Below are 88,950 nucleotides of genomic sequence, written 5' to 3'. Positions count from 1 at the left end.
ATAGTTCTCCATCCATTTCAAAGCATTCAGCCCCAAGGGGCTGATTCAAGTCACACACGGTTTGGCGCTTGGCGCAGTGGCGGGTTTCGGAGTACAAAACTGTCAATACACTACAAAAGTCGATGCGAGGTAGAATGTTCAATTAACCACTTCACCCGCCATTGAGCCAAACGCCTGTTACAGGCTGGCGTTCTTGTCTGTCGTGGGTTACGCAAAAACATCTCTTATCAATTTTTTGATTGTCAAGTTTTCAAGTTTTGAAGCAATAGGGGAAACGTTGTCCTGATTGTCTTTCCAGTGCATTCCTTCATTATAAATTATACCAAGTAGATAATGTGATTCAGGAGATACAATGCCCATTTCTTCCGCTTTCTCTAATTTACTTCTAGTTTTATGTGTTGTTAAAAAAGCAGTTCTTGCTTCAGGACTTTGTAGTTTATTATAAGCGATTTCTTCAATTTTAACTCTTAATGCACCACAAACTGCAAATGGGTCGTAAGGTTGATTAGCCAAGTAGTTTGTTACTTCATTGTTAAGATGTTGAATGAAATTGTTTGATTCTCCCCAAGTTTCGGGGAGCGCTAAAGCCCTAAACTCTGCTCTTTTGTTAATTGTTCCTGGGTGGTAGTGCAATAAATACTTGTCTAAGTCTGCTTTAATATTCGCATTCTCTCTGTTTCTAAGCAAACGTATAATATGTGGACTAACTTGTATCGTTGAACTATCTAGATAATATACCTTTTGATTACTGAATGCAAAATTCTTGAAGTAGTTCGGATTTAAGTGAGTTAAAATTAATGGATATATTCTCTTTCCTAAAGAATCATATTCCTTAATAAAGGTTGTAATGTAATATTGAGCAGCCGTTAAATTAGCATCATCTAAATAATCGAATACTTCATCAATTATCAAAATGTTTGCGGCTTTCTTCAAATTTCTTTTTGCCCTAAAAAGCATTGAAATAAATGTCAAAATATCTCTTTGTCCGTTTGAAATATGGATTGCTTTTGGAAACTTTACTACGAGTTTCCCACCAGTTTCACTTGAACGAATGCTTTTCCAAGTACAATTAAAAGTTGAAAGTGTGTTATCGAAACGTTGTTTGTCTAATTTGTAAATACTGAAAACACAAGAGGCTTTGAAATTATTGGGGTTTTGATTATAGAGCCAAATCAACTGAATTGCTGCCAAATAACTTTTTGCTTCTGAATTAAAGCCAATATCAAAAGCGTGAATCAAATCTCCAATTGTATTTAGATATTCAATTTGCTTTAAATCTGCTAAACGATTGTCGGTTATCCAGTCAAGTATTACTTGTGCCGTGCCTTGTTGTGCATTTATTTCAGCAATAATTGCATTGATTCTGCCTTGTATTCTATCACCATTTCCCCTTTGTAATGATAGGTAATTTTCACTTAATTGTTCAACCAATAGTAAATTAGCTAAAACTACATTTGAATTTGGAAGAACCCGACTACATACGCCAAACCGTGCTTGTGAATCTCTGAAAGAGTAATTGAATGCTATATTATCTGGAATTCTATCAACTAAAACGACATCCTTTATCTCTAGTGTTGCAGTTGCTCTTCCATATTGAGAACCAATACCTCTCGGTTTTGTGAGGTTATTAATAACGAAGCAATCAATTTCATTACTGATGGTATTTTTTGCATTATCCGCTTGTAGAGTTGCAACAGAACCATCAGGCCGTATATACTCAATATAGATTCTTGGTAGGTTTGCAATGTTTTCTAAGTATAAATCATCTTCATCTAAAGCAATACGTCTGTTGTTCATTGAATTAAAAGCAGTTGCTAAGGAGCTTTTCCCAAAACCATTTGGTGCAACTAAAAGGCTTGGCTTGTTATGTGCAATATCTAATGCAAACCTTTTGAGCTGAATTCCTTTGATATGCTCAATTTCGATGACCCTTATCATTTTATAGTATTAGATTTCAATAATTCAGTAATTCTTTTAACTCTTGCTCTGTTTATTGGATTATCAAATGCTGTCGGCTCGGTTGATATTGATTTTGTCAAACTTGATTTTATATGTTTGCCATATCCTTTTGAAATTGCGAAGTCGTCTGCGTTAAACTCTCGCTGTTGTAAGTCCTGATGCGGATTGAACACGTGTCCAATTTCGTGAAGGATGATTGCAACAACTTCTTCGGGTGATAGTTTCTTTAAATGCTCTGCTTCAAACACTATCAATCGCATTGTTTCAACCGCTGGTGTGTGTTTCAATTCTGTTACACACGAAGGAGCATAGGAACGGCAAAAGAAAATATTCATTTCATCGAGGCGTTGTACATCTTCGTCTGACAGGGCTTGAAATAGAATTGAATATTCATTTCTAATTTGTAGAAATTGTCCAAAACTGGTTTGCAAAAATCGTTTTCTAAATAAGCTACCTTTTTCTTCTGCTGTCATTTTATTATTCCTCTCTAAATTCCTTTTCCTACAAAATCGGTTTATTGTTGTGTCGGTCTTTCTTTACGCTTGCCTATAACTCGTTTATATCCGCACTTTTACGCACTTTAATTTCGGATTATCTCCCTTATTTTGCTAACTTGGTGCACTTTTAGTTCCATCTATATTTTCAACCCCTTCCAGTTAACAATAAAACCTATAACCTCAAATAAGGCCTATAAGGATCGCACCCCCCGAAACTACCTTGCTCGTTTTTAAAGATAGGGCCTTTATTTTACGAAAAAAATACCCTAATCTGGGTATTTTTTATTCGGATTCCATTTATAGTTTTAGTATTTATTTGGATAACCTAATAATATTTTGGTTACCATTGGTAAAAGCTTGTTAAAAATGGGTTTGGTTTAACGGAGTGAGCACCGGGACGGCTATTTTAAAAATAAAAAACATAATTCCGGGGGTATTCCGGTGACCACCCAATTTATCGGGCAAAAATCAACTCTTTTTCGCGGTCGGTAACAAACTTTAGATAGGTGGAAAACCTACTCACTGAAACGAAGCCAACCGCTTTGTGGGAAAGTTCTGCCACGTCTAGCTTCATTTGGACGAATGGTAGCCCTGTTGGCTGACGGTAATCAAACACCACAGGAATGCCTAAAAGGAACGTAAATTTCCAAAATGGAAGTAAGCCCATCGGTTTGGCGTTTCCTTGAGGGAAACGTCCCAAGGATATCAAGGCTGCTGCTTTCTTTGTATATTGACAACCGTACCACCGTTAACCTGCTTTTATGTCACTGTCCGAATTACAAACCTATCCGTTTGATTACTTTGAAATACTTAAGGCGAATAATCCCGCCCACTATTTTAAAGCCGTACATGTTTATAAATTTAATGCGGATGAACATCGCTATTTGGTAACCTTTGAGGAATATGTATATCAGGTGTATGTGCTGCATTTTTGTCTGGAAGCACTTCAGGATAATCCAAATAAATTTAACATACTTGCCCATGTGGGTCCTGTAAAAGCAAAAAAAGTAATAGGCACCTGCGTTCAGATCGGATTGTCAATCTATGCGAAAAACCCACTTGCTTCATTTGTTTTTACCGCAGGTCCAGCGGCTGATGAATTCGATTTGACAAACACAAAGCGCTTTTCAGTTTATACCTATTTTGCCGAGTTTTTCTTCAACGCCGAACATTTCACGCACGCATTCTCCCGCGAAAAAGAATCCTATTTACTACTAAATAAGAAGTATGAGCAACAAGATCCGGACGCAATGCGGAAGATAACGGATATGCTTGACCTGAAATAAAAAACCCCATCAACTGTCAGGTCACGTCCTTTTGATGGGATCCTTATGGGCATAGGCAAACCGATATCATTTACCAAACACATTATGGAGCTCCTCCACAATTCCAATATATTGTTTTCTAATGGAGTTAATGCTGTAATAGTTTTCGGGTTTCCAGTTCGGTTTCCAGTTGCTGCTGCTAAAGCTGTATACGTTTAGGTCCTGCATCCCTTTTACCGCATTTTCAAGATGTTCGTTAATATTTTTAATAGACGCGACATTGGTGCTTATGCTTTGTCCCTGCCAGGAAGAGGCGATATCTTTGGCTGCGTCAAATTGAACCGGATAAAGAATCATATCGCCTTTTTTCAATAGACGCTTCGTGGTATCCACTTCAAGCTTTGCCGCGGTGAACGGATTTTTCGAGAATATAGCTCCTTCGCTGTTAATTTGATTTAAAAGCATTTGAGAAGGCCCAAAACCGTAGACATCTCCTGTAGGAGTTATAAAGGGAATCACTTTTAAGAATGTACTAAAAGCACTGTAGTTTTTAGGCAGAAAAGAACAATCGTCTGTCTTATACCAAACCTTGGTATAGCCCGCCGTATGTGCTGTTTTGGTAATTGTATGCGTAATGGACTTTTCGCCTTTATACATTACTCCCAATCCCAGCTCTGCACTACGCAAAAATTTAATATCATTCCATTTCGTATAAATTTTCTGGGCATCCTTGCTTAATCTGTCATAGGCAGTTTGAATCACATTTGCGTCATCAAAATTATCCCGGATATACCCAGCCTGCTGACTGAATGAGGCCGCAATCTGGGTAAACGGAGACATCTTAAAATCGGTAGATGAAATTCCGCTGGCATCAAGCATATAATACGTTTTCCCCAGCGTAAGGAAATCCTGAATCATCGCTTGCTTTTTCAGTAGTCCCTGTGTAGAACTTAGGTCATCGATGGCATTTAAGTAGCCGGTAGCCATCCATGGAAATAAATCCGGCCAGTTACTAATCCATACGCCAAGCGCGGTGTAGCTATCGTCCTTTTTTGCCGCTTCGAGTTGTTCGGCAGTTTTGGTTTCCAACTGTCCGATTGCTTTGAAGCTTGCGGCAAGTTGTACCTTTGGCGGCACAACAGCTTCTACCAGTACATCAAGATTATTGGCGGCAACTTCGTTTTTAAGGTCAACAACAGGCTGGGGGTCTGCTTTTTTCTCAGAACGTTTTAGGAATTCATCCAATGTCAGGTCTTTTTCTGTTTTTTTAGCCTGTTCATACGCAGATGCCTTAGCAAATGCCTCCAAACTATCCAGGCTCGTTATTTCTTTTATTTTATCCGTAACCCGCGGATCTTTTGCCGGTGTTTGGAATGCCGGTATTTTTGGAGGTTCTTTCACTGCACTGACCTGAGGCGCTTTTTCCAGCAGACTGATCGAGCAAATTTCGCTGAATGCCTTACCCTCCACAACCTGACTCCAGGCCGCCACCTGTGCCTGCACACAACTCCCGCTTGACCAGGAGGCTGTTTTTACATCCACCTTTGATTCTCTTGTCGAATTGCTTCCATCGTAAGCAGCTTCTACTGTTATTGCTTTACCAACTCCTGAGTAGGTGAAATTACCTTTGCTGCCGTATTTCCAGCTGCTTTCGCCGGATGCACTAATCATCTCCAAAGAAACCGTTCCCATACCTCCCCATACTACCCCAACTACCATTCCGTCGCCATGTTCCTTAAAAAAAAGCTGCACAGACTTTACCCATTCATCGACCAATTTCATGATTTCCGGATGCTCATCCGGTTGTTGCATCAGGACTAACAGATTTTCGGTTCCTATTTTTTTCATCAACGCATTGTAATTGTCCAATGCAACCAATGCCATTTGCTTTGGGTTGGCCTGCAGGGAATTGATTAAATCCTCTGCTCTTAAATCGTTAAAATTTACGTACTCGACACCGGAAAGCATCTGCACATTATAATTGACCGCCACTTTCTTGGTAAGTTCAGCAGCCGAATTACCGGCATACACGGATAAGCCGGCATTGATACTCGCCAGTCCGGAGATTCCATATGAACCGGAAACCCCAACAGAACCTTGATTTAAACTATCTGTATAGGCATAGGAGCTGCCTCCTGTCATGGTTTGTTTTACCTCTTTATCAGGAACCATTCTGGTAATATCTCCTTTTAGTATCGATGTGAGGAAACGACCTGTATCACCTTTAATAACGCTTCCAATCTCAACAGCATAAAAAGGATTGATTGCTCCGTTTGTACCTTTTGTATGGCTCATAATGTTTGTGTTTATTTTGGATAAAAAGGCCCTAATTACGTTGCTTCGGCAATGACTTAAAGCTTAATACACGTAATTGATATATTTCCTATCGCACCGGAATCTGTGTTTCCGCCTTCCCTGTCTGTATAATACGACTCCTTACTCGCCTCCTGATTCCAGCTAAAACTATTTGACTTTTTACCCCATGGACAATCCCAGTTAAATTTACCAATTTTAGTATCCCCATTGTATAGTTCAAAACTGCCTTCTGTACCGGAAGAAGCACCTGACCTTCCGCATGAACAAACCATTGTACTTTTTCCCGATTCAACAGTTAGTTTATCTATGTCACCGGAACTGATTTCTGTGTCCTTATCTCCATATTTATAAAACTTACCCCAATTCAAGTTCGCATGTTGTACTTTTAAGGACATGTTTTCTGATACAATTTTCACTTCAATCCATTGTGCGTATGCCATAATTTCTTATAACTAGTTCCTACCTCTTGGCCTTTCGGAAATTGCCTCGTTTTATAAAGTGGGGTCTGCTCCACTGATTGTATTTTAAATTGCTTTCTAATTCTACGTGCAATCAAGATGGTTCAGCTTATAGAAGTAACTATACTGCTGTCAACACTTTTATTGGACTGGAATTTCCAGTCTGTATGTTAACTGCCTTCTCTGGATTTAATTCCGCTTATTCTGATCCGGTACCTAATTGAAATAAAACCAGTCTTATCAATTTTAGTCTACTGGAAAAGCCACTCGATGTGACAACTTGCGTTGCTATTAATGATAAGTCTGTTAATGTACGAAAAAAATAACCTAATTGGGGTATTTTTCACCCCAATTCCATTTATAGTTTTAGTATTAGGTTGAATAACCTACCATTATTTTGTTTTCCGCTGGAAATAGCCTGTTAAAATCGGGATGTTTTTATAGCAGGGGGTTACGGAGCTTCTGAAAAAAATTTAATTTCAGGGTATTCCTGGGGATATTGACCGATGGATCAGCCCGCAGGCGAAATCAACTCGTTTGCTTAACAATTACAAGGTTTGAAGATCTTACCGGATACCAAAACTAGAAAATCAGTAAATTCAAAGGGTCAATTATTTGGCCGCCTCCGATTATTTTGGAAAATTATTCGAAAAAATATTTTATTTATAAAAAGAATCCTTACCTTTATATCAATTATTACAATCAATTAATTATAATTATGAACACAGGAAAAGTAAAATTTTTTAATGAGTCCAAAGGATTCGGTTTTATCATCGACGATGAGTCATCAAAAGAATATTTTGTGCATGTCTCTGGCTTAATCGACGAAATCAGAGAAGACGACGACGTTTCTTTCGACTTAAAAGAAGGTAGAAAAGGTCTGAATGCAGTGAATGTGAAATTAGTAAGCTAATCATAACATTGACAATCGGTTATGAAAGCGATCCACTTTGTGGATCGCTTTTTTTTATGCCTTGTTTTTAAATTCAACTACCTTTCCCAAGAATTTGGATCGAATAAAATAGTTTTTTTAAAAACCCAACCGCCTTTTCACCTTACTCTTTATCACTTTATACGACCACTTACGCCTTTCTAACCTTACAACTTTTAGCTTTTAGCTTTTAACTTCCCCCTATTCCGGCAATGCAAACGCCACATAACTATCCCCACTTGGTGTACCAATCCGGTTAGCCCCACCCGCGGCAATAACCACAAACTGCCGCCCATTGATCTCATAGACGGATGGAACCGCATACCCTCCGGCAGGTAATTTATAGCTCCACAATACCTCACCCGTCTCCGCATCAAATGCACGGAACATCTCATCTGCGGAACCACCCATAAAAACCAAGCCCCCGGCTGTAGCCACGCACCCTCCAAAATTCTGGGTTCCCAATCCACTGAGACCCCTGGCAGTCAGTTCAGGGTAATCCCCCAAAGGGACTTTCCACTCAATCGTAAGCGTATTTAGATCCACTGCGTTCAATGTACCCCAAGGTGGTCTGGAACCCGGAAACCCCTCCTCATCCAGAAACAAACGAAAGCCAGCCATAACATATTTATCCTTAGCATCCTCCGCTTGATCCGCTACTCCCTCAGGAGCCTTTCCCTCGACGATATAATTTACAAGCGCATTTACCTGCGCATCATCAAATTGAGAAAAAGCAGGCATTACTCCCTTTCCACCAGTGATAATACCCTTTATTTCTTCGGTGGAATATTTATCCCCAACCCCCACTAATGTTGGGTATGCATCAGCAATACCCTGTCGGTCGGTGCCGTGGCAGTTGGAGCAATTTAGCATATACGTATGATATCCGGAAGCACCTACCTGATCGGTGTTTTGCTGGGGAGCAACTTTCTTAAGCTGCAATATCATGGCCAATTCGTTGGCGTTAACATACATCTTGTTCGTATGTGGATTATAAGATGCTCCACCCCAAAGCGATCCGCCCCGGGTGGCGGGAATGGCAATTGTACCCTCTATGCTGGGAGGGGTGTACATGCCTTCATTTCGGTATTTTTTGAGTTCCGCTTTCGCATAGTTGGATGCCTCCTCGGATATATTTGTTAAATAGGTGCTGTCCATGCTTTGTGGCACTAGCTGTATTCCCTGATTAAACTTTTGGGTAGGGTGCACCCTTTCTCCAGGTATATAAGAAGGCGGCACAGCCCGCTCTTCCATTGCCATCAGCGGCTCTCCGGTGTATCTGTCCAACAGAATTAACTCTCCCATTTTCGTGGGTTGAATCAGTGCTTTTCGGGATTTTCCCTCAAAGGGTATCGTTACCAAAGTAGGTGCGCAAGGTAAGTCATAATCCCATACATCGTGGGTTACGGCCTGATAATGCCATTTCCGTTCCCCAGTTTTAGCATCCAAGGCAATCACACAATTCCCAAAGAGGTTTTCACCCAATCGGTTACCACCGTAAAAATCGTAGGTAGCCGATCCGGTTGCCACAAACACCCAGCCCTCTTCCTCGTCCAGACTCATGCCGCCCCAATTATTGGTGCCTCCGTAGTTTTCACCTTCAATCCATTCCCAGGTATCATGTCCGAATTCGCCTTCTTGGGGAATGGTATGAAAAATCCAAACGAATTCCCCCGATCTGGCGTTATAAGCCCTAACATGCCCCGGGGATGCATCATATCCTTCTCCCGTTGCAGAACCTATAATCAGCAGGTCACCGTAAATTATTCCGGGTGTAGAAAGGGCTATGGATAAGGATGCAGGATCCTTTCCCAGGTTATTCCTAAGGTCTAGTTTGCCTTCTTCTCCAAACGCCGGGATCAAGTCACCGGAAATTGCATTCACCGCATACAGGTAGGGTCCTGCTGACATAAAAATACGGCCATCGTTGCCATCATCAAAATAGGTCACACCTCTATTCACTCCCGAACCCTCGTGGAATTCCGATGATGAAAAACGCCATAACTGCTTCCCTGAATCAGCCTCCAGCGCAATCAGATCGAGCTGGGGTGAGGTGACGTACATGATATCTCCGATCACAATGGGATTACACTCCATGGGTGTGCGTGGACCGTTGTCTCCCGTATGAAACTCCCATGCGGGCTCTAATAAATGAACATTTTCGGTTGTGATTTGCCTCAAGCCGGAAAACTGGGCGGCATCTTTCGATGCCCTATAGGTATTCCATGATAAATAATCATTTCTTTCTGGAGATTGGCAGGAAAAAAGCAAACAAGCGCCTGCAAATAAAAGCACTGGCAACAATGATATTTTAAGGTTCATTTTTAATTATTTGTTAGATCTGATTTTGGGTCTATTTAGTATTTCTTTTTTGTTACTTTTCAATAAATGGCCATTCGGGATCTTCTATCCTGGAGTTTTCCATCAATTTAAGCATTTCTTCCACCACCTCAGGATGCTGTTCGGCAAGGTTGGTTCTTTCCTCCGGATCTTGGCTTACGTCAAAAAGAAGTACCTCTGCATTTTCCCGTAAAACATTCAAACGGATAGCTTTCCAGTCACCCTTACGAATCGCCTGCTTCCCGCCTTGCTCATGAAACTCCCAATACAAATACTTGTGGGCGGGCTGCTCCTTTCCCAATAAAGCAGGTAAAAAGGAAATCCCATCTATTCCGTCGGGAATATCAAGTTCCGCAACATCCGCCAATGTCGGGAGAACATCCCAAAATGCGGAAATATGATCAGACCTAGATCCCGCAGCGACCCTTGCGGGCCATCTTGCCAACATGGGCATACGGATTCCCCCTTCGTACAAGTCCCGCTTATACCCTTGGAAAGGACCATTGCTATTGAAAAAATCCGGGTCGGCCCCACCTTCCACATGAGGACCGTTATCTGAGGTAAAGATGATCAGGGTATTTTCAGATAAACCCAATTCATCAAGTTTGCCAAGAATTTCACCAACCTGATCGTCCAGCAGGGTAACCATGGCGGCAAAGGCGGCGCGGGGATGCGCCTGCGACCCGTACCCACCAACTTTATAGCGCGGGTCCTCAGGATCGTCTACTCCTTTATAGGGAGTTTCAGGTTCAAAGATGCTGACTTGATCCAGCGTAGACTCAGGCGTATCGGTTTTCATAAACCGCTGCATATATTCTTCCGGCGCAAACAGCTCGGCATGTGGGATTACGGAGGGAATATAAAGGAAAAAGGGTTGGCCTGCATTTCTGTCCAAAAATTCCAGCGTCTTCTCATGAATGAGATTTGGCGCATAAAGCCCTTGGTCAGTACCTGCATTTTCAGGCAAAGAAAAAACCTCTTCGTTGCTGTTAAGTTCTCTTGGGTAGTAGTTGTGTGCAATGGTCTGACTGTTATATCCAAAAAACTCATCAAAGCCCTGATTCAGCGGGTCCCCTGTACTGCCAGGATAACCGAGTCCCCACTTTCCAAAAGCACCAGTGGCATATCCTGCCTGTTTTAGGAGTTTAGCCACCGTGAGTGTTTCAGCAGGCAAGGGGAATTGTCCACCATTTAGCCCCCTATTTCCACGTACAGGAGTGTGTCCTGTATGATAGCCGGTCATAAGCGCCGAACGCGAGGGTGCGCAAACGGTTGTCCCCGCATAGTGCTGCGTAAAAAGCATGCCTTCTTTTGCGAGCCTGTCTATATTTGGGGTGGCAAACTTCTCCTGTCCATAAACTCCCAAGTCGCCATACCCGAGGTCATCGGCCATAATATAAATTATATTCGGAAGTGGTTCCTCTATTTTATTTTCCGAACAACTGCTCAATAGTAAAAGTAAGAGACTGTAACTAATGAATACTAGGCGTATATGCATGCTTGCTAAATGGTTGTTTTAATTGGGTTTAAATCCTATTTAATCCTGTTGCAGAGGAATCAATATTATGTAACTGAATTATATTCAGGATTTTGCTAGGTGAAAATTGATTTGATGCGATAATATATTAAATATTTTTGGGTTTGATAGCTTTTGTTGTATCTATTTAAATTTTCATTGAGATGCCCTCTACATCGCACGGACCCTGTGTTTACATCTAAGCCATCCCATTCTTTAGATGAAATCACCCTGTTTTTCCATCAAAATTTGGTTACTTTTGAAACAGAGACCCATTAACCTCCGAATGAAAAAAGACAAATCAGAGCAACCATTAAAAACTAACCCAAGGGTCAGCGACGCCGCTGGTCCACGCTCCATTCAATCCGTAGCCTATCATATCTGGGAGGAGACCTACGTAGGAAGAGGAGTAAAGACACTTTTCAAACTAAATCAGGGAAAAGGTTTTGACTGTCCCAGCTGCGCTTGGCCGGATCCTGACCCGAAGGAGATGTCTTCGATTGCCGAATACTGTGAAAACGGTGCCAAAGCAGTTGCATGGGAGACTACCAAAAACCGGGTAGATACCACCTTTTTTAAAGACCATTCCATTGAAAGCCTATTGGCTCAAAACGACCATTGGCTAGAAAAACAGGGAAGACTTACCGAACCCCTAATCTTACGCCCTGGCGAAAAGAATTATCACCCCATAAGCTGGGAGGAGTCATTTGCTGAGATTGCGGAACACTTAAATCGACTCGCTGAACCCGATGAGGCTATTTTCTACACATCCGGTCGAACCAGCAATGAGGCTGCATTTCTTTATCAACTGTTTGCTAGGCAATTTGGCACCAATAATCTACCCGATTGCTCCAACATGTGTCATGAGGCTTCCGGAAAAGCTCTGAATGAAACGGTAGGTATTGGCAAAGCTTCGGTAGTGTTGGAAGATATACGGGAGGCTGAGGTATTGATGATTTTTGGACAGAACCCAGGTACAAATGCTCCCAGAATGCTTTCTGAGCTTCAAAAATTGAAGCAAAACGGAGGGAAAATCATAGCCGTCAATCCATTGCCCGAGGCCGGGTTTATGCAGTTTCGCCATCCCCAAAAACCTTGGGAATGGATTGGTAAACCTACCGAGCTCCAAGACCTCTATTTGCCTGTAAGTATCAACGGAGACCTAGCACTTTTGAAAGCGATCCAAAAAATCCTCTGGGAGGAAGAAAAGCAATATCCGGGAGAAGTGTTTGATTTGGAATTTATTAGGGAATTTACGGTGGGCTACGAAGCGATTACCAAGGAGCTTGAAGGATGTTCCTTATCCCAGTTGACAACCGCTTCAGGCCTATCGGAAACAGTGATCCGGCAGGCAGCCGAGATGCTCCGAGGGAAGAAACGCATCATTATCGCCTGGGCCATGGGAATAACCCAACAGCGAAACGCTGAATCCACGATCCGGGAAATAGTCAATTTGCTTTTGCTAAAAGGAGCTATTGGTAAAAAAGGAGCAGGTACCCTACCTGTTCGGGGCCACAGCAATGTACAGGGTGACCGTACCATGGGGGTTTGGGAGAAAATGCCGGAGTCATTTATGAATAAGCTTGGCCAGGCGTTTTCATTTACCCCTCCCAAAAATCACGGAGTGGGAACTGTCGATGCCATTCAGTCTATGTTGGATGGCAAAGGAAAGGTTTTTTTCGGCATGGGAGGTAATTTTGCATTGGCGGCACCGGATACCGAGAAGGTTTTTGAGGCCCTCCAAAAATGCGAGCTGACGGTAAATGTCTCCACCAAACTCAACCGCAGTCACCTTATCCACGGAAAGACAGCCCTAATTCTACCCTGTCTGGGAAGAACAGAACAGGATATAAGTTCGCTAGGAGCCCAGTTTGTCAGCACTGAAGATACCGCCGGCAGGGTCAGAATGTCAGCCGGGGACCTTACCCCTTCCTCCTCTTACCTGAAAAGTGAGGTAGCTATCATTTGTGGTATGGCTGGAGCGGTATTTGGACCGGAAAGCCCAACTGCATGGGAATCCTTTGCATCAGACTACGATTTGATCCGGGAAAAAATAGAGGCGGTTATTCCGGGATTTGACTCCTATAATGAGCGAATCCGCAAACCGGGAGGTTTTTTCCTTCCGAATGGTAGCAGGGAAAGAAAATTTAACACCAGCTCCGGAAAGGCTCACTTGACAGTCAATCCCCTGACAATACAGCAGCTTCCTCATGGACGTTTCATTTTAATGACAGTTAGAAGCCATGATCAGTTTAACACGACCATATATGGCTATGACGACCGATACAGGGGTATCCGCAACTCCAGGGAGGTAGTTATGATAAATGCGGGTGATATGGCGGATTTAGATCTGGAGACTGGAGATAAAATTAAAATCACGAGTTTTTTCCAAGGAGAAGAGCGGATATTGGAGGGTTTCTCCGCAGTCCCCTACGATATACCCAAGGGCTGCGTTTCCGTTTATTTTCCGGAAGGAAATGTATTGGTTGCCATTGACAACCATTCCCCGGAAAGCCAGTGTCCAGCCTCTAAATATATAGAAGTTACATTGGGAAAAATGCCGGCGTCGTGAGCATAATCCGCCCCATTCGGTCTACACAGATCAAGAAATTCACAGGCGAGACTACCGTTGAGGAAGCTGACCTGATTGCTGTGGAGGAACCTCTACAGCTTAGGCTACAATGGGAAAGTAACGGGACTTGGAACGATAAGCCATTGAGTATAACCATGCGGACTCCGGGCCATGATTTTGATTTGGCAATCGGCTTTTTGTGGGCTGAGAATATCATTCAACGGAAAGAAGACATATTGTTGATCCGATATTGCAAGCGGGTAAAGCCGGAGGAAAAAGGAAATGTGCTTTTGATTCGTTTATGCAATGGGCACCAAATACCGGAATCGGTATGGGATAGGAACTTTCTGACCAATTCAAGCTGTGGAGTATGTGGGAAAAGTGCGATATCTGCCGTAACCTGTTTAGATGAAGGCCTAATTAATATTAAAATCCCCCTTGTTTCTCCTGAAATTCTACATCAGTTAAATTCCTCTTTAATAGACGAACAAACCGGCTTTAAATACACCGGGGGGCTGCATGCCGCGGCACTATTTGACTTGGAGGGAAAATTTCTTCTTCTGCGTGAAGACGTCGGGCGGCATAATGCATTGGACAAGTTGGTTGGTGCTGCTTTAAAACAGAATTTGCTTCCCGCTGAGGATCGGATAGTCATGCTGAGTGGGCGGGTAAGCTACGAAATGGTTCAAAAAGCCGTAAGAGCGGGCATCCCAATTTTAGCCGCGGTAGGTGCTCCAAGTTCACTGGCAGTAGATTTGGCAGAGGATAAGGGAATCACATTGATTGGCTTCCTGAGGAATCAGCGGTTCAATTGCTATACTCATTCTGAGCGGATCGGATATGGTAAAGAAGTGAGGATAAAAAGCAAATGAAATAATCCTCACGTATACTGGGTAAAAAGTGGAGTTTAAAACTTTATCACCTGATATAAATTTACGACCCTTGTTTGGTTTAAAAAATACCCTGATCGGGGTATTTTTTGGAAAAAAACATAACAATATTGAGATTTATTTAAAGCCAATTTATAATTAAAAGTAGAATCCAAAATCACACGGAAAAGAGGCCATTTTAGATTTTAAGATAATTGGCAAAAAAATTACAGTTTATGGCGCTATGAAAAACTCCCTTAGCGAAAAGCACGGCTACGAAAACATATCCAACTTGAAGATTTACTTCTAAAGAGGCATTTTCTTCCATTTCCCCTTCCTGAAAAACCAAAGCGCTATCAGTGCGTGAATGGAATGGCAACAGGCAATTACAATAAAGATTCCGGTGACCTCAAAACCCCAAGAAACCGCCATTAGGTAAGCGAGTGGAATTTCTAAAAGCCAAAAAACACCAATATTAATGTAGGCAGGAGTCTTTGTATCACCAGCACCGTTAAAGGCTTGGACCATTACCATTCCCACAGCATAAAAAATATAGCCCAATACCGTAATTTTCAACCCATTTCCAGCCACCTCTATGACTTCCGGATTATCGGCAAATAAACTTACCAGTCCATCGGCAAACAGCAGGTATAATCCGGTTACCACGGCTAAGAAATAAAAATTATACTTGGCCGTCAGATACGCTGAAAGCTCAGCCCGCATAAATTTACCGGCTCCCAAACTTTGGCCCACCAAAGTGGCAGCTGCCGCGGAGAGTCCCCAAGCAGGCATCAGGCTGAACATTAAGATCCGAAAGGCGATGGTATAACCAGCCACTGCGGAACTTCCAAAAGTCGCCGCTATACGGGTCAAAACTATCCATGCAGCCGCATCGATCAAAAACTGCCCCATCCCTCCGATGGAAATAGAAAAAATCCTTTTCAGCGTTACCCAACGCACTTTTAGATTGGATTTCTTTATCACCAAGCGGTGTTTACCGTTAAACAAGTGATACAGCTGGTAAAAAACCCCCACCGATCTACCAATCGTAGTCGCCCAAGCTGCGCCTTCAATTCCAAACCCTTCTATATTTCCGATCCCGAAAATTAACAATGGATCCAAAATGATATTCAGTCCGTTGGAAATCCAAAGTGCCCGCATGGCCAAATGAGGCTGCCCAGCACCCCTAAAAATTCCATTGATTAAAAACAGAAGCATTATGGCTGTATTTCCGGCAAAAATTATTCGGGTGTATCCTATGCCGCTTGAAATAACCGCCGGTTCCGCACCCATAAGCTGTAATATTTCCTCCGCAAACCTATATCCCAAAATACCCATAAGTACGGATGTACCTCCCCCAACCAACAGCAACTGAAAGGTAACTGTCCCGGCACGTTTATAATCCTTCTCCCCAAACCGCCTTGCCACCAAAGCCGTACCAGCCATGCTGATACCAACGCCGACAGAATAAATAATGGTCAAGATCGCCTCGGTAAGTCCTACTGTAGCTATGGCATGTTCACCCAACCTTCCAACGAAAAATATATCTACCACCGCAAATAGTGATTCCATCACCATCTCCAAAATCATGGGGACAGCAAGCAGAAAAATGCCGGTTTTGAGCGGAATCCGGGTATAATCCTGTTCCTCCCCTTTGATCGCATCGGAAAACAAACCAAAAAAATATCGTATGCGCTGCGCCATGCAGTTAGGTCGTTAAATTTTCCTGCAAAGCTAGGGATTTGATTAAAGAAAATTCAAAAATTTGGCTCAAAAAAATTTCCAAATAAACAATTACCGCGTGTTTATTTACCAGAAAATCATTGAATTACTTCCAAAATTCGGCCTGAATTTCTTGAAACCAATTTCCAGTCGGCGAATTCAAAGGAGATTCTAACCAACATCCCTGGTACAAAGACAATGGAACTGTCTCCGGTAAGAAAACCAACTAAATGACTAATCCCGGGGTTATGGCCAATCAATAACACATTTGAATAAGTATCTTCAAATGAATTGATTATGTCAAGAAGACCCATAACAGGCGCATCGTAAATAGATGGATTTTTTTCTACTTTTGGAATTCTTTTTTCTTTATTGATTATTTCAAGTGATTCGAGACAACGCATAGCTGGACTAGAGACGGCGTAATCGAAATGCATCTCTTCAAACTCCAGGAGATTACTTAACCGTAAAAGTTGTATTCTCCCTTGTTGGGTAAGTTTTCTTTTTAGGTCTCCTGATTGACCCATTCCTACAGCGGCTTCCCCATGCCTTAATAAGGTTAACTTCTTCTCTACTTGCATAATTATTATTAATTTTTAAGCCAATTTTCATGTGAAAATATCACACCAGAAAAAATTGGGTACCCCGAATATTTGGACAAGAATAATATGACATCTATTTTTAGGCCAAATTTAAAGGAAGCATGCTGCTTTCCACAATAAATAAAAAGAAACTATGCCAAAAAACTTAGTCATAGTCGAGTCCCCGGCAAAGGCAAAAACAATCGAAGGTTACCTCGGAAAAGACTTCAAAGTCGCCTCAAGTTATGGCCATGTCAGGGATCTTCCCAAAGGTGAAAATGCCATTGACATAAAAAACCATTTCAAACCCACATACGAAGTATCCCCCGATAAAAAGGAGGTTATCAAGCAATTAAAACTTTTAGTGAAAGAATCAGAAATGATTTATCTCGCAAGTGATGATGACCGTGAGGGGGAAGCCATTTCCTGGCATTTAAAAGAAGTCTTAAATCTAAAGGACGATAACAGCAGGAGGATTGTATTCCGAGAAATCACAAAAACAGCCATCGCCAAGGCGATGGAAAATCCCCGTTCCATAGATATCGATTTGGTAAATGCCCAACAGGCACGGAGAATTTTGGACCGTCTGGTCGGATTTGAACTCTCCCCGGTGCTTTGGAAGAAAATAAAAGCAGGACTTTCCGCCGGTCGGGTACAGTCGGTAGCCGTACGCTTTATTGTGGAGCGGGAAAGGGAGATCGAAAAGTTCAATTCCGTTTCTTCTTATAAAGTTACAGCCATATTTGACGTAAAAGGCAAAAACCTGTATGCGGAGCTTCCCAAGAAATTTGAAACTAAGGAAGAGGCTGAGGCCTTTCTTAAAGCGTGCATGGAAGCAGCTTATTCAATCAAATCTCTTGAAACCAAACCTACCAAGAAAACTCCTGCTGCTCCCTTTACCACTTCAACCCTTCAACAGGAGGCCAGTCGAAAACTTTATTTTTCGGTAGCCCAAACGATGAATATTGCCCAAAAGCTTTATGAGGGCGGGAAAATTACCTATATGCGTACAGACAGTGTTAATCTGTCAGAAGACGCCATGGCGAGTGCCGAAAACGAAATAGTAGGATCGTACGGGAAAGAATATCATCAAAAGAGGAAATTCACTACAAAGTCAGAAGGGGCGCAGGAAGCCCACGAGGCTATAAGACCTACGGATTTTTCTGTTAGTGAGGCCGGAAATGACCGAAACGAACAGCGGCTTTATGAACTGATCTGGAAAAGGGCAATTGCTTCCCAAATGGCGGATGCTCGACTCGAAAAAACAAATGTTTCCATCGCCATATCCAATTCAGATCAGACCTTGTCCGCAAGCGGAGAAGTCATCAAATTTGAGGGGTTTCTAAAAGTTTATTTGGAAAGCTCGGAAGACGATGAGGATGATGAGGAAAAAGGAAGCAAAGGACTTCTTCCACCGCTCGCAGAAGGTCAGCAGTTGGATCTGAAGGAGATGAAAGGTAGACAGTCATTTACGCGTGCCGCCGCCCGTTATACTGAAGCGTCTCTGGTAAAAAAACTGGAAGAAATGGGCATTGGAAGACCATCTACCTACGCCCCTACCATTTCTACGATTCAAAAGAGGAATTACGTCATAAAGGAATCTAGGGAAGGTACACCCAGAAAATACGTAGAAATGCTCGTTCAAGGCGGAGCCTTCACCGAAGCTGAGAAAACTGAAAATACGGGAGCCGAAAAAAACAAACTCTTCCCCACGAATATTGCAATGGTGGTCAATGACTTTTTGGTGGAACATTTCCCTACCGTCATTGACTTCTCGTTCACAGCGAATGTGGAAAAGGAATTTGACCATATTGCCAACGGCAAGCAGCGATGGGAAGAAATGATAGCGAATTTCTATGGCAGCTTCCATACCCGAGTGGAGGAAACCGAAAACATCAAGAGAACAGACGTAAATTCTTCCAAAGAAATCGGGATTGATCCAAAGACAGGAAAAAAAGTAATCGCAAGGTTAGGCAAGTTTGGTCCATTAGTTCAGATCGGAGAACAAGAAGATGAGGAGAAGCAATTCGCCAGTCTTAAGAAAGGGCAATTTATAGAGAGTATTTCATTGGAGGATGCCTTGGAGTTGTTTAAACTTCCCAGAGATGTAGGCCAATTTGAAGATAAGAAAATTGTTGCTGCCATTGGTAGATTTGGTCCTTATATCCGGCATGACAGTAAATTTGTATCTTTGGGCAAAGAACTTGATCCGCTATCTATTACTGAGGATGAAGCTATTCAATTGATTAAAGACAAGCGTGAAGCGGATTCCAAAAAACATATCAAGAGCTTCGACGAGAATCCCGAAATCGAAATTCTAAATGGACGATGGGGGCCCTATATTAAAGTAGGGAAGAATAATTTTAAAATTCCAAAAGATAAAGAGGCCGATCAGCTTACCTATGAAGAAACGGTCAGTATTATCGAAAATCAACCAGAACCAAAAAAGGGAAAAGGGTTTAAAAAGAAAAAATAGATATGTTGTAGGCATCCAAAATTTTTGGATGCCTATATTTTTTAATATTCTTATGCACAGTTACTTACCAACGATATAGTTTTTTTCTAAATTTCTGATAAACAAAAACCATATAACAAAGTTGTATGTTTCTGTAATTAGTCTTTTTTTCAATAATTTATTAAATATCCATCAAAAAATTCCAAACTATTCTTGGTAATTTTTCTTATATTGCTAGGGATAATTAGCCAATATACATCATGAGAATAATAATACCTTACCTATTTATCTTTTTTCTGCCTTTAATTGGTTTTTCACAAATCAAAACGGTGGAATATTCCGGTGCCAAAAACCAACTTAATGGGGGGTTGCCTCTGCCTTCAGAAGAAATATTCAATATCCAAGGACGCATTCCTTCAAGTGTCCGATTGGTAACGATGGATATTTATCGTTCGCGAAAATCTGACAATTCTGGAAATTCTTATAAGTGGAAGACACCATATCTCCAAGAAAGTGAATTGTTTGAGCTTTTCATTACAAATCCCCTTCGGAGCAATGAGAATTATTCGCTTACCATGAAGTATTATGAAAGAGCAAGTTCCGAGGATATGCAGGAACTTAAAGAATCCATATTGAACAATCTGGAGGCTTATATCCGTGCGAATTATGAGGTAAGCAGACGGGGACTGCAAACAATGTCCTCTCAGCGGGTAATGATGACCCAGTTAAATCAAATCCTATTTCAGGGCGTTGCAAATTATACACATCCTCTGGATCAGGAATTTATAGGATTCAGTGACGTCGTCCGGCAAAAGATCGAACAGACCCATAACCTTCGTCTTCGAAACGCAAAATTTAACATATTGCGGAGGAAAGATGATGATTCGCGAGATGAGGCTATTTATGCAAGTCAGCTTATCGATGAGCTAGTTGCTCTTACCCAGGCGGAGGCAGATCAGTACCTACGCTCAAACTTATTGATGCTCGTGGAAATAATTAACATTGACAATTTCCCGACGGAAAAAAGACCTAACTACCTTCCCATAAATGTCGGCTATGCGGGAGCCTATTTTGGAGGGGATTTTAATAACTTCGATTATGGTACATCTCCTTATGTAGGGATTGCCGTCCCGCTCGGAAGAAAGGCATTTACAAAGTTTTTGGGAAATGCTTCTTTATCTACAGGCATATTTACCAACAATATGACTAACAGCGATGGAGTATCTATCAGTGGTCCCCTGATTGGCAGACCCTCATATATTGGACTTGGCTATTCCATGTTCCAAATATTGAGATTTAATGCAGGAGCAGTCTTGACCTCCTCGGAAGTAAATAATAGTTCATTGGAAAACATTACACTATATCCCTTTATCGGGTTTAGTCTTGAATTTAACCTTTGGTTGGGCTTGAATAAATAAGCCATGTTTAAAAAATTGATAGTAATTCTATTTCTGATGGGTTGGGTTTTAACTTCCTTCGCCCAGTTGGATCCGTATAAATACCGGCTTGGCTTTGGGGTAGGCTACACCAACTATTACGGTGACCTCAGTCCTTACCGTGTAGAAGGTGTCAAAAATTTACTACGCCATTTTGATTATAATCCGTATTATATTCCGGAAGCTTCCTATTCAGTTTCTTTGGAAGGAAGGATAAGTCGTTCGTTGAGCTTGATGCTTTCAGGAGGTCAATACCATATGACTATGAGTGACCGCTATATGAACAAGGATGGGATACTTCAAACACAGCTTCCCAATTTTAATCGGTCTCTAAATTTCCAAACTAGACTTCAAGATGCGGGGCTGGCAATTGTTTTTCGCACGGACAATGATCGGATCCTTAACAAAACTGCTTTTATGGCCCCTTATTTTACTTTGGGAGCAGGGATATTTCAATTTGATGTTTCCGGCGATTTACTGGATGACGCTGGTTTACCTTACGATTATTCCAGTGGTATGGTAATTCCCAACAGACAATTTGAAACAGACCTCCGCTCCCTCAATACGGAATTGGAGGAAGGCTATTTTAATCGGGGATTCTATTATGGTCTTGGGCTGGGGATACGGTTTAAAATAGCTAAACAAATAGAACTATTTGTTCAGAGTGATTTCAGACACAGTTCCACGGATTACCTCGACGATGTGAGTGGAGTATATAGGGAGTCCTACTCAAATGAATTCCAAGCTTATGCCGCTATGCCTGGCACCAATGAGGTAAATGCGGAAAATAGATGGAGGGGAGATGAAAATGGGAGAAATGATTGGTACATCTACCACCATGCAGGCCTTAAATTCAGTTTAGCGCCATCCCGGCAGGCATTTAGGGCATCCAGGGTCAGCCCTGGAAAAACATATGCTAAAAGCCAAGCAATAGCAAAATTGGAAGAAGAAACCCAAATCCGTGAAAAAGACTCAATTGCCGCCACTACTGTCCCTACGCAACCTTTCAACCAATATTTCAATTTCTTCCAGATTAACCCCCCTCAAAGAAGCAATGAACTACTCTCTTGGAGAGTCGCCAAGACTGAGGAATCCCTTGCTTTACTTGCTGAGCAGCGGGAGGAAGAATATTATACGCGCTCAATAGAAGGTTTATACGCCGAGATGGATTCCGTTAACCTATTAGCCTCAGAATGGGCCAACTTAGAGGAACCGACCGATCAAGATCTAGAAAACATCAATTCCCTAAATCGGTATAGAACCCGTTTAAGTGAAAAAGCAGACAGCTTAAGTTATCGGCGTAGTATAATAAATGATCAGATTCAATTTAGAAATAACCGAATCGACAGTTTAGACCGAATTATGTTAGAGGAAAAAATTGATCATGATGAAACTTTTGATACGGTTTTATTTAATCAAAATTTCCGGGAATTCTATAATCAGCTCAATGGGGCCCTTGTCCAAAACGATAATTGGCGACAGCTCTCACAAACATTTGACCAGTCGGATCCTCTTGGAAGCGAACCAACTTTTCAGGAGCAGTTTACTGATCAGGACAGCTACTTTTTCCCCTATTCGCAAAGTCAACGTCTTTATCAAAACCAACCACAACCATACAGTTCATACAATTACATCCAGCCTGATCCCTGGGAACAAAACATTTATATGCAATCCGATCCGTCAAATAGAAGTAGAACTACCAGATACCCGAGGGAATATGGACAATCCCGTACTTCGACTATTTATAGACCTAGATCGGAATTGAATAGACAAAATCAACGATCTAATACCATCGCTCCAGTTTTCATACCAAGAGTCGGTGAAAAAGCTGATCCAATAAGTGAGCGAAGCACTTTTAATGATTCTTTGCAGGTTCAAGCAAAAGTTACCGATATTTCCAAAGATGATAGGTCCGAGCCTTTCGAAAGTTTAAATCAGGTACCCCCAATGGATAATTCATGGCGTAGCCAAGCAGACACCCTATTTTTGGACAAAGAAATTATCATTGGACTTCCTAATTCCAAAAAAGAAGTTTATTTTGGCATCAACCGAGACCAACTGGAGGAGTCAGAGAAGCAGAAACTGGAGTCTGTTGTCGCTATTTTGGAAGCGCAGCCTGCATTCTACGTCACTCTTTCTGGTTTTGCGGACAATACTGGAGACATTTCTTACAACTTACAATTGGTAGAAAAGCGGGTAAATCATGTTAAAGCCCTGCTGGTAAATCAGCATAATGTAGATGAAGACCGGATTTCAGTCAAACCGGGAGGACTACTGATAAGGAACAGAAATCGAGGGTCGAGAACTGAGGACAGAAAAGTGGAGATAATTATCTATGACTCAGACGCTTTTTAAAAAAACAAACTCATAATGAAACGCTTGGTAATATTGAGTGGTGCGGGTATCTCGGCTGAGAGTGGCATCGCAACCTTCAGAGACTCCAACGGATTGTGGGAAGGCCATGATGTCATGGCAGTAGCTTCTCCAGAGGGATGGCATAAAGACAAAGCCTTAGTATTGGATTTCTATAATAAGCGGCGGCAAGCCTGCATTCTTGCCCAACCCAACGCAGCCCATATCCAATTGGCAAATTTGGAAAAAGAATATGATGTCACGATCATCACCCAAAACGTAGATGACCTGCATGAAAGAGCAGGATCCAGCAAAGTTATTCACCTACACGGAGAACTGTTCAAATCCCAAAGTACCCAAGATCCTCGGTTGGTATACCAAATGGATCATTGGGAATTAAATTTAGGTGACACCTGCGAAAAAGGATCCCAACTCAGACCATTTATCGTTTGGTTTGGAGAACAGGTTCCGATGATGGATCCCGCCATTGAAGCTACAGAAAACGCAGATATATTTGCAGTAGTCGGCACCTCATTATTGGTATATCCGGCCGCCGGTCTTTTAAATTATACCACCCGGGATATTCCAAAATTTGTCATAGACATAAAAGTGCCTGTGGTTCCTCCCGTAAAAAACCTGATAACAATCCAAGACACCGCTAGTTCCGGTATCGCCGAGATGATCCGGCAACTTCGTTTGAGAAAAATTTAGCTACATTTCGCAACCCATTTTGAAAAACTTTGTAGCAATGGCTATCTTTGTAGCAACAAGTCACTTTTTTTCTCTATAATTGATTTGAAACAAGTTTGATCTATTTATTCTTATTTTGAAAACAGCCACCATTTCCTTAAATCAAAGTCAACTTTCCTCTATCCTGATAAAAAACCTGTCAAAGTTAATTCTTGCCGGAGTTATGATAGGCCTTTTCCACGCTTATGACGGGTGGGTTGCCTTAATTCTTGCGATCTACATGTTGATGACCGTGGGGAGAAAATTCGCCAAAAAAAGCCATGACAGGTATATCTACCTAACTGGATTGGTTATAAGTGCCATTTTTGGAATATTGTGCGAGTTGTGGGGTATTTATTATGGTTATTGGCAATACCATGATTTGGCAAATGGAAGAGAATTTCCTTTCTGGCTGCCATTCGCCTGGGGCTTGGCATTCACATATATATATAAAATAGAAAAACAACTTGTCATTTCTGTACCTATATCAGGATTTTCGGGAAAGCTAATCATGGCGTTACTGGTAGCCATGGTTTTCCCCACTATTGGGGAAATTATTACCATTAACCTGGGGGTATGGACCTATGCCTGGCCTTATCAAATTTTTGGTGTGCCGCTACTGGCTATTTTTCTATTAATGGTTTTTCATTCCGGAGTCAATCTTCTGATGGCACTTATCTGTCGAAAAAATAATTGGAAGGACCCAGTCTTCAACCCATAATTTATAACTATAAGGCCAGCATTATTAGCCGGCCTTTAAATACAATTCTAATTTCCAAAATTTACCTCACCATGGTTTCCAAGGTAGCCAAATGAACCCATTTCTGATCCCTTGACTTCAAGCCCTTTTCCACTTTTTCCTGCATACTTGCTGTCATTTCCATGTCTTCGTATTCCATTGAGTTGAAGAATTGCAGATAGTCTTTGTAAACATTCATGGTCATATGGGTAGAGCTTGCCTGGCTGCCGGTGGGCAGGGCTGTGCGCAACAAACACCAATTTTCCATCAATCCTGCTTTTATTTTTCTCTGGTGTAAAGGAAGAAAAATCTCTTTTTCTGCAGCTTCATAATCTTCAAAATTTCCTTCGACTGCCTTCATTAAGTCAAAGGATGCAAGTGTACCTGGTTTAAACTCGTATGAATCATTTGTCCTGGCAATTTCTACCATAAAAGATCTTATTGCTAGATCCCTATCCTCTAAGGAAGCTTTTATCCGTTCAGTAATTTGGGATTCATTCAGATCAGGGTAGGCAGATTTGGCGTATTGCATCAGGACTTCGGGATCATTACTATCCATCATCTTCACGGGGTCTTTAAAATAGGTCACCGTAGCATATTGGTAAGGGTCAGTTTCAGAACCACTTTTCAGTGACCATAAGTCCCACCCGATTATATCTCCCTTCTCTACTGCCTGCTCATACACTTTGGACAGAAAGTCCTTGTATTCCAGATAGTCTACAGTCTTTCCCTTATCAACTCGGATAAATTCAAAAACAAGGTATCGCTTCTCTTGGGCTTGGCTAAATTGAATGCATATGCACAGCAAAGTGGATAAAATAAGTAACTTTTTCATAGTAAGCTATTTTAGGTTTTAACCGTTTTATATGTTATGGAGTTTAATATACAAAATTTTTAGAACAAAAAAATATCCGGTCAAGTAATTTTAAATGAATTAGTGAAAATTTTTCTTTAAATGATCTAGTAGGAAACTGCGCAATTCGAGTTCATTTATAACTAAAAGTACTCGTCAATATCGTTCCAGGATTTCTTGTATTGCATTTACTAGAACTGCTTTGGTCTGATAATTGGTGTAATCCTGCAAGAAATGTTAAAACGAACCTTATCAATATATGCCAGTAATCGGAGAATTAATAAAAAAAGCCATTGAATTGGGAGATAAATTAAACTGGGAATCCTCTCCCGGTGAGATGCAGGCTGGAGTGTTGAAGAGCTTGTTGAAGAAAAGTAAAGACACAGCCTTTGGAAAGTATTACGGATTTAGCGAGATTCTCGATGCTGACAATCCGATAGAGGCTTTTCAGAGAGAAGTTCCTTATTTTGATTATGACAAAATCTATTCAGAATGGTGGAGTCAAATCCGGAAAGGCCACCAGGACATCACCTGGCCAGGAATCAATTCTTTTTTTGCAGTAAGCTCCGGTACAACAAGTGCAAGTAAGTATATCCCCGTCACAGATGATATGTTAGACAGTATCAGGAAAGCGGGGATCGGTCAAATAGTGTCCCTCTCCAAACACGATATGCCTGCAGACTTTTTCGAACGTCAGGTAATGATGTTGGGAAGCAGTACTGACCTGAAGGAAAATGAGGGATTTTTAGAGGGGGAAATTAGTGGCATAAGTGCCTACCATATACCAAAGTGGTTTCAGAACTTTTACAAACCAGGACCGGAAATATCAGCCATAGCAGATTGGGACGAACGGATTGAAGTAATTGCCAAAGAGGCAAAGGACTGGGACATTGGAAGTATTTCCGGTATTCCTTCATGGATAGAACTGATGATGAAAAAGGTTATCGAGTATAACAATTTAGATAATATCCATGATATATGGCCCAATCTTCAAGTATATACACCTGGCGGGGTAGCCTTTGAACCCCACCGGAAAAGTTTCGAGAAACTTCTGGCGCATCCCCTCATTTACATAGATACCTATTTGGCGTCCGAGGGATTTTTAGCTTTTCAAAGCAGGCCGGATACTGATTCGATGGCGTTGGTATTGGACAATGGGGTATATTTTGAATTTGTACCATTTACACCTGAAAACATGTCCGAAACAGGGGTGGTACACCCAGAGGCTAAAGCGCTGACAATTGAAGAAGTAGAAGAAAACGTGGACTATATCTTATTAATATCTACCGTATCAGGAGCATGGCGCTATATGATAGGCGACACGGTAACCTTCACCGACAAGGAAAAAGCTGAAATAAAAATTACCGGAAGAACGAAATTTTTCCTCAACGTGGTTGGTAGCCAGTTGAGTGTTCACCAGATGGATGAGGGAATTAAAGAGTTACAGGATAAATTTGATGTAACTGTTCCAGAATATACAGTTGCCGCCATTCAGGAGAACGGTGAATACATCCACAGATGGTATTTGGGAAAAGATACCGGAGAAGTAGATGAAAAAAATGCAGCTGAATTCCTTGACAAATATCTCCAAGAGCATAATAAGAATTACAAAGTTGCCCGATCGAAGGCCTTAAAAAACGTTGAATTAAGGGTTGTGCCTTCAGATACCTTTTATGCCTACAGTGAGAAGCAAAAGAAAAAAGGCGGTCAGGTAAAGTTTCCTAGAGTTATGAAGGAGGAAGATTTTAGGGAATGGGAGGAATTCGCAGCGGAAAAACCGCAGGTTCAATAGGTATTTTTACATTGGTTTCTTAGCGATTTGAAAAACTCAAAGTACCTTTGGGAATGGCAAAGAAAAAAACCAAATCCCAAAGTTTGGTTCTTGGCAAAATCTTCGACGAAGTTGTCCTTTTACTTGAGAACATCCAAAAAGGCAAATTAAACAAAGAACATATGATTAACTTTCTTCAGCAGGAAACGTATTCCTTCGATCATTTAAACACATTCCATTCGAAGCAAAATCTGTCATAAACCATCGGTCAATGTTAAAAGAACAATAATCACGATATTACTTACTTCCGTGATGTTTTGGTGGAAAAACTCGTCTCCAAATACTTCCCGAATCGGTTCATAACCCATAGGTGTATTCTTGCCTGGGTATTGAGGTAGACAAACCAGGGGATGCGGGGTACAAATTCATGGATAGCGGAAAGAATATATTTACCGTTCATTACTTCCCTAAATTCCAGCCAGCCATAATCAACCCTGCCAACCAGCCAACCGCCAGTGATGTAGAAAAGCTGCCGCTTACGATCACTTCGATCTTTTACCAGTGTAAGCTGTAGCATAGGCTTGGACGTTTGGAAAATGAAGAAGGTAATGGTGCCCTTTGGTTCCTCCTTTGCGGTAATCAGGAATCGAAAAAAAGTCGGCAACCAAATCTTATACCGGTTAGCTACCCAATAGGCGTTTTTTTGCCTTGTATTGGGTAGTCGCTGAATACTTCTGACATTGTTGCTTTTTCCCGACGCCCTTACAAATTTGGGTAATGGGGGTTGATAGGTTTCCTCAAGCGCATACCGTACAGAATCTTCGTAATTCATGTAATCGATTTTCTTTTCACGAAACTCCAATTCCGGAGAAACTGTCATAGTATGTCTCAGACTTTCTACCAGAGGCGAGACCAACTGTGCCGGGCTTTCTCCGAAAAAACCAACCCAAAGTTTCGAGAATCCGGGTGAGAAAAATGGAACGGAAAAAATCACCCGCTTTTTTTTCAATACCTTGGCTGTCTGAATCAACATTTCCTTATATGACATCACCTCCGGACTTCCTATTTCTATGGCTTTACCATATACGTTTTGGTTTCCTATACAGGTATTTAGAATATCCAATGTGTCTTTTAGGGAAATGGGCTGTGTCTTCGACTCAGTCCACTTTGGACACATCAAAATCGGTAATTTCTTCACCAGATTTTTGATCATATCAAAAGAAGAACCTCCCGGCCCAACGATCACGCTAGCCCTGAGGGCCGTAAGTGCCGGAGTACCTCCCGAAAGAGTTTCCTCCACTTCTAACCTGCTTCTGAGATGAGTAGACCACTGTTCCGGTGTTCCCTCCTTAGGTAATATTCCACCGAGATAAATAATCTGTTCCAGCCCGTTTGCCGAGGCGGCCCGGACAAAATTATCTGCCAAGATCAGGTCGGTATCTTCAAAACTACCCTGATTTAGCCGGGTGGACGCACTCATGGAATGAACCAGATAGATTGCAATATCAACTCCTTCGAGTGCCTTTTGCGTGGAAGTGATAGAATAAAGTTCTACTTGGCGCCATGATACCTCCGGGGAAGGATTAGAGGCGATTTGGTTACGGCTGAGCCCAATGATATTATAGGAGTCCTTAAACGTGTCAATAAACCATTTGCCGATATATCCGGTTGCTCCAGCTATAGCTACTGTTTTTTTCATCAGGTGTTCCGTTAGGAAAATGCTCTATTTCACAAAAAGATCTCCGGCGATCACCGCTTCTGCTGCACTTCTACCTGATTGCATAGCCGCATTTAAAGATCCATTTAGCAGGTGGTCTCCAGCTAGAAATAGGTGGTCGTGCCACTCATGGTGGTGGGATGGTTTTGCATATTTGAGATCACTAGTTATCGGAAGCGCGTCGTCAATTTTGAAACCCATTATGAATTCAAAATGTTCTGCCTTGATCCCAGAAATAACTTCCAATTCCAGGGGGATAAGTTTTTCAAGATTTTCGATACCCGATGTGTCCTTAATTATCGAGACAGATAGTAAAGCCCTGCCATTCGAAGAATATTCCTTGCTTACATCTGTCATGAAAACAAAATTATTGATCAAAAACGACTCATTGGGTACTAAGCTGATCATTGGACGCGCTATAAATGAACGCTGCAAAGAAAAATAAAGGTTCGTCACCCCATGGTAGGTAATAGCATCATCGGTAACCCCGTCAACAATTCCCACTGGGGGTATGGTAAGAATAATATCATCCGCGGTAATAACATCGCCTGACTCCAAGTGTATCTCGGTATGGGTAATCCTAGATACAGAGGTGTTAAATCTAAACTGGGTGTTATGAAGTTTTGCGGCTAATTGCTTGGGTATTTCCATCATTCCTTTGGCTGGAATTGCCGCATAGCCGATAGAAAACATCTTAAACACAAATTCAAACATCCTGGAGGAGGTTTGTAATTCTTCTTCCAAAAAGATTCCCGCAAAGAATGGCCTGAAAAATAAACGGATCATTTTCTCCGAAAAACCCCTCTTTTTCAAATACTCCAAAGTGGTCATTTCCGGAGCGGAGAAAATCTCTTCTTCATGCTTTTCCTTCAGCTCCTTGGTTAACCGATAAATTTTTATTTTGTCAAAAAGATTACCAACCTTAGAAAAGGCCATGTTCAGAAATTGAGTTGGCCTCCGAAGTGGATCATGAACGGAGATTATTTCTCCAGAATCAAAAATCATAGCTCCAGGATGAAAGCGTTTCAGGTCTAACGCCTCAAAATCCAAGTACCTCTGTGCCTCTGGATAAGATGTAAGTAAAACCTGGAACCCGTGATCAAGCAAGTATCCATCCACTTGATCCGTTTTTATCCTACCTCCTACTCGATCCTTGCTTTCTAAAATTACGGGGAAATAGCCGGCTTTTTCCAACTCTATGGCGGCCACCAGCCCTGAAATGCCTGCGCCTATGATATAAATCTTTCGGTCTTTCATTTCCTCTGTTTATTCGGTTATATTTTTGCGGTTTCTAAACTTAGATGATTTGTCATTCACTGATTCACTAGGGTCAACTGCCTGAGTCTGTTTCGGATCTTCCACGGAAGAAATTTGGCTTTTTCGAGGTGGGAATTTCCTACTTTTAGGTTTTGCATCACTTTTAGATTCTTCGGTAGGGGTAATATTATCCGAATTATGCGAAGTTTGATTTTCCCTACTTGGCCTCCTTTTTTTGTCATGTTGGTTTCTTGGCCCCTTTTGCCCTTTACCTTTTCCCTTAAATGGGGACCTTTCGCCCCGACTTGACTCACCAGATATAGAAGGACCATCCCCCAAACCTTCGGGAAGCGGTAATTTTTCAATATCCAATCCGATCAGCCGTTCTATGTTCGAATACTTGAACTTGTCCTTATCATTGACTAATGTGATGGCTGTACCCTGCTTTTGAGCTCTGGCAGTACGACCTACCCGGTGAACATAATCCTCCGGATCATTGGGCGTATCGTAATTTACTACCAACTCAATATCTTCAACATCTATGCCACGCGAAAGTATATCAGTGGCTACCAGTATTTTTATCTTTTTACTCTTAAAGGCCGACATAATCTTCTCCCGCTCCGTTTGGTCCAAATCAGCGTGGAATGCCTCTACATCAAATTTTCCCCTGAGAGTTTTATAAAGTGACTTCACCTTGTCTTTGGTGGAGCAGAAAATTATTACTGCTTCATAGTCTCTCTGCCCTAAAATATGCAACATCAAGTTTTCCTTCTGTTGATCATAGGCCATATAGACATATTGCGAAACTCCCTTGGCGGTTTTTCCTAAGGCAATGGATATTTCCTCAGGGTCTTTTAGAATTTGTTGGGAAAATTTCCTGATTTTTGCAGGCATGGTTGCTGAAAAAAGCAGAGTTTGACGTTTCGTAGGCAAGTAGTTGATAATAGTCAGAATGTCCTCCGAAAAACCCATATCCATCATCCGGTCTGCTTCATCCAAAATAAGATACTTCAGCGTATCGAGCTTGATCTTGCCTCCCTGGAGCAAAGCTATCAGCCTGCCAGGGGTGGCAACCACAATCTCCGCCCCCATTTCCAATGCCTTTTTCTGCTGCTCCCAAGTATTGCCGTCTCCTCCTCCATAAATCGGGATGGAACTGATGCCTAGAAAATAAGCCAACCCTTGTATCTGCTGGTCAATTTGAATGGCCAATTCTCGGGTTGGTGCCAATATCAGCACATTTACTCCGGGGCTATTTCCTGTGACTATATGGTGCAGAATGGGAAGAATAAACGCGGCTGTTTTACCTGTGCCTGTCTGGGCAGTTGCAATCAGGTCTTTACCGGCCAAAATAACAGGTATGGCCTGTTCCTGTATCGGAGTGGGGTTTTCAAATCCCATGGCGTCCAGCCCCTCTTGAAGCGGGCCAACTAAATTAAAATCACTAAAACTCAATGTATTTGTATTTAAAGGTAAATATATGCCCAGGCAATCAGAACCAATTGAAAAGGCAGTCTCAGAAATAACAACCATTTTGGAATCCGGTTGTTTTTTTGCTGATACATGTACAGGTTGGCTGGGAAAACTGCAAACAATAATATAATAATCCCGAAGGCCGAAGCACTCCGTGTATGGTCCCATAACAAACCTAGACCTAAAATAATCTCAAAAAAACCAACTATTCGGTTAATTATTTTAGGAAATGGAATATATGGGGGAATAATCCGAAGGTAAATTTTGGGTTTTATAAAATGCATTATCCCTGCACCAATATAAAGGACTGACATAAGAAGCAGGAAAGCCTTATCCATAAAATTCCCAGGCCGATTCTAATTTTGGTTTATTAAAATTAAGGTTTAGAGGCGGAATAACAAAATTTAAATTAAAACTTTTGGAAAGTTCATCGGTCTTTGAAGATTTTTATTCCAATGTTCACCCCTTAACATCGTACTTTTGAGATATTCGAGAATTTAAAAGCTCGGATTAAGAATGTTCGGATTATTGCAAAAAGAAGGCTATTACATGGCTGATTTTGAGTTCAGAATGTTGGGATTTTCATACCTGCTGGATAACGAAAAAAATCCATAAATTCTTTATCCAAATATTATGCTAAATTAAAGAAAAGGGATGGATTAATAAAAAATCCAGAAGGAATGAAAGACTTTAATTCTGCAAACACTGCCATACCTGAGCGAGAGTCTTTGGTAAAAATACTTGTATTTTTTAGTAATATTTCAATTAATTCTGGACTCTGGCACTTTTTTGTACCAAGCATTTGGAATAGGCATTCGTATTTTGGCAATCCCTATTCTTGTATGGGGCTGCTTTTCAATTTCATTAGGGTTGGCATTGAAATAAAATCAGCCAAAATAAGGCAATGACACTATTAATCGAAAAATTGTAATAGGTATTCCGTCAGGTTTTCATGAAAACACCCCACCAGAACATCGTAACCGGAGAGTTAATGGACTCATTCACTACGCTCCTATTTCTACTTTATCCCATATCCGCAAACCTCTTCGGAATCTTAGAATACAGGCAGGTATCTATAAATATCCAGAAGCAATAAATATCAACCTTATATTTCGGCCGTAGGCCATATTTCTACTGTATTTCTATTGTGTTTCATTCAAAATATCTACAAATATTCAACCTGCCGGCAGGCTGGTATCCATTAATATCAATTAAACACCCCAATTTTATCAATGCAATCATGAAAAGTAAAAACTAACGAACAAATTTCTTTCCTTTAACAACTTCGGTCCGTTAAACAATAAAAAAAGAAGCCATCTTATAGAAAGAAGATGGCCCCAGATCAAATCATCCCTATTTCACAAAATTTATCTCCGCAACAACCGGCATATGGTCAGAAGGATATCGCTGGTCCTTGGCATCGGTAAGTACTGCGTATTTTAACACTTCAAAATGGTCACTTACAAAAACGTAATCAATACGATTTTTTAGCGGTGCGGTAAAACGGAACCCCGTTGAGGTACCGACAGGCCCGTATGGGGGAAGTTTGGTTGCGAAGTAGCTATCATTTAGGAGCTCCGACATAGCTTTAATTTGCTCGGTTTCCGGTAGCGAATTGAAATCTCCTGTGCATATTACAGGGGCATCCTTTGCAATTTCAGTGATTTTTTTCACCATCAATTTTCCGGACTCCTGCCGGGCAACGACACCTTGGTGGTCAAAATGGGCATTGAAAACAAAGAATTCAATATTGGATATCTTGTCTTTGAATTTCCCCCAAGAAGCGATTCGGTTACAGCAGGTGGCATCCCAACCCAATCCCGGTTTGTCAGGCGTTTCACTTAACCAGAAATTACCGGAATCAATCAGTTCAAACCTATTGGTATTATAGACAATAGCTGAATGTTCGCCGGCGTCTTTGCCGTCATCCCTGCCCGCACCAATGTATGCGAATCCAGGAATTTCGATTAGAGCCTTAACTTGGTGGATAAATCCCTCTTGAGTGCCGATAATATCAAAATCATGGTATTGAATCAAGGCTTTGACGTTTTCCTTCCGGTTTGGCCAGGCATTTAGGCTGTCACTGGCGGTATCCATGCGGAGGTTATAGCTGGCGACTTTGAAGGCTTGCTGAGGGCCTTGTTGTGCAAATGAAGCGGAGAAGAAAAAACAGGTGAGAATAAAGAGATATAATGCTTTCATGGTTATTTGTTTAACATAAAGCAGCAGTTTCCCGGAGGAATACTGCTGCGTTGACTTATTTTTTAATTTTGTTTACCAGCCCGGATTTTGTCCCAGTGCGGGGTTTCGGTCGCGGTCGGCTTCCGGGATAGGGTAAAGATACTTTTTATCTGACCATTCTCTAGGTCCGGGATTCCAAATTATTTCACCGGAGGCTCCATTGGATAATTGGATTCTACCAGCTGCGGTAGAAGGACTGACGTCTACAAATGCTATGGAAGGATTTGACGGCGTAGGTCGGGTACCCTGATAGAATAAAACATCCATAACCCCGTCTTGATTCAAGTCGTACTCACCGAGTGCGGGAACGTACATACCGTTCATGGGTGCCTCCGCAAAAAGCTCTCCTATATGTAATCTTCTCAAATCATCGGGACGAAGACCTTCAAATACCAATTCTACCGCCCTCTCACGCATAATTTCCAAAAAGACAGGATTGGTGAATTTCCCGTTGAAGTAATTTACCATATAGGGATCCGCAACCGTTGGTAGAGTGGTAAGGGTGGGGCCTGTAATTCCAGCTCTCTCCCGCAACGCACCGATAGTTTCTGTCCAATCACCGGCTGTCATTCTTCCCAACTCGGCCAATGCTTCTGCTTTGTTTAACAAGACTTCTGCATACCTCATAATGATATGCGCATTATCGTTTCTACTTTCATCATCGTAGGGAAACCGCTCGTCATAAGACCATTTGATCGGTTGATAGCCGGTTACTGTCTGATTGAAGTTCGGCGGAGCAATAACGGGAACAGAATTTTCTGTCCGGCGGTAGTCACCAAGGCGAATGGTTTGTTTTAGTCGTAGATCCCTGTCAATTACCTCCTCAACAAACGGAGTCGTCCGGTAATTCGGCTCGTTGGTAAAGGGCGTACCGTCCAACTTGAGATACATATTGATAAAGTTCCGGGTAAGGCTTGGCCTATTTCCATAAGTTGGACTGATAAATCGGCGGTTTGCCGAACTGAAGACTTGTAGACTTGCATCTAAGGCAACTGCCAGGATAGTCTCATCCGCAAATGGTGTTTTGGTGATAAAAAGCTCCCGGTAGGATCTCTCTTCCGATGCCGCCTGATGCAAAGAGAAGCCGTTGATGGCATTCGTAGCGGTTACTACTTCCTCATACCAAGTATTTGCTGTGCCCTGCATGTTGTGGTCTGTATGGTATTTTCGGTAGGATGCCTCGAAAAGTGCGATTCTGCTTTTATAAGCCCGAGCCACGTTTTTGGTAATCCGGGTAGAAGATGGATCCGAGGTAAGGGAGATGTTTTCAATAGCGAAATTTAGATCAGCCAATACCTTATCCATTACCTCAAAACGGTCCGTCCTTGGGCCGTGCAAGGTGAGGCTGTCGGTTATCTCAATCGTTCTATCTATCCATGGAACGTCACCAAAACGTCTTACCTTGTCGAAATAAAACAAAGCTCTGAAAAACCGGGCTGTCCCTATATAGTTGTTTCGATCAGGGATCACACTGTTTTCGGCATTTTCAATAAAATAGTTGATGTTTCGAAGGGCGTTCCAGCTCCAACCGGAACTTGTGATTGGGCTGAGTGCATTGGGGGATAAATAATTATCCACCCCATTGCGTGCGACGAGATCGGAAACATCGTCCCCTTGAAATACCCCTACATCCGTGCCCGGCAAAATATCATAAAATGAATTGGCATAAAGCTCAAGCCCACTTGCAGAGCCAAATATTGCCTGCTTTGTTCCCGTGTCCACAGGGACCTCATCTAAGTTGCAGGACGCAAAGCTTAAGGCGATTGAGGCAGTTAGAATATATTGAAATGTTTTCATAGAAATTACAATTAGAAATTAACGGTTAAACCAGCGGAAAGAGCTTTTAACATGGGATAGTTATAGCCATCCCCGCTTGATCCGCCGCCCAAATCCCGGTCAGACCCGTAGATATTGGTCACGTCGGTATCTTTCGTAAGTCTGTACATGGGAGACCAGGTCCAAAGGTTTTCGGCAGAAAGGTAGACCGTAACATTAGTTGCTTTGATTTTTGACACAATTTGTTCTGGAAGGGTGTAGCCGACTTGAATATTTCTCAGACGGATATAGGCAGCATTTTGAAGGAAACGGTCATTAGGAACACTTAGAGCTCTGTCATTGCCCAATGAAACATATCCTACAAGCCTTGGCAGATATGCGTCCAAATTGCCCAGCTCTTCCCTGTACATATTGTTTTCATGCCAGCTCGGATATTGGTTATACGGACGGTTATATTGTCCCCAGAACCTAGCTTCTGGAGACGGGTAGTAGTCCTGCTTCAGGACTCCCTGGAAAAACGCAGATATGAAAAAGCCGTTCCAATCCGCACCAAAATTCGCGCCATACGAATATCGGGGTTCCCTATTTCCTATAATGGTTTTGTCACCCGAATCCCCTACACGATTTAATCCATGAAAGATCATATCATCGCCATCCAAGTTTTTAAACTTAAGATCTCCAACGTAATTTTTTCTGGTATTGGTGTTGCGAATATTGGCCTGAGATGGTGAATTGGCAATTTCCTCATCTGACTGGAACAGTCCTTCCACTTGATACCCCCAAATCTCACCTACACGCTGGCCTTCGTAATAATCTGTCAGTCGTTTTTCCTCGTTGTTATATTTGGTTATGATGGCCCGATAATCAGACATAACTAACCGAATATTATAATTAAAAGGTCTATCAGCCACGGTAAATCCGTCTTTCCATGCGACAGAGAGTTCCCAACCCGTAGTCTCTAAGTCCGCATAGTTGCCTCTGGGAACGGTAGTACCGTAGACAGCAGGAAGTGTGGGGCCGGTGGTAAACATATCCGAAGTCCATCGTCGGTACAGATCACCCACAAATTGGAGTTTGTTTTCCAAGCTGGAAAAATCCAACCCGATATTGCCCGTAGTTGACGTTTCCCAAGTAAGTCCGGCTGGAACCACGCCGGGTTGCCCTGTCCGCTGGGGACGGACTCCGTTAATGACACGTCCCATTTGAGAAATTTGGAAATTTTCCGTGAATGAATAGGGACTGATATTACCATTCCCCAGTGAACCGAAAGATGCTCGTGCCTTCAGGTTTGTAATGAGTTTTGGATTGACTTTCCAAAATGGTTCTTCAGATAAGGCCCAGCCTACTGATGCCGAAGGAAAGAATGCCCACTGCTGTTCGGTGGGGAATTTTGAGGAACCATCGTAGCGTCCGTTTACCTCTAACAAGTAACGTCCTTGATAGTCATAATTCATCCGGAAAAATCCGCCCGCGATAGACCATTTCTGAAGTCCACCTATGGTGGTTATGCTCTGACCCAATGCCAAGTTAATGTCATCCGCATCAGCATACACAATTCCATTACGTCTTGCTGTCAGGTTTTGATACACTGAATTTTCATAGTTGAATCCAGCCAATAAGCCAAAATTGTGGGACTCATTAAAAGATTTCAGGTAGTTGGCGTACAGGTTTGTAGCCATATATTCTGTGGTCCTTCTGCGTTCCTGTATATCGTTGGTATTGGTACCTGTATATCCCGTTACCCCTTCAAACCGACTGTAGGGAACCTGCACACGGTTTTGCTGGGAAGAGATATCGGTGGTTTGAAAGGTGAAATCTCCGTTAACCGTAAGACTCTTGTCGAAAAACTCCGCCCGGGCAGAAATCCTGTTTTTCAGGAAGCGCTGCACATCATCGATGGCATTTCTTCCAATATAGTAGTCCCCTACCGTATAGGCGGCCGGAAAAGAAAGGGAGCCATCGGGATTTAACAAGGGTGCCAAGGGGTGACCTTCATCGGCGATATTTCGCCAAATGCCGCTACCCTCTCCTACGTTCAGGGGCTGGTGGTAGGTCATTCGGGAATATTCGGTGTTGTTTTCCATGCGCAACCAAGGATTCAATTGTATGGATCCTTTGGCCCGAAGATTATACATGGCATAGGTATCCGAATTATAGCGGAACAGTCCATCCTGCCCATTATAACGGCCACTTATAAAGTAAGAGGTCTTCTCGTTACCGCCTGTCATGCTCAGGTTATGGTCTTGTGCCGTAAAATTATCCTTGTATAATTCTCTGTACCAATCGGTGCTGTAGTAATAATCATATTCTCCGGTAGAAGGATTTACTTCTACCCGAGGCAATGAAGGATCTTCCCACCTTCTTTTAATTTCCTCCAAGTAACCAGGAGAGAAAGGCAAGGTTTTGTTTACCGCCGTCGGCGTATTTCCATTGTCGTTCCATCTGGACCATGCATCGCTGAATCCCTTTGCCCAAGGGTAGGATTCTGTGATGTTATCGGGAATTGTGGTAGGAGACTTTACGGAGAAATTCGTCGTGTAGGTGACTGAAGTCTTTCCTTCGGTGGCGGATTTAGTGGTAATCAATACTACGCCAAATGCTGCTCTCGCTCCGTAAATCGAAGCAGAGGAAGCATCCTTTAACACCGATATACTTTCAATATCATTGGGATTTAGCATCCGTGGATCTGCCTCAACACCGTCAATAAGAACTAACGCACTGCCCTGCTGGCCTATTGACGTAGTACCACGAATATTAAAGCTCGGAGATTGGGTAGGCTTGCCGTCGAACATCTGTATATTCAAGTTGGGCACTACTCCCACCAAGCCCTGGGCAATATTGGGAATAGGACGGTTTTGGAATACCTCGGAAGTGACTTGATCCACTGCTCCGGTTAAGTTTGCTTTACGCTGTACGCCATAACCTACTACTACCACTTCATCTAGGGATGATGTGCTTTCCAATAGTGTAACATCAATCACGCTCATGGTTCCAATAGCGATGCTTTGAGCTTCAAAACCGATAAAGGAGAATATTAAGGTAGACCCTTCGGGAACTGTCAAGGCATATTTTCCATCAAGATCGGTGGCGGTTCCTATGGATGTTCCAGGAATGGAGACAGTTACACCGGGCAATGGAATGCCAGATACGTCGGTTACGGTTCCCGTAATCGTCACGTCTGCGGTGCTACTAGTTGAAAATGCTTCAGCAGTTACATTTCTGCTTGGTACGGAGAAGGTATTTTCTACGTCAATGGATTTTCCAACCAACGGTACAAGAAGCGTTGAGTTCAGTAATAAGCAAAGAAGGGTAAGTTTGAATAAATGGGGCATGTACATAACATGCCAGGGTATTTGTGTTTTCATTTGGTGGTTGACTTGATTAATTAATTGGGTAATGGATAAAAAGTGAGCATGTCTTTGACAGGCTTTCTGAGAAGTTTCTTTAAGCCGACTGATTTTACATAGGATTTTAATTTTAGTGTTTTTATAGCTGTTTTCTAAAGCTTGGAGTGATTGATCTTCTACTTTAGGCTGCGAAATTGACCCTTTAAGTCTTGAAACGAGCCAAAAACCGTGTCATCAAAATATTAAGTTTACGGTGTTTAATTAATGATTTATTTTATTTCATCTAGGCTTATTCACAAAAAAATGTTTAAGAATAATCAAAAAGCATTTAGCGACAACGGTTTGAAAATCTGGGGTTGGAAGGAGTAGTTGGTAATTTTAATGGATAAAAAGGGTTTTGGGGTTATGGGCGGTAAGGGTTCGTTTTATGGGGAATATTGGTATATGGTCTGTAGGGTTGGGTTGGTGTTATGGAAATATTTCCTGGGGGGCGATTCTGATCTCTTTCTGGCTTATTAAGAAGTCTAACATTCTAATGTGGTGTCAAGTTTTCCAAAATATTCAATACTTTCCTTTCACTTATATTTGATGTTCGTTTAACCTTTCAGGGCACACGAATTAATAGAACCATCTATTTTCTCCATTAACCATTGTTCCGTGCTAGGATAAAAAATTATCTCGCCGGAATCTATGTCCCAAAAACTAATAGCGATTGGCTTAATGATAGGGATTAATTGAAATTATATGGAGTACTTTTTGTAGATTATCTCATTACTAATCAGCTATTTCAAAAATAAAAAAAGTAACGACTTTGTATTGAATTAATAAAAAAAGTGCAATATTTACCTATACAAGATGCCTTTACCCTTAATGGTCAGCATATTGTATTTCAAATACTTAAAAAGCAACCGAAGTATAATTTCTATTTTTTTCGAGGCGTAGATATGTGGGAGAGGGTATTAAATTCTTTATTTCTTTATAACCTGAGCAAATCGAAGGATCCGATTTTTAGGACGCGTTTGACGGTACTTTCTTGGGGATACATATCCACTGCAATTTGTTACGTACAATGTGTGGCCTTGGTATGGTTATTTGGCGAACTTCAAGCTAACTCCTATTTGTTTTTGCCCTATTTTCTATTGCATATAGGACTTTACCTATTACTTATCTACAAAGAGTGGTTATTTCCGTTTGCCCACATAAAGATCGTAATGCTGGTTCTTCCCATATTGGCTAACGCTGTAATTATGCACGATAGCGTTTTATGGGTTCTTGATGTTGCTGCCTTCTTCAACATTCTGATATTTAGCATCATTATCCTGCCCCAACGTTGGACTCTATTCTATTTTTTTATAAGTATCATTCCATTGTGTTGGGGGTATTTTACCTACAAAGACCTTGGATACAGCGAGCTTTTTTACGGCTACAATGGTGGTGAATCCGTGTTTATATCGGTTTTAGCCTATTTGTTTATCGTTGCTTCCATTTCGCTAATGCTGATAAAACATGCCTTGATGAAATCTATTTCCACGTTGTATGATCAGGCCAACATGCTAAAAAAACAAAAGGCAAATCTGTTGACGCAATCGCTTGAATTAAAGAAATCCAACCAAGAATTGGAATTTCAAAGGCAGGAGGAACAAAAAGCCAAAGAAAGCGCCGAGAAAGCGACCAAGGCTAAAAGCACATTCCTTGCTACCATGAGCCATGAAATCAGAACACCGATGAACGGTGTGTTGGGTATGGCCGGATTGCTGAAGGAAACCGAATTAAACGAAGAACAAAGAGAGTTTACAGATATTATTTGTACCAGTGGGGAAACGCTATTAAATGTCATAAATGATATCCTTGATTTTTCCCGGCTGGAATCGGGTGATGTGGAAATAGATCCCCATGATTTCAACCTACGCACTTGCCTGGAAGATGTCTTGGATTTGTTTTCCAGAGAGGCTTCCAAAAAAGGAATTGACCTTATCTACCACCTTCCGAAAGAAATCCCTGAGTCTATGTGGGCTGATGGGATGCGGGTAAAGCAGGTTTTGATGAATTTGGTGAATAATGCCATCAAGTTTACTTTTATTGGCGAAGTCTTAATTGACGTCTCTGTAGTTTCAAATAACGCGGAAAACTGGATCCTTAAGTTTTCGGTGAAAGACTCAGGAATTGGCATTCCGAAAGACAAAATTCCCCGCCTATTTAGATCATTTTCGCAAGTGGATGCCTCAACTACCAGAAAATATGGTGGTACTGGTTTGGGATTGGTTATCTGTCAACTTTTAACTAACCTGATGGGAGGCGACATAGGCGTTGAAAGCAGGGAGGGAAAAGGCAGCACCTTTTATTTCACCCTTCCCCTGAGGGCGTCTGATAAAGGATTATATACTGATCCAAAACCAGATAATGGCAATCTTATAGGCAGAAAAGTCCTTATTGTAGACGACAATTTCACCAATTTGAGAATCCTTGCTCTCCAATTGGAAAACCTAAGTATGAAACCCTTCTCGGCCTCCTGTGCAGATAATGCCCTGGAAATTCTAGGAAAAGAGAAAGACATTGATCTTATTTTAACCGACATGGATATGCCGCAGAAAAACGGCGTTGATTTGGCTATCGAAATACGCAACCGATTCCAGCATAAATCCATCATCCTATTAAGCTCCATAGGCGATCAATCTAAAACAAAACACCCTGGACTCTTTACCAGAGTCCTCAACAAGCCGGTTAAATACAATCAGCTAATCCAGGCCATTCATTTGGGTTTAAACAGTAAACCTGCTCCCACCCAGCACCCTGTGCAACCAGAGAAAAAGCTAGAGGCTGGCTTTTGCAGTAAATATCCGCTACGTATCTTGGTGGCAGAAGACACACCTATAAATCAGAAACTTATATTCATTATACTTAACCGATTGGGCTATGATCCTGAATTTGTTAATAACGGGATAGAAGCTGTTGAAATGGTTAGGACGAAGAATTTCGATGTTGTATTAATGGATGTTCAGATGCCGGAAATGGATGGATTGCAAGCAACTGTGGAGATACGCAAACTTAACAAGGATACCGATCCGATGATAATTGCCATGACAGCCGGAGCCATGAAAGAAGATAAGCAACTGTGTTTTGATTCCGGAATGGATAACTATATTTCAAAACCCTTGGATATTGAAAGACTGAAGGACATATTAAAGAATGCTTCAAAGAAAGTTAAGGAAGAAGTTTAATTCTTCCCTACACCCCAAACTGTCTTAAATGATGGTCTAAATGCTTCCAGATCACTTTCCCCCATTCGGCAGTATTCAGGGGACCAAAAAACGGATGGGGAGAAATCAGTGGTTTTTGGTGCATGGGAAACTGGCGCAACAAGTCGATGAACGTCTTTCTTTCTTCTTCAAATTTACCCGAATCCACTAAACCTTTCATATCGAATTTTTTTACTCCCTTTACATTTTTTGGAAAGTTCGGCATCAGATTCATCCAGACAAATTTCGCCAGTTTTTGGCGAAAAGTCGCTTTTCTTATTTTTCCCTCCCAATTCAAAATAGCCTGGTTTGTGGCATTGCAATGAAGCAACATTTCTGTGGGGTTCATTTTTCCCCATAAAGGCATTGCATCGGTCGTCAATTGATCCACCCTGGAAATGAGATTCTCCGCTCCCAACTCATCGCTAACCGTCCTTTTCATGACCTTCACCTCTTCAGGTTAATACTGAGTTGACTACATTCCCATGTACATCGGTTAACCGGATATCCCTACCACCAAAATGATAGGTCAAATGCTGATGATCCACACCCAAGAGGTGCAATATAGTAGCATGCAGATCGTGAATACTTACCGGATTTTCAACAACTCGATATCCATAATCATCAGTTTGACCGTATATGGTTCCTCCTTTTATCCCTGCTCCTGCCATCCACATACTGAATGCCGAAGGATTGTGATCCCGCCCATCCGAACCCTGGGCAAAAGGTGTCCTTCCAAATTCCCCTGACCAGACAACCAGTGTTTCTTCCAACAGACCGCGGGATTTCAAATCTTTCAACAGGCCGGCTATAGGCTGATCGACCGCATGGGCATTTCGTTCATGCCCGTCTTTGAGATTACTATGCTGATCCCAACGATCCACGGACCTTCCGACCATCGGACAGGTCAACTCCACAAAGCGGACACCCCGCTCTACCAATCTTCGGGCCATCAGACACTGAGCCCCATAATTTCGGGTGTTTGGATCATCATCATACAGCCCATACAGCTTTTTTGTGGCTTCAGTCTCTGCCTTAAATTCGGTCAGTTCAGGCACAGAAGATTGCATCTTATAGGCCAATTCATAGTTCGATATAGCCGCTTCGACCTCTGACGGGCCGCCAAGATGACCAAGCCTACTCTGATCCATTTTTTGGATAAAATCCAGTTTGTCCCGTTGGGAAGTGTTTTCGGCAGCATAGGGGTTGATATTCGCCACAGGCTCATCCCCCACTTTCATCAAAGAGGCCTGATAATCGGCTGGCAAAAAGCCATTTTTAAAATTGTCCACACCGCCAGGAGGTATAAGGCCACCATTGAGCACAACATAACCGGGCAGGTTACTGTTTTCCGTTCCAAGGCCATAAGTCACCCAAGCACCCATACTGGGTCTTCCCTGAAGCCCACTTCCCGTATGTAAAAAATAATTGGCATTAGTATGCTCCGGAAAATTGGATACCATGGACCGAATCAAAGCCAAATCATCTACACAAGTGGCAATATGGGGGAAAAGCTCACTAACAGGCATGCCACATTCGCCATATTGCTTGAATTTCCACGGACTCATAAGAATTTTCCCGTTGTTGTTAAACTGGGTGGCGTCCACTTTGAATTTGGGATCCAGTCCGTTTTCTTTAGCCAACTGAGGTTTTGGATCAAAGGAATCAACCTGGGAAACTCCTCCGTCCATATAAAGGAAAATCACGTTTTTTGCCTTGGGGATAAAATCGGGAGTTTGAGCCAATCTGTCCAATATTTGTCCCGGCGAGGGCTGCCTAAGTGACGGCTTGCACGAGGTGACCATTCCGCCAAGCATTCCCATAAAGGCCAGCGAGCCAAAACCGCATTTGCAGTATTCCAGCATTTCCCTTCGTCCCATAGGACGGTTCAGTTGGTTTTTCATATGTTTATAATTGTTTTTAAGCGGCCATATGGAATCTCGCCATGATAATCATCCCACTGTGTGATGTTCCCGTCATGCTCGATTTCAAGGCATTACATCAGGTAAATAAATTCTTTTACATTAAACAGGGCATGGCAATACTCTTTCCACAAAGCTTCATTGGCCATGATTTCCTGATTGGATAGCCTAGCTTCTACATTCCACTGACCGATAAAATCCACTGCCGAAGACATTTCCTCTGCAGTGGGATTTCTGGTAAATAACCGTTGGTAAATGCGGTGAATCCTGCTTTCATAATCCACGTCGGGAAATTCCATAAGGTTCCTTGCCATTATTTCCGCTTGATGGGTCACAAAAGGATCATTCATCAACATCAGGGATTGGGCGGGTACATTCGTTACGTCCCGCCTCCCGAAAGCGCTGAAGGGAGTAGGAAAATCAAAGGTTTGAAGCAGGTGGCTAAGAAAATTGCGCCTTACTTCTATATAAACGCTCCTTCTTCTGTCTCCATCCAAGGGTCCGGAATCGCCAGGCCTTCCCCTACCTTGCATAAAACTGGTTAAATGAACTTTTACGGGAGGACCAAACGAAGCCGTATCCAAGTTTCCGGCCGCCTGCAGCATAGCATCCCGAATGGCCTCAGCTTCTAATCTCCGAACTGGGTATCTTGCCAGATAAAGATTCTCCGGGTCTTTTTCCTGAACTGATCGGTCCGCAAAAGTAGCCCGTTGAAAGGTCTCCGTTAGTACTATTGACCGAATCAGCTGCTTTACTGACCATCCATTTTCCTGAAAACTAATTGCAAGAAAGTCCAGTAACTCCGGATGTGTGGGTAATTTTCCCTGCAATCCAAAATTATCTACCGTCTCCACAATTCCTCTTCCAAAGAGATGATGCCAAATCCGGTTAACCATAACCCGGGAGGTAAGTGGATTTTCGGGCGATAATATTGCCTGAACCATTTCCATCCGCCCACTACCAGGGCTCTCAATTACAGGGGTGCTTTTAGTAATTCCAGGCAAAAACGCCCTGGGAACCAAATCTGGAGATAAGTCCAAATGGCTTCCACGGACAAAGACCGGGCTTTCAATTTTGAACCCCTCGGAAATGCCACTGAAATAGACAGAATCTTTGACTTGGTTCGTCAACATTTCCCATTTGTCAACTGCCTCTCTTTGGGTAACTTTTAATTCTACTGATTGATTTTCTGAAAGAAACTTGTTAAGATAGGCTATTTCAACTGGATCGGACTGATGGGATTCCCAATTCCCAATTATTTCCCGCAACTCCAAATTAGTCTCTGATGGGTTTAGTGTAGGTTCTTGCCATTCATTGTCAAAAGAGATGGCATATTCGACCTCCACATAATCCTCCTCCTGCTGCACGTAGCGGTGTTGTTTATATGCACCTGGCAACACCTCAATGTAAGCTTTGTGTCCTTTCCACTGACCTATATCAAATACTAGGTTTTCCCATTCTTCTGTCTGTACCGTCTGACTCATCCCTCCATATATGGGGTATTGGATCAATTGAAAATTATCCATCACTATTCGAATTGTGCCGTTTTTTCCCTTTGCACGAACACCAATGTAATCCTGGTCTACAACAAAATTCGGAGAACGCAACGCCCCAAAAATCCCGGTGCTGTAATACCTACTAGAAGCTTTTCCTTCATCCAGTTTAGACAGGCGTTTTTTATCCGAATGGAAAATCGGCCTCCCCAAAGTTGTTTTAGGTCCAAAAGCTCTACCATCACTTTTCCAGCCTGAAAAATCCTGCCCCCTAAAATCGCCCAACACCCGAATAGTTAAGCTTTCATTCACGTCAGACATCAAAGAAGTGAGCTGTACAGGCATCTTTTGCTCCTGCGTATCCACCTTCAAATTTTTGGCAAATTCCTTTCGAATAAAGGCCTGCAGCCGCTCAGCCTCTTCAATGGTTTGCTCCACCAGTAAAGGGGATGTCGTTGGAACGGGGGAAAAACGGGTGCTTTCCATAATGCCGTAAAGCCCGTAGTAGTCAGCTGTGGGGATGGGGTCAAATTTATGGTCGTGGCATTTGGCACAAGCTACGGTTAGGGCCTGAAACGCCTTAGTCGTAACGTCAATCATGTTGTCAATGCGGTCAGATTCATCTTTACGGGTGTCTACCGGACTGTGGGTCCCTTCTCCCAGCGCATAAAACATTGTTCCCAAAATGGATTCATTTGTCCTATCTATGGGATGGACTCTAGGACGCTCCACCAGATCCCCAGCCAATTGTTCCTGCACTAGCTGATTATAAGGAATATCTTCGTTAAACGCCCTAATCAGGTAATCCCGATAACGCCAAGCCCCCTGAATAACATAGTCAAATTCGTGTCCTTTGGTTTCAGCATAACGGACCACATCCATCCAATGCCTCGCCCAGCGTTCCCCGAAAGCTTTGGATTCCAAATATTCATCGACTTGGCGTTCATAGGCTTCTATCCCATCATCTTCCAAGAAAGCTTTCAGTTCTTCCTGAGTCGGTGGCAACCCGGTAAGGACGTAGGATAAGCGGCGAAGAAGCGTTTCTTTGCTAGCTTTTTGCGAAGCGATTAACCCATTTTCATCCATTTTTCTCGAAATAAGCGCATCAATTGCCTCAGATGGAGATTCAAATAATGGGTTATCGTCTTGATTTTTTTTGGGGGGAACAAAGGCCCAATGCGGCTCATATACGGCTCCATCCGCTATCCATTGTCTCAGTAATGCTATTTCTCTTGCCGTGAGCTCTTGGTTCATCTCTGCTGGCGGCATACGCATTTCTGCATCCGAATGTCCAATTCTTTTCAGCAATTCACTCCTGCCCGGCTTACCCGGTACAATAGCCGTATTTCCACTTTCCAATTTTGCGGTAGCGCCTTCAAAAATATCCAACCTTAAATCCGCTTCCCTGCTGCTGGGGTCCGGGCCATGGCAGAGATAGCACTTTTGAACCAAAATTGGTTTGATATGAAAATTGAAATCAACGTTTTCGGGGATATCAGTAAGCTGCTTATGGTCTTGTTTCCGGTTACATGCCACTAAAATGGCAAAAACCAATAGCCCGGTTACCCAATAGACACCGAAATGTTGGAACATTTGATTTAGGAAAGCGTAAAAACGAGGCATAGAAATAGTCTGATAGGCCTATTGATAATTTGTCAATTTAGGGTTTTATCAACCAAAAGTCCACATCTTTTATTTAAATGAAGAAATAAAAATTAATTTTAAGCAAAATTTACTCGGAATTATGAACATCGGTATCATAGGAATCGGAAGAATCGGTAAAATACATCTCATCAACTGTTTAAGCCATTTTAGGCAGGTTAACGTAACCGCAGTGATGAATCCTTCCTTAGGCGGTCAAGAATTTGCGCGATCATTGGGAGTCACATCTGCCAGTGCGGATGCACGAGAGATCTTGGAAAATCCGGACATAGATGCCGTTTTGATTTGTTCAGCCACCGACAGTCATGCGGAATATGTGGAAGCCGCAGCCCGGGCTGGAAAGGCAATATTTTGTGAAAAGCCCCTGGATCTATCCTTGGATAGGGTTCGCAGAACCCTTGACATCGTAAAGGAGTATCGTGTCCCACTTATGCTGGCCTTTAATCAGCGATTTGATCCAAACTTTGCGGATGTCAGGCAGCGCATACAATCTGGCATGATTGGGGATATACGCTCTCTCCATATCATCAGCAGGGATCCCGGCCCTCCTCCTATCAGCTACATCAAAAAGTCCGGAGGAATGCTGATGGATATGACCATCCATGATTTTGATATGGCTCGATTCCAAATGGACTGTGAGGTAACTCAAGTCTTTGCCCAAGGTAGCAGCGTGGTAAGTCCGGCTATTGCGAAAGCCGGGGATATCGATTTTGCTACGGTTATGCTAACATTTGAAAATGGAGCAACCGCCCTGATAGAAAACTGCCGGGAAGCTGCTTACGGCTATGATCAGCGGCTGGAAGTATTTGGGTCGAAGGGAATGATCCGAACGGAAAACCCGCTAAAGACCACCAACAGCTTTTCCGGAAATGAAGGAACACTGCATGCGAGAAACTTGGGTTTTTTTATGGACCGGTACGCCGAATCCTATAGGCTGGAATTAAAGGCGTTTTTTGATGCTTTGCAGAACAATGAAAGAATGCCGGCCACCGGAGATGACGGGCTGAAAGCTATGGAAATCGCTGCCGCCGCCCATAAGTCCATTCAGGAAAATAGGCCTATTATGCTTTAGGAAATCCCTAAGGAACAATTACCTCCCAAAAACGGGTCTTTTTGGATGTCCCGTCAGGACCGCTTACTTCTAACGTTACATTGTAATGTACGCCCGTATTCGGATAGTGATATATAGGGTGCTGCTCGGTGGAAGTACCCCCATCGCCAAAATCCCAGTGCCAAGAAGTGATTTCACCTATAGATTGATCCTGAAAGGCAACTGTTCTCGGGACGCTTTTTACCAAGCTAAAGGACCATTCCGATTTAATCTTTTCTAAAAATTGGCCTTCCAACGGCATCAGTTTGAACGCACAAAGGTAAGATGCGTCCATCACCATGCGGGTATCGTGGGACAAATTGATGTGACCATCCCGTTTGTCGCCGTCAAAATCCAATATGGACCAGCTTAGCCCGATCATGCCGTTTTCCTCCAATTTACTTTCAACCGCATACTCCGGTCCCTCAAATGGTGCATGGTCAAAGGGAGTAATCCAAAACTCCAAGGTAAGTTTACCGCTTTCACCATGATTAAAATCGTAATCATACGCATAATTCGCATGTGGAAACTCAGCCACCCAAGGCTGCGAGCCCCACACCAATACCCAAGAATTATGGGCTGGAGGCGTATAAATATGGTAATTTTGCGCATGATAGCCGCTAAATGATAGGTGATTGAAAATATGGGCAGGATGATCGCCCCATTTTCTGGCGTCAGGAATTAGCGGATTATAAATAAACGGCCCACCGGACATATTCCCATCCACCACTATTTCAAATATATCATTGAGGTAACCCGTTGGATTGAACCGCTCAAAATCCCAAAAGTCGTCATATGCTTCATACAAAAAATAAAGCCTGTTTAACCCCTTGACCCAGCCTACAGTTACCCGGACATCCAGATCTAGAGGGTCTATATCGGTACCATGCCCATCTTCGGTGTCTTTGAGTAACTCTGTACCGTATACATAGGATTCTGGAACCATGTTCCAATCTGACTTATCCCCATCGATTCGGGGCATTTGGTCATGGGGAAACTGAAAGATTTGGAATATTTTACCGTTGCGTGCAGTGGCAAATTCGATTCCAGTATTTTGACCAAACACGGAGACAATTTGTGTCAAAAGCAGTAAAATGAAGACTATTTTTAGATAATTGTGCATACGGACTCAATATTTTAAAGCTAAATTTTCAGGTTGCCATCAGTCATAGGATCTTTCCTGAATGGGTATCGTTTCACTATGCCAGGGGAAAGCGTAGGATGGCGCATTCTGAAAACGGTCCATCTCAATCTCCAGTTGCACCACCGAACCAGGGCTGATTTCCGCTTCAAAGAATTTGTGGTCAATGGAATCAAACTGGTACGGATAGACGATAACCTGCTTTACGCGGTTGATACGATGCTCGCCAAACATACCACCCTGAACGATCACGCTTTTTGTCTCAGTTGGATGCAGATTGACCAGCGTCACCGTAACCCCTCCCGGATTAATTTTCTGAACCAACGCTGCCATATCTTCGGGTAATCCGGGCCGTTGCTTTTCCGCATCAAAATAACGTAAACTGGTATTCAACAACCCGCCATGATAGATATGGTTTGGAGCTCCCAACATGGTTTGTACCAATCCTTCCAAAATAACCGGGTTGCGGTTAAGCCAATGGTGAACATCCTGATGGTCCGGAGTGGACGTATCCTCTCGAATCATTTTGAGCCTATCCTGCATCTCCTTGTAGGTAGCCCGAAGGATTTGAACGGGATAGTCGGGTGCGGCACCGTCCATATATCCCAGCCAAGTAGCTGTATTTCGCTCCTCTCCCTTTCCTTTGGAATACCTTAGGCTGGACCATTCTGCCGGATCTACCAAGGTTTTTACCCGCTCCCAATCACTTGGATTGCGGGACATATACCAAAGATGGGTTGGATAAAAAGCCTGCATGGGTCTGAAATCATACCAGCCCCGCTGATCGTACCGATAAGGAACCACAAATCTTCCGTTTTCGGTTTTTCCTTCCCGGGTTACGGCGTCTATCACACTGTAAGGAAGCTTTAGATACGAGGAATCACCGCTAATCAAATAGGCGTTCGAAGCACCTATGGTGGTTGCTTCCATTTTGTTTCTCATGCCATGTGGCCATTTCCACCCGTAATAACCACCCCACCAATTACCATTCATATGCTCTCCGATTTCGCCGCTTAAGCCGACGTTATCCGGAATAATGCCACCATTCTGTTCTGTCCGCTGTATCCAGGCATTCACATAGTCCAGTACCCAAGTTTTGTACGCTTCATCCTGTGTGTACATATAGGCATTCAGCATCATACTCGTGGAAGCGAGGTTTAGCGGCACATCGCCCTTCATCATACGCTCATTAAGGGCTTCCAAGATGTATTCAAACTTATCATCTTCATTCCAAGCTTTTCCGGAGGTCACATTCGGAATATCATCATAGGGCAAGGGGTAGTTGGCCAAAATAGGTCTATGAGTGACCCAATCCTCGGCGGTATTGACCATACGGGGTCCTAGACTGCCGTTAAGCGGTGAGCGGATAAGATGCAGTTTGCTGTCATAGTTTGAATTTTCTGTACCGTCGTCAAAATAGAGCTTGGCAAAACGGATGGCCCGCTCCCGCATTTTTTTGTCCGTGGGGTCGGCCAAACCGAAAAAATAAAAATTGGTATAGGATTCCCCATGGTGCATCCAGTCGTAGCCGGCGTCAAACTCATCCACTATCTGCCCATAACCGGTAAACTGCTGGGTTACCCCCTCCCAAAGTATCCGGGAAAGTTTGTCTATTTCCTCAGGACCTCCCAGGGCATAGTACAGGGGAAAATTATAGAAACTCTCATATCCGTCATCGGAACCGTCCATACCGGGCCATTCCTCCCTCCAAATAATGGTGCCGTCCTGATTCGTATATTTGTCCACAAATTCCATGGCGGCAGGGTAAAGTGCATTCATCAACTGACGCTGTAACAAGGCCCATTCCGGAGGGGTGCCCGGGGAATGGTACGGGATGGCACTTTCTCTTTTAACTTGAGATTGAGAATAGCAGGTTCCGGAAATAAACAGGAGCCCAAACATCATTCCTACAGTAAAAAAACGATTCATAACGGGTTATTTTGGAGGGTTTTTCTAATTTTATAGTTATTGCAAAGTAATCTAAACAAGATAACGTTTTCCAAAAAGAATTCCCAATATTTCGGCAGGTATGGCCTACGGCCGAAATAAAATGGAAATATAGCCTACGGCTGAAATATGGTGGAAATAAAACCTACGATTGAAATATTTGTAATTGATATTCATGGATACCTGACTGCCGTCAGGAAGGTTTCTACTATACCCTGAACCCCTACGCTCCTAAGGGTCTACGCTGCGCTCAGATTTCCAGAAGTATCCAATATTTCGGCCCTAGGCCATATTTCAACCTTATTTCTACCGTATTTCAAAATTAATAATTGAAAATTGGATCTATACCCTAATATCAATGAATATCATTTCCCTATTTCGGCCTTAGGCCATATTTCTACTATACCCTGAACCGCTACGTTCCTCAGGGTCTACGCTGCGCTCCGATTTCCACCATATTTCCCTTTAAAAAACTACCACACCAATTCCGCCGTCCTCATAAAATATCCATACCCATAACTAACCGAAAGAATATCCCCTTTCTCAAGCCGAATTACCTGGCCGTTATTACGAATTTCATTTCCAACGATTTCCAACGACCCTGACAGGAATTTAGAATAAGGGTCGTTTTCAACCAAATTCACAGGCATGCATGTCCCGTCTGCATTGCAAAGCTGTACATCCGCAGAGTCCACTGTCTCTTGATTAAAGTTTAACGGTGCTTCTAATTGGATACGCAATTGGTTGTCTCCGGACTTTGTTAAAGAAATATCGGTATAATAATTCGCCATATACGCCATGCTGGTATTATAAGCCGTATTGAACTGCACCCAGCCTTCCGTCCAGCCTACGTTACCCGCCTCGGGATGGTTGGGATAGTGAAAGGATTTTGGGGAGCCATCAAAGACAAACGGCAATTCGTCCAAAAGTCCTATACCCCCTTTATGCCGGCTATACCAGCCCAAATCCACCCCTTCTACTTCCTCAGGACCTTTATAGGAAAAATGTCGGCCTGTGGGATTTCTACCAAAGGCATTTTCGAAATTGGACCACGCTAAAATCTCCATTTGTTCCTTTAATTCTGAATCCTCCAATACCGTCATTGCGGCAAAGGCAGAAGCTGGAAAACCCAATATATTTCCTGTCTCATTCCAACCGGGAGGTGTCCATTCATCGTCATCGTATTTGCGGAAATCCCACATATTGTCTGAACGGGAAATGGCAATTTTGGCCCACTCATCCACTTTTTCTTTTAAACCTTCTGGCATACGGTCTGGATATTGCGTATGGAAAAATGCAAATGCCCGCATGGTGATGTGTTCTGACATTCGTTGCCCCTTAGTAGTCATGGGATCATGCCAGTCCAAATTCTCAATCATCCAATCCATTTGATTATATGCCGCCTGAAAGTACTTTTCCGCATTAGGAGCTCCTTCCCGAATGGCGACTTCATACATCATCAAATTGGGGATAACGGAAAACCCGGGAGGCATCTCTCCTTTCGTCGTTCCCAATTGCGTTTTTAGGGCTAACAGATTGTGTTCGGGACTAAGGTCATATTGGGAAAGTGAATGCTTGGAAACATCTGATTTTTCCCAAACAGAGATGGCATAAGCAAAGACAGCATCGAAATTTTGTCGAGGCAACCATTTTTTTAGAAAAGGCCAGGCATATAGAAAATGAGCCAGTTCCGCTTTTTGCATCTCATGATCCAGCTTTTTTGATACTTTAACATCCGCATCCCAATGAATCAGTTGTATGATATCGGGAGTTTCAGGGCCATAGGCATCCAGGTTACCCCAAAAGCCCCTGTATTTTTCTGGAAAAGATTCGTTTGGAACATAGGCTGATGTCACTTCCATGCGCTCATAGGCCTCCGGATTGGAAAGATACATTGCCACAAGGCTTTGCATAGCCCAGTTGAAAAAATCCCCATCCCTCCATTCAAAGGATATAGGCCTGATATCATCCACATTGCCCACATAATGCCTGGCACCAATCATAAAGTCCAGCATTCCTCTGTAGGATACTCTTTCCAACCAGTTGGGTCCTATCCGAAATGGAAAGGATTCCTCTCCGGCTGACTTGACTACATATTCGGCCTTAGATGCAGGATTGAATCCGGAGAAGTCTCCCTTTCCACCTTGGATAACTCCTTCGTACAGCACCTTTTCGCTTCCAACTTCTGAAATAACAAAAGGGGTTTGATCCTTTATTTCCGGCGCGGAGAAACGTTTTGGCCTATTGAGGTTATACCCACTTTGGTTAACCAGAATAGGTTTCGCTGCCAAATCTACCGTATCCACATATACCTGACCATACAAACCAAAATCAATCACCTGCATAGGTTGCTGATCCGCTGCAGCCAGTCTAATTCTGTCTGTCAACAATTCCTTCTTTAATTCAATAGCTACACTTACTGACGTGTTATTTTCAATTGTCTCAACATTTCTCCATTCTCCGTTCAGTAAATACTGGAGGTGGAATTTACTACTCGGTTTTCTTTCTGGTCCAAATTGAATTGAAATGCGAGTCAGTTCAGTCGCTCCGGGCAAGCGTACCGTCAACCAGGCACTACGGTCTTCTGCTTCACTGGACCAAAAGGTATTCGGGTCACCGTCGATAGCAGCACTTGGCGATGATTGGCTTTGGCTGGAACTTACCGTGGCCTGACCTGTAAGGGAGAGGTTATTTTGACCGAAAGTATCCGTCGCTCCAAACAGGAATAGTAAAAAACAAATTATTCTGGATGTGGGTGTTATATTCATGGGGTATTATTATTTAATAGCAAAGTACGCCAAAGAGCGAGGCAGGTACCTGCGCACTAGGATGTTGTAGATAAATTTTAAGCTGTTTAGTTTCTACTGCTTCTTTTAATGTCAGCGTAAAAACGGATTGATGGTTATCTTTGATTTCAGCGAGAAGATCGCCAGTTCCGGCACAAATCTTAACATAAGGCACACAGAAAGGAATCTCCGATTCCGGATGTCCCATTAAAGTCGATTCCATGGGATGATCCGAATCGGTGTCGAAGAATAATTTTATTTCACTGATATTCTGTTTTTTATCCCAGATTATATCAAGTGATGGTTCACTGTCCGATGGGTCCGCCACCCAACAGTTTGATAGTAAGGATGGTCTAAATACTCCATTGGTCAGATGCTGCGTCGGGAATATATCCAACGGCTTACTGAAAGTGATGGCCAGATTATGCCCACCAGGCCGACGCTCCGGCAGCCAGAAATCAAATGCATCTATCCCTATACTCTCAGGAGGCTCTTGCCTACTACTAACTGCCACTGCCTTGTTGAATTTTTGAAAAACCGTCAGCAGACCACTAACCCGCTGTTGGGTACACTTCACTTCCACCAAAGAGTTTGCATGAAAGGCAAGAAAGAGATAACCCGGATCAACTAACTCATAATCAAACGAAAAAGACGTTTGATTTTCTCCTTTATTTATCTCAATCCACTGCTCTTCCAACACCACATCAGGTGTGAAATTTCCCGGTTTGGAAGCAGCTAGTAATTGTAAGTGAATCGTAGTAGGTTCGCTGGCTTTGATAGGAACCGACATTTCGGGAATTTGCCCTGCGGGAAAAGGAACAAGTTGGGCCATGGAAAATTCCAGGTGCTTCCAAGGGCCATCCGCAGGAAATTTCTGAAGTTGAAAGGTAGATGAGGACTTAAGGGTGGCATGTTGAACCAGTTCTTCAGAATCCTCTAGGTTCAATTTGGGAATATAATGCCCTGTTTTTAGCAGGTCTTTTTGTAAGATCTTTATCCATTTGGGTGCTGATATATCTTTTGGATACAAATTATGTTCTACACAAAGCTTGGCAGCCAATGCCACAGCTTGTGCATTATGGGCACAGGTGGCCATCACACGGGAAGAACCAAAAGCAACATGACTTGCACTTATACTTCTTCCGCCCAGAAAAAGGTTATTTATATTCCGGCTATACATGGTCCGGAAGGGAATTTGGTAAACCCCTTTGGCATGCCATTGGGTACATCCGGGCTTATCCCCATATACTCCGTCGGCCGGGTGTAAATCCAATGCCCACCCCCCAAAGGAAACTGCATCTGCATGCTCACGCTGCTCCACAAGGTCTTTTTGATGCAGCATATAATCCCCTTCAAAACGGCGACTTTCCCGCTTTCCGGGGATAGTACCTACCCATTCAAGTGTATGGTTAGTCATGTCGGGAAACTCTCCGGAGTTTTTGATATGATCCCAGATTGCGTAGATCACTTTCCAAAGTTCCCATTTAATCGTTTCACTTTCATGGATGGTATCCATCCTACCCCCGTACTCTACCCACCACAACCTGCAGCCGTGATCTTTCATATTAAAACTCCTGAATCGCGGTAAGTCAGCCAAAGCTTTATGGGCATAGGATGGAGCTATAAATCGAACAGGCTTATCGGTGGCTTTGCTGTAAAAATAAAGTGAATGCCCCAAGAGTTCGCCATACCCATGATCCGGCGCAAAAGCTTCGTCAAATTCATCGGCTTTCTCAGCTCCCATCCGGAATGCAGCACCTGCCAAAAACCCCAGAATGCCATCCCCTGATGCGTCTACAAAGAAGGGGGCATATAACGCATAGCTGGTAGAGTTTTGACTACAAAATGCATGTGCACAAGAAATTTCGTCATCTCCTTTTTTTTCCAAGTCATGTACAGCGGTATTAAGCAAGAGTTTTATACTGGGTTCCAGTGTTACTTTTTCCAACAATATCGTATCCAGGATTAAAGGATTTCCTTCCGGATTTCGGTACAGATTCTCCACCAAGATCTCGTCTATAACACCTCCTTCCCGTGCCCATCGGTTGTTGTTTCCCATATGGGAAGTTGCTCCCAAAATCCAAAGCCGTATCTCCGAGGAGGCGTTGCCTCCAAGCACAGGTCTGTCTTGTACCAAGGTAACACGTAGTCCCGCTCTTGCTGCAGTGATGGCACAACAGGTCCCAGCCATACCTCCTCCCACGATGATAAGGTCTGTTTCAACCTTAATTTCTTTTAGTTTCCGCTTTTCAGGAAAACCGTTTTCCTTTATCATATCATTTCAGTTTACCTGATTCAACTTTGTCCCTTATTATATTTTCCGTTCTGGTCCGCCAAATAAGCGTTATCCCCAGCACCGTTATTATCCCCCCCATTACTAAGGTATAAACCGCTCCTTTATCGGCATTTATCCCCAGTGCAATAAAAATGAAGCCTATGGCTAGAAATGCCAGACCAAGCACCCGTATGCCATACTTGTTTTGTCGGTGACTATCACTATCTTCAATGTCAGTTACTTCCATTTTACCTTTAATAAATGAGGCATATTGACTACTGAACCTACCTCGTTGGCGTGCCCACAATTCATAAAACGCAAGCAATAATATTGGCAGCCCAACACCCAAAAACATCTCCTCACTCCTATCCAACTTAATATTTATCAACACCGGAGACACAAATTTGAAAAAAAGATTGACTCCCAAACTTATTCCGGTCACCCAGAGAATGGAGGCTCCAGTTTGTCGTTTGGAAAAAAGGCCCCAAATGGCCGGTCCATACAAAGCCCCACCTGTAACCGCACCAATACTCAACACCACCTCAACGATTCCACCGGCCATGGGCACCATAAATGCCACACCAACGGTTCCTAAACCAAAGAGCAAGGTTGCTATTCGCGCCACCTGCATCAACTTCTTATTGGATGCGTTCGGAAATAAAGGTTTGTAAATATCGTTTGTTAACACCGCAGCGGCCAAATTAAGGGAAGTATTTACCGAACTTGCCGTTGCAAAAATCATCCCTCCCAACATTAGACCAAGCATACCCATAGGCAATACCGCCATGCACATCATCAGGTAGGCACCTTCGGATTCCAGCCCTACCAAACTCGGGTCGATGACCCGGTAGATCATCGGCGGCAGCATCCAAATCAATGGACTGATTAGATACAATGCACCAAAAAGATAACCCACCTTACTTGCATTGCGTACGGTCGAAACCGAAGTGTACCGCTGTACATAGGCCCAATTGCCACCAATAAAAATGGTATTGTAACCTATAAATGCGAAGATAAACAGCGGGGTATATTCCCCGTTGAATATATTGAAAAATGTATCGGGAGCTGTCTCCAGAAAGTTGGACATCCCTCCTACCTTATCCAAGGATAAGGGGAGAACAATCAAAACCGCAGCCGTCAGGATAACAAATTGAAGGACATCTGTCACCACAACAGCCCACAACCCTCCTACAGCCGTATAGACCATAATAATTCCTCCCAATAACAGTATGGCATAATAGATGTCAAACCCGGTAACCACATTCACTATTTTAGCAACCGGATAAAGAAAAGCTCCTGTATAACCAAGTGAAAGAAATAAGAATATGTAAGTATAATAACGCTGTACCCCTCTTCCAAACCGGTTGGTGAGGTACTGGGCGACTGTCAAGACCTGCGTTTCTTTCCACTTCGGAGCCAGGTATTTTCCAATAATAAAGCCACTGGCACACATGGTCATCTGAATGGTGACAGAAACCCAGCCCCATTCATAGGCTATAGAGCCCCATACCACGAAAGTACCCGCTGAGAAAAAACTCATAAAAAGGGAGAGGCCGTTTATAGGCCATGGAACGGCCCCTCCCGCAGCAAAGAAGGACTTCATATCACCGCCCTTTTTCCCGAATGATAACCCTGCCACCAGTATAATTACAGTAAAAAGCAAGATTACAATTACATCTAATTGCTGCATAAATAGCGTTTATCAGGTTACGGTTTAATTCCTTGGAAGTGTGGGGAAATCAAATATATTGGTTGGAGATGAAATAATCCCCATAAATTCATCCAGATGGTTGGTATACACTTCACGCGGATTACATCCCTTCAGTTTGGAGACAAATGCGGCGTAGCCCACTGCTTCACCCATCATGCCACAGGTTCTCATCACGCGTGTACTTCCAAAGGCAACGTGAGTCGTACTGATATTTCTTCCAGCCATAAAGAGATTTTCTATATTTCTTGAATACAGGCTTCGGTAAGGAATCGTGTAGGGCTTTACCTTAATGTGCGTAGTAGCCGCAAAAAATTCTTCACCCTTGAAATAGTTAGAATTTTTCTCATCCGGGAAGTGGAGATCTATTGTCCAGGTAGCTGTGACACATCCATCCGGGTAGTTAATTCCGTCCTGAATATCCATTTGCGTGAGAACGTGGTCGCCCATCAGCCTTCTGGATTCCCTTTTTCCACCAATATAAGCCACCCATGCCAATTCATGGTTTTTGTATTTATCTGCTTTGTTGGATTTTAGGTAGGACCAGTTTCCAAAAATTGCCCGTAGGTTATGGTCACGAATTTGCTCCGCTTCATAGATGGTATTGAAGTTTCCAAAACCAGTCTCCCATTGCCAGTCTGCTTTGTGGTCATCGATATGGTATTCGTCTGAAAACTGAATCGCCCAAGGAGTAGCGGGAAAATCTGAAGGTTGGTCCTTTGGCAAGGAAGCCCATAGGTTTGACGTCCCAAGGGTAAAATCATCGGCAACTTCTGCCGCAAGGGATTCACCTGTTTCGGACCGGCTTTCCCTTCCCATCCTATATTCCGCTCCGGCCAAATAGCCTAAGGTTCCATCTCCAGTGCAATCAGAGAAATATGTTCCCCGAAAACTGTATTCTTGATTTGTCTTAATGTCCCGGCCAACTACGGAGATGATTCGGTTGTCCTTCATTTCAGCCATGTACACATGCGTATTTAGGTACAGGGTGATATTGGGTTCTGCTTTCACCACTTCCAATTTTCGTTTATCCCCGTAGCGGTCTCCATCGGGATTGCCGTTTCCTGGATCACCGTTATCCAGTTCCCGAACAATTCTTCCCAGTCTTGGATAGTGATTCTGATCTATATTACCCATCAAATGCACTCGGATTTCTGAGCTATTGTTACCCCCCAGTACAGGTCTATTTTGAATAAGGGCGACTTTTAACCCCATCCGGGAAGCAGAGATGGCCGCAGCAGTTCCAGCAATACCTCCTCCTACTACGACCAGGTCAAATTCGCCGGCATCAACGGGTCCATCAGTAAGGTTTAGCATTTTCTTTCGGAAGGCCAACAGCTCCTTATGGTCATTGACAGGCTCATCCTTTTTATCGGTAGAAAAATATATAGCATCTACCCGCCCGTTGAATCCGGAAAGATCCTCCAACGCAAGCGTAGCCTTTTCTTGAGTGATTTCCCTAGTACCTCCATAGTACCACTGCCAGTCTGCCGAACCGTCGGCCCCAAAGACCGTATCCAAAGGTTTATCATTGATTACTACCTTAAATTCACCCGGTCCCTTTGGGAAGGGAGCCCAATCCTTGGTGCGGACCCAAATATGGTAGGTACCCTTTTTGGGAAAGGTAACAGTTGTAGTAGCATCCGCAACTGGTTTCCCCATTCCGTGGGCCATAAGGTAGGAAGAATAGAGCACATCAAAGGATTGTTGGTCTACTACCCAACCTCCGGTCTGCTCAAAGGATTCTGCTTCAACAAATAGCCGCTGCTGGGCATTTGCCCAATAGGCGCACAGGAGAACTCCCGCTAATAAAAAGGCCTTTTTCATAGTTTAGTTATTTTTGGTTTCAATTTTTTCGATTTGGTGTGGTTCTGGACTGATCGATCTCTTTTTTTACTGTCTTATCGAGTTTCTTCTGAAAGGACAATACAGCACGTGCCTCTTGACCCCAGCGATTATCGTCCAAATAGGGGATCAGTGCCTGCTGGGATTCTTTTGTTAAATTAGAATGGTTTGATAAAACTAGAAATATCCGCTTCTTCTGTTCTTGGTTAGATTTTTCCAATTGAGTTATGACGGAATGATGAAGGGAAGTAACTAATTTGAGTTGTCGAAACTTCTCCAAAATCTTCAATTGTAAGCGATAGGAGGACATCAAGTACGTTTCCCACAGCCATTCCTGCTGCTTGGTTTCCTCCCAAACACTTTTGGGTACTATTTCCAGTACATGCTCAGCTACAAAAACATTATTTCCCCTGAGTATATTTAAAAGGGGTGTTTTAAAATTCTCTTCATCCCACCTACCGCTCGTAAGTACATTTTCAATCGCCCAATATTGGTAATGATAATTCGAGCTTTGCAGAAATGAAATGATGAGCGAGTCGTCGTAATTTTTTTCCGTGTAAGCTTTTATTTGGGCGGAAATTTCCCCGTTTGCCAAATGCCATAGCGTGTAGCAGGAATACACGGCCCCGGAAATCACTTCATTTTGAATGGTTTTCGAAGTGGCTCCGGTCACCGCATCCACGCCATAAGGCAAGTCGCTTTCCGTGCTGACAACCAAATCTTCGGCCTTGAAATCTTTGAGTAAAGAAGAAGTGTTTGCCAGTATTCTCTGCATTTTTTGGTAATCTTCTGGTTCAAAGAGAATATGGTCCAACTTGGTCAGGGTTTTGCCAGGTGGCATTTCGTAATGCTGAAAATTCCCCAGCAGGTCCCAATAGAAATCGATAAACACGGGATAGCATTTGTCGGAGTAGCAGACTGGGGTGAAAATCTCGGCCATATATTGAACCGGACGCTCATTTTCAGCTTTCAAGAGCCATAGATCATATCGGATTGAATCGGTTTCCACCTGCTTTACCAATTCCCTATTGACGGAAACTTCATTCATGAAGCGTTCGGACTCCGTCATAAACGGAATCAAGGCAATCAATCCGACTACAGCTAACAGGATAGGTTTGATAAATAGACTCATTGTTGGATTATTTTTGTAAAATCGGAGATTCCGCTATCATTTATAGCTGCCATTCTGAAATCGTACCTTCGGTTTGGTTTAAGATCGGCAATGCGGCCAAAATATACCTCTGAGCGGTTCAAGAAGAACGTATTCCAATCCTCACTACTTTTGCCAGATTCCCTGTATTGAATTTCATAGCCTGTCGCTTTGGATACGGGATCAAAAGAAATTACCACCTCTCTTCCGTTCCTAAATATTCCTTTTAATGTTGGTGCTACAGGATTTTGATCTCCATCAGGTTTCACTGTATACCACTTACTCCATTGGCTATTCGAATTGTTATCTAATACACGTTGAACTGCAAACCTGTAAGTATGTCCATTAGTAAGTCCCCTGACGGCCATCAGACCAGGGTTACGGGATTGAATAATTTTTTCCTCACCACTTTCACTGCGATACTTTACCCTGTAAAGAAAATCTGTCTCTTCCGAGGCATAGGCTACGAAAAACCCTTCATTGGTGGGTTCAACATGCCGTATTCCAGGCGGGAGAAAATTGCGTTGGTCCACTTCCACTTCTATTGCTTCGGAATAGGATTCGCCAAAAGCGGTAATGGCCACCACCTGTACCTTATAGCTTTGGTCAAGCTCCAGCCCATTTACGTCCAAAAACGATTCCCGGCTGGGCAGGGTCTCCTGGTCGAGTCCATCCTTCCCATACTTTAACTTATACCTAACAGTGGGCGAAACCGTATTCAGATATACCCGTATCCCTCCCGAATTAGACGGTACATTATTATGTTGCGTTCTGCCTCCAAACGCTTCAAACAGTTCCGGTTTAGGAGGGTTCTGGAAATGAACTACCGTATCCAACACCTTATCCATTTGTGGATTCACCAGTGAAACCTCCAATACCTGGGGATTTGCTGTCTGCCATTCAAAGGTCTGAATTATTGGACCATCACCAGGTATAATGGTAGGTAGGTTGATGAAACCACCTCCAATTGTATTCTCATTAATATCAAGAAGCTTGTAGATTATTTTATAATCCCTCATGGGATGGGAGGGCAAATCGAGGAGTGCTCTCGGAAGTAGGGATATCAGCGCTGACTTATCTGAAAGGTCCACATCCATACCCCGAACAGGTGCATGCTCTCTTTGGAGATCAAAATAGGCTTGCTTTTTTCTCCTGTATGTGTCCACCACACCCCAGGAACGGTTTTCGGACAAATCCTGAGTTCCTACGTAACTGCTTCTATAGTCGTTATAGGTCCAGATGGATGCCCCAAGCAGATAAGGTAGATGCCTTAGTGAGTCCAATAAAGGTTTAATTTCAAAGGTTGCGTCCAGTCCTTCACCGAATTGGGCAATGCCATATTCACTGTAAAACAACACTTTGTCCGGATGCTTTTGATGTTGCTGTCGGGTTACAGGTGCCAAATTCTTCCCATATTTATTAATTAACCCAATGTCCGTAAACCGGATATAATCGTCCTCGAATTGGGCCGTATAAGAAACATTGGTTACCAGGCGGGTACTGTCAAGGCCCCGCACGTAATCGATGCTTTTCTCGACATAATCCCCGGCACTGGGAAAATATCCGAGTTCGTTTCCGGTACTCCATCCCACAATAGAGGGATGATTGTACTGTTCGGTTACCAACCTTTTTAACCAGTCGAAAGGCAGATCATTTTCAGTGTCTGCAAGTTGGTCATATCCCCAGAGCGGTATTTCAGAAATGATCAGGATTCCCCTTTGATCTAGGTATTCGAGCATTTCCTCCGGTAGAGGCAAATGTGAAAGCCGAGCAAAATTTCCGTTTAAACTTTTGAGTAAATCCACATCCCTTTTGATTTGCCAAAGTGGCAAGGTATTCCCGGAGGTTCTAGCATCGGGCACAAGATTAAGGCCCATCAACCTTACGGATTCTCCATTGAGCATAAGTTTGTAGTTAGCTGCGTCTACTTCAACTTTCCTTAGCCCGAATACATTACTAACGGCGGGTTTATCTTGCTCCTTAAACCGTACGGCCGACTCATATAGAAATGGGTCATCAAAATGCCATAGGTGAACATCTTTCTTTTTGATTTGGGCATTTAGCAGAACTTCCTTTTTGCCGTTTGGGGAAATTGTGGTGGAAAAGGGCATGACTTGCCTATAACCGCTACTTGAAGTAAGCAGCACTTCCCCTTCAGCTATTGTAGACTCACTTTGAAAGTTTTCCAGAAATAGCCGGATGCTAACCTCAGCCACCATTTTCTCCAAGCTCACTGTTGGGGTAATATGTTGACGGGTAATTCTAAGTCCATTATAGGCACTCAATTTTACCGATCTCCTGATTCCGCCCCAATTCCAAATCGCTCCCCGCTTAAAGGTGTTGTCAGCGCAAACCGTCAACGTATTTTCTTGGCTGATCTCCAAAAGGCTGGTAACCTCAAACTCAAAAGGCAAAAAACCGGAGTTGTTTTCTCCGAGTTTTTTCCCGTTAAGCCATACTATACAATCATGGTAAACACCCTCAAAGTTCAGGACAATGGCCTTAGCATCCCAATCCGATGGCAGCGTAAAAGATTTACTGTACCAGCCCTTACCCACGAAATGGGCATATTCGTTGTGCAAATCCCAGTTTCCCGGCACCTGCATATTATCCCATCCGTCACGAATTAGGTCGGAACGGAACCACTCCTCCGATTCCCCAAGGTTATTTGGGTCCGTTTTGAATTGCCAGGTTCCGTTTAGTGAAAATTCCGTCTGGGCAAGCGCAGGTGAGCTAGTTCCTAAAAAGAGGAAGAGGCAGAAATAGAAAGGCAAAAATTTCATGTCTTTTCTGTTTAATTTAATCGATTAATTTCCTATTCCTTTATAAATTATACCTCATAAATATTATTTCCTTTGATTAATAGATATAACTGAAAGTCAAATATTTAATCAATATCAAAAGATTAACTTATAACCAGAATTAAAATTAACAAGGAATTACCCTTGGTGACATTTTCGGTATGATGATTAATTGAAAATTTATTTATCATCCTAACTTAATTTAGTTTTGGTATAAATATTAATCATATGTCAACCACGCTGTTGCTACACAGTCCTTTTGGCTAACGAACCTGATCCAACGGGATTCAAATCCTTTTGGAAATTCATGGACAAAGGTCTCTCCTGCCGCTACGGTCACTTCCTTCCAGGTCATCCAGGGGCCATGGCCAATAGGTTCGAACTGTATTTGAAAAGTAACAGGATCATTACTTTGGTGGGACAATTCCAGCTTCTTATTATCATAAAAACCAAATAAATAAGGATCAGAAGGAGTATTGGCTTTTACCGCCGAATCTTTCCAAGGGCCTCCCGTTCCCGCAGGTTTCCCCAGTTTCCAAAGATCATCGATCACCCCAGCCCAAAGTGCCAATTTCTTATCTTCTGAGACAATGATATGTTCATTACTTGATGCCGCTTTTGGATCAACACCCGAAAGCAATAACAACCCCCGGTAAGATGCGTAATCAGTTACCATCAAATTATGGGAAGAAATGGGTCGGATTTTGGCATATCCGTCGGCATTTTCGGCAGGCAACTCATAAAATGTTCCATGACAGTTAAATAAATCCCGCTCTGTCGCTACTTCGCGGCAAATTCTTAGCTGGCCGGAGAGAGATGGGCTTGTAAACTTTTCGTCCCCCAAAGGAAGGCGCCATCTTCTGCCCTTATCGTCCGTTACTAACACGGAGCCTTCATCCACCACAAATACATTTTCGGGAATGGCAAAACTTTCTTCGATAAAGTTAAATGTTTCATTATCTTCCTTTTTCACAAGCTGCATTGCACCGTCAAGTTCATAATAACCTGCATTTTCAGATGAATTACTACTACTTGCGGCGATGCCTAGACTACGCCGGTTATTCCCCAATCCATACAACAAACCAGATTGAACTGGTGCGTTCATTTCGGTTCGCACACCCTCAAAAATTCCGGACAGGTATTTACCCCTTTCATCCTGATCTGTGAAGGAAAGGTGAACCGTTGCGGTGGTAGCTTTATCGACCTTTACACGCACCCATTCTCCTTTGTTGTCTTCACTCCAAGTAAGAACAGTTGCTTCACCCGCACCCAAGGCCACTGATTCAAGGCGCTCCCAGTCTCCTTTTCCTGTTTTGTCCACTTCCAGTTGAAAATTGGAAGACTGGGCACCCTCATTCTTAAGCCACATCGAAGTGTACATCCAACCCGTAAATAGCATAGGTTCAGAAGGTTCGTTTGCAGCCACCTTCTCGGAGAGCCAAATTGACCCATTTGCGGTAGCGGGACCTAAATTATCCGGTAAGTCAACATCTGTAAACCAAAGGTTGGAATTGGATTGGCCGGGTCCTTCGATGTTTCCCTTGGCACTGCGCTTGTTCAGGAATTCCTTTTGCGCAGAATCATCACAGCCAAACACCAACTGATCCTTCCAGCGAGCATAATCTCCAATCACTTTTAAATAGGCGGATCGGGGTCGGATGCCGATTGCATTTTTTGCGGTGAAATCACCCGGAAACTTCCAAAACATCCCGTGCATGGTCATTAAGTAGTCAGAGCTTCCTTCCGTGCCCACATCCCGAATTCTTGGCCATTCCGTGTTCCAGCCGTGAGCTCCGTCATAACTGTGGCTGGCCTTTGGCAATCGGTAGAAATCCCAACCGGTTTCCTGATTTCTCACGCCTAATAGTACTGATTTGTGATCCCATCCCGTAGCCCAAATAGGGTCATTGGCAGGATCTGCGTTACCATAGATTCCTCCTGGCCCAGTTACTTCCACAAACTGGTTTCTTCTGACTAGTTTCCACTCATTACCATCCCATTCGGATAAGGACCCTGCCTCTATATCAAATTGTTCAAGTGCTTTTTGTCCTGATTCTCCATTGTTGGAATAAACCATTACACCCTGTCCGGAATATACTCCCTTTCCATGGGCTCCCAAAAGTAGACTTCCGGGAGGGTTGCTGTCGGTATCCCGCTCCTTTCTATTACCCACATTGGCATCTTCGTATAGCTCGGTTACCTCAAGAGAATGGACATCCACTTCGTAGAAGCCCTCTTCCATGGTGGCGTAGTAAATTTTATTTTCAGGATCTGTCAAGTGCCTAGCGATACCTGTATGCCTTCCGGGCATAGTCTCATAAGAAATTGTTCTGACGTTTGCTTCCTTGTCTATGGCGTAAGGGCCGATAAACAACTGTTCACTTTCTTTGTGGATCTTTCGGTTTGCCGGCGTTCCCCCTATACTTTCCGGTCTGACGATTTGTTGCAGATCGGGAGTTATTTCATAAAGTTTGTCGGATGATCCAAAGGGTAAATGGGGTCCGTAAGTAACCACCCATAACCTGTCGGCCCAAGGGATCACGGCTCCAGTTCCACATTCCCCCTCCTCATTGTAATAGGCCAAATGGGGATAGATACCGCTATAGGAAGGATATTCCGACGTAATTGCGGGTTCCTCTACTTGGCAGTGAAAATTAATTAAACAAATGAATATGAATATATAGCTGAGGTTCTTCATAAAAAGAAAATCTAGTTTGAATCCAAATCGTCAGAAAGCCAAGAAATACAATAGCTTTCTGACGACTAAATTTAAAATTAATATCCGGGGTTTTGCTGCAAATTAGAATTTATCAAAATCTCCTTGGACGGAATTGGCCAAAGATATTGCCTTGGGGCTTCAAACCTCCTGATGGCCAATCTTTTCACCAAACCCTGCTCAAACATGGGAGAGAGATCGGCTATTCCATCCTCGTCTATTTCAGGTGTCATCGGGAAAAACCACAAACCGGCATTTACAATCTTAGTTTTAAGCTCTGCCGGATCCAACATGCCATAAATATCCCGATTGAGAACTTTTTCCGCTATTCCCCATCGGATAATGTCGCTATAACGGACTCCTTCAAATGCAAATTCCATTCTTCGCTCCATCTTGATTATCTTTCGCAGGGCTGACTGGTCTGTAGTTGTTACTGCAGGATAAGAACCAACATCCACAACGGGTACTTTATAGGCTCTTGATCTGACTTGGTTTATCGCATCAAGGACAGTTTCGTCGATTTCACCCAACTCAACCTTCGCCTCCGCATACATCAATAATACATCGGCATATCTCATGATGATCATGTCGTTTTCAGCACTATAGTTTATCAACCAATCCTCATCCACCCCTTTTTTTCGCATTAGACCGTTAAATGATGCAAAAATAGCGACAGACCTAGTATCATTATTGGGTTGTCTGTTCCCAGTGTTGAAATTCATAACTGTTACGCTATCCGGATGAGGCTGATAGGTAAAGTTCAAATGCCTAGACTGAAATTCAACAATTGTGGCTGCGCATCTTGGATCCCTGTTTTCAAAGGGATTTCTAGGATCATAAAGAGGAGATTCATCAATTGGCAAACCATCTGTACAAAGGAAGCCATGAAACAAATCCCAAGACGGTGCCTGGGCACCACCCCATCCTCCCGGATTTCTAGGTAAAAAATCTCTCACACCATAGGTGACGTTCAGAGTTCTAGATCGTGGGATAGCAAATATAACTTCACTCGGATTCCTAGTCTGTGTTAAGAACAGAGTTTCAAAATCAGGATGTAAGGTATTTACTCCCAAATCCATACAAGCTTTTGCTGCGTCTCTGGCTATTTCAAAATCCCCCATTTGCATTGCAAACCGTGCTTTCATCGCATATGCCGCACTTTTTGTGGCTTTCTTGTTTTCCGACGACCCATAGGAGACTGGAAGCAATTGAGCTGCTCTATCAAAATCTTCATATACTCCCGCTTTAATGACCATTTTGTCTGTTCGGGAAAGTGTAAATGCTTCCTCTAAATCCAAAATTTCGGTAGAATAAACCACATCTCCATAAAGAAATACCAGTTCGCCATATTTTGCGGCTCTAATAAAGTGAGCATTGCCCGCAAAACCGTTGACAGTTGCTTCTGGCACTGTTCCCTGAACTCTATGTAAATTTGCCAAAATTGTATTCGATCTGGCAATTACTTTATAGGTATTGCTCCACACACTATTTACTACGCCCCATTCTCCATTGATAGTAGCATTTGTAATAGGAGTGAGTGATTCCCTTCTGGTATAATCATCCGTCCACTCGTCGTTAAGTCCCGGCCAAAATACATTTCGGAATAGATCGTTGACCGACATTTCTATCTCCGTTTCATTGGAGTACCAAGCCTCGCTTGAGCCTTCAGACAATGGATTTAGATCCAAATCAGCACAGGATACAAATCCCATCGCTATTAAAACAACTGATATGATATATGTTTTCATTATTTTTCTGGTTAAAATTGAACAGAAACACCCATTAACATGGAAGTGGTAATCGGATATCCGGATGCGGATACTTCTGGATCCCAACCTCTTGGGAAATTGTTAACAGTCCAAACGTCACTTACATTGGTGTACACCCGAATCGACTGCATTCCCAGCCGTTGGGCGACGGCGTCAGATAATCGGTATCCTAGTGAGATGTTTTTCAATCTAAAATAAGCGCCATTGATCATCCAAAAATCGGACATGGCAAAATTATTGCCCTCACTGTTACGTGATAGTCTGGGATAAGGTACTGCCAAATTTTCCTGCTCTGTATTATAAACACTCCAAAATTGGCCATCCAAAATTTCAGGTACGTGACCCCAATTTTCCATGATGGGCTGAACCATTAGACCGGATAGTCTGGAATTTTGTTTTCCGACACCCTGAATCACAAATCCCAAATCAAAATTTCTATAATCCAACCGAATATTTCCACCATAAAGATAACGTGGCATACTCCCTCCCAACAATACCCTGTCATATTCAGGTGAAATCCGACCGTCAGGCTCTCCATTGGGTCCACTGAAATCTTTAAACCTCACATCTCCAGGCCTAACGTTTGCATTCATTACCGCAGAATTATTCACCTCTTCCTGAGACTGGTAAATACCGTCAGAAACATATCCATACCATTCATCGAATTCACTTCCTTCCATTCGTACCTGGCTACCTAGAAACTGAATGCCGCCAAGATTTCCCATTATGGATCGGAAGTCGGAGATATTGAAGTTGATGGAATAACTAAGGTCCTGAATATCGTCGGACCATCCCAAGTCTAACTCCCAACCTTTGGTGTACATTTCCCCTGTATTTTGGTCTGGATTGTCAAATCCTATGTAATCAGGAATCTCCAGAGGCAATAACATATCCCGGGTGGTCTTTTGAAAGTATTCTCCGGATACCCTCAACTTATAATTGAAGAAATTTGCGTCTATACCAATATTATAAGATTCGGTTTTTTCCCACGAAATATTCGGTATTGCATATTGCCATTGTGCAGCGGATTGCGAAGAAACCACATTTGGACCTTGGTGAAACAACACATTGCTAAAACCAATAGTGGATTGATACGGGTAATTCCCTATTCGCTCGTTACCCAAAATCCCCCAAGATCCCCTTACTTTCAAAAAGGAAATTGGGGCCACATCCTTTAGGAATGATTCCTCCGACAAAACCCAACCACCTGAAAAAGAGGGGAAAGAACCCCATCGGTAATCGCTGGCAAATCTGGAGGACGCGTCGTATCTTAAATTTCCCTGAAGAAAGTATTTGTTTGCGTAGTTATAAGAAAATCGCCCAAACCAAGAGTTGTATGCATTTTCCCAGGCATTGCCACCATTCCCCCTAAACTCCAGGGGGCCTAAGTTTAAATAGGGAAAGTTATCCAACAAAAATTGATCCCTTGATGCGCTTAAATTCTCATAAAAAGCCTGATAGCTTTCATTTCCAGCCAAGAGATTCAACGTATGATTGCCAAAGACTTTATCATAATTAGCCAACAATTGCGTTGTAATTTGATAATTATCATGTCGGGATTCACTTAGATTAGTACTATTCGCCCATTGTAGTGTACCCAATGTTGCAGTCGGGTCGTCCCAGGCGGAATAAGTCACCCTTTTTTGAAAATTCTTCCCTTTGTTAAATCCAAAGTTTGGTGAGGCAACAGCAGAAAGCCTTAACCCATCAACAACTTCATAATTTAAACCCAATCTTCCCCCGATTTGGTTTTCCCAGTTTTGAATAGTTCCACCATGTTTTAGTTGTGCATAAATGTTGGCTCCTGTCTTACCTTCGGCAATTCTCCCATCACTCCATTCTGCGGCATAAACAGGCGCTGATATATTCATGTAGTAAATTGGGTCAATGCTGGGCTGATTATTTATTTCCCTTCGTAGAAAAATATCAGCGTTGAAACCAAGTCTTTTCGTTATGTTGCCATCGGTGTTGATTCGGGTCGTAACTCGCTCAAAGGTTCTTCCTTCGTATAGGGCGTCAAACTTGTCATATACAATAGATGCTTTAGTACGAATTGCTTCGCTGCCTCCTGAAATATCTAATGAATGTCGTTGCCTTGGAGCCTGTTTCCTCAATATCAAGTCAACCCAATTTGTATTGGGGTATAAATCCGGATTTGACGCATTCAAGCTCATGTAATTTTCAACCATTTCCTGCGGATATAACGGATACTCGTTTCCATCATTTCCGTTGTCGTTCCATCGGAGTTCATTGACGATATCCATATACCTCACCACGTCAACATATTGGGGTACATTGGTAGGCATCTCCGTTCCATATTCAAAATTGTAATTCAAACTTAAATCGCCTTTTTTAGCTCGTTTGGTGGTGACAACAATTACCCCGGCCGCTGCCCTTGATCCGTAAATGGATGCTGAAGCAGCGTCTTTAAGTACGGAAATACTCTCAATGTCATTGGGATTGATATGGTCAATACTATTGATTGGTACACCATCCATAATAATCAGCGGATTGGAGTCTCCAATTGTTGTAACGCCCCTTATCCGTATGTTTGCTGAGGAGCCGGGAGCGTTGCTACTTCTTCTAACCATAACGCCTGGCACTGCGCCTTGGAGGGATTGGGAAACATTAGGCATTCTCCGCTCGGCAATATCTCTTCCGGACACTGTTGATACTGCTCCCGTCAAATCACTCTTTTTCTGAGTACCATACCCAACGACTACTACTTCTCCCAATTCAGACATATTAGGCACCAGATTGATGTCAATGATCTCCTGATTGTTCACAGCAATTTCCTGGGTTAAGTAACCCAAAAAAGAAATTACGAGCACCGGATTCTGACCGGTGGCGCTGATAGCATAGTTTCCATCAATGTCGGTAACAGTACCGATTGAGGTCCCTTTCACCAAAATACTGGCTCCGGGTAGAGGCTCTTCGGATTCATCGGTTATTTTACCCGATACCCGAACCGATTGCCCAAAAGCTGTCCCTATGTTAGCTAGGATCAGCAACACCAAGAACGTTTGTAGCATTCTTTTCATACTTTTTTTCATTTAGGTTTATTAATATGAGTTGTTAATTGATAAATATATTATCGAAATTAAATTCTAAACTATTTAAAAAAACAGTGATAAAAAAATTAAAATAATGTATTAAAAAGTTATTTATACTGCAAACGTTCTCGATAACGTTTACATTTATGGAATTGATAATTTTTAATTGAGAATTGCAGTAAATTGAAAATGTAGTTTTCATTGAATTTTCAGAAAAATTTTAAAAAATCAGTTTTCAAACTTTCCTTCGTTTAACTTGCAATCCAAAATTTATCACTCCTGACATAAACCCCATTGAAAAAACCCATAACCATTAAAGACATCGCCGAGAAGTTAAATGTTTCTGTAGCCACCGTTTCCCGCGCGATGAGAAATTCATCGGAAATTAGGAAAGAGACTAAGAAGGCCGTTCTCCAAATGGCCAAAGAAATGGACTATCATCCCAACCTGCTTGCCAGTAGTCTCAGTAGCAAGAGATCAAACATAATTGGAATTGTTGTCCCTACTATTAACCGCTATTTTTGGTCAAACTCCATTGCTGGCATAGAGAATATAGCCTATGAAAAAGGCTATAAGGTTATGATCTTCCAATCCGGAGAATCCTTTGTAAAAGAGGAAGCTATCGTGGAGACCTTGGCAAACAGCCGGGTGGATGGGATTATTATTGCTTTTTCCAAAGAAACCCAAACCTTTGACCACATTCAACATATCCTCGATCGGGATATACCCGTGGTACTGTTTGAACGGACTTGTGAATCGATACAAACCTCAATGATTAAAACAGATGATGCCAGCGGAGCAAGAGAAATGGCAAATCATCTTATTTCGAGAGGCAAAAAAAACATTGCGTATATCGGCGGACCCATGTCTTTGGGAGTTTGTCGCAAACGGTATGAAGGCTTTCGAATTGCACTAGAACAGGCAGATATACATATTCACCAAGACCTCGTGGTAGCTTTGGAAGATTTCACTTTTGAACTGGCAGGTGAGGCATTAGTATCCCTATGGAAGCAGGACCCAAAACCGGATGCAATTTTCTGCTTTGCGGATATCTTGGCAATTGGCGTCCTTCATAAAGCCCAAAAAATGGGAATAAAGGTTCCCGAGGAACTTGCTATTGCTGGTTTTGGAAATGATATTACGGGAAAGTTTATTACTCCATCCATCAGCACCATGTCACAGCCATCCTTTGAAATGGGGCAAATGGCGGCACGGATTATTTTGGATGCCGTAGAATCAGATGAAGAAATTGTAAAAGTGGAGGAGCGATTGATCGTGCCCACGCTAATAGTACGTGAAAGCACTTAGTGTGTGAGCCCAAAATTTCGAATTTCTTTACACCACCGCCAATTATCCAACTTCACGAAGGATTTTTTTACCAACACTTTGCGTCCTTTGCGGTCTTTTTTAAAGGGATCACAAAGATCACTAAGGTTGCACAGAGGACTCTTAGGCTTTATTTCTTTGTGGACTTTGTGCCTTCTTTGTGCCCTTTGTGGTCTTTTTTAAATGATTCACATATTAGGACAAAGAGATTTATTTGAAATTCGTTGCGCCCCCTGTGTTAAACAAAAAATTAAACTATGTAGGCACATAGAAAATTGAGAACGTTGCGTCCGCTGCGCAATCGTTGCGTCCGCTGCGAGAAAAAAGGGACCACGACGATCACAAAGTTTACAGAGGGCTCGGAGAATTTTTTTTAAAACATCTAATACGGATATACACCTACTCCAAACAATCCAGCAGGGATTGATTTCTGAGGGTGCGTCAATTCTATCCGCAAAGACTGTGTTTCAATCACTTCTTTTAGTACGATTTCATTTCTCGTTTGGTGGTTATCCTTTTCTTCATATACTAATACTCCATTTCCATCCCAAATCCTGTAAGCCTGTACACAGCCGGGCATCACCCGTTCGTCATGACCCCTTAGGGTGGACTCAAGTGGATGATCCGCATCTGTATCAAACCATAAGACTATGCACCTGATTTGCTGTACTTCCTTCCACGATATCGTCAATGAAGGATTGCTGTCTTCCAAAGCCCCCACCCAGGCGTTTGTTTGCGTGGTAGGTCGAAAATAGCCATTGGTCAAAAAGTCAGTGGAAAAGGCGGAAAAAGGCCGGTAACTGGCAAATGCCAAGTTCTGTCCCCCAGGCCTTCTTTCTGGTAGCCAAAATTCAAAGGAATCTATCCCAAGGCCATCCGGTGGGTTCTGTCTGGCGCTGACAGCTACATCCCGGTTGAATTTGTTAAATACAGGCATTATCCCGGAAATCCGGGTATTCGAAGAGGCTACTTCAATTTTATCATTCGCCATAAGCGAAAAAAAAGCATAGCTTGGAGATTTCAATTCCCCCTCAAAAGACAGCCACAGATCCTGTTCTCCCGTCGTTACCGCCACTTCCTTTTCGGATAAGATCCTATCTGGGGTAAAGTTACCCTCACGTACAGCAATTTGAAGCATTAGCTTAATCACTGTAGGTTCAGAAGCCCTGATCCGAATCTTCAAGGCAGGAATCTCGCCTGCGGCCAACGGCATGAGTTGGGCCATACCAAAATCCAATTGCCTCCATGGCCCGTCAGCCGGAAGCTGGCTAAGGTCAAAGGTAGAAGATGCTGTGATTTGGGCTGTTTTGACTAAATTATCCGGATCCCTCCAAGGAACTTTGGGTAGGTATTGTCCGGTAGCTTGGAGTTTTTGTTGGAATTTGCTCATCCTGTCAACAGCTAACAAATCCCTGGGAAACAAATTGGAATGGGTGCACAAAACGGCCGCCATAGCAACCGCTTGGGCATTATGCGCACAGGTGGCCATGACCCTGGAGGAGCCAAAGGCCACATGGCTGGCACTAATTATCCGTCCGGCCAAAAAAAGGTTTTTTATATTTCGGCTATACATGGTCCTAAAGGGAATCTGGTAAATCCCTTTAGAATGCCACTGCGTACACCCGGGCTTTTCACCATAAACCCCATCCGCAGGATGAAGGTCGAGTGCCCATCCTCCATAGGACACCACATCCGCATGGTCCCGTTGCTCAACAACATCCTTTTGACTCAGCATATAGTCCCCTTCGAACCGTCGACTTTCCCGTTTTCCAGGGATCATGCCTACCCATTCCAAGGTATCATTTTCTGCTTCCGGATACTCGCCGGAATTTTTGATATGATCCCAGATGCCATAGATAATTCGCCACAGCTCCCATTTAATTTGCTCACTGTCATGAATGGTATCCAATCTGCCACCATACTCCACCCACCAAAGTCTACATCCCCTATCCCGCAAATTAAAAGACCGGAAACGTGGGAGATTGGCAATATCCGGGTTAGCAAAGGATGGGGGAATAAAACGGACTGGCTTATCGGTTTTCTTGCTGTGAAAATAAATGGAATGCCCCAGCAGCTCTCCGTAAGACTTATCCGGAGCAAATGCTTCATCGAATTCTTCTTTGGTCTCGGCACCAATTCTATATGCTGCTCCAGAAAGATACCCGACAATCCCGTCACCGGATGCATCCACAAACAGCTTGCTGTTCAGCCTATATACCGTACTGTTCTGACTGCAAAATGCGGATACGGAGTGAATTACATTCTCACCTTTCTTTTCTACATCATATACGGCAGTATTCAGCAGCAAGGTGATGTTTTTCTCGACAACTACTTTTTCCAAAATAACAGTGTCCAAAATCAGCGCGTTGCCTTCCGGATTTCGGTAAATGTTTTCCAGCAAAATCTCATCAATCACGCCCCCTTCCCTGGCCCAGCGGTTATTGTTGCCCATGCTGGAGGTGGCTCCCAAAATCCAAAGACGGATCTCCGAGGATGCATTCCCACCTAATACTGGCCTGTCTTGAACCAAGGTTACCTCCAATCCTTCCCTAGCGGCAGTAATGGCACAGCATACACCCGCCATACCACCTCCGATTACCACCAAATCCGCATTTAGCGAAACTTCCCTAAGATTTCTTTTTTCCGGTGTTGCTGATTCTGATATCACTGTTATTATTTCTAAAGTACCAAAAAGCCTACCCAACATTTGCTGGATAGGCTTTAATTTTATTTCAGCAGATTTATTTCAGTAATTAGCTGACCAATAAACCCCATTCTGAGATCAATCGCTCAAATAAATCCCAGACATAAATTCATTGTCAATTTACCTTTTAAATAAACTGATTTAGTATGTTCTCATACATTTCCTGTTTCCCACTCGTTTGCTTGGGTTCTCCGGTTTCCATAGCGTGGGATCTCAGATCCTCCAAGGTCAACTTGCCCGTTTCGAACTCTTTCCCTTTGCCGGAATCAAATGAAGCATACCGCTCTTTTCGCATTGACTCATAAGGAGATTTTTCGATAATGTCATTGGCAATTATTAAACTCCTGGCAAAGGCATCCATACTTCCCACATGTGCATGGAACAAATCTTCCAAATCCGTGGAATTTCTTCTGATTTTCGCGTCAAAATTTACGCCGCCAGTTGTAAATCCATCTCCCTGTAGGAGAACCAACATGGATTCGGTAAGTTCCTGTAAGTTGATTGCAAACTGGTCGGTATCCCATCCATTTTGGTAATCACCTCTATTCGCATCTATGCTTCCCAAAAGCCCTGCATCCAAAGCCACCTGAAGTTCATGCTGAAAGGTATGCCCCGCCAAAGTGGCATGGTTTACCTCCAAGTTAAGCTTGAAATCCTTATCCAATCCATAATGCCTTAAAAATCCAATTACTGTGGCCGCATCGTAATCGTATTGGTGCTTTGTAGGCTCCATTGGCTTAGGTTCGATAAGGAACGTACCTTTAAATCCCTGCTTTCTCCCGTAGTCACGGGCCATGGTCAGGAATTGGGCCAGATGTTCTGTTTCCCGTTTCATATCGGTATTGAGTAAGGACATATAGCCTTCTCTTCCTCCCCAGAAAACATAATTTTCTCCTCCAAGGGCTATAGTTGCATCAATGGCATTTTTCACCTGCGTGGCGGCATGGGCCACTACGTTGAAATCCGGATTGGTAGAGGCACCATTCATGTAGCGGGGATTGCTAAACACGTTGGCTGTACCCCAAAGAAGTTTGATGCCCGTTTCGGACTGCTTTTGTTTCGCATAGTCCACGATGGCCGCAAGTCTTCTTTCATATTGCGAAAGGGAATCTCCCTCATCTACCAAGTCAATATCGTGAAAACAATAGAATGGAGCTCCGATTTTACCTATAAATTCAAAGGCAGCATCCATTTTATCTTTGGCACGCTGCACCGCATCGGATGCCTTGTCCCACTCACGCACCATGGTGCCTGGACCGAAGGGGTCATTTCCCGTAGCACAGAAAGAATGCCAATAGGCGATGGCAAATCGAAAATGATCCTTCATTGATTTGCCCGCAATCACGCGGTTTTCATCATAAAATTTAAATGCCAGCGGATTGGTGGATTCTCTTCCCTCAAATTTGATTTTGTCGACAGTAGGAAAATAGGTTTTAGACATGTGTTAATTCGTTTTTTGGTTTGGTTTTAATGCTATAGATTTGTTCAAAGTTTGTTCAGATAGGCTTCCCATCGTTGGTAAACCTCCCCGTAGGCTGATTTCAGCTCCTCCGAAGGAGCAATTTCGGCCAATTTTTCAAGCCCTACAAATGCTTCTTTGTTTGTGGAATACCTTCCGGCTCCAATTCCGGCTCCCCTAGCAGCTCCTTGCGAACCGTCTGTATCGTATAGTTGAAGTACAACATCATTCATATTGACAAAGGCTTCACGGAACAAGGGGCTTAGGAACATGTTTGCCCGACCGGCTTTAACGGTGTTCAGGTTTAGCCCCATTCCTTTCATGATATTGAAGCCAAAGGTTAGGGAACTGACTATGCCTTCCTGTCCGGCACGGAGGACGTGGCGCTTGTCGTGTTTGAGCAGGTTTATTCCTGAAAGGTGGGCATCAACTTGGCGGTTTTGCATGATGCGCTCTACCCCGTTTCCAAATGGTATAATGTTAAGCCCTTCGGCTCCTATGGGAACCTCAGCCGCAAGATCATTCATTTGGTCGTAGCTGATGGAATTGCCACCAATCATCTTTTTGATCCAGCTGTTTAGAATTCCAGTTCCGTTCACACAGAGTAAAACGCCATATCTGGGGTCTTTTTTCTTATGGTTCACATGGACAAAGGTATTGACCCTTGACGCTGGATCAAAAACCGGCTTAAGACTTACCCCATACACCGTACCGGAAGTACCGGCAGTGGTGGCCAGTTCTCCGTCTTCGAGTACATTAAGGGAAAATGCATTGTTCGGCTGGTCTCCTGCGCGGTAGGCAATGGGTATACCCGCTTCAAGGCCCAATAGAGTAGCCGCATTTGAAGTCAGTTTTCCCTGATAACTAAATGAGGGAACTGCATCCGGCAATATGTTCTGGTCCAATCCATAATAATCAAGCAGTTTCGAGGAAACGCCATTCGCAAGAAAATCCCAAAAGATACCTTCGGAAAGGCCTGTCTCCGAGGTCAGGATTTCTCCGGTCAACTTCATGGCGATATAATCTCCAGGAAGCATTATTTTATAGACCCGATCAAAGTTGGACGGCTCATTTTCTTTTACCCATTTCAGTTTTGAAGCGGTAAAATTTCCCGGGGAATTCAGTAAATGTTCTAAGCAATAGTCACTTCCCAAATCGGAGAATGCCTTGTTTCCAATTTCCACCGCCCGACTATCGCACCATATTATTGCGGGACGTATTACCTCCCGGTTTTTGTCTATCATCACCAAACCGTGCATCTGGTATGATATGCCAATACCCAGAACTTCACCGGGTTTGATGTTGGCTTCCTTTACCACTATTTGCGTGGTTTCCTGAATATATTTCCACCAGGTGTCGGGATGTTGTTCCGCCCACTCTCTTTGAGGGGAATGAATGGTCATTTCCTCTTTTGGCAAGCTAGCCGAGCTGATTACTTTGCCGGTTTGGGCATTTAAAAGTGTTGTTTTGACAGACGAACTGCCGATATCATATCCTATTAATAGTTCTCTCATGAAGTTTAAATATAATTATATGTTACCAAAACCTAATATACAGGGCAGCAATAATGCCCATGATGATAATGGCACCAATTTTAAATTTAGTACTCGTTTTAAATAGGTCCGGTGAAATTTCTATGCCCTTTGGATGGTCTTTTCCTTTTCCTTCAAAGAGGCTAACCGCAATAATCACTGCTGAAATAATCAAAAACACTACTCCCATACGGTCAATAAACGGAAGCCCCGGAGTGATAAATTTAAACAGCATGGATAATGGAATGGTCAATGCAGCTGCGGTTAATGCGGCATTGGAAGTGGTTTTTTTCCAGAAAAAGCCGAATATGAAAATCGCAAAAACACCCGGGGATATAAATCCTGTATATTCCTGAATATACTGAAAGGCCTGATCCAGTTCCCGCAATGCAGGTGCCACCAAGGCTGCAATAATGAAGGCAACAACGGCTGTAATCCTTCCAACCCTAACTTGCTTAACTTCTGACGCTTTGGTGTCAAAGAAATTTTTGTAGATATCCAATGTAAAGATGGTCGATGTACTGTTGGCCATAGATGCCAAGGAGGAAACGATCGCTGCTGTCAATGCGGCGAAGGCCAGCCCTTTCAGTCCAGATGGCAAGAGCTGCAATAATGTGGGGTATGCCCGGTCTGATTTTATAATTCCGGCTTCAGGATCGGTCATTGACTGAATAAAAGATGTATCAATGCCGTCTCTTACTATCACAAAGGCCGCAATTCCGGGAATCACAACGATCAATGGCATTAATAGCTTCAGAAATCCAGCAAAAATCATCCCTTTTTGTGCTTCATTGAGAGATTTTGCAGCCAACGCCCGTTGGGTGATGTACTGGTTAAAACCCCAGTAATTTAGGTTGATTACCCACATGCCGCCAATCAATACACTTATGCCAGGCAAATCGAGATAGGCATCCCGTGTCCCTCCGGCGCCGTCAGGGATCATCATTTCGCCTTCCTTTATAATCATTTTGAAATGAGAGGGTGCTTCCTGCACCAACGACACAAATCCCCCTATGACGTCTCCCTCACCAACTAAAGATAGGGCGAGATATGTAGTCGCCAATCCTCCTCCCACTAAGAAAAACACCTGAATTACATCCGTCCATGCAACAGCCTTAAGCCCACCATATATGGAGTAAAGCATAGCAAAAACAGCCAGCCCCGCAATTCCATATCCTAAAGGAATGCCCAGAATGGTATCCAGACTCAGTGCCCCGAGGTATAGTACCGATGTAAGATTGACAAATACATAAACCAATAACCAGAAGATAGCCATGGTGGTCCTAACCCGGCTGTCGTATCGCTTCAGCAGAAATTGGGGCATAGTACTAATTCCTTCTTTCAAATAAATGGGAAGGAAGAAAATAGCCACAATTACCAGCGTGGCAGCCGCCATCCATTCATAGGTAGAAATGGCCAACCCAAGTGCAAACCCGGATCCTGACATACCAATAAACTGCTCGGCAGAGATATTGGATGCGATCAGTGATGCACCAACCGCCCACCAGGGTAGGGCTTTACTGGCTAAAAAGTAATCGTTGGAATCTTTGATATGGCCTTTCTTTTCTCGGGAAACAAAGTATCCCATCAGAATAATCAGAAGGCAATATCCAATAAAGATGGTTAGGTCTAAGGCTGTAAAATTCATGAATAGTGGAATGCGTTAATGGGTTTACACGAATAACAAAATTATTTGGTTTGTACGAAAATAGACGGTGCAATATAGTCAATTCAGTTTTTTTAAAAATAAAATCACAAAAAACTAATGCACAAGTTTTAGAAAAGCCTCAAAATAGCCCCGTAGGATATTATATAATTGTGTTTTAAATACACTTAAATACTTGAATCTCCTCTATCCACTCTGGATTTAACATAGGAGCAACACCACCTGTATTAAATTACCGTGAATAGGTAGTTTTAATTTACTATTTTTCAATTTTAGGCGTATATTGAAATTCATTAAAACAGCATCCTTTCCATGGAACATTTGCCACTGACGACTAAGGAACTACACCTAAATCTAGAAAAGTGCTTGCGTGGGTTTCTGGAAGGCAAACAGTTAAAAGGCGCTATTTTGCATATTCACGGAGACGGGAGTGAACCAATTGATTGGAAAGGGGCTGTGGGGAATTTAGAAACTACCAGCCCATATTTCCTTTCCGAGGTTTCCTTTATGCATGTTGCCGCCATGACGCTTAAGCTAAGGGCAAGAGGCAAATGGAAGCTGGCTGATAAAATAATCCGGTACCTTCCCGAAGAGGATGGCAAAAATTTGTTGGTATGGAGAAATAAAGATCTATCCACTCACATTGAAATCGGGCACCTCTTATCACACCGATCCGGCTTGGGGGATTTTTTTACACATAAAAAAGACAACCACCCGTCATTTTTAGACAGGTTGGAAGAAAACACGGATTTTTCGTGGAACCAACAAGCTACGCATGAATTAATCAGAAGTAGTGACGCCGCTTTCGCTCCCGGAAATAGCAAAAAAGCATTTTTTTCCCGGTCCAATTATTATCTTCTGGGACTTGCCATTGAACACGCAGGCAATAAAACATTGGAGTCCCTGCTCAAGGAATTTCAACTTCGGCCCTTGGGACTCAATCAAACCTACACTTATGACAACCCCACGGACAGAACGCCTGTTGCCTTTTATTACAAAGACACCCGATTAAGTGCTCCCAATTTTATGCAATCTTTTGGCCCTGTTGGAGGAATGGTCAGCACTGCCAAAGACAGTATGGCGTTTCTTCGGGCTTTTTTTCATGGGAGTTTATTTCCCGCGGAATATTTCACGGAAATGGAAACTTGGCTGCCGGCCGGTAACGGTCAATTTTATGGATTGGGGTTAGGCAAATATGAGCCCCATGGTTTACCTGCATTTTTCTCCAAGCAGCCGGCGCTTCTTGGTATGACGGGTTTTTCCGGTGCTTTCGCCCTTTATGTTCCTGAGAAAAAAGCATATTTCACAGGTACTGTAAATCAGATGGACGACCCGCATCTGGCATATAAGCTTGTTCACAAAGTAAGTAAGGTCCTTCCTTAAATCAACCTTTGTCTACCATCAATCCGATACCGCTACATCGAATGCGCCGTTTAGGATCTGTCCATCGATCTTCACCTGTATCCAGACCCTAAAATCACCGCCTTCAGGAAAGGCATACGGAAAACTGACCATCTGATGTCCTTCATGTTCCGGATCCTCTGGCATGTTATGCATCCCATTGCCCATCAATAGACTGTCACGTTCTGCAATTGGCAACTGGTCCATCCAAGAAATCACTTGATCTACGCTGTCCATAAACGTCATCCCTGTAGGCAACTGTCCAAATCCTGTTTTTCCGGAGGCAAAGCGTTCAAGGAGCATTTCTTGGGAACCCATTGAATAGTTTCCGGTTGGATGCAAGTGAATGTAAACTGATCCGTCATATTTCATAGCTACAGCATGCCCCATCATTCCCAAATAAGGCTCCAAATTAGCAGGGTTACCCTCGGGATCGAATAACTCGAAATCCAGACTATAAAGTTTTCCTGCCTTATAATCTTCCGTCTCAGATTGCCACATGGCCCCATACCCCCCGGCAAGATCGATGCGCATACCCGGCTTCCCGCAAAGAAGAAAATCCGCATCCAGTAAATTGGGAGTCGTCTGGGAGGAGGTTTTGCTGGAAATAAGAAAGCTGTCATCCCTGTCCAACGAGGCATTTCGCTCGGAAATAAGCCGGAACGGGGTATTTTCAGGAATAGTAAGATCACTGACGATGGTTTCCGAAAATCCGGTAAAACGCGTAAAATCAGCGAAAACATGGTAATCGCCCGCCGGAAGATCAGGCAGCACACTTCGAAAATGCAGTGAATCTATCCGCTGAGGGTGTAGGTGCGCAAACACATCCAAGTCGTCTTTTCGAATCAAAAACAGGTGCATTAACTTTCCATGATCCGGAACGATATAGCTCATTTTTCGAACTGTACTGCCCCATTGCAATTGCTCCTTATCTATCGTAAGCTCAAGAAAATTTCCCTGATCGGATGATTCAACCCAGGCATTTCCCGCTATGGGTTTATAAATATTTTTCAGGTAACTGTCGGCCTCGTTGTCCCACCAGGATTTCCCTCCCCACAGGATCAGCAGCATGCAAATGGTTCCGATTACCACTCCCTTTGTTTTCCTTGCATTTCCGCTTTTTTCCCTGGGCACACCCGGGCTTCTTAGGCTATCGCTCATAGCCGAGGCGATAATGGTCACCATTAAAATCACCAAAAAAAGCCCCAAAGCGGACAGAATCAACCCCAAATTTACAGGCATGTCTTTTTGGGCTGTTGGAAGGGCCATGACGGGAATGGTGGTTTCAAAAACCCTATCTCCCTGGCTAAGGATCAGCTGTACGCTGGAGGCACCCGCACCCATAAACCAAAGTTCCAGTTCATACTTCCCAATCTCGCCTTCTACGGGTATCAAAGGATCCGATATAGGAGTCCCGCTAAGTCCGGCAGACCAATAGACCGGCTTGGCTTCCAGAGAGATTCCATCCGGATTGTCAGGCAAAATAACGGTTACAAGCGCAATTCCCGGAATTACATCAGGTGGATTGACATTTGCCATTACCCGGTAGGGACCAAGCATGCCTTCATAAATGACACCTGGACTTCCCACATGGCTGCTGATGCCTAACCAAAGCCCCACTAAAAGGCAAAATTTAATATAATCTCTGAATATTTTCATTTCCTATCGCTTTACCTGAGACATCCAACGACCAAACGCAAGCCCAATACGGGAACTGAGAATGCCAAAAAGCAGGGCTATTCCCAAACCTTTTACTAGCACCCACCCAGTATCAATGGATCCAGGATAAAACGCAAATCGGTATTCCCAATCAGGGTTACTGCTGTATGGCCAGGAAAACCGGCCAAAAAACCAACCTCTTGCGGCTTCGGTGTGTAAAAAGTCTGCAAAGACCCACTGCACAGGAACAAAGAAGACCAAGAATCCAACTGACAAAACTACCGATAAAATCCAAGGGTTGATTACTTTCCACTTTGCTACCATCAGGTCAATTGCGATAGCTGGAACGATCAACAACAGCGGAAAATGAAAAGGTTGATAATTCGTGATGTGATTGTAAATGGGACTCAACCTGGGCTCAGCTGAAAACAGGGGCAGGACCCAAACCATGGCCGCCATAAGCAGAGAATATGCCAGAGCCATCATGGTTCCCCCCCACTTATAGGGAGATGCATAAGAAATAGAAATTATTAGGAGCGGAAAAATCATTGCCGCTACTTTATAGGCCGTGGTGCCATGCATTTTGTTGGTAAAGAAAAATTCCGAAACCATGATGTAAGCCATCACCAACAGAAAGCCCGCGGACAACCCAAACAACCAGCGCAAACGGGACTTCATTGCCGGGTTTTCCGAAAGGTTAAAATTATTCTGCGTGGCCAAGACGCTGACTATTGCGCCAAACTGTATCATGATCATTCCAAGGCCCAACACCAAGTGGGGAGGTGAAAGAATTTTCACGTCAAGCCCGTAGGTGTTGTGCCACCAGTCGTCAAAAGGTGCCGAGGTCAACATGGCAAAAGCCCCCCAAATGCAAAACATAGCTCCCAGTGAACCGTGAAAAATCCCCCAGAATTTTATGCTTGCTCCCTTTTCTCCGGCACTGCCCCAGAAACTTGTTTTCAACACCCTTATACCTGAAAATACTCCGGCTACCACAGCCCCCAAATACATTACCAAATGGGGAGGCGACAATAGTCCATCCCTACCCACACTCATATGCCAGGAAATATCCCATATTAGCCCCACCGCAATACATAGACTGGAAAATACAGAAGCGTACACATAGGTGGGAATTCGGGTCGTTTCCGATTCAACCCGCTCACGGGAATAGACCGGATTTAGGGAAATGGTTGAAGACATGACAGTTAAAGTTTTCACGAGTATAGGCATATCTTGCCAAAAAAAAAAGGATTTACCGGTTAGGAATTAAAAAAAAATGGAGGACCACAAAGAGCACCAAGGTACACAAAGGGCACGGAGTTTTTGAATTTCTATGAGGCATTCGTGGTCTTATTTTTAACCACATAGTTAACAGTAGTTCACATAGAGTTTGTGAAATCCATTGCCGCCTTTGCCTCTACTTTGCGCCCTTTGCGGTAACAATGAAAACTAGGCGAGCAGAAGGCTACTAAGATTAAACCCCACTGTGGCTAATTTTTGATTTTTTGTAATTCATACCCCCTAAATCACAAAAAAAAATCTGCGCAAATCTTCGATATCTGCGGGCTATATACCTCAAGAGAGCAAAGATAAACAGCTGAGGGTTTTGGCGGGAAAGGAATCTCACTACAACCTTCCCCGCTGCCAAAACAAAACCGAACTATACTTCATTACCAGGGGCTCCGCTACACCCCTGGCTACTAAGATTACACCCCTCTGGGGCAAATTTTACTTCAACCAATCCGGCTTTGTCGTTGTGATATTTGCCTGGAGTTGATTTAATAGATTGTAGAGCCCGAAATAGGTCCTATTTATATATAATCCATGTCTGGAGCCACGGGCCTGTTTGGACTTGCGGAACATTTTGTCATTTGATATTCTATCTCCCAACTTAAAGATCTGCTGAAAATAACTGTCATCCGCAAAATCAAAGGCATCCACATGAAATGGCCTTCCAAGTAAGGAAATCATTTCCCTGAAAATCGACTTAAAATATTCCTGCTCTACAGGAGTGTCCTTATGGCTGATAAATTCCAAATCGAAGAATATCTGGTCCAATTCCTCCTGTTTGATCAACAAATCTTTCTTGATCAGAGCAAAGTATCCCTGATAGAAATCCTCCGGAATCACTTTGACACATCCAAAGTCAATAACAGCCAGCTTTTCATCCTCCTGAATAATAAAATTCCCGGGATGTGGATCGGCATGTACCTGAAGCATTTCGTGTACCTGATAGTGATAAAAATCCCACATGGCCTGACCAATCTTATTTTTCAATTCCTGAGAAGGATTGGTTAACAACCATTCCCGGATATGTAGGCCTTCCATCCAGTCCATGGTGATAATGCGTGGGCTGCTTAGCTCCTTATAATAGATAGGAAAGGTCAGATTGTCTATATGCCCGCAGGCCGTGGCGATTTCAGTCCCCCGGTTGATTTCCAAATCATAATTGGTCTCTTCCAACAACTTCTCCTCCACCTCATCCATGTAATGATCCAGTTCCCGTTCATTCATGTTCAACAAGCGCAAGGCAAAGGGCCTCACTAACTTCAAATCCGAACTCACACTGGATGCCACTCCCGGATACTGAATTTTAACCGCATAGGTTTTTCCATCCTTGGTTGCCTGATGTACCTGCCCGATCGAAGCCGCGTTTACCGCCGACGGTGTAAAGGTTTCAAACATGCCTTCCGGAGTTTCTCCAAAATACTGTTTAAACGTCTTCACCACTAAGGGATAAGAAAGCGGTGGCGCACTATACTGCGCCATAGTAAATTTGTCCTGATAGGCTCTGGGAAGCATATTCTTGTCCATTGCCATCATTTGGGCGACCTTTAATGCACTTCCTTTCAGTTCACTAAGCGAATCATAAATATCCGTGGCGTTGTCCAAGTGCAGCTGGTCTTTCGTCATGGAAGGATTTACTACCTTTTGGGCATAGTGCTTCATGTAGTTACCTCCCACTCGGGCACCTGTTTTGATAAATTTGGCCGCACGCTGTACTTTGGAAACCGGAATGCTGGTTTGTTCTTTGATGTTGATTGACATGTATTACTTAGATTGGTATAAAAATTTGGCGAAATCCACAAAGCTGTCAACGGCACTTTTACCCATCAGGTCAAAAGCCAAATTTACCGACTTCTCAATAGCGGCATCAGTTTTCTCAAACCCAGGAGAAGTATCTTTGATCCAAAACTGAAAAACAAACAATACTTGAAGCCAGATCGCTTCGTCATAGCGGTCACTGATATAAGGACGGTTGGCGATTTCCTCGGTTTCTTTTCCCTCCAATATGATTTCATTCGCAAATTCCTTAACCTTGGACTTGAATGATTTGATTTCCTGTGGTATGGGATTCCTTAAATCGCCTTTGCCACCGTAAAGGCTCAACAGATAGGACCTGTTCTTTTTCAGGTGCTCGATCCAAGTAAAGAAAAATCCAAGTAATTTCTCCCGGGCTGTATAGCTTGGATATACCTCCTGCCCTTCCAGCTCGGCAACGGTCTTGTCAAATATCATTTCCCAGACGGCGGATTTGATCGCCTCGAAGGAAGTGAAATAATTATAAAATTCCTCCTCCTTCATATTGAGGGATTTGGCAAACTTAAAAATGGAAGCGGGCTGCTTTCCGTGTTCCAATATATGTTCCACATAGCCATGAATAATGGCCTCTCTATAATCGATTTGATTTTCTATATTTTCTATCATCTGTTGATTTGATCGTTTCTATTGACAGCATAACAAAAGAATCTATCAAGAGGTTTATCAAATAGATCGAATTATTTTTTCAAGGGAAAATATTGGTGGTTACAAAACAAATAAAAAAATTAGTTTTTGTAAAAATAAAACCAATTACAAATACTTTTACGTTAATATGACGGAGTAAAAAAAAGTTACTAATATGACTTATAAACGAATACTGGTTTTTTTGATTTCGGGTTTGTTGGTTGGGGGGACGTTTTCATGCTATCCGGATGAGGAAGTCCCTGTTATTACGGAAAACAATGTAAAGGAAGCCATTTATCAGACCATGAAGGAATGGTATTTCTGGAATTCTCAGATTCCGGATAATGTGGATGTAACCAGCTACCCTTCATATACCCAACTACTTTCCGGGTTGATATTTCAGCCGCTTGACCGTTGGTCTTATCTGACTACCCGGGAAGCATTCGACAGGTCTTTTACCGGGCAAAATGCAGGCCATGGTTTTGGATTTGGTATCGGGGAAAATGGAAACCTATATATTTCCTTTGTCTATTCAGAATCCCCTGCCGGGAAAGATGGATGGCAACGGGGTTGGGAAATTGTAGGCGTTAACGGGAGGCCCGTTGCTGATTATCGGGTGGGCAATGGCTTTAACTTTCAACTAGGACCCAATACACCTGGGTTCCAAAACAATTTTACGCTACGACTTCCCGACGGAACTACTACCACCCGTCTCTTGAGCAAGGCGGATTACCAATCAAATTCCGTTCTACATAATCAGATTTTTACAAGAGATGGAAAAAACATAGGTTACTGGGCCTATAACGGTTTTCAGGCCACTCGGGGGCAAACGCCTACCAAAAGCCTTGAAGTGGAAGATGCCCTTAAATACTTTGAAGAGAACAATATTAAAGAGTTGATCTTAGACTTAAGATATAATGGCGGCGGATCGGTAGATGTCGCCGAACAGATAATGAATGCCCTGATTCCCGCTATCCATTCTGGGAAATTGATGTATACCAATGCGCTTAACGGAGACAAATCCAACTTAAACGAATCCGAGAATTTCAGCAAAACAGGAAGTTTGGAAATTAGTAAGCTGGTGTTCATCACATCTAGAAACTCCGCTTCTGCCTCTGAGTTGATTATTAATTGTCTTGAGCCATATATGGATATAACCTTGGTGGGGGCTAATACTTATGGCAAGCCTGTGGGGTCCTTTCCACTATCCCGCTTTAATACAGCCCTTTCTACCAACGATGTGGAGCTGGTTCCGATTACCTTCGCGATCGCCAATGCAAATGGAAAAGCAGAGTTCTATGACGGATTTCCAGTAGATATTCTAGTCAACGACGACATCTCCCGCAATTGGGGAGACGAGGATGAAAGCCGACTCCGGGCAGCTTTGAATTTCCTGGAATTCGGGTCGCTGGCTCCTACGACAAGAAGTAGATATGTGGATCACGGATGGGATATGATTGATAATTTTGAAGGGTTGGAAAAGGAATTCCCGGTTTACTAGATTTTGATTAACCGCAAAGGGCGCAGAGTAGGCGCTAAGGACGCAAAGATTTTTTTAAATCTTCGTGGAAATTAAGACGTCTACAGAACTCTTAATAAGAGGACCGCAAAGAACTCAAAGTTGGTTAGAAATCCCTATGTTCTCTGAGTCCCTTAGTCTCTCCGTCTCCTCAGTGGTTCCCTTTCTTGTTTCCCGCAACGGCCGCAACGG

54 protein-coding genes are annotated in these 88,950 nt (G+C 43.0%); 16 read left to right on the top strand and 38 right to left on the bottom strand.

Annotated elements, in window-relative coordinates:
- Positions 1-207: 207 nt before the first annotated feature.
- The 3 genes from FQ608_RS24975 to FQ608_RS24965 form a co-directional block, all read right to left on the bottom strand.
- On the bottom strand, positions 208-1,938 hold the full coding sequence (locus FQ608_RS24975) for a hypothetical protein (protein ID WP_158861223.1): 1,731 nt from the start codon (positions 1,936-1,938) through the stop codon (positions 208-210).
- Positions 1,935-2,432 carry a M48 family metalloprotease gene (locus FQ608_RS24970; RefSeq protein ID WP_158861222.1) on the bottom strand — a complete coding sequence of 166 codons (498 nt, stop codon included), beginning with the start codon at positions 2,430-2,432 and terminating at the stop codon, positions 1,935-1,937. The genes FQ608_RS24975 and FQ608_RS24970 overlap by 4 nt, the downstream gene beginning before the upstream one ends.
- Before the next feature lie 478 nt (positions 2,433-2,910).
- Positions 2,911-3,156, bottom strand: a complete 246-nt coding sequence (locus tag FQ608_RS24965) for a hypothetical protein (RefSeq protein WP_158861221.1) — start codon at positions 3,154-3,156, stop codon at positions 2,911-2,913.
- A 61-nt stretch (positions 3,157-3,217) separates the two neighbouring features.
- Between FQ608_RS24965 and FQ608_RS24960 the strand changes: the two genes are divergently transcribed.
- Positions 3,218-3,742, top strand: a complete 525-nt coding sequence (locus FQ608_RS24960) for a hypothetical protein (protein ID WP_158861220.1) — start codon at positions 3,218-3,220, stop codon at positions 3,740-3,742.
- Positions 3,743-3,808: 66 nt separating this feature from the next.
- Here FQ608_RS24960 and FQ608_RS24955 read toward each other — a convergent pair whose 3' ends face one another.
- Together FQ608_RS24955 and FQ608_RS24950 are read right to left on the bottom strand one after the other, a co-directional pair.
- Positions 3,809-6,016, bottom strand: coding sequence for a hypothetical protein (locus FQ608_RS24955; RefSeq protein WP_158861219.1), 2,208 nt, complete (start codon positions 6,014-6,016; stop codon positions 3,809-3,811).
- A 56-nt stretch (positions 6,017-6,072) separates the two neighbouring features.
- Entirely contained in the window at positions 6,073-6,477 is a 405-nt protein-coding gene (locus FQ608_RS24950) for an aegerolysin family protein (protein WP_158861218.1), read from the bottom strand.
- Positions 6,478-7,213: 736 nt separating this feature from the next.
- Here FQ608_RS24950 and FQ608_RS24945 point away from each other — a divergent pair.
- Positions 7,214-7,408 carry a cold-shock protein gene (locus tag FQ608_RS24945; RefSeq protein ID WP_158861217.1) on the top strand — a complete coding sequence of 65 codons (195 nt, stop codon included), beginning with the start codon at positions 7,214-7,216 and terminating at the stop codon, positions 7,406-7,408.
- A 219-nt stretch (positions 7,409-7,627) separates the two neighbouring features.
- Here FQ608_RS24945 and FQ608_RS24940 read toward each other — a convergent pair whose 3' ends face one another.
- Together FQ608_RS24940 and FQ608_RS24935 are read right to left on the bottom strand one after the other, a co-directional pair.
- On the bottom strand, positions 7,628-9,748 hold the full coding sequence (locus FQ608_RS24940; RefSeq protein WP_158861216.1) for an outer membrane protein assembly factor BamB family protein: 2,121 nt from the start codon (positions 9,746-9,748) through the stop codon (positions 7,628-7,630).
- 52 nt (positions 9,749-9,800) lie between these two features.
- On the bottom strand, positions 9,801-11,264 hold the full coding sequence (locus FQ608_RS24935) for an arylsulfatase (RefSeq protein ID WP_158861215.1): 1,464 nt from the start codon (positions 11,262-11,264) through the stop codon (positions 9,801-9,803).
- A gap of 304 nt (positions 11,265-11,568) precedes the next feature.
- On the opposite strand from FQ608_RS24935, the gene FQ608_RS24930 reads away from it, so the two are divergent.
- Together FQ608_RS24930 and fdhD are read left to right on the top strand one after the other, a co-directional pair.
- Positions 11,569-13,854: an FdhF/YdeP family oxidoreductase gene (locus FQ608_RS24930; protein ID WP_158861214.1), complete on the top strand. Its 2,286-nt coding sequence runs from the start codon at positions 11,569-11,571 to the stop codon at positions 13,852-13,854.
- A complete protein-coding gene (fdhD, locus tag FQ608_RS24925) occupies positions 13,851-14,726 on the top strand; it encodes a formate dehydrogenase accessory sulfurtransferase FdhD (RefSeq protein WP_158861213.1) in 876 nt (291 codons plus the stop codon). Before FQ608_RS24930 ends, fdhD begins: the two co-directional genes overlap by 4 nt.
- A gap of 303 nt (positions 14,727-15,029) precedes the next feature.
- On the opposite strand, the gene FQ608_RS24920 is transcribed toward fdhD, so the two are convergent.
- Both FQ608_RS24920 and FQ608_RS24915 read right to left on the bottom strand, forming a co-directional pair.
- On the bottom strand, positions 15,030-16,427 hold the full coding sequence (locus FQ608_RS24920) for an MATE family efflux transporter (RefSeq protein ID WP_158861212.1): 1,398 nt from the start codon (positions 16,425-16,427) through the stop codon (positions 15,030-15,032).
- A 116-nt stretch (positions 16,428-16,543) separates the two neighbouring features.
- Positions 16,544-17,026, bottom strand: a complete 483-nt coding sequence (locus FQ608_RS24915; protein ID WP_158861211.1) for a SixA phosphatase family protein — start codon at positions 17,024-17,026, stop codon at positions 16,544-16,546.
- A 154-nt stretch (positions 17,027-17,180) separates the two neighbouring features.
- On the opposite strand from FQ608_RS24915, the gene topA reads away from it, so the two are divergent.
- From topA to FQ608_RS24890, 5 genes are all read left to right on the top strand, one after another.
- Complete coding sequence (gene topA, locus FQ608_RS24910) at positions 17,181-19,502, top strand: type I DNA topoisomerase (RefSeq protein WP_158861210.1); 2,322 nt, start codon at positions 17,181-17,183, stop codon at positions 19,500-19,502.
- 239 nt (positions 19,503-19,741) lie between these two features.
- On the top strand, positions 19,742-20,899 hold the full coding sequence (locus FQ608_RS24905; protein WP_158861209.1) for a hypothetical protein: 1,158 nt from the start codon (positions 19,742-19,744) through the stop codon (positions 20,897-20,899).
- 3 nt (positions 20,900-20,902) lie between these two features.
- Entirely contained in the window at positions 20,903-23,272 is a 2,370-nt protein-coding gene (locus FQ608_RS24900) for an OmpA family protein (RefSeq protein WP_158861208.1), read from the top strand.
- 15 nt (positions 23,273-23,287) lie between these two features.
- Entirely contained in the window at positions 23,288-23,980 is a 693-nt protein-coding gene (locus FQ608_RS24895; protein WP_158861207.1) for an SIR2 family NAD-dependent protein deacylase, read from the top strand.
- 115 nt (positions 23,981-24,095) lie between these two features.
- Complete coding sequence (locus tag FQ608_RS24890) at positions 24,096-24,719, top strand: hypothetical protein (RefSeq protein WP_158861206.1); 624 nt, start codon at positions 24,096-24,098, stop codon at positions 24,717-24,719.
- A 61-nt stretch (positions 24,720-24,780) separates the two neighbouring features.
- On the opposite strand, the gene FQ608_RS24885 is transcribed toward FQ608_RS24890, so the two are convergent.
- Complete coding sequence (locus FQ608_RS24885) at positions 24,781-25,572, bottom strand: hypothetical protein (RefSeq protein ID WP_158861205.1); 792 nt, start codon at positions 25,570-25,572, stop codon at positions 24,781-24,783.
- 277 nt (positions 25,573-25,849) lie between these two features.
- Here FQ608_RS24885 and FQ608_RS24880 point away from each other — a divergent pair, with 277 nt between their 5' ends.
- Together FQ608_RS24880 and FQ608_RS24875 are read left to right on the top strand one after the other, a co-directional pair.
- Positions 25,850-27,382, top strand: a complete 1,533-nt coding sequence (locus FQ608_RS24880) for a GH3 family domain-containing protein (RefSeq protein ID WP_158861204.1) — start codon at positions 25,850-25,852, stop codon at positions 27,380-27,382.
- Positions 27,383-27,435: 53 nt separating this feature from the next.
- Complete coding sequence (locus FQ608_RS24875) at positions 27,436-27,621, top strand: hypothetical protein (protein ID WP_158861203.1); 186 nt, start codon at positions 27,436-27,438, stop codon at positions 27,619-27,621.
- Positions 27,622-27,662: 41 nt separating this feature from the next.
- Here FQ608_RS24875 and FQ608_RS24870 read toward each other — a convergent pair whose 3' ends face one another.
- The 6 genes from FQ608_RS24870 to FQ608_RS24845 all read right to left on the bottom strand — a co-directional run bounded on the left by FQ608_RS24870 (position 27,663) and on the right by FQ608_RS24845 (position 39,190).
- Positions 27,663-29,060 (bottom strand): NAD-dependent epimerase/dehydratase family protein, encoded by a 1,398-nt coding sequence (locus tag FQ608_RS24870; RefSeq protein ID WP_158861202.1) that lies wholly within the window; start codon positions 29,058-29,060, stop codon positions 27,663-27,665.
- 24 nt (positions 29,061-29,084) lie between these two features.
- Positions 29,085-30,335, bottom strand: a complete 1,251-nt coding sequence (locus tag FQ608_RS24865) for an NAD(P)/FAD-dependent oxidoreductase (RefSeq protein ID WP_158861201.1) — start codon at positions 30,333-30,335, stop codon at positions 29,085-29,087.
- 9 nt (positions 30,336-30,344) lie between these two features.
- A complete protein-coding gene (locus FQ608_RS24860) occupies positions 30,345-31,736 on the bottom strand; it encodes a DEAD/DEAH box helicase (protein ID WP_199856469.1) in 1,392 nt (463 codons plus the stop codon).
- A 1,425-nt stretch (positions 31,737-33,161) separates the two neighbouring features.
- A complete protein-coding gene (locus FQ608_RS24855; protein ID WP_158861199.1) occupies positions 33,162-34,010 on the bottom strand; it encodes an endonuclease/exonuclease/phosphatase family protein in 849 nt (282 codons plus the stop codon).
- Positions 34,011-34,082: 72 nt separating this feature from the next.
- Entirely contained in the window at positions 34,083-35,846 is a 1,764-nt protein-coding gene (locus FQ608_RS24850; RefSeq protein ID WP_158861198.1) for a RagB/SusD family nutrient uptake outer membrane protein, read from the bottom strand.
- 11 nt (positions 35,847-35,857) lie between these two features.
- Complete coding sequence (locus tag FQ608_RS24845; protein ID WP_234364385.1) at positions 35,858-39,190, bottom strand: SusC/RagA family TonB-linked outer membrane protein; 3,333 nt, start codon at positions 39,188-39,190, stop codon at positions 35,858-35,860.
- Positions 39,191-40,005: 815 nt separating this feature from the next.
- Between FQ608_RS24845 and FQ608_RS24840 the strand changes: the two genes are divergently transcribed.
- Positions 40,006-42,390 carry a response regulator gene (locus tag FQ608_RS24840; protein ID WP_158861197.1) on the top strand — a complete coding sequence of 795 codons (2,385 nt, stop codon included), beginning with the start codon at positions 40,006-40,008 and terminating at the stop codon, positions 42,388-42,390.
- A gap of 7 nt (positions 42,391-42,397) precedes the next feature.
- Here FQ608_RS24840 and FQ608_RS24835 read toward each other — a convergent pair whose 3' ends face one another.
- The 3 genes from FQ608_RS24835 to FQ608_RS24825 form a co-directional block, all read right to left on the bottom strand.
- Entirely contained in the window at positions 42,398-42,850 is a 453-nt protein-coding gene (locus FQ608_RS24835) for a DUF1569 domain-containing protein (RefSeq protein ID WP_158861196.1), read from the bottom strand.
- A gap of 13 nt (positions 42,851-42,863) precedes the next feature.
- Positions 42,864-44,312, bottom strand: coding sequence for a DUF1501 domain-containing protein (locus tag FQ608_RS24830; RefSeq protein ID WP_234364384.1), 1,449 nt, complete (start codon positions 44,310-44,312; stop codon positions 42,864-42,866).
- 92 nt (positions 44,313-44,404) lie between these two features.
- The gene (locus FQ608_RS24825; RefSeq protein ID WP_158861195.1) at positions 44,405-47,416 is read right to left on the bottom strand and encodes a PSD1 and planctomycete cytochrome C domain-containing protein; all 3,012 of its coding nucleotides are present in this window, start codon (positions 47,414-47,416) and stop codon (positions 44,405-44,407) included.
- A 151-nt stretch (positions 47,417-47,567) separates the two neighbouring features.
- On the opposite strand from FQ608_RS24825, the gene iolG reads away from it, so the two are divergent.
- Positions 47,568-48,557 (top strand): inositol 2-dehydrogenase, encoded by a 990-nt coding sequence (gene iolG / locus FQ608_RS24820; RefSeq protein WP_158861194.1) that lies wholly within the window; start codon positions 47,568-47,570, stop codon positions 48,555-48,557.
- A gap of 7 nt (positions 48,558-48,564) precedes the next feature.
- Here iolG and FQ608_RS24815 read toward each other — a convergent pair whose 3' ends face one another.
- The 11 genes from FQ608_RS24815 to FQ608_RS24765 form a co-directional block, all read right to left on the bottom strand.
- The gene (locus FQ608_RS24815; RefSeq protein WP_234364383.1) at positions 48,565-49,698 is read right to left on the bottom strand and encodes a PKD domain-containing protein; all 1,134 of its coding nucleotides are present in this window, start codon (positions 49,696-49,698) and stop codon (positions 48,565-48,567) included.
- Positions 49,699-49,737: 39 nt separating this feature from the next.
- Positions 49,738-51,645: a hypothetical protein gene (locus tag FQ608_RS24810; protein WP_158861193.1), complete on the bottom strand. Its 1,908-nt coding sequence runs from the start codon at positions 51,643-51,645 to the stop codon at positions 49,738-49,740.
- Between the two features lie 491 nt (positions 51,646-52,136).
- Positions 52,137-54,431, bottom strand: coding sequence for a discoidin domain-containing protein (locus tag FQ608_RS24805; protein WP_158861192.1), 2,295 nt, complete (start codon positions 54,429-54,431; stop codon positions 52,137-52,139).
- Between the two features lie 13 nt (positions 54,432-54,444).
- Positions 54,445-56,724, bottom strand: a complete 2,280-nt coding sequence (locus FQ608_RS24800; protein ID WP_158861191.1) for an FAD-dependent oxidoreductase — start codon at positions 56,722-56,724, stop codon at positions 54,445-54,447.
- A 1-nt stretch (position 56,725) separates the two neighbouring features.
- The gene (locus FQ608_RS24795) at positions 56,726-58,414 is read right to left on the bottom strand and encodes a sodium:solute symporter family protein (RefSeq protein ID WP_158861190.1); all 1,689 of its coding nucleotides are present in this window, start codon (positions 58,412-58,414) and stop codon (positions 56,726-56,728) included.
- A gap of 24 nt (positions 58,415-58,438) precedes the next feature.
- Positions 58,439-60,259 (bottom strand): FAD-dependent oxidoreductase, encoded by a 1,821-nt coding sequence (locus tag FQ608_RS24790; RefSeq protein WP_158861189.1) that lies wholly within the window; start codon positions 60,257-60,259, stop codon positions 58,439-58,441.
- 19 nt (positions 60,260-60,278) lie between these two features.
- Entirely contained in the window at positions 60,279-61,409 is a 1,131-nt protein-coding gene (locus FQ608_RS24785) for a hypothetical protein (RefSeq protein WP_158861188.1), read from the bottom strand.
- Positions 61,406-64,210 carry a glycoside hydrolase family 2 TIM barrel-domain containing protein gene (locus tag FQ608_RS24780; RefSeq protein ID WP_158861187.1) on the bottom strand — a complete coding sequence of 935 codons (2,805 nt, stop codon included), beginning with the start codon at positions 64,208-64,210 and terminating at the stop codon, positions 61,406-61,408. The genes FQ608_RS24785 and FQ608_RS24780 overlap by 4 nt, the downstream gene beginning before the upstream one ends.
- 238 nt (positions 64,211-64,448) lie before the next feature.
- Complete coding sequence (locus FQ608_RS24775) at positions 64,449-66,926, bottom strand: hypothetical protein (protein WP_158861186.1); 2,478 nt, start codon at positions 66,924-66,926, stop codon at positions 64,449-64,451.
- Positions 66,927-67,003: 77 nt separating this feature from the next.
- Positions 67,004-68,692 carry a RagB/SusD family nutrient uptake outer membrane protein gene (locus FQ608_RS24770; protein WP_158861185.1) on the bottom strand — a complete coding sequence of 563 codons (1,689 nt, stop codon included), beginning with the start codon at positions 68,690-68,692 and terminating at the stop codon, positions 67,004-67,006.
- Between the two features lie 11 nt (positions 68,693-68,703).
- Positions 68,704-71,754, bottom strand: coding sequence for a SusC/RagA family TonB-linked outer membrane protein (locus tag FQ608_RS24765; protein WP_158861184.1), 3,051 nt, complete (start codon positions 71,752-71,754; stop codon positions 68,704-68,706).
- Between the two features lie 306 nt (positions 71,755-72,060).
- Between FQ608_RS24765 and FQ608_RS24760 the strand changes: the two genes are divergently transcribed.
- Positions 72,061-73,074 carry a LacI family DNA-binding transcriptional regulator gene (locus tag FQ608_RS24760; RefSeq protein ID WP_158861183.1) on the top strand — a complete coding sequence of 338 codons (1,014 nt, stop codon included), beginning with the start codon at positions 72,061-72,063 and terminating at the stop codon, positions 73,072-73,074.
- A gap of 400 nt (positions 73,075-73,474) precedes the next feature.
- Here FQ608_RS24760 and FQ608_RS24755 read toward each other — a convergent pair whose 3' ends face one another.
- The 4 genes from FQ608_RS24755 to FQ608_RS24740 all read right to left on the bottom strand — a co-directional run bounded on the left by FQ608_RS24755 (position 73,475) and on the right by FQ608_RS24740 (position 80,435).
- The gene (locus tag FQ608_RS24755) at positions 73,475-75,799 is read right to left on the bottom strand and encodes an FAD-dependent oxidoreductase (protein WP_158861182.1); all 2,325 of its coding nucleotides are present in this window, start codon (positions 75,797-75,799) and stop codon (positions 73,475-73,477) included.
- A 124-nt stretch (positions 75,800-75,923) separates the two neighbouring features.
- A complete protein-coding gene (xylA, locus tag FQ608_RS24750) occupies positions 75,924-77,237 on the bottom strand; it encodes a xylose isomerase (protein ID WP_158861181.1) in 1,314 nt (437 codons plus the stop codon).
- 44 nt (positions 77,238-77,281) lie between these two features.
- On the bottom strand, positions 77,282-78,769 hold the full coding sequence (locus tag FQ608_RS24745; protein WP_158861180.1) for a xylulokinase: 1,488 nt from the start codon (positions 78,767-78,769) through the stop codon (positions 77,282-77,284).
- A 22-nt stretch (positions 78,770-78,791) separates the two neighbouring features.
- On the bottom strand, positions 78,792-80,435 hold the full coding sequence (locus FQ608_RS24740) for a sodium/sugar symporter (protein ID WP_158861179.1): 1,644 nt from the start codon (positions 80,433-80,435) through the stop codon (positions 78,792-78,794).
- Between the two features lie 330 nt (positions 80,436-80,765).
- Between FQ608_RS24740 and FQ608_RS24735 the strand changes: the two genes are divergently transcribed.
- Entirely contained in the window at positions 80,766-81,836 is a 1,071-nt protein-coding gene (locus FQ608_RS24735) for a serine hydrolase domain-containing protein (RefSeq protein WP_158861178.1), read from the top strand.
- A gap of 18 nt (positions 81,837-81,854) precedes the next feature.
- Here FQ608_RS24735 and FQ608_RS24730 read toward each other — a convergent pair whose 3' ends face one another.
- The 4 genes from FQ608_RS24730 to FQ608_RS24715 form a co-directional block, all read right to left on the bottom strand.
- Positions 81,855-83,513, bottom strand: a complete 1,659-nt coding sequence (locus tag FQ608_RS24730; RefSeq protein WP_158861177.1) for a hypothetical protein — start codon at positions 83,511-83,513, stop codon at positions 81,855-81,857.
- A gap of 3 nt (positions 83,514-83,516) precedes the next feature.
- Entirely contained in the window at positions 83,517-84,713 is a 1,197-nt protein-coding gene (locus tag FQ608_RS24725; RefSeq protein WP_234364382.1) for a hypothetical protein, read from the bottom strand.
- 528 nt (positions 84,714-85,241) lie between these two features.
- A complete protein-coding gene (locus tag FQ608_RS24720; protein ID WP_158861176.1) occupies positions 85,242-86,561 on the bottom strand; it encodes an ABC1 kinase family protein in 1,320 nt (439 codons plus the stop codon).
- A 3-nt stretch (positions 86,562-86,564) separates the two neighbouring features.
- Positions 86,565-87,221, bottom strand: coding sequence for a TetR/AcrR family transcriptional regulator (locus tag FQ608_RS24715; RefSeq protein ID WP_158861175.1), 657 nt, complete (start codon positions 87,219-87,221; stop codon positions 86,565-86,567).
- A gap of 193 nt (positions 87,222-87,414) precedes the next feature.
- On the opposite strand from FQ608_RS24715, the gene FQ608_RS24710 reads away from it, so the two are divergent.
- Positions 87,415-88,740, top strand: a complete 1,326-nt coding sequence (locus tag FQ608_RS24710) for a S41 family peptidase (RefSeq protein WP_158861174.1) — start codon at positions 87,415-87,417, stop codon at positions 88,738-88,740.
- Positions 88,741-88,950: the final 210 nt, after the last annotated feature.

Origin of the sequence: Lunatibacter salilacus (assembly GCF_009797935.1) — a bacterium.
Lineage (GTDB): Bacteria > Bacteroidota > Bacteroidia > Cytophagales > Cyclobacteriaceae > Lunatibacter > Lunatibacter salilacus.
Note: the sequence above shows the minus strand (reverse complement) of the source record. Positions and strands in the feature narration are given on the sequence as shown.

Coding starts and splice junctions, on each gene's coding strand:
- FQ608_RS24975 (WP_158861223.1), bottom strand. CDS start 1,938: ATGATAAGGGTCATCGAAATTGAGCATATCAAAGGAATTCAGCTCAAA.
- FQ608_RS24970 (WP_158861222.1), bottom strand. CDS start 2,432: ATGACAGCAGAAGAAAAAGGTAGCTTATTTAGAAAACGATTTTTGCAA.
- FQ608_RS24960 (WP_158861220.1), top strand. CDS start 3,218: ATGTCACTGTCCGAATTACAAACCTATCCGTTTGATTACTTTGAAATA.
- FQ608_RS24955 (WP_158861219.1), bottom strand. CDS start 6,016: ATGAGCCATACAAAAGGTACAAACGGAGCAATCAATCCTTTTTATGCT.
- FQ608_RS24950 (WP_158861218.1), bottom strand. CDS start 6,477: ATGGCATACGCACAATGGATTGAAGTGAAAATTGTATCAGAAAACATG.
- FQ608_RS24945 (WP_158861217.1), top strand. CDS start 7,214: ATGAACACAGGAAAAGTAAAATTTTTTAATGAGTCCAAAGGATTCGGT.
- FQ608_RS24940 (WP_158861216.1), bottom strand. CDS start 9,748: ATGAACCTTAAAATATCATTGTTGCCAGTGCTTTTATTTGCAGGCGCT.
- FQ608_RS24935 (WP_158861215.1), bottom strand. CDS start 11,264: ATGCATATACGCCTAGTATTCATTAGTTACAGTCTCTTACTTTTACTA.
- FQ608_RS24930 (WP_158861214.1), top strand. CDS start 11,569: ATGAAAAAAGACAAATCAGAGCAACCATTAAAAACTAACCCAAGGGTC.
- FQ608_RS24920 (WP_158861212.1), bottom strand. CDS start 16,427: ATGGCGCAGCGCATACGATATTTTTTTGGTTTGTTTTCCGATGCGATC.
- FQ608_RS24915 (WP_158861211.1), bottom strand. CDS start 17,026: ATGCAAGTAGAGAAGAAGTTAACCTTATTAAGGCATGGGGAAGCCGCT.
- topA (WP_158861210.1), top strand. CDS start 17,181: ATGCCAAAAAACTTAGTCATAGTCGAGTCCCCGGCAAAGGCAAAAACA.
- FQ608_RS24905 (WP_158861209.1), top strand. CDS start 19,742: ATGAGAATAATAATACCTTACCTATTTATCTTTTTTCTGCCTTTAATT.
- FQ608_RS24900 (WP_158861208.1), top strand. CDS start 20,903: ATGTTTAAAAAATTGATAGTAATTCTATTTCTGATGGGTTGGGTTTTA.
- FQ608_RS24895 (WP_158861207.1), top strand. CDS start 23,288: ATGAAACGCTTGGTAATATTGAGTGGTGCGGGTATCTCGGCTGAGAGT.
- FQ608_RS24885 (WP_158861205.1), bottom strand. CDS start 25,572: ATGAAAAAGTTACTTATTTTATCCACTTTGCTGTGCATATGCATTCAA.
- FQ608_RS24880 (WP_158861204.1), top strand. CDS start 25,850: ATGCCAGTAATCGGAGAATTAATAAAAAAAGCCATTGAATTGGGAGAT.
- FQ608_RS24875 (WP_158861203.1), top strand. CDS start 27,436: ATGGCAAAGAAAAAAACCAAATCCCAAAGTTTGGTTCTTGGCAAAATC.
- FQ608_RS24870 (WP_158861202.1), bottom strand. CDS start 29,060: ATGAAAAAAACAGTAGCTATAGCTGGAGCAACCGGATATATCGGCAAA.
- FQ608_RS24865 (WP_158861201.1), bottom strand. CDS start 30,335: ATGAAAGACCGAAAGATTTATATCATAGGCGCAGGCATTTCAGGGCTG.
- FQ608_RS24860 (WP_199856469.1), bottom strand. CDS start 31,736: ATGGGATTTGAAAACCCCACTCCGATACAGGAACAGGCCATACCTGTT.
- FQ608_RS24855 (WP_158861199.1), bottom strand. CDS start 34,010: ATGAAAGCATTATATCTCTTTATTCTCACCTGTTTTTTCTTCTCCGCT.
- FQ608_RS24850 (WP_158861198.1), bottom strand. CDS start 35,846: ATGAAAACATTTCAATATATTCTAACTGCCTCAATCGCCTTAAGCTTT.
- FQ608_RS24845 (WP_234364385.1), bottom strand. CDS start 39,190: ATGAAAACACAAATACCCTGGCATGTTATGTACATGCCCCATTTATTC.
- FQ608_RS24835 (WP_158861196.1), bottom strand. CDS start 42,850: ATGAAAAGGACGGTTAGCGATGAGTTGGGAGCGGAGAATCTCATTTCC.
- FQ608_RS24830 (WP_234364384.1), bottom strand. CDS start 44,312: ATGAAAAACCAACTGAACCGTCCTATGGGACGAAGGGAAATGCTGGAA.
- FQ608_RS24825 (WP_158861195.1), bottom strand. CDS start 47,416: ATGTTCCAACATTTCGGTGTCTATTGGGTAACCGGGCTATTGGTTTTT.
- iolG (WP_158861194.1), top strand. CDS start 47,568: ATGAACATCGGTATCATAGGAATCGGAAGAATCGGTAAAATACATCTC.
- FQ608_RS24815 (WP_234364383.1), bottom strand. CDS start 49,698: ATGCACAATTATCTAAAAATAGTCTTCATTTTACTGCTTTTGACACAA.
- FQ608_RS24810 (WP_158861193.1), bottom strand. CDS start 51,645: ATGAATCGTTTTTTTACTGTAGGAATGATGTTTGGGCTCCTGTTTATT.
- FQ608_RS24805 (WP_158861192.1), bottom strand. CDS start 54,431: ATGAATATAACACCCACATCCAGAATAATTTGTTTTTTACTATTCCTG.
- FQ608_RS24800 (WP_158861191.1), bottom strand. CDS start 56,724: ATGATAAAGGAAAACGGTTTTCCTGAAAAGCGGAAACTAAAAGAAATT.
- FQ608_RS24795 (WP_158861190.1), bottom strand. CDS start 58,414: ATGCAGCAATTAGATGTAATTGTAATCTTGCTTTTTACTGTAATTATA.
- FQ608_RS24790 (WP_158861189.1), bottom strand. CDS start 60,259: ATGAAAAAGGCCTTTTTATTAGCGGGAGTTCTCCTGTGCGCCTATTGG.
- FQ608_RS24785 (WP_158861188.1), bottom strand. CDS start 61,409: ATGAGTCTATTTATCAAACCTATCCTGTTAGCTGTAGTCGGATTGATT.
- FQ608_RS24780 (WP_158861187.1), bottom strand. CDS start 64,210: ATGAAATTTTTGCCTTTCTATTTCTGCCTCTTCCTCTTTTTAGGAACT.
- FQ608_RS24775 (WP_158861186.1), bottom strand. CDS start 66,926: ATGAAGAACCTCAGCTATATATTCATATTCATTTGTTTAATTAATTTT.
- FQ608_RS24770 (WP_158861185.1), bottom strand. CDS start 68,692: ATGAAAACATATATCATATCAGTTGTTTTAATAGCGATGGGATTTGTA.
- FQ608_RS24765 (WP_158861184.1), bottom strand. CDS start 71,754: ATGAAAAGAATGCTACAAACGTTCTTGGTGTTGCTGATCCTAGCTAAC.
- FQ608_RS24755 (WP_158861182.1), bottom strand. CDS start 75,799: ATGTTGGGTAGGCTTTTTGGTACTTTAGAAATAATAACAGTGATATCA.
- xylA (WP_158861181.1), bottom strand. CDS start 77,237: ATGTCTAAAACCTATTTTCCTACTGTCGACAAAATCAAATTTGAGGGA.
- FQ608_RS24745 (WP_158861180.1), bottom strand. CDS start 78,769: ATGAGAGAACTATTAATAGGATATGATATCGGCAGTTCGTCTGTCAAA.
- FQ608_RS24740 (WP_158861179.1), bottom strand. CDS start 80,435: ATGAATTTTACAGCCTTAGACCTAACCATCTTTATTGGATATTGCCTT.
- FQ608_RS24735 (WP_158861178.1), top strand. CDS start 80,766: ATGGAACATTTGCCACTGACGACTAAGGAACTACACCTAAATCTAGAA.
- FQ608_RS24730 (WP_158861177.1), bottom strand. CDS start 83,513: ATGAAAATATTCAGAGATTATATTAAATTTTGCCTTTTAGTGGGGCTT.
- FQ608_RS24725 (WP_234364382.1), bottom strand. CDS start 84,713: ATGTCTTCAACCATTTCCCTAAATCCGGTCTATTCCCGTGAGCGGGTT.
- FQ608_RS24720 (WP_158861176.1), bottom strand. CDS start 86,561: ATGTCAATCAACATCAAAGAACAAACCAGCATTCCGGTTTCCAAAGTA.
- FQ608_RS24715 (WP_158861175.1), bottom strand. CDS start 87,221: ATGATAGAAAATATAGAAAATCAAATCGATTATAGAGAGGCCATTATT.
- FQ608_RS24710 (WP_158861174.1), top strand. CDS start 87,415: ATGACTTATAAACGAATACTGGTTTTTTTGATTTCGGGTTTGTTGGTT.